This is a genomic window from Craterilacuibacter sp. RT1T, assembly GCF_023502145.1.
Lineage (GTDB): Bacteria > Pseudomonadota > Gammaproteobacteria > Burkholderiales > Chromobacteriaceae > Craterilacuibacter.
In genome coordinates, this window is sequence record NZ_JAMFLI010000010.1 from 1 (window position 1) to 104,511 (window position 104,511).

The 104,511-nt window shown below is 58.3% G+C and carries 104 protein-coding genes, 1 tRNA gene and 1 pseudogene; 52 read left to right on the forward strand and 54 right to left on the reverse strand.

Going from position 1 to position 104,511, the window contains the following annotated elements:
- Positions 1-223, forward strand: a pseudogene (locus M3P88_RS13205) (ornithine carbamoyltransferase); the annotation flags it as partial.
- A 196-nt stretch (positions 224-419) separates the two neighbouring features.
- Complete coding sequence (arcC, locus tag M3P88_RS13210; RefSeq protein ID WP_249616475.1) at positions 420-1,364, forward strand: carbamate kinase; 945 nt, start codon at positions 420-422, stop codon at positions 1,362-1,364.
- 132 nt (positions 1,365-1,496) lie between these two features.
- Here arcC and M3P88_RS16015 read toward each other — a convergent pair whose 3' ends face one another.
- Positions 1,497-2,324: an AraC family transcriptional regulator gene (locus M3P88_RS16015; RefSeq protein ID WP_249616476.1), complete on the reverse strand. Its 828-nt coding sequence runs from the start codon at positions 2,322-2,324 to the stop codon at positions 1,497-1,499.
- A gap of 99 nt (positions 2,325-2,423) precedes the next feature.
- Positions 2,424-3,200: an exodeoxyribonuclease III gene (xth, locus tag M3P88_RS13220; protein WP_249616477.1), complete on the reverse strand. Its 777-nt coding sequence runs from the start codon at positions 3,198-3,200 to the stop codon at positions 2,424-2,426.
- Between the two features lie 122 nt (positions 3,201-3,322).
- On the opposite strand from xth, the gene M3P88_RS13225 reads away from it, so the two are divergent.
- The gene (locus tag M3P88_RS13225) at positions 3,323-3,502 is read left to right on the forward strand and encodes a hypothetical protein (protein WP_249616478.1); all 180 of its coding nucleotides are present in this window, start codon (positions 3,323-3,325) and stop codon (positions 3,500-3,502) included.
- 50 nt (positions 3,503-3,552) lie between these two features.
- On the opposite strand, the gene M3P88_RS13230 is transcribed toward M3P88_RS13225, so the two are convergent.
- From M3P88_RS13230 to M3P88_RS13240, 3 genes are all read right to left on the reverse strand, one after another.
- Positions 3,553-4,704 (reverse strand): porin, encoded by a 1,152-nt coding sequence (locus M3P88_RS13230; protein WP_249616479.1) that lies wholly within the window; start codon positions 4,702-4,704, stop codon positions 3,553-3,555.
- 93 nt (positions 4,705-4,797) lie between these two features.
- Positions 4,798-6,291, reverse strand: coding sequence for an amino acid permease (locus tag M3P88_RS13235; protein WP_249616480.1), 1,494 nt, complete (start codon positions 6,289-6,291; stop codon positions 4,798-4,800).
- Positions 6,292-6,431: 140 nt separating this feature from the next.
- Entirely contained in the window at positions 6,432-8,465 is a 2,034-nt protein-coding gene (locus M3P88_RS13240; protein WP_249616481.1) for a M3 family metallopeptidase, read from the reverse strand.
- A 70-nt stretch (positions 8,466-8,535) separates the two neighbouring features.
- Here M3P88_RS13240 and M3P88_RS13245 point away from each other — a divergent pair, with 70 nt between their 5' ends.
- From M3P88_RS13245 to M3P88_RS13255, 3 genes are all read left to right on the forward strand, one after another.
- Positions 8,536-9,069 carry a gamma carbonic anhydrase family protein gene (locus M3P88_RS13245; protein ID WP_249616482.1) on the forward strand — a complete coding sequence of 178 codons (534 nt, stop codon included), beginning with the start codon at positions 8,536-8,538 and terminating at the stop codon, positions 9,067-9,069.
- 13 nt (positions 9,070-9,082) lie between these two features.
- Positions 9,083-10,435 carry a D-serine ammonia-lyase gene (dsdA, locus tag M3P88_RS13250; RefSeq protein ID WP_249616483.1) on the forward strand — a complete coding sequence of 451 codons (1,353 nt, stop codon included), beginning with the start codon at positions 9,083-9,085 and terminating at the stop codon, positions 10,433-10,435.
- 97 nt (positions 10,436-10,532) lie between these two features.
- Positions 10,533-12,179: a methyl-accepting chemotaxis protein gene (locus M3P88_RS13255; protein ID WP_249616484.1), complete on the forward strand. Its 1,647-nt coding sequence runs from the start codon at positions 10,533-10,535 to the stop codon at positions 12,177-12,179.
- Here the strand turns inward: M3P88_RS13255 and tpx are convergent.
- Complete coding sequence (tpx, locus tag M3P88_RS13260; protein ID WP_249616485.1) at positions 12,152-12,646, reverse strand: thiol peroxidase; 495 nt, start codon at positions 12,644-12,646, stop codon at positions 12,152-12,154. The two genes, M3P88_RS13255 and tpx, sit on opposite strands and share 28 nt — an antisense overlap.
- A 148-nt stretch (positions 12,647-12,794) precedes the next feature.
- On the opposite strand from tpx, the gene M3P88_RS13265 reads away from it, so the two are divergent.
- The gene (locus tag M3P88_RS13265) at positions 12,795-13,766 is read left to right on the forward strand and encodes a LysR substrate-binding domain-containing protein (protein WP_249616486.1); all 972 of its coding nucleotides are present in this window, start codon (positions 12,795-12,797) and stop codon (positions 13,764-13,766) included.
- A 74-nt stretch (positions 13,767-13,840) separates the two neighbouring features.
- Here M3P88_RS13265 and adhE read toward each other — a convergent pair whose 3' ends face one another.
- The 3 genes from adhE to M3P88_RS13280 form a co-directional block, all read right to left on the reverse strand.
- Positions 13,841-16,483: a bifunctional acetaldehyde-CoA/alcohol dehydrogenase gene (gene adhE, locus M3P88_RS13270; protein ID WP_249616487.1), complete on the reverse strand. Its 2,643-nt coding sequence runs from the start codon at positions 16,481-16,483 to the stop codon at positions 13,841-13,843.
- A gap of 165 nt (positions 16,484-16,648) precedes the next feature.
- A complete protein-coding gene (locus M3P88_RS13275) occupies positions 16,649-18,058 on the reverse strand; it encodes a YfcC family protein (RefSeq protein ID WP_249616488.1) in 1,410 nt (469 codons plus the stop codon).
- Positions 18,059-18,128: 70 nt separating this feature from the next.
- Positions 18,129-19,244: an NAD/NADP-dependent octopine/nopaline dehydrogenase family protein gene (locus tag M3P88_RS13280; RefSeq protein WP_249616489.1), complete on the reverse strand. Its 1,116-nt coding sequence runs from the start codon at positions 19,242-19,244 to the stop codon at positions 18,129-18,131.
- A 260-nt stretch (positions 19,245-19,504) separates the two neighbouring features.
- Here M3P88_RS13280 and M3P88_RS16095 point away from each other — a divergent pair, with 260 nt between their 5' ends.
- Both M3P88_RS16095 and M3P88_RS13290 read left to right on the forward strand, forming a co-directional pair.
- Positions 19,505-20,713, forward strand: coding sequence for a pyruvate formate lyase family protein (locus M3P88_RS16095; RefSeq protein WP_502798958.1), 1,209 nt, complete (start codon positions 19,505-19,507; stop codon positions 20,711-20,713).
- Complete coding sequence (locus M3P88_RS13290; RefSeq protein WP_249616491.1) at positions 20,704-22,509, forward strand: DUF885 domain-containing protein; 1,806 nt, start codon at positions 20,704-20,706, stop codon at positions 22,507-22,509. The genes M3P88_RS16095 and M3P88_RS13290 overlap by 10 nt, the downstream gene beginning before the upstream one ends.
- A 70-nt stretch (positions 22,510-22,579) precedes the next feature.
- Here M3P88_RS13290 and M3P88_RS13295 read toward each other — a convergent pair whose 3' ends face one another.
- Genes M3P88_RS13295 through M3P88_RS13305 form a run of 3 tightly spaced genes read right to left on the reverse strand, consistent with a single transcriptional unit; the run spans position 22,580 to position 25,368 of the window.
- The gene (locus M3P88_RS13295; protein WP_249616492.1) at positions 22,580-22,975 is read right to left on the reverse strand and encodes a carboxymuconolactone decarboxylase family protein; all 396 of its coding nucleotides are present in this window, start codon (positions 22,973-22,975) and stop codon (positions 22,580-22,582) included.
- Positions 22,976-22,993: 18 nt separating this feature from the next.
- Complete coding sequence (locus tag M3P88_RS13300) at positions 22,994-23,893, reverse strand: DMT family transporter (protein WP_249616493.1); 900 nt, start codon at positions 23,891-23,893, stop codon at positions 22,994-22,996.
- A gap of 56 nt (positions 23,894-23,949) precedes the next feature.
- Entirely contained in the window at positions 23,950-25,368 is a 1,419-nt protein-coding gene (locus M3P88_RS13305; protein ID WP_249616494.1) for an aminotransferase-like domain-containing protein, read from the reverse strand.
- Positions 25,369-25,487: 119 nt separating this feature from the next.
- Between M3P88_RS13305 and M3P88_RS13310 the strand changes: the two genes are divergently transcribed.
- The 4 genes from M3P88_RS13310 to M3P88_RS13325 are packed head-to-tail and all read left to right on the forward strand — an operon-like array spanning position 25,488 to position 28,805.
- Complete coding sequence (locus M3P88_RS13310; protein WP_249616495.1) at positions 25,488-26,258, forward strand: transporter substrate-binding domain-containing protein; 771 nt, start codon at positions 25,488-25,490, stop codon at positions 26,256-26,258.
- Positions 26,259-26,265: 7 nt separating this feature from the next.
- The gene (locus tag M3P88_RS13315; RefSeq protein WP_249616496.1) at positions 26,266-27,372 is read left to right on the forward strand and encodes a succinylglutamate desuccinylase/aspartoacylase family protein; all 1,107 of its coding nucleotides are present in this window, start codon (positions 26,266-26,268) and stop codon (positions 27,370-27,372) included.
- An 18-nt stretch (positions 27,373-27,390) separates the two neighbouring features.
- Positions 27,391-28,077, forward strand: a complete 687-nt coding sequence (locus M3P88_RS13320; RefSeq protein ID WP_283773218.1) for an ABC transporter permease — start codon at positions 27,391-27,393, stop codon at positions 28,075-28,077.
- Positions 28,074-28,805 carry an ABC transporter permease gene (locus tag M3P88_RS13325; RefSeq protein WP_249616497.1) on the forward strand — a complete coding sequence of 244 codons (732 nt, stop codon included), beginning with the start codon at positions 28,074-28,076 and terminating at the stop codon, positions 28,803-28,805. Before M3P88_RS13320 ends, M3P88_RS13325 begins: the two co-directional genes overlap by 4 nt.
- A gap of 71 nt (positions 28,806-28,876) precedes the next feature.
- Here the strand turns inward: M3P88_RS13325 and M3P88_RS13330 are convergent, their stop codons facing one another.
- Both M3P88_RS13330 and M3P88_RS13335 read right to left on the reverse strand, forming a co-directional pair.
- Positions 28,877-30,310 carry a high affinity choline transporter 1 gene (locus M3P88_RS13330; RefSeq protein WP_249616498.1) on the reverse strand — a complete coding sequence of 478 codons (1,434 nt, stop codon included), beginning with the start codon at positions 30,308-30,310 and terminating at the stop codon, positions 28,877-28,879.
- Positions 30,311-30,621: 311 nt separating this feature from the next.
- Positions 30,622-31,455 (reverse strand): MBL fold metallo-hydrolase, encoded by an 834-nt coding sequence (locus M3P88_RS13335; RefSeq protein ID WP_249616499.1) that lies wholly within the window; start codon positions 31,453-31,455, stop codon positions 30,622-30,624.
- A gap of 182 nt (positions 31,456-31,637) precedes the next feature.
- On the opposite strand from M3P88_RS13335, the gene M3P88_RS13340 reads away from it, so the two are divergent.
- A complete protein-coding gene (locus tag M3P88_RS13340; protein WP_249616500.1) occupies positions 31,638-32,876 on the forward strand; it encodes a response regulator in 1,239 nt (412 codons plus the stop codon).
- On the opposite strand, the gene M3P88_RS13345 is transcribed toward M3P88_RS13340, so the two are convergent.
- The 10 genes from M3P88_RS13345 to rplU form a co-directional block, all read right to left on the reverse strand.
- Positions 32,877-33,125 carry a FeoC-like transcriptional regulator gene (locus tag M3P88_RS13345; protein ID WP_249616501.1) on the reverse strand — a complete coding sequence of 83 codons (249 nt, stop codon included), beginning with the start codon at positions 33,123-33,125 and terminating at the stop codon, positions 32,877-32,879.
- A complete protein-coding gene (gene feoB, locus M3P88_RS13350; protein ID WP_249616502.1) occupies positions 33,119-35,404 on the reverse strand; it encodes a Fe(2+) transporter permease subunit FeoB in 2,286 nt (761 codons plus the stop codon). The genes M3P88_RS13345 and feoB overlap by 7 nt, the downstream gene beginning before the upstream one ends.
- Positions 35,395-35,637 (reverse strand): FeoA family protein, encoded by a 243-nt coding sequence (locus M3P88_RS13355; RefSeq protein WP_249616503.1) that lies wholly within the window; start codon positions 35,635-35,637, stop codon positions 35,395-35,397. The genes feoB and M3P88_RS13355 overlap by 10 nt, the downstream gene beginning before the upstream one ends.
- Positions 35,638-35,732: 95 nt before the next feature.
- A complete protein-coding gene (locus M3P88_RS13360) occupies positions 35,733-36,596 on the reverse strand; it encodes an ATP-binding cassette domain-containing protein (RefSeq protein WP_249616504.1) in 864 nt (287 codons plus the stop codon).
- Entirely contained in the window at positions 36,593-37,270 is a 678-nt protein-coding gene (modB, locus tag M3P88_RS13365; RefSeq protein ID WP_249616505.1) for a molybdate ABC transporter permease subunit, read from the reverse strand. The genes M3P88_RS13360 and modB overlap by 4 nt, the downstream gene beginning before the upstream one ends.
- A complete protein-coding gene (locus tag M3P88_RS13370; RefSeq protein ID WP_249616506.1) occupies positions 37,260-37,661 on the reverse strand; it encodes a TOBE domain-containing protein in 402 nt (133 codons plus the stop codon). Before M3P88_RS13370 ends, modB begins: the two co-directional genes overlap by 11 nt.
- Entirely contained in the window at positions 37,658-38,413 is a 756-nt protein-coding gene (modA, locus tag M3P88_RS13375) for a molybdate ABC transporter substrate-binding protein (protein ID WP_249616507.1), read from the reverse strand. The genes M3P88_RS13370 and modA overlap by 4 nt, the downstream gene beginning before the upstream one ends.
- Positions 38,414-38,534: 121 nt before the next feature.
- Positions 38,535-39,788, reverse strand: a complete 1,254-nt coding sequence (gene obgE, locus M3P88_RS13380) for a GTPase ObgE (protein WP_249616508.1) — start codon at positions 39,786-39,788, stop codon at positions 38,535-38,537.
- Between the two features lie 129 nt (positions 39,789-39,917).
- Complete coding sequence (gene rpmA / locus M3P88_RS13385) at positions 39,918-40,193, reverse strand: 50S ribosomal protein L27 (protein ID WP_249616509.1); 276 nt, start codon at positions 40,191-40,193, stop codon at positions 39,918-39,920.
- A gap of 12 nt (positions 40,194-40,205) precedes the next feature.
- A complete protein-coding gene (rplU, locus tag M3P88_RS13390; protein ID WP_124736600.1) occupies positions 40,206-40,517 on the reverse strand; it encodes a 50S ribosomal protein L21 in 312 nt (103 codons plus the stop codon).
- A gap of 189 nt (positions 40,518-40,706) precedes the next feature.
- On the opposite strand from rplU, the gene ispB reads away from it, so the two are divergent.
- The 3 genes from ispB (at position 40,707) to M3P88_RS13405 (ending at position 43,541) form a co-directional block, all read left to right on the forward strand.
- Positions 40,707-41,678 (forward strand): octaprenyl diphosphate synthase, encoded by a 972-nt coding sequence (gene ispB, locus M3P88_RS13395; protein WP_249616573.1) that lies wholly within the window; start codon positions 40,707-40,709, stop codon positions 41,676-41,678.
- A gap of 11 nt (positions 41,679-41,689) precedes the next feature.
- Positions 41,690-41,764 (forward strand) — tRNA-Arg (locus M3P88_RS13400).
- Positions 41,765-42,302: 538 nt separating this feature from the next.
- Positions 42,303-43,541, forward strand: coding sequence for a tyrosine-type recombinase/integrase (locus M3P88_RS13405; protein WP_249616510.1), 1,239 nt, complete (start codon positions 42,303-42,305; stop codon positions 43,539-43,541).
- 105 nt (positions 43,542-43,646) lie between these two features.
- Here the strand turns inward: M3P88_RS13405 and M3P88_RS13410 are convergent, their stop codons facing one another.
- The gene (locus M3P88_RS13410) at positions 43,647-43,859 is read right to left on the reverse strand and encodes a hypothetical protein (protein WP_249616511.1); all 213 of its coding nucleotides are present in this window, start codon (positions 43,857-43,859) and stop codon (positions 43,647-43,649) included.
- A 217-nt stretch (positions 43,860-44,076) separates the two neighbouring features.
- On the opposite strand from M3P88_RS13410, the gene M3P88_RS13415 reads away from it, so the two are divergent.
- The 10 genes from M3P88_RS13415 to M3P88_RS13460 all read left to right on the forward strand — a co-directional run bounded on the left by M3P88_RS13415 (position 44,077) and on the right by M3P88_RS13460 (position 50,887).
- Positions 44,077-44,955: a hypothetical protein gene (locus tag M3P88_RS13415; protein WP_249616512.1), complete on the forward strand. Its 879-nt coding sequence runs from the start codon at positions 44,077-44,079 to the stop codon at positions 44,953-44,955.
- A 133-nt stretch (positions 44,956-45,088) separates the two neighbouring features.
- A complete protein-coding gene (locus M3P88_RS13420) occupies positions 45,089-45,298 on the forward strand; it encodes a helix-turn-helix domain-containing protein (protein ID WP_249616513.1) in 210 nt (69 codons plus the stop codon).
- Positions 45,295-45,498: a helix-turn-helix transcriptional regulator gene (locus M3P88_RS13425; RefSeq protein WP_249616514.1), complete on the forward strand. Its 204-nt coding sequence runs from the start codon at positions 45,295-45,297 to the stop codon at positions 45,496-45,498. Before M3P88_RS13420 ends, M3P88_RS13425 begins: the two co-directional genes overlap by 4 nt.
- On the forward strand, positions 45,498-45,743 hold the full coding sequence (locus tag M3P88_RS13430) for a hypothetical protein (protein WP_249616515.1): 246 nt from the start codon (positions 45,498-45,500) through the stop codon (positions 45,741-45,743). Before M3P88_RS13425 ends, M3P88_RS13430 begins: the two co-directional genes overlap by 1 nt.
- Positions 45,744-45,974: 231 nt before the next feature.
- Complete coding sequence (locus M3P88_RS13435; protein ID WP_249616516.1) at positions 45,975-46,169, forward strand: hypothetical protein; 195 nt, start codon at positions 45,975-45,977, stop codon at positions 46,167-46,169.
- The gene (locus M3P88_RS13440) at positions 46,166-46,843 is read left to right on the forward strand and encodes a KilA-N domain-containing protein (RefSeq protein ID WP_249616517.1); all 678 of its coding nucleotides are present in this window, start codon (positions 46,166-46,168) and stop codon (positions 46,841-46,843) included. The genes M3P88_RS13435 and M3P88_RS13440 overlap by 4 nt, the downstream gene beginning before the upstream one ends.
- Positions 46,844-47,121: 278 nt before the next feature.
- Positions 47,122-47,301: a hypothetical protein gene (locus M3P88_RS13445; RefSeq protein ID WP_249616518.1), complete on the forward strand. Its 180-nt coding sequence runs from the start codon at positions 47,122-47,124 to the stop codon at positions 47,299-47,301.
- Positions 47,298-47,660: a hypothetical protein gene (locus M3P88_RS13450; protein WP_249616519.1), complete on the forward strand. Its 363-nt coding sequence runs from the start codon at positions 47,298-47,300 to the stop codon at positions 47,658-47,660. The genes M3P88_RS13445 and M3P88_RS13450 overlap by 4 nt, the downstream gene beginning before the upstream one ends.
- Before the next feature lie 3 nt (positions 47,661-47,663).
- Complete coding sequence (locus M3P88_RS13455; RefSeq protein WP_249616520.1) at positions 47,664-47,990, forward strand: hypothetical protein; 327 nt, start codon at positions 47,664-47,666, stop codon at positions 47,988-47,990.
- Positions 47,987-50,887: a DUF927 domain-containing protein gene (locus M3P88_RS13460; protein ID WP_249616521.1), complete on the forward strand. Its 2,901-nt coding sequence runs from the start codon at positions 47,987-47,989 to the stop codon at positions 50,885-50,887. The genes M3P88_RS13455 and M3P88_RS13460 overlap by 4 nt, the downstream gene beginning before the upstream one ends.
- 529 nt (positions 50,888-51,416) lie before the next feature.
- Here the strand turns inward: M3P88_RS13460 and M3P88_RS13465 are convergent.
- On the reverse strand, positions 51,417-51,812 hold the full coding sequence (locus M3P88_RS13465; protein WP_249616522.1) for a hypothetical protein: 396 nt from the start codon (positions 51,810-51,812) through the stop codon (positions 51,417-51,419).
- Between the two features lie 3 nt (positions 51,813-51,815).
- Positions 51,816-52,310, reverse strand: a complete 495-nt coding sequence (locus M3P88_RS13470; protein WP_249616523.1) for a Panacea domain-containing protein — start codon at positions 52,308-52,310, stop codon at positions 51,816-51,818.
- Positions 52,311-52,907: 597 nt separating this feature from the next.
- On the opposite strand from M3P88_RS13470, the gene M3P88_RS13475 reads away from it, so the two are divergent.
- The 4 genes from M3P88_RS13475 to M3P88_RS13490 all read left to right on the forward strand — a co-directional run bounded on the left by M3P88_RS13475 (position 52,908) and on the right by M3P88_RS13490 (position 57,328).
- Positions 52,908-53,123: a hypothetical protein gene (locus M3P88_RS13475; protein WP_249616524.1), complete on the forward strand. Its 216-nt coding sequence runs from the start codon at positions 52,908-52,910 to the stop codon at positions 53,121-53,123.
- Positions 53,124-54,208: 1,085 nt separating this feature from the next.
- On the forward strand, positions 54,209-55,792 hold the full coding sequence (locus tag M3P88_RS13480; RefSeq protein WP_249616525.1) for a DUF6538 domain-containing protein: 1,584 nt from the start codon (positions 54,209-54,211) through the stop codon (positions 55,790-55,792).
- 193 nt (positions 55,793-55,985) lie between these two features.
- The gene (locus M3P88_RS13485) at positions 55,986-56,570 is read left to right on the forward strand and encodes a hypothetical protein (protein WP_249616526.1); all 585 of its coding nucleotides are present in this window, start codon (positions 55,986-55,988) and stop codon (positions 56,568-56,570) included.
- Between the two features lie 95 nt (positions 56,571-56,665).
- A complete protein-coding gene (locus tag M3P88_RS13490) occupies positions 56,666-57,328 on the forward strand; it encodes a hypothetical protein (protein ID WP_249616527.1) in 663 nt (220 codons plus the stop codon).
- Between the two features lie 380 nt (positions 57,329-57,708).
- Here M3P88_RS13490 and M3P88_RS13495 read toward each other — a convergent pair whose 3' ends face one another.
- Together M3P88_RS13495 and M3P88_RS13500 are read right to left on the reverse strand one after the other, a co-directional pair.
- Complete coding sequence (locus tag M3P88_RS13495; protein ID WP_249616528.1) at positions 57,709-58,614, reverse strand: ParB N-terminal domain-containing protein; 906 nt, start codon at positions 58,612-58,614, stop codon at positions 57,709-57,711.
- Positions 58,611-59,195 carry a recombinase family protein gene (locus M3P88_RS13500; RefSeq protein ID WP_249616529.1) on the reverse strand — a complete coding sequence of 195 codons (585 nt, stop codon included), beginning with the start codon at positions 59,193-59,195 and terminating at the stop codon, positions 58,611-58,613. The genes M3P88_RS13495 and M3P88_RS13500 overlap by 4 nt, the downstream gene beginning before the upstream one ends.
- Before the next feature lie 1,032 nt (positions 59,196-60,227).
- Between M3P88_RS13500 and M3P88_RS13505 the strand changes: the two genes are divergently transcribed.
- From M3P88_RS13505 to M3P88_RS13515, 3 genes are all read left to right on the forward strand, one after another.
- Entirely contained in the window at positions 60,228-60,431 is a 204-nt protein-coding gene (locus M3P88_RS13505) for a cold-shock protein (protein WP_124735977.1), read from the forward strand.
- Between the two features lie 165 nt (positions 60,432-60,596).
- A complete protein-coding gene (locus M3P88_RS13510; RefSeq protein WP_249616530.1) occupies positions 60,597-61,376 on the forward strand; it encodes a DUF4396 domain-containing protein in 780 nt (259 codons plus the stop codon).
- A gap of 83 nt (positions 61,377-61,459) precedes the next feature.
- Complete coding sequence (locus M3P88_RS13515) at positions 61,460-62,278, forward strand: DUF3025 domain-containing protein (protein WP_249616531.1); 819 nt, start codon at positions 61,460-61,462, stop codon at positions 62,276-62,278.
- Here M3P88_RS13515 and M3P88_RS13520 read toward each other — a convergent pair.
- Positions 62,224-63,429 carry a YihY family inner membrane protein gene (locus tag M3P88_RS13520; protein WP_249616532.1) on the reverse strand — a complete coding sequence of 402 codons (1,206 nt, stop codon included), beginning with the start codon at positions 63,427-63,429 and terminating at the stop codon, positions 62,224-62,226. The genes M3P88_RS13515 and M3P88_RS13520 overlap by 55 nt on opposite strands.
- 54 nt (positions 63,430-63,483) lie before the next feature.
- Between M3P88_RS13520 and wrbA the strand changes: the two genes are divergently transcribed.
- The 6 genes from wrbA (at position 63,484) to M3P88_RS13550 (ending at position 70,672) form a co-directional block, all read left to right on the forward strand.
- Positions 63,484-64,077, forward strand: coding sequence for an NAD(P)H:quinone oxidoreductase (gene wrbA, locus M3P88_RS13525; protein WP_249616533.1), 594 nt, complete (start codon positions 63,484-63,486; stop codon positions 64,075-64,077).
- Between the two features lie 18 nt (positions 64,078-64,095).
- A complete protein-coding gene (locus M3P88_RS13530) occupies positions 64,096-64,974 on the forward strand; it encodes an SMP-30/gluconolactonase/LRE family protein (protein ID WP_249616534.1) in 879 nt (292 codons plus the stop codon).
- Positions 64,975-65,336: 362 nt separating this feature from the next.
- On the forward strand, positions 65,337-68,051 hold the full coding sequence (gene hpdB / locus M3P88_RS13535) for a 4-hydroxyphenylacetate decarboxylase large subunit (protein WP_249616535.1): 2,715 nt from the start codon (positions 65,337-65,339) through the stop codon (positions 68,049-68,051).
- Position 68,052: 1 nt separating this feature from the next.
- A complete protein-coding gene (gene hpdC / locus M3P88_RS13540) occupies positions 68,053-68,313 on the forward strand; it encodes a 4-hydroxyphenylacetate decarboxylase small subunit (RefSeq protein ID WP_249616536.1) in 261 nt (86 codons plus the stop codon).
- A gap of 51 nt (positions 68,314-68,364) precedes the next feature.
- Positions 68,365-69,669, forward strand: a complete 1,305-nt coding sequence (locus tag M3P88_RS13545) for an MFS transporter (RefSeq protein ID WP_249616537.1) — start codon at positions 68,365-68,367, stop codon at positions 69,667-69,669.
- Between the two features lie 67 nt (positions 69,670-69,736).
- Positions 69,737-70,672: a glycyl-radical enzyme activating protein gene (locus tag M3P88_RS13550; protein ID WP_249616538.1), complete on the forward strand. Its 936-nt coding sequence runs from the start codon at positions 69,737-69,739 to the stop codon at positions 70,670-70,672.
- Between the two features lie 19 nt (positions 70,673-70,691).
- Here the strand turns inward: M3P88_RS13550 and M3P88_RS13555 are convergent, their stop codons facing one another.
- The 5 genes from M3P88_RS13555 to metX all read right to left on the reverse strand — a co-directional run bounded on the left by M3P88_RS13555 (position 70,692) and on the right by metX (position 75,638).
- Positions 70,692-71,963 (reverse strand): sigma-54 interaction domain-containing protein, encoded by a 1,272-nt coding sequence (locus M3P88_RS13555; protein WP_249616539.1) that lies wholly within the window; start codon positions 71,961-71,963, stop codon positions 70,692-70,694.
- A gap of 107 nt (positions 71,964-72,070) precedes the next feature.
- Positions 72,071-72,547 (reverse strand): MliC family protein, encoded by a 477-nt coding sequence (locus M3P88_RS13560; protein WP_249616540.1) that lies wholly within the window; start codon positions 72,545-72,547, stop codon positions 72,071-72,073.
- Positions 72,544-73,809, reverse strand: coding sequence for an AmpG family muropeptide MFS transporter (locus tag M3P88_RS13565; RefSeq protein ID WP_249616541.1), 1,266 nt, complete (start codon positions 73,807-73,809; stop codon positions 72,544-72,546). Before M3P88_RS13565 ends, M3P88_RS13560 begins: the two co-directional genes overlap by 4 nt.
- Before the next feature lie 96 nt (positions 73,810-73,905).
- The gene (metW, locus tag M3P88_RS13570; protein ID WP_249616574.1) at positions 73,906-74,496 is read right to left on the reverse strand and encodes a methionine biosynthesis protein MetW; all 591 of its coding nucleotides are present in this window, start codon (positions 74,494-74,496) and stop codon (positions 73,906-73,908) included.
- Positions 74,496-75,638 carry a homoserine O-succinyltransferase MetX gene (gene metX / locus M3P88_RS13575; protein ID WP_249616542.1) on the reverse strand — a complete coding sequence of 381 codons (1,143 nt, stop codon included), beginning with the start codon at positions 75,636-75,638 and terminating at the stop codon, positions 74,496-74,498. Before metX ends, metW begins: the two co-directional genes overlap by 1 nt.
- A 120-nt stretch (positions 75,639-75,758) precedes the next feature.
- On the opposite strand from metX, the gene M3P88_RS13580 reads away from it, so the two are divergent.
- The 3 genes from M3P88_RS13580 to ybaK all read left to right on the forward strand — a co-directional run bounded on the left by M3P88_RS13580 (position 75,759) and on the right by ybaK (position 77,542).
- Complete coding sequence (locus M3P88_RS13580) at positions 75,759-75,941, forward strand: protein MIGRI (protein ID WP_249616543.1); 183 nt, start codon at positions 75,759-75,761, stop codon at positions 75,939-75,941.
- Positions 75,942-76,076: 135 nt separating this feature from the next.
- On the forward strand, positions 76,077-76,994 hold the full coding sequence (gene mnmL, locus M3P88_RS13585; protein WP_249616544.1) for a tRNA modification radical SAM protein MnmL/YtqA: 918 nt from the start codon (positions 76,077-76,079) through the stop codon (positions 76,992-76,994).
- Between the two features lie 65 nt (positions 76,995-77,059).
- Positions 77,060-77,542: a Cys-tRNA(Pro) deacylase gene (gene ybaK, locus M3P88_RS13590; RefSeq protein ID WP_249616545.1), complete on the forward strand. Its 483-nt coding sequence runs from the start codon at positions 77,060-77,062 to the stop codon at positions 77,540-77,542.
- A gap of 5 nt (positions 77,543-77,547) precedes the next feature.
- Here ybaK and M3P88_RS13595 read toward each other — a convergent pair whose 3' ends face one another.
- Entirely contained in the window at positions 77,548-78,762 is a 1,215-nt protein-coding gene (locus tag M3P88_RS13595; protein WP_249616546.1) for a multidrug effflux MFS transporter, read from the reverse strand.
- Between the two features lie 69 nt (positions 78,763-78,831).
- Here M3P88_RS13595 and arsC point away from each other — a divergent pair, with 69 nt between their 5' ends.
- The gene (arsC, locus tag M3P88_RS13600; protein ID WP_249616547.1) at positions 78,832-79,185 is read left to right on the forward strand and encodes an arsenate reductase (glutaredoxin); all 354 of its coding nucleotides are present in this window, start codon (positions 78,832-78,834) and stop codon (positions 79,183-79,185) included.
- A 45-nt stretch (positions 79,186-79,230) separates the two neighbouring features.
- On the opposite strand, the gene M3P88_RS13605 is transcribed toward arsC, so the two are convergent.
- Positions 79,231-81,597 carry a penicillin-binding protein 1A gene (locus M3P88_RS13605; RefSeq protein WP_249616548.1) on the reverse strand — a complete coding sequence of 789 codons (2,367 nt, stop codon included), beginning with the start codon at positions 81,595-81,597 and terminating at the stop codon, positions 79,231-79,233.
- A 171-nt stretch (positions 81,598-81,768) separates the two neighbouring features.
- Between M3P88_RS13605 and M3P88_RS13610 the strand changes: the two genes are divergently transcribed.
- The 8 genes from M3P88_RS13610 (at position 81,769) to M3P88_RS13645 (ending at position 88,839) form a co-directional block, all read left to right on the forward strand.
- The gene (locus tag M3P88_RS13610) at positions 81,769-82,851 is read left to right on the forward strand and encodes a pilus assembly protein PilM (protein WP_249616549.1); all 1,083 of its coding nucleotides are present in this window, start codon (positions 81,769-81,771) and stop codon (positions 82,849-82,851) included.
- Positions 82,851-83,429: a PilN domain-containing protein gene (locus M3P88_RS13615; protein ID WP_249616550.1), complete on the forward strand. Its 579-nt coding sequence runs from the start codon at positions 82,851-82,853 to the stop codon at positions 83,427-83,429. The genes M3P88_RS13610 and M3P88_RS13615 overlap by 1 nt, the downstream gene beginning before the upstream one ends.
- Positions 83,426-84,064: a type IV pilus inner membrane component PilO gene (locus M3P88_RS13620; protein ID WP_249616551.1), complete on the forward strand. Its 639-nt coding sequence runs from the start codon at positions 83,426-83,428 to the stop codon at positions 84,062-84,064. The genes M3P88_RS13615 and M3P88_RS13620 overlap by 4 nt, the downstream gene beginning before the upstream one ends.
- Positions 84,065-84,072: 8 nt before the next feature.
- Entirely contained in the window at positions 84,073-84,597 is a 525-nt protein-coding gene (locus M3P88_RS13625; RefSeq protein WP_249616552.1) for a pilus assembly protein PilP, read from the forward strand.
- Positions 84,594-86,708, forward strand: a complete 2,115-nt coding sequence (locus tag M3P88_RS13630; protein ID WP_249616553.1) for a type IV pilus secretin PilQ — start codon at positions 84,594-84,596, stop codon at positions 86,706-86,708. Before M3P88_RS13625 ends, M3P88_RS13630 begins: the two co-directional genes overlap by 4 nt.
- A gap of 32 nt (positions 86,709-86,740) precedes the next feature.
- The gene (locus M3P88_RS13635) at positions 86,741-87,307 is read left to right on the forward strand and encodes a shikimate kinase (protein ID WP_249616575.1); all 567 of its coding nucleotides are present in this window, start codon (positions 86,741-86,743) and stop codon (positions 87,305-87,307) included.
- Positions 87,294-88,379: a 3-dehydroquinate synthase gene (gene aroB / locus M3P88_RS13640; protein ID WP_249616554.1), complete on the forward strand. Its 1,086-nt coding sequence runs from the start codon at positions 87,294-87,296 to the stop codon at positions 88,377-88,379. Before M3P88_RS13635 ends, aroB begins: the two co-directional genes overlap by 14 nt.
- Before the next feature lie 94 nt (positions 88,380-88,473).
- Positions 88,474-88,839: a type IV pilus assembly protein FimV gene (locus M3P88_RS13645; RefSeq protein WP_124735957.1), complete on the forward strand. Its 366-nt coding sequence runs from the start codon at positions 88,474-88,476 to the stop codon at positions 88,837-88,839.
- A 64-nt stretch (positions 88,840-88,903) separates the two neighbouring features.
- Here M3P88_RS13645 and M3P88_RS13650 read toward each other — a convergent pair whose 3' ends face one another.
- The 17 genes from M3P88_RS13650 to cysG all read right to left on the reverse strand — a co-directional run bounded on the left by M3P88_RS13650 (position 88,904) and on the right by cysG (position 104,402).
- Positions 88,904-89,338: a hypothetical protein gene (locus tag M3P88_RS13650; RefSeq protein WP_249616555.1), complete on the reverse strand. Its 435-nt coding sequence runs from the start codon at positions 89,336-89,338 to the stop codon at positions 88,904-88,906.
- A 9-nt stretch (positions 89,339-89,347) separates the two neighbouring features.
- On the reverse strand, positions 89,348-90,454 hold the full coding sequence (locus M3P88_RS13655) for a polymer-forming cytoskeletal protein (RefSeq protein ID WP_249616556.1): 1,107 nt from the start codon (positions 90,452-90,454) through the stop codon (positions 89,348-89,350).
- Between the two features lie 11 nt (positions 90,455-90,465).
- The gene (locus M3P88_RS13660; protein ID WP_249616557.1) at positions 90,466-91,164 is read right to left on the reverse strand and encodes a hypothetical protein; all 699 of its coding nucleotides are present in this window, start codon (positions 91,162-91,164) and stop codon (positions 90,466-90,468) included.
- Positions 91,157-91,729 (reverse strand): GspH/FimT family pseudopilin, encoded by a 573-nt coding sequence (locus tag M3P88_RS13665; RefSeq protein WP_249616558.1) that lies wholly within the window; start codon positions 91,727-91,729, stop codon positions 91,157-91,159. The genes M3P88_RS13660 and M3P88_RS13665 overlap by 8 nt, the downstream gene beginning before the upstream one ends.
- A 7-nt stretch (positions 91,730-91,736) precedes the next feature.
- Positions 91,737-92,195 carry a type IV pilin protein gene (locus tag M3P88_RS13670; protein ID WP_249616559.1) on the reverse strand — a complete coding sequence of 153 codons (459 nt, stop codon included), beginning with the start codon at positions 92,193-92,195 and terminating at the stop codon, positions 91,737-91,739.
- A gap of 71 nt (positions 92,196-92,266) precedes the next feature.
- Positions 92,267-92,503 carry a hypothetical protein gene (locus M3P88_RS13675; RefSeq protein WP_249616560.1) on the reverse strand — a complete coding sequence of 79 codons (237 nt, stop codon included), beginning with the start codon at positions 92,501-92,503 and terminating at the stop codon, positions 92,267-92,269.
- Positions 92,504-92,645: 142 nt separating this feature from the next.
- Positions 92,646-93,935: an O-antigen ligase family protein gene (locus tag M3P88_RS13680; RefSeq protein ID WP_249616561.1), complete on the reverse strand. Its 1,290-nt coding sequence runs from the start codon at positions 93,933-93,935 to the stop codon at positions 92,646-92,648.
- Complete coding sequence (locus M3P88_RS13685; RefSeq protein WP_249616562.1) at positions 93,932-94,909, reverse strand: glycosyltransferase family 2 protein; 978 nt, start codon at positions 94,907-94,909, stop codon at positions 93,932-93,934. Before M3P88_RS13685 ends, M3P88_RS13680 begins: the two co-directional genes overlap by 4 nt.
- Positions 94,909-95,952 (reverse strand): glycosyltransferase family 4 protein, encoded by a 1,044-nt coding sequence (locus tag M3P88_RS13690; protein WP_249616563.1) that lies wholly within the window; start codon positions 95,950-95,952, stop codon positions 94,909-94,911. Before M3P88_RS13690 ends, M3P88_RS13685 begins: the two co-directional genes overlap by 1 nt.
- A complete protein-coding gene (locus M3P88_RS13695) occupies positions 95,939-96,796 on the reverse strand; it encodes a glycosyltransferase family 2 protein (protein WP_249616564.1) in 858 nt (285 codons plus the stop codon). The genes M3P88_RS13690 and M3P88_RS13695 overlap by 14 nt, the downstream gene beginning before the upstream one ends.
- Positions 96,793-97,575 (reverse strand): glycosyltransferase family 2 protein, encoded by a 783-nt coding sequence (locus M3P88_RS13700; protein ID WP_249616565.1) that lies wholly within the window; start codon positions 97,573-97,575, stop codon positions 96,793-96,795. Before M3P88_RS13700 ends, M3P88_RS13695 begins: the two co-directional genes overlap by 4 nt.
- A 2-nt stretch (positions 97,576-97,577) precedes the next feature.
- Complete coding sequence (gene msbA, locus M3P88_RS13705; RefSeq protein WP_249616566.1) at positions 97,578-99,341, reverse strand: lipid A export permease/ATP-binding protein MsbA; 1,764 nt, start codon at positions 99,339-99,341, stop codon at positions 97,578-97,580.
- 17 nt (positions 99,342-99,358) lie between these two features.
- The gene (rfaQ, locus tag M3P88_RS13710) at positions 99,359-100,495 is read right to left on the reverse strand and encodes a putative lipopolysaccharide heptosyltransferase III (RefSeq protein WP_249616567.1); all 1,137 of its coding nucleotides are present in this window, start codon (positions 100,493-100,495) and stop codon (positions 99,359-99,361) included.
- Positions 100,496-100,509: 14 nt separating this feature from the next.
- Positions 100,510-102,249: a phosphoenolpyruvate--protein phosphotransferase gene (gene ptsP, locus M3P88_RS13715; protein WP_249616568.1), complete on the reverse strand. Its 1,740-nt coding sequence runs from the start codon at positions 102,247-102,249 to the stop codon at positions 100,510-100,512.
- A gap of 50 nt (positions 102,250-102,299) precedes the next feature.
- The gene (locus M3P88_RS13720; RefSeq protein WP_249616569.1) at positions 102,300-102,569 is read right to left on the reverse strand and encodes an HPr family phosphocarrier protein; all 270 of its coding nucleotides are present in this window, start codon (positions 102,567-102,569) and stop codon (positions 102,300-102,302) included.
- The gene (locus M3P88_RS13725) at positions 102,562-102,963 is read right to left on the reverse strand and encodes a PTS sugar transporter subunit IIA (protein ID WP_249616570.1); all 402 of its coding nucleotides are present in this window, start codon (positions 102,961-102,963) and stop codon (positions 102,562-102,564) included. The genes M3P88_RS13720 and M3P88_RS13725 overlap by 8 nt, the downstream gene beginning before the upstream one ends.
- Before the next feature lie 47 nt (positions 102,964-103,010).
- A complete protein-coding gene (cysG, locus tag M3P88_RS13730; RefSeq protein WP_249616571.1) occupies positions 103,011-104,402 on the reverse strand; it encodes a siroheme synthase CysG in 1,392 nt (463 codons plus the stop codon).
- Between the last annotated feature and the right edge of the window lie 109 nt (positions 104,403-104,511).

Here is a 104,511-nt window from a genome sequence, read left to right on the forward strand (position 1 = left end):
CGCCAAGAACCCGGCCGTTAAGTTCCTGCATTGCCTGCCAGCTTTCCACAACAGCGAAACCGTTGTAGGTGCTGAAGTAGCTGCGGTGTACCCGCAATTCGCCAACGGTATCGAAGTGACCGAAGACGTGTTCGAAAGCCACGCTAACGTAGCCTTCGAGCAGGCGGAAAACCGCATGCACACCATCAAGGCGGTCATGGTTGCAACGCTGGGCGATCAATAAAATGCAAGGGCGCCCGGCCTGTCCGGGCGCATCGCGGGAATGCGCGGCCACGACTTTAGTCGTCGTGGCATGCACAGACAAGCAATTGGCGCTTGTCGACACAGGCTATCCACACGAGCGCCTATAGACTGGCGGCACGAACTTCCCCCTTCCACCGCGCCGCTTAGGCGGCGCCCCGTTTTTCAAGGAAACAGACATGCGCGTAGTAGTAGCCCTGGGTGGTAACGCCCTGCAAAAGCGTGGCGAAGCCATGACCGCCGACAACCAGCGTGCCAATGTAAAAGTAGCGGCACAACAACTGGCTGCCGTGACCCGCCTGGGCCACAACCTGGTGATGTGCCACGGTAACGGCCCGCAAGTCGGCCTGCTGGGTCTGCAGAATGATGCTTACGCCCGCCATATCGATGCTTCGGTTACACCGTATCCGCTGGACGTACTGGGTGCGCAAACCGAAGGCATGATCGGTTACATGATCGAGCAGGAAATGGGGAACGAACTGCCCGTTGAAGTGCCGTTCGCCACCATCCTGACCCAGACCGAAGTCGATGCCAACGATCCTGCTTTTGCTAACCCGACCAAATTTGTCGGCCCGGTTTACAGCAAGGAAGAAGCCGATAAACACGCCGCAGAAAAGGGCTGGACGGTAAAGGCCGACGGCGAATACTTCCGCCGCGTGGTACCGTCTCCTAAGCCTAAGCGCATTTTCGAAATGCGTCCTATCAAGTGGATGATAGAAAAAGGCGCAGTGGTGATTGCAGCTGGCGGCGGCGGCATCCCGACCATGTACCAGGACGGCAAGCTGGTTGGCGTGGAAGCCGTGATCGACAAGGATCTGACCTCCGCCCTGCTGGCGCGTGAAGTGGATGCTGACTACTTCGTGATCGCAACCGACGTAGCGACCGTATTTGTCGGCTGGGGCACGCCAGAAGCGAAAGCCATCAAGCACGCTCACCCGGACGAAATGGAAAAGCTGGGCTTCGCTGCCGGCTCCATGGGCCCGAAAGTGGAAGCGGCTTGCGAATTCGCCCGCCTGACCGGCAAGAAAGCCGTGATCGGCGCGCTGCAGGACATCGAGAAGATTGTTAAAGGCGAAGCCGGCACCGTAATCTCGACCGAAAAAGCCGGTATCGAATGGTACTGATCACTTTCGTGCATGGCTAGCCAAAGCCCATCTTACTGAGTCAAGCCTTGACTCCAGTTGCGGCCAGAAACTTACGGCACACCATCAAAAAGGCCGACCCAAAAGGGTCGGCCTTTTTCTCTGGCTGACACATCACTCATTTTGCCGGCTGCGATATTCGCCCGGCGTCATGCCCCGGTGGCGCTTGAAAGTCATGGCCAGATGCGAGGCCGAATTAAAAGCCAGACGGTCGGCAATTTCCTGTATCGGCAAGCGTGTAGCAAACAGCAAATAGTCTGCCGCCTCCATTTTCTTGTCGATCAGATAAGCATGAAAAGGCTTGCCAAAGAAGCGCTTGAAGAAACGGCTGAAACTGGACTCCGACATATGCACCAGACTGGCCGCCTGCGCGATATCCAGCGGCTCGGACAGGTGCTCGCGGATATATTCGCTGATGGTCAGACACATCTGAATATCCCGCTGTTCAACCGGATGATTCTGCTCCGAGGCCAGTGGGTGCCACTCACGCGCCGTACTGAGCGTATGCAGTATCTGCAAAATGGAAATCAGATACTCCATGCGAAAGCTGTTGCGAATCATGAAAAAATCGCGCCGTGCATGCATGGCCGTGCCGCCATGAAACAACAGGCCGGAAAAACCGTGGTGCAACAGATCCTGAATGGGCGTGAGGTAGTGCGAGTTGAAAAACTCCGGCCCCAGGCGGGCCAGATTGATGGCCAGCGAATCCCAGCACGCATCGGCAGTTTTGACGGTTACATGATGGCGCACGAAAGGTGAAATAAATAACACGGCATCCGCAGCCAGTTCGACCGGCTCTGCCGTGCCGATCGCGACCAGCACGCCCTCGCTACGGGGAAACACCAGCTGGCTATAAGGGTGAAAATGCGGCGCACTGTCCTGCTGCTGTTGCAGCTTATCAAACAGGGTAAAGTCGAGGCGGTTGTCAAAAGCGTAATCCACACAGGCTCCCGGGCATTCGGCTGCCGGCATCATCCGGCAAGCCAGCCTCCCTGCCAATATGGATGGCACATCCTCTTGATATAGGACAAATAGTCAGCACTATTGTGCAGCCAGCGTCAGTACCACCGGTGTGTGATCGGATGGACGCTCCCATTTGCGCGGTACCTTGTCGATGTCACAAGCCAGCGCCCGCGCCTTAAGCGTATCGCTGATCAGGATGTGATCGATGCGCACCCCGAGATTGCGGCGGAACATCATCGCGCGGTAGTCCCACCAGCTGTACTGCTTGTCATCCTGATTAAACAGGCGGAAGGAATCGGACAGGCCCAGCGCAATCAGGCGGAAAAAGGCGGCACGCTCGGGTTCCGAGCACAAGACCTTGCCCTGCCACGCTTCGGGCTGATACACATCGCGATCATCCGGCGCGATATTGTAATCCCCCAGCAAGGCAAAATCGGCATGCGCGGCCACTTCGCTTGCCACATAGCCTTCCAGAGCCGCAAGCCAGGCCAGCTTGTATGGGTACTTTTCCGAGTCGACCGCCTCGCCGTTGACGAAGTAGGCACACATCACGCGCACTCCGCCCACGGTGGCGGTGATCACCCGGCGCTGTACATCGTCGTAACCGGGAATCCCGCTGACCACATCGCTTAGGGTTAAAGGGCTGCGCACCAGAATCGCCACGCCGTTATACGTTTTTTGTCCCAGCCAGGCCGCGCGATAGCCGGCCGCCTCGATCTCTTCCTGCGGAAACTTGTCCTGATCCAGCTTCAGCTCCTGCAGGCACAAGACATCGACCGGATTATCCTGCAGCCATTGCAAGACTTGCGGCAGGCGCACCTTGAGGGAGTTGACGTTCCAGGTAGCCAATTTCATCAATAAACCCAATCCGTTAAACAACGCGTTTAATCAATTAAACAACACTCGCCGCAAGAAACATTGTCAGTCAGCTCTGCTCCGGCCTAGAATCAAATCGTCATATCAACGGAGAGAGCCTTTTGCGAGCTCAAGACAAGCGTTTGCAGCACACCGATGCACGGGCACTTTGCCCGACGCAGAATCCGAATCGTACCACTCTGACCCCGATTGCGCCGTCGTTCGCGCTACGCACTCCCACCTTCCGCCACCGCCATACGCTGGGTTCGCCCGAGCGGGAAGAGCCGGAAGCCAGCCGCTAATAATGCAAAACCGCCCTGATCCGGGCGGTTTTGCTTATGCCAAAGCCGGCTTAAAACGAGTGGGAAATACCGACCCCCAAGGTGTATTCATTATCGTCGCCGCTACCGCTATCAAATGGCACGTTCTGACCATATTTGACACGACCGTACGACAGATAACTCATAGTGCGTTTGGAAATCTGGTAATCGGTACCCACAACCCACTGCTTGTAGCCGGTGTCCGACTGCTTGGCGCCGTTGGCGTCAACATCCCAGCCATAAGCGTAGGTCAGGCGCGGCGTGAAGTTGCCCAGGCTATAAGACGCGGTCAGCTCGGCTTCCTTGGTTTTAAAGTTTTTGCCCAATAGGCTATCCGGTGTTTGACCAACCACAGTCAGATTGTCGAACGATGGATTGGCTCCCGGCCACAGATTGTTGCCATAGCCCTTGGTCTGCTGATAGCCAGCGGCCAGATACAACGGTCCTTCGCTATACATCACCTCGAAACGCTGACCTAAGGCAGGAGAGTCACCATTTCTGACGATATCCCCATCAGGATTGGTCCATGCGTTGCTATTTTGGTAATTCAGATAGCTATACGCAGCGGTAAAAGCACCCAAGTTATACGACACACCAAAGTTAAAGGTGTTTTGCTTGGGCTGGCCGCCACCAGGCTCGTTGAAACCGTATAGCAGCGCGAAGTTGAGGCCGCCTAGCAGGGTCGGGCTGTCGTAGCGGATCGCGCTGTCAACCCGGCCGTCGGTGCGGGTAAAGATGCTGCTGCCGTTAACATGGGTGTTGGCGTTATAGGTCCACGGGTCGACATACTCCATATTCGAGTTCTGGAAGGTGCTGATGTGACCAAGCTTGACCGAACCCCAGTCATCAGATGCCAGACCGATAAAGCTGTCTCGCGTGGCAAAGGTATTGCCCTCGCCACCATTGGTAAAGTCTATGCCCTGCTCGAGCTGCCAGATCGCCTTCAGGCCGTTACCCAGCGCCTCGTTGCCGCGAAAGCCGATGTGCGAGTTCACACCGGATGCGCTGTCGATCTGGGTCGTGGCGCCGAACGGACCTGCAGCCTGCCCCACACTGTTATTAGGGTAAGTCGCCGTCGCCGTTTTGTTGCGCGCGATTTCGCCGGTCATCTTGCCGTAAATTTCCACATCGGCCATGGCCGCTGCCGGCAAGGCAGCGATGACCAACACCATTAATTTTTTCATAACCATACTCTCCTGTGAAACCCAGATCCGCCTCGGCACGACTAGCCTGATGCAGGGCTGCACGCAATCCTGTGCAAACCTCTTACGTTTTAGTCAACTATCATCCGCTTTGCGCGCAGGCTCTCTCTTGGGCGGGAATTTCATCTCGTCTATCCGCACAAACCGGGTCTTGTGTTTAATGCGGTATCCCAGCCACACCAGCAAAAACAGCGGTAAGCCGATATAGGTGGCAACAATGCCGTTCCAGTTAATATTGGCCTCGAAAAAGGCTTCATAGTTTTGCCCCAACACGATAAACAGGCACAAGCTGAAGGCGAACAGGGGACCAAACGGAAAGAAGCGCGCGCGATAAGGCAGCTCGGACAAGGAGCGTCCTTGAGCGATAAAGCCTTTGCGGAAACGGTAGTGCGAAATGGCGATGCCCAGCCAGGCGATGAAGCCGCATAGCCCGGACAGATTCAGCAACCACAGGTAAATCACCTGATCGCCGACCAGCGAAGTAAAAAAGCACAAAGCCCCAACCGCCGTCGTCATCAAGAGCGCGTAAATCGGGATGCCGTTCTTGCTGAGCTTGGCAAACACCTTGGGCGCCTGCCCATCCATCGCCATCGAGTACAGCGTACGGGTGGAGGCGTACATGCCCGAGTTACCCGCCGACAAAATGGCGGTGAGGATGACCGCATTCATGATCGACGCGGCAGCCTGCACTCCGCTTTTTTCGAATACCAAGGTAAAGGGCGACACCGCGATATCCTTGACATTGCTTCTGAGCAGCAAGGGGTCGTTATACGGCAGCAACAGGCCGATCATCAGGATGGACAGCACATAGAAGATCAAAATACGCCAGAACACCTGGCGTATGGCTTTGGGTATGGTCTTTTCCGGATGCTCGGCCTCGCCCGCCGTGATACCGATCAACTCGGTGCCCTGATAGGAGAAGCCGGCAATCATCGCCACACCGATAATGGCACCCAGGCCGCCGACAAATGGTGCCTCGCCCATGGTGAAATTGGATAGCCCCGGTGCCGGCCCCTTGCCCAGCACGCCCAAGACCATAAAGACACTGGCCAGCAGGAACACCACCACGGCGGCAACCTTGACCATGGAAAACCAGTACTCGCCCTCGCCGAAACTCTTGACCGAAAAAGCATTCAGCAACACGAAAATGGTCAGAAACAGGCCGCTCCACCAATAACCGGGCACGTCGGGAAACCAGAACGCCATCACAATCTGTGCCGCCACCAGTTCAACGGCGATGGTCACCGCCCAGTTAAACCAGTAATTCCAGCCTTGGGCAAAGCCGAAAGCCGGATCGACAAAACGCTCGCTATACAGGGTGAATGAGCCGGACTCGGGCATATAAGCCCCCATCTCGCCAAGACTGGACATCAGGAAATACACCATGATGCCGATCACCAGATAGGCTGCCACCGCGCCACCGGGGCCTGCCTGTGCAACCGAAGCGCCGGAGGCGACGAACAAGCCGGTACCGATGGCACCGCCAATCGCAATCATGGTCAGATGGCGGGCCTGCAAGCTGCGATGCAGCCCTGTAGTCTGTTCTGCTGCGCCGGCTTCGCTGCCCATGTCCTGCTCCTGTCTGATTGACGCGTGTCTTCTCAAAATAGCAGGCCAACATAATTTTTCCCGTTTTAGGCATCCCAAATGGAAACAAAAAAGCCACTGGTTTAGCACCAGTGGCTTTTTCCATGCAACGAACTGTGTGCTTAATGCACCGCCTCAACCATGCCGCCATGGCGCAGTAACGCATCAATCTCGGGGTCGCGGCCACGGAAGGCGCGGAACGACTCGAGCGCCGGGCGCGAGCCGCCGACGGCGAGGATCTCGTTCCAGAAACGCGCGCCGGTTTCCGGGTTGGCGCCGCCAGCCTCTTCGAATGCCGCATAGGCATCGGCCGACAGCACCTCCGCCCACTTATAGCTGTAATAGCCGGCCGCGTAGCCACCACCGAAGATATGGCTGAACGAGTTGGGGAAACGGTTGTACGCCGGCGGACGGTTGACCGCCACCTCGTCACGTACCGCTTCCAGCAACGCCATCCAGTCACCGTCCGGCGCCATCTCGTGATACATGCGCATGTCGAACAGCGAAAACTCCAGCTGGCGCACCGTCATCATGCCGTTCTGGAAGTTCTTGGCCGCGATCATCTTGTCGAACAGCAGCTTGGGCAGCGGCTCGCCGCTGTCTACCTGCGCCGTCATGCCCTGCAGCACATCCCACTCCCAGCAGAAGTTTTCCATAAACTGGCTAGGCAGCTCGACCGCATCCCACTCGACGCCGGAAATACCGGACACGCCCAGCTCGTCGACGCGGGTCAGCAGATGATGCAAGCCGTGGCCAAACTCGTGGAACAGCGTAATCACCTCGTCGTGGGTGAACAGTGCCGGCTTGTCGCCAACCGGACGGGTAAAGTTGCAGGTGAGGAAAGCCACCGGCTTTTGCACCTTGCCGGCCTTGGCGCGGCGGCCAAACACATCGGCCATCCACGCACCCGGGCGTTTGCCTTCGCGCGCGTAAAGATCAAGGTAAAAACCGCCGATCAGCTCGCCGTCCTTCACAATCTCGAAGTAGTCCACATCGTCGTGCCATACCTTCGCTTCCGCCTTGCGGATGTCGACGCCGTACAGGGTTTTCACCACGCCAAACAGGCCGTCCAGCACCTTGGGCTCGGGGAAGTATTGCTTGAGTTCCTGCTCGGAGAAGGCATAGCGCTGTTCGCGCAGCTTTTCGCTGGCATAGGCAATGTCCCACGCTTCCAGCGTCGCCAGACCCAGCGTTTCGCGGGCAAAGGCTTCCAGCTCGGCGCGGTCTTGCGCTGCATACGGCTTGGCGCGCACCGCCAGATCGCGCAGAAAGGCAATCACCTGCTCCGGCGACTCGGCCATCTTGGTCGCCAGCGACAACTGGCCATAGCTGGCAAAACCCAGCAAATTCGCTTCTTCGCGCGCAAGCGCGAGCTTCTCGCGCATGATGGGCGTGTTGTCCTGTGCCGGCAGGCCGAATTCGGACGCGCGCTTGGCATAGGCTTCGTACACCTCGGCGCGCAGTTCGCGCTTGTCGGCATACTGCATCACCGGGAAGTAGCAGGGGAACTGCAGCGTCAGCTTGAAACCCTCTTTGCCATCGGCCTCGGCCATCGCCGCAAACATGGCGCGCGCATCGTCCGGCACACCGGCCAGCTCGGCTTCATCGGCAATGATTTTCACCCAGGCATCGGTTGCATCCTGCACATTTTCGGAAAACTTGGCCGACAACTCGGACATGCGCGTCGACACTTCGACATAGCGCGCCTTCTGCGCGTCCGGCAGTTCGGCGCCAGCCAGACGAAAATCGCGCAGCGCATTCTCGATCACGGTCTTGCGCGCCTGTGGCCAGGCATCAAAATCGCCGGCGGCACGCAAAGCCTGATACTTGGCGAACAGCTCGAGATTCTGCCCAAGCTCGGTGCCGAACAAGGACACCTTGGGCAAGGCGGCATTGAACGCATCGCGCATGCCTTCCATATTCAGCACGCTATTGAGGTGGTAGACCGCATTCCATGCGATCCCCAGCCGCTCGGTGGCATCGGTCAGCGGGCCTTCAACATTGTCCCAGTTGGGCGCCGCGCTATTGGCGGTCACCGCGGCAACGGCGGCACGCGCCTCGGCCAGCAGCTGGTCGATGGCGGGCGCGACATGCTCGGCGCGGATTTCATCGAAACGGGGCAGGCCTTCAAGTTCGAGCAGCGGGTTTGCATTCATTGTTTTGTCATCCTTGTTCGGGGCACGCCTGTATCATAGGCGCGGATCGCTTACAGATGAGGACAAGACCATGAATCACAATATCCGCGCCTTCGACGGCACCGCTCCCGTTGTCAGCGACAGCGCCTGGGTTGACCCGGCTGCAGTGGTGATCGGCGAGGTGACACTGGAAAAAGACGCATCGGTATGGCCGTATGCGGTGATACGCGGCGACGTAAACAGCATCACCATAGGCGAAGGCAGCAATGTGCAGGATTTCGCCATGTTGCATGTCAGCCACAAGAAAGCATCCGACCCGCTGGGTGCTCCCCTCGTCATCGGCAAGCATGTGACCATAGGCCACCATGTGACGCTGCACGGCTGCACCATAGACGACGAGGTACTGGTCGGCATCGGCTCCATCGTGCTGGATCGCGCCCATATCGAAAAGCATGTACTGGTGGGCGCCGGCTCGCTGGTGCCGCCGGGCAAACGGCTGGAATCGGGCTATTTGTATCTGGGCAATCCGGTCAAAAAGGTACGCGCCCTCAGCAGCGACGAAATCGCCTATTTCAAATACTCGGCCGAGCACTATGTGCGCCTGATGAACAAGCACCGCATCTGACTGGCGCACACACATGCTTATTCTGGACAAGACACTTGAGAGCTGGTGCGCCGGCTACCCGCTAATCCGCGCGCTGATCGCCTTGCAAGAAAGCAGCTGGTTCAATCCGGGCATCGCGCCCTGCGCCGAAGCACTGGCCGACGTGGGCCTGACAGCCGCCGATGTGGCAGATGCCAGTGCCCGTCTGGCACGCTTTGCGCCTTATATCATGCGTGTATTTCCGCAAACTCAGGCGAGCGGCGGCGTGATAGAGTCCGCCATTCAGGCCATGCCCAAGCTGCAGGCGGCACTGGCCGCAGAAAACCGGCTGGAATTGCCCGGCAGCTTGTGGCTCAAAGCCGATAACGAACTCCCCATCTCAGGTTCGATCAAGGCGCGCGGCGGTATTTACGAAGTACTCAAGCACGCCGAAGATCTGGCAATGGCTGCGGGCCTGCTACAAGCAGGCGACAACTATGCCTTGCTCGATAGCGATGCAGCCCGTGCCCTGTTCGGCCAGTACAAGGTCGCAGTCGGCTCCACCGGCAATCTCGGCCTGTCTATCGGCATCATGAGTGCGCAACTGGGCTTTCAGGCCACGGTGCATATGTCGGCCGATGCGCGCCAGTGGAAGAAAGACAAGCTGCGCGCCCATGGCGTGACCGTGATCGAATACGCGTCCGACTACAGCGTGGCGGTGGCGCAAGGCCGCCAACAGGCCGCATCCGACGCGAACTGCCACTTTGTCGACGACGAAAACTCGACCCATCTGTTCCTCGGTTATGCCGTCGCCGCCGAGCGTTTGCAACGCCAGCTCGCGGCGGCCGGCATTCGCGTCGACGCCGAACATCCGCTGTTCGTCTACCTGCCGTGCGGCGTCGGTGGCGCACCCGGCGGTGTGGCCTTTGGCCTCAAGCTGATCTTTGGCGATGCGGTGCACTGCATCTTTGCCGAACCAAGCCACTCGCCGTGCATGCTGCTGGGGGTCTACACTGGCATGCACGACGCGGTGTCGGTACAGGATTTCGGCATCGACAATGTCACCGCAGCCGACGGACTGGCCGTCGGCCGTCCATCCGGTTTTGTCGGCAAAGCCATGCAGCGCCTGCTGGACGGTTTCTACACCGTCAGCGATGACGCGCTGTTCCGCTATCTGGCACTGGCCGAACAGCTGGAAGGCATCCGCATGGAGCCATCGGCCTTGGCTGGCGTGCCCGGCATGGTGCGCGTGCTGCAGGAAACACAGGGTTACCGCAAGCGTGCCGGCCTGACCCCGGCACATATGGCCCGCGCGACCCACTTGGTCTGGGGAACCGGCGGCAGCATGCTGCCAGCGGCAGAAATGGAGGCCTATCTGGCTCGCGGACGCCAGCAGCTAAACGCATGAGTGGCACACCCATGAAACACTATCTTCACGCAAACGTCATTTTTACTTAACCAAATATGACTAATCTGCATCCGTTTAAATGAAACGGTGACAGATCATGACGATCAGCCAGCGCCTGTGGTCCTCGGTTGCGTTTACCCTCGCCTGCCTGCTGCTGGTCATGGCCAGCAGCGCCTATTTGCTGGAGCGGACACTGGGCGAGCTGGAGCACAATCGCCAGCAACAGGTGCTAGGCATCCAGCTATACACCCTCAAGAGCGAGGCGCTGGCACTTTCCCGCGCCGATCCGCTACTGGATGAAACGGCCGTCAGGCTCAAGCACGCAGACGCCACCTTCTCCCGGCTACTGCCGGCAGTGCTTGCGCGCTTGCCGGCAAGCGAACACGAAACGTTCCGCAATGCAGTTGGCGCCAACTGGAAGCAATACCACCAGCAACTGGCCTCGGCGCTACAGATTGCCGCCACCGCACCGGAAGACGCCCTGGCGATGCCGGAGTCTGCCTACAACAGCCATCTGCTGCCGCTAGCCATGCAGCTGGATCAGGATATTCAGCACCAACAGGCACAGACATCAAGCGACAATACCCGGATTGCCCGCGCCCTCGACCACTTGCTGCTGCTCGTCCTCGGCCCGCTGGCGCTGGCTGCTCTGGCCGTAGTGCTCTCGCAGGGTTTGCTCGCCCACTGGCTCAAACGCCGCCTGCATGCCATCGATCAGGCTGCCGGCGCCCTGGCCGATGGCTGGCTGTCCACGCGCTTGCCCGCAGCAGGCCACGATGAACTCTCCCATGCGGCGCAAGGCATCAACCGCTTTCTGGCAAAACTGGCCACGCTGCTTGAACGCGTGCAAAGTCATGCCGCCACCGGTGCACATGAAAATGCGCAACTCTCCGGGCTGACGCGACAGGTCATTGCCATCAGTGCGGCACAGACCGAGCAAGCCGAGCAGTCACACCATGCCGCCAGCCGCGTCGACGAAGCGGCTGGCATGATTGCCCGCCATCTGGCCGTAATCGAATCCGGCATGGCGAATGTCACACAGCGTACCGCCCATGCACGCACGGCATGTGAACAAGGCGCCGTGAATATGGGCCGGCTGCTGGAACGCATCGATGCGGTCTCGGGCAAGATGGGGGAACTCAAACACTCCAGCAACAGTATCCGTCAGGTTAGTGCGCTGATCCGCGATATCGCCGACCAGACCAATTTGCTGGCGCTCAATGCCGCCATCGAAGCGGCACGTGCCGGCGAAAGCGGTCGCGGCTTTGCCGTGGTCGCCGATGAAGTGCGCAAACTGGCCGAACGCACCCGTGATGCCACCGACGGCATCGGCCAGGCGCTAATACAGATCGAAAACGCGACCAGCGTGCTGGACGGCACCATCCGCGAAGCCGGCAACACCGGCAACGACAGCCGGCAGGCACAAAACGTGCTGGCTACGACGCTGGCCGCCGTGGATGCGGCACTGGCTGAAGTCAGCCACAAGGTTGGCGAGATCGGCGAAGCGGGGGAAGAACAGGAGGCCAGCGGGCGACAGATTGTCGACACCAGCCGCCACCTGTCGGATAAGGCCCAGGCCATCGAGCAGCAAATGACGGCCATCACGCCGATGACACAACGACTGGATCAGGCCTCGGCGCTATTGCTGGGCGAGATGAGCTGGTTTAAACAGGCAGGGCAGGCGCCAACCATGGCGCCCCACCCTCTAAATGGTGCTTACAACACCGCCAGCGCGGCGGCGTAGTCCGGCTCCTGCCCGACTTCGCTCACCAGCTCGCTGTGCAACACCTTGTTGTCAGCGTCCAGCACCACCACCGCCCGCGCACACAGGCCGACCAGCGGGCCGCTGGCGAACTCGACACCCCAGGTACTACGGAACTCGGGATGACGGAAAGTCGACAGATTGATCACGCCCTCAATGCCCTCGGCACCGCAGAAGCGCTTCTGCGCAAACGGCAGGTCAGCCGAGATGCACAGCACGCTCACACCGGCACGGCCGGCGGCCTGCTCATTGAACTTGCGCACCGAAGTGGCGCAAGTCGGCGTGTCTACGCTGGGGAAAATATTCAGGATCTTATTGCCGGCAAAGTCAGCCAGCGTCACCTCGGCCAGATCGCCGTTGGTCAGGCTCAAGGCTGGCGCTTGGCTGCCGACGGCAGGCAAAACACCAGACACTTCAATAGGGTTACCGCGCAGGGTGATGGTAGGCATGGAGACTCCTTGTGGTTGACGCCATATCCTGCGCCACATGCCATCGAGATTCAACCATGTGCACGCCATGGTCTGACTGCGCCCTCCTTGAAAATGTCCGACCGCTTGCTTTAGGACAAGGCTTATGTCCGAGCAGTCCTTTATAATCATGTCTAATATAACGCCGTGCTCAGACATGCAGACACAACAGATCAGGGCGTTTTACGCCATCATGACCCACGGGACGATCACCACGGCAGCGCAGTCTCTCGGCATCACCCAGCCCGCGGCGACCCGTCTGCTCAAGAGCATGGAACAGGATCTGGGCTTTTTGCTGTTCGAACGCACCCGCCAGCAGTTGCTGCCCACCGCCGAGGCGCGTGCCCTGATAAAGGACGCGGAGCGCGTCTTCCAGGCACTGGACCGGATCGAACACACGGCCGAGCGTCTGCGCGAATTGCCGCAAGGCGATCTGTACATCGCAGCCCTGCCACTGCTGTCGGTGGCCTTTATCCCGCAGGTGCTCGCCACCTTCGCAGAAGAACAGCATACCCGCTTCGTGTTGCGCAACTACCGTTCCGAACAGATCAACCTGCCCGGGGCGCAGAAGGCTTACGATATCGGCTTTTGCATCTGTGACCAGCCAGTGGCGGGCGCCGACGTGCTGAGCTTTCGCAGCGAGTACCTGTGCCTCTTGCCCAAGAACAGCCCACTGGCCAACGTGCCCAGTCTGAGCCCCCTGCACCTGGCCGGACAGCAGATGGTCTGCTACGAGCACGATTTCCCGCAAAAACAGATCGACGCCGAATTTGCCCGCCACGGGCTGCACTACAACAAGGTGGCGGAAGCCTCGTTCGCCTACTCCATCGGCGCGATGGTCGAGGCGGGATTGGGCTATGCGATCCTCGACCCGTTCACCTCCATCCTGTACGCAGAGCGCGGCCTCCATTTCAAGCCCTTCAAGCCTGCGATTCCTTTCGAGTTCAACATCCTGATCCCGTGCAACCGTCCGCTGTCGCGCGCAGGCGAGCGCTTCTTGCGCACCTTCCTCGACAAGGTCGACGACGAAGGCATCGTCTTCCAGCTACAGGGACAAAGTCCCAAAGCCATCGCCTATCTGGAGCGGCTGGGCCGCGCCTGACGCCGAAAAAAGGCCCCTGCCACAGGCAGGAGCCAAGCGGGGTGCAACACCCCGATCACGGAAAGGTGCGGGCCTCAGTGCGCCTTGCGCTTGCCCTTCGCGCCGGCGTCCGGCGCAGCGGTCTCGCGGTAAGGACGCCCGTAGTAGCTGTCGAGCAGCAACTGGCGCAGCTCGCTGATCAGCGGGTAGCGCGGGTTGGCACCGGTGCACTGGTCGTCGAAGGCGGCCTCGGCCAGCGCATCGAGCCGGGCCAGGAAGTCGGCCTCGGCCACACCGGCGGCCTGGATCGACGCAGGAATGCCCAGCACCGCCTTCAAGTCGTCAACCCAGACGATCAGCCTCGCAACGCTGTCGTGGTCGTCGCGCCCGCCCAGGCCCAGATGGCGGGCGATCTGCGCGTAGCGGGCCGCGCCCTTAGGACATTCGTACTGGCTGAATGCGGTCTGCTTGGTCGGATAGTCGGCCGCGTTGTAGCGGATCACATTGCAGATCAACAAGGCGTTGGCCAGTCCGTGCGGCAGGTGGAATTCGGCCCCGAGCTTGTGCGCCATCGAGTGGCAAACGCCGAGGAAGGCGTTGGCGAAAGCGATGCCGGCGATGGTCGCCGCGTTATGCACCTGCTCGCGCGCCTTGGGGTCGTGTGCGCCATTCTGGTAGGACGACGGCAGGTAGTCCTTCAGCAGCTTGAGCGCCTGCAAGGCCTGCGGGTCGGAGTATTCATTAGCCATCACCGACACATAGGCCTCCAGCGCATGGGTCACCGCATCGATACCGCCGAACGCGGTCAGCGACTTGGGCATGTTCATCACCAGGTTGGCGTCGATGATCGCCATGTCAGGGGTCAGCGCGTAGTCGGCGATCGGGTACTTGACCCCGGTCTTCTCGTCGGTGACCACGGCGAACGGGGTCACCTCCGAGCCGGTACCGGACGTGGTCGGCACCGCGACCAGCATCGCCTTCTCGCCGAGCTTTGGGAAACGGTAGATGCGCTTGCGGATGTCCATGAAGCGCAGCGCCAGGTCTTCGAAGTGGACGTCCGGGTGTTCGTACAGCACCCAGATGATCTTGGCCGCATCCATCGGCGAGCCGCCGCCCAGCGCCAGGATCACGTCCGGCCGGAAGGCGTGCGCCAGCGCAGTGCCCTTGCGCACCACGGCCAGCGTCGGGTCGGCCGACACCTCGAAGAAACACTCGACTTCCATGCCCTGCTTTTTCAACAGGCGCACCGTGTCCTCGACGTAACCGTTTTCAAACAGGAAACGGTCGGTCACGATCAGGCAGCGCTTCTTGCCGGCCAGATCCTCCAGCGCCACCGGCAGGCTGCCGCGACGGAAGTAGATGGATTTCGGCAGTTTGTGCCACAGCATGTTTTCCGCCCTCTTGGCCACGGTCTTCTTGTTGATCAGGTGCTTGGGGCCGACGTTCTCGGAAATCGAGTTGCCGCCCCAGCTGCCGCACCCCAGAGTCAGCGACGGCGCCAGACTGAAGTTGTACAGGTCGCCGATGCCGCCCTGCGACGACGGCGTGTTGATCAGGATGCGCGCCGTCTTCATGCGCGCACCGAAGCGGCACACCCGCTCGTGCTGCAGGTCCTGATCGGTGTACAGCGCCGAGGTGTGGCCGATGCCGCCCAGCGCGACCAGCGCCTCGGCCATGTCGCACGCCTCATCGAAGTCGCGCGCCCGGTACATCGCCAGCGTCGGCGACAGCTTCTCGTGCGCGAAGGCTTCGGCCTCGCTCAGGTCGGTCACCTCGGCGATCAGCACCTTGCTGCCGGCCGGCACGCAGATGCCGGCCATCTGCGCGATTTCCAGCGCACTCTGCCCGACGATGGCCGCGTTGAGCGCACCGTTTTTCAGCAGCACCTGACGGACCGCCTCCGCTTCCGTCGCGCTGAGCAGGTAGCCGCCGTGCTCGGCAAAGCGCGCACGCACCGCGTCGTAGATGGCGTCGACCACGATCACCGACTGTTCGGACGCGCACACCACGCCATTGTCGAAGGTCTTGGACATCAGAATCGACGCGACCGCGCGCCGGATGTCGGCCGTCTCGTCTATCACCGCGGGCGTATTGCCCGCGCCGACGCCGATGGCCGGCTTGCCCGACGAATACGCGGCGTGAACCATGGCCGGCCCGCCGGTGGCCAGGATCATGTTGACATCCGGGTGGTGCATCAGCGCACGCGACAGCTCGACCGACGGCTCGTCGATCCAGCCGATGATGTCCTTCGGCGCGCCGGCGGCCACCGCAGCGGCAAGGACGATGCGGGCGGCCTCGCAGGTCGAGCGCTTCGCGCGCGGGTGCGGCGAGAAGATGATGCCGTTGCGGGTCTTCAGCGAGATCAGTGCCTTGAAGATCGCGGTCGAAGTCGGGTTGGTGGTCGGTACGATGCCGCATAGCACGCCGACCGGCTCGGCGATGGTCAGCGTGCCGAAGGTCTCGTCTTCTTCCAGCACGCCGCAGGTCTTGTCATCCTTGTACTTGTTGTAAATGTACTCGGAGGCGAAGTGGTTCTTGATCACCTTGTCCTCGAGCACACCCATGCCGGTCTCGGCAACCGCCATGCGCGCCAGCGGGATGCGCGCGTCGGCGGCGGCGAGGGCCGCGCAGCGGAAGATATGGTCGACCTGCTGCTGGTCGAAACCGGCAAAGCGCTGCTGCGCGACCTTGACCCGTGCCACTAGGGCCTGCAGTTCTTCATGGGTAGTGATAGCCATTGCGTCCTCTAATCCGTATCGGTAGTTGTCTTGCCAAGGCCTTGCGCCAAGGACTTGGCAAGACAGCCAGCACCGGTCGCACGTCTCCCCGGGCAGGGACCTGCCCTGCCTGTTCCATGTGCTTGCGGGGGGGGGGGCCGGACCCGTGAGCCCGGCGAAGAAGGTTTACATCAGGACGGCGACACTCAGCGCCGCCATATTGAGCAGGGTGAGCACGACCAGCATTGGCACCATGAAGCGCACCCAGCGCGAGAACGGTACATGGCCGATGGCGAGCGCGCCCATCACCACGCCGGAGGTCGGAGTGACGATATGCGACAGGCCCGAGGCGGTCTGGAAGGCGGTGACCACCAGATCGCGGCCAACGCCGGCAAAGTCGGCCAGCGGCGCGAGGATGGGCATGGACAGTACCGCCAGACCCGAGGTCGACGGGATCAGTACCGACAGCGCGCTCTCGATCCAGTACAGCGCGTTGATGAAGGCCACCGGCGACAAGCCGCCGATCAACTGTTCGGCGTAGTTGAGGATGGTGTGGGTGATCTGGCCGTTGTCCATGATCACCACCAGGCCACGCGCGAGGATCACCACCAGTGCGACGCCCAGCAGGTCACGCGCACCATCGACGAAGGTCGAAGCGAGCTTGTCTTCCGGAATGCGCGCCAGCACGCCAATGACGATGGCCATCACCATGAACAGCGCGGACATTTCGCCCATCCACCAGCCCAGCGCCGACACGCCGTAAATCATCACGCCGAAGGTGGCGACGAACAGGGTCAGGATCAGCTTGTGCATGCCGGTCATTTCGATGCGCTCGCTCCCCTGCAGCTTGTCGCTGAGGAAGTAGGCGCGGTCGGCGTCCCGCTGGTCGGCCACCAGCGAATGGCCGTAATCGCGGCGCACGCGCTCGGCGTAACGCATCACGTAGGCCACGCAGATCATCCAGCCGATAACCAGAATCACCACGCGCAGCAGCATGCCGTCGGTGAACGGGATGCCGGCGGCGTTGGAGGCAATCACCGTCGCGAACGGGTTGATCGTCGAGCCGGTCACCCCCATGCCGGAGCCCAGCAGGATGATGGCAATGGCCGTGATCGGGTCGTAGCCGGCGCGCATCATGATCGGGATCAGCAGGATGTAGAACGGGATGGTTTCCTCGGCCATGCCGTAGATGGTGCCACCCGCGGCGAACAAGCCCATCAGGATGGGGATCAGCCACTTCTCGCGCCCGGCCATGCGGGTGGTGACGCGCTGGATGCCGGCGTCGATGGCGCCGGTGCGGGTCACCACCGCGAGGAAACCGCCGATCATCAGGATGAAGAAGCCGACGTCGATGGCGCGCGCGGCGTTGGTGAGATGGTCATAGGCACCGTCGATCGGCGCCAGCGCGATTTCCAGCAGCCCCTGCGGATTGGCCGGCATCGTATGGTAGGTACCGGCGACCGGCACCATCTTGCCCAGCGCCTCGTTTTTCACCATCTCGTAGCTACCGGCCGGGATGATCCAGGTCAGCGCCGCGATCACCAGCATCAGGATGAACAGGATGGTGAAGGAACTCGGGAATTTCTTGAACAGCATGCTTACTCCTTTTTATGTCCGGATCGGGGTGGCCATGCCGCGTATGCGGCATGGCCAGGTCGGTGTCGGCTTAAGCCAGAGAGTCGGCAATCTGCCCGTAAGTCATGCCGGCAAGGCCCATCGCGCGCAGATTGCGTCCGCACTTGCCGTAGTCGGTCCGGTTGTAGGCGTTGGCGATGGTAATGCACGCATCAATCATCGGCGTCGGCACGCCCTGCAGGCGGGCCAGGGCCTGGCAGGGCACCAGCAGGTAGGCGATGTCTTCGGTGATGTAGCGGTGCAGGGAAGAGTCTGGCGCGGAGTTGATCTTGCCGTGGGTCTCCGAGGTGCGGTTCAGCTCGTACACGGTGCTCGCGTGCATCGCGTACAGGCTGTTCATCGCCTCCAGTTCGCTCATCAGTTGCAGGCCCAGCGCGTTGCCGATCTCCTGGCGCTCCAGCTCCATCACTTCGGCGGCGCGCGAAGTGGCGACCGAACAGCAATCCTTGTAGTAGTTGAACTTGCCCTCGAAGTTCTCCAGCAGGCCCATGTTCAGGGTGGTCAGCAGCGGATGGCCGCCGTAGTTGATGTTTTCCAGGCCCGCGGCAATCACGTTGGGCAGGGCCGACAACGGCAGCGGCAGCAGCGGGGCGATGCGCTCGATCGCCTCGCCGGTCCGGCTGGCCGGCAGCGCCGCGACCGGCAGGTACTCCTTGATGCCCATGATCGCGATCTCGGCCGGACCGCTCAGGCGGCAAGCCCACGGGATGGAGATTGCGTCGACGAACAGCAGCTTCTGGTGATAACCCAATTCCTTCTGCCGCTGGCGCAATGCCAGCGCACCGAAGTTGCCCGGCATCAGCATCACGATCTGGTCGTCCTTCAGGTGTGGCAGCATGGTTTCGAACAGCGGCAACTGGGCGAACGACGGCACCGGCAGGATGATCACGTCGCTGAAGGCGACCGCCTCGGCGATGTCCTCGGTGACGGTGTGCAGCGGCTGGAAGCCGGCGAAGCTCAGCTTGACGCCGTTCAGCTCCTCGATGGCCCGCACGCCGCCTCGCTCGCGGATGTCCTGCAAGGGCTGGGCGTAGCCAGGCGCCCCGTACAGGCAAACGTCGACGCCGATGGCAGACAGGTGGTACGCCGCGGTAATGCCCGCGTTGCCAGAGCCGATGATGGTTGCCCGCAATCTGTTGCTGCTCATAAAACCCCCTCGTTAGCTGAAAACTGGATAAATCGAGCCTCTGCCCGCCGTACTGCATCCGGGCTTTCCTTGCCCCGAACTATGCCTAGCCAGTAGGCAGATCGTCGAATGCCCCACCGCTATCCACCCATAACATTTCGTTATTTTCTAATTTTCCTGTCGCAGCTAAGTTGACAACACTTGGCCGCCCTGCGCGGCTCGCCCCCTTGCAGATCGACACGAAAGAATGCAAGCGATGCAGAGCCCTGAAAAAAGCATGATTGCCGCCGTGCCGACGTGCGCGATTTATCCAGCACAACATGAGCCCTTACGAGGGCGACGCAGCCTTGCTGGCCGGTGCCACTGCGCGTACCCAAGGCATCAGGGACTCGCTGTCCGTACTGCGAAAAGAAGAGCGCGCCCGTGGCGTGCTGGATGTCTGCGCAGAGCGTGGTGCCAGCATCACCGCACACGATGCCGGTTATATCGACGAGAAAAATGAACTGATCGTTGGTCTGCAGACCGGTGCGCGGCTCAAGCGCGCCATCATGCCTAATGGCGGCCTGCGCATGGTTGAAAACGGTCTGGAAGCCTTAGGCTTCAAGATCGATCCGATGGTCAAAGAGATCGGGGAAAAGTACCGCAAGAGCCATCACCAGAGCGTGTTAGATGCCTACACCCCGGCCATTCTGGCTGCGCGCAAGTCCGGCGTGATTACCGGTCTGCCTGATGCTGATGGCCGTATCATCGGTGACTACCGCCGTGTTGCCCTGTATGGCGTCGGCGTCCTGATAGTCGAGCGCAAAAAGAACTGGATGGCCATCACGCCGATGACACAACGACAGGATCAGGCCCCAGCGCTATTGCTGGGCGAGATGAGCTGGTTTAAACAGGCCGACCAGCGGGCCGCTGGCGAACCCGACACCCCAGGCACCACGGAACTCGGGGTGGCGGAGAGTCGACCGATTGACCACGCCCTCAAACCCCTCTGCACCGCAAAAACGCTTTTGCGCAAACGGCAGGTCGGCCGAGATGCACAACACGCTCACGCAGGTACGGCCGGCGGCCTGCTCATTGAACTTGCGCACCGACAGCGCGCAAGTCGGCATGTCGACGCTGGGAAAAATTTCAGGATCTTGCTGCCGGCCAAGTCAGCCAGCGTCACCTCGGCCAGATCGCCGTTGTTCAGGCTCAAAACTGGCGCCAGGCTGCCGACGGCAGGCAAAACACCAGACGCTTCAATAAGGCTACCGCGCAGGGTGATGGTAGGCATGGAGTCCTTGTGGTTGACACCACATCCTGCACACATGCCATCGAGATTTAACCATGCAAGAAGTGGGGGGCTGAAAGCATTCCATTTGAGGGATAGACCGTATAGGTTTTTTTTCCATGACTGCGATTACCATTCTGTACATGGATGCCAAGTAGCGCGCGCCGTAGGATCAAGATGCCGGGTTCTAAATAACTCAAAGGAGACACCATGCACATAACCTCACTATCGGCTCTGCTATTACTGCCATTCATTTTTTCCATCGCCCTGCCTGCACAGGCCAATGGACAAACCACGAATACAGGCATAGAAAAAACATCACCCGTATCAAGCAGCCAACTGCGCAAACTGGTCGATGAGTATTTCCAGCAGGATCTGGCACTCAACCCGCTCAATGCACCTGCGTATGGGGTCAACAGCAGCAATGCCAAGTTCGGTGACTATTTATCGGACAACTATCTTCAAGCCCAGCAGGCCCTGGAGAAAAAGTACCTAAACCTAGTGCAGGCAATAAATAGGAGTACATTAAGCAGTGATGACAAGATCAGCTACGACGCCTTTATTTACGGCAGGGAGATGACGCTGAAATCCTTCGACTATCCATTCTGGTATCTGCCGCTTAACCAAGAGGTCAATAAGGCCAATGATTTGGCGATGCAGGCTAGTGGCGACCTAATTTTCCCGTTTAACTCGACTCAGAATTACGATGACTTTCTCTCGCGCCTTGACGGTTTAAGCCTGTGGATAGACCATGCAATAATATGCATGCAAAAAGGCAGCACTAAAGGCATTGCTCTGCCCAAAGAAATTGCCAATGCAACGGCGGACCAGATCCAGAATTTGATCGTTGCCAATCCGCGACAAAGTGAATACTACAAGCCCATTCTGCGCCTGCCTGCCACCATCCCGCAAACAGAAAAAAAGCGCCTCGCCAGCGCCTATCAGCAAAAAATCCGCAACGTCGTCAACCCAGCTCTCAGCCGTCTGGAACGCTTCCTCCGCAAGGATTACCAGACCCGCACGACCATAGGGTGGCATCAGTTACCCAATGGAGAGAACTGGTACCAATATCTTAGCCAGCAGCAAACCACATCTGACCTTAGTGTCGACGAGATCTTTACCACGGGTGAGCGGGAAGTCGCGCGCATTTTGTCAGAGATGGATGCCATTCGCCGCGAAGTCGGCTTCAAAGGAGACCTGAAGGCTTTCTTCAAGGCTCTGCTACATGACCCCAAGTATCAGTGGCGTAACCGTCAGGCTCAAATGGCAACCTTCCACCATATCAATGAACGAGTGGAAAAAGCACTCCCGGCACTGTTCAGCCTGCGCCCAAAAACTGAACTTAAAATCAAGCCCATTCCACCCGCGCGTGAAAAAACCGATGGTGGTGCCTGGTATAGCGCCGGCAGCGCAGATGGCAAGACGCCGGGCGTCTTCTTCATCAATACCAAACCAGGTTTCGGACTCTACAAGTGGGAAATGGAAGCCAACTTCGTGCATGAGGTTTCTCCCGGCCACCACTTCCAAATTTCGCTCAAGCAAGAGCAGCAGAATGTGCCTAAATTCCGTCAATACATGGCGCACAACGGCTTTGAGGAAGGCTGGGCACTATACGTCGAATCCATCGCCCAAGAACTTGGCCTGCTTAACGACCCGCTACAACGCTTTGGCCGACTCAACAATGAAATGCTGCGTGCGCTGCGCTTGGTTGTCGAACCGGGACTTCACACCAAGGGCTGGACAATCGAGCAGGCACAGCAGTATATGCTTGATCGCTCGGCACTCACCCCAGACTATGTCCAGTATGAGGTCTTGCGCTATCTTGCCAACCCGGGACAAGCACTATCGTACAAGGTTGGCCAGTTAAGCATCAGCAAACTACGCCGCGATGCCAGCGCAACGCTCGGCACCAACTTCGATCTACGTAGCTTCCACGACAACGTGATCAACAGCGGCACCCTACCCTTGGCGGTACTGGACAAAAAAATGAAAAACTGGGTAGCAACGCAGCAATAACTGCATCACGCAAACCATTACTCAGCGATGGGTTAGGCAATCTACTTGCGTTGCAGTCCGACGTTAGGGCCTAACCTGCCGCCTCCATCTCCAACCCCATCTCCGCCATCAGCTCGCGCGCAACGCGGAACGCTTCCACCGCGGCCGGTGCGCCACCATAGACGCCGGCGTGCAGCAGCACTTCGCGGATCTCGCTGAGGGTCGCGCCGTTGTTGAGCGCACCGCGCAGATGGCCCTTGAGTTCGGTGCTGCGCCCGAGTACTGCCAGCATGGCGCAGGTAACGAGGCTGCGCGTTTTCAGCTCGATGCCGCCGCGCTGCCAGGTGCTGCCCCAGGCGTGCTCGTTGACCCAGTCCTGCAACGGTTGTGAGAAGGCGTCGGCGCCACCCATTGCGCGCTCGACAAAGGCCTCGCCCATTACCTGGGTACGCAGCGCCAGCCCCGCCTGTTTATCCTGTTCGCTCATGGTTTTCCCCTGTAGTTTTCAGCGGCTCGCCCGCGCCGCCAGCCATACGCCGGACAGAATCAGCGCAATGCCTGCCGCGTGGTAAAGATGGAAGGCCTCACCCAGAAACAGCACCGACAGCAAGGCGCCAAACATCGGCATCAGATGGATAAAGCTGCCGGCCTTGGCCGGCCCGATGCGGGCAACGCCGAGGTTGTAGAAATAGTAGGCCGCGACCGACGGCAAGGTGCCGACGTAGGCGAAGGTAATCAGGGTGGTGGCATTCAAGGGAGCGCGCTGGCCGCTGGCGTACTCCAGCAGGAAAAACGGCGTAATGCAGGCAAGACCGATCACCACCAGCACGGTCAAGAGACCGATGCGGTTCAGCCCGGCCGGCAAGCCGCGCAGCAACAGCGTATACAAGGCCCACGCCAGCATGGCGGCAAACACCACCACATCGCCATGGTTGATTTCGAGGCGGATCAGGCGTGCCAGCTCGCCATGGGCGACGATGGTCAGCACGCCGGCAAACGACAGCAAAATGGCCAGCAACTGCAGGGCGCTGGCCTTGATGCCGAAAAACAGCGCACCCAGCAGCACGATCAGAATGGGAATAAACGAATTCATCAGCACCGCATTGGTGGCGGTGGTTTCCTGCACCCCCAGATACACCAGCGAATTAAAGCCGGCAATACCGAACACGCCAAGCAACAGCAAGCGGCGCCAGTAGGGTCGCCATAGCGCGCGCTGCTGCCATGCAGGCTTCAGCCCGAACGGCAGCAAGACCAAGAGCGCGATGGCCCAGCGCGCGAACGACAACGTCAACGGCGGAATACTGGCATGGGTGGCACGCGCCAGCACAAAATTGCCCGACCAGAACAGCGTGGTCAGCACCAAAAGCAGATAGGCGGAAGTCAGCGAAGAGCGGGATGTATGCATGCCCCGACCTTGCCATGCCATTAGGGTTAACGCAAGCAGGACAAACCCCGAGCCACTCAGCGGACTAGATGCCGCGCCAGAAAAGCCTCAACCTGTACCTCGGTACTGTATGCGACATTCATGCGCAGGTAGTCGGATGCCTGCTGCCCGGGACGGAACAGTGCACCGGGCGCCAGCATGACGCCCTCGCTCACCCCTTGCGCCGACAAGTCCACCGCATCCAGCCCCGGCGGCAGGCGTGCCCAGACGAACATGCCTTCACTACCCCCGGCGAACACCGCCATCCCCAGACGCTGGCACAGTTGCAGCGTCTCTTTACGCCCGGCGGCCAAGCGGTTGCGCAAGCGCGTCAGGCGCCGCCGTTGCTGCCCATCACTCAGGGCGGCCAGCACCACCCTTTCCGCCAGCTCGGACGAGGTCAGGCCGTACACCATTTTGTAATGGGTCAGCGCATCGGCCACGCTGCGATCGGCAGCAATAAAACCCACGCGCAAGCTGGGCGACAGCGTCTTGGAAAAGCTGCCGATATGGATGACGCGCCGCAAGCCGTCCAGCGTGGCCAATGAGGGCACCGTGCTTACGCTCAGGCCGGCACAGACATCATCCTCGACCACCCAGAAGTCGTATTTTTCCGCCAGTTGCAGCACACGATGGGCGGTGGCCGCGCTATAACTGGCGCCGGTCGGATTGTGCAGGCGTGGATTGGTAAAAAATACTTTGGGACGATGCGTCTCCAGCAAGCTTTCCAGCGCCGCCAGGTCCGGCCCCTGTGGCGTCCATGGTACGCCCAGCGGCTTGATGCCCTGCAAAGGCAAGCCGACGACCAGATTGCAGTACCCGGGATCATCCACCAGCACCGTATCCCCCGGCCGGGTCAGGCAAGCCACGGCCAGCGTCAATGCCTGACTTGCACCTTGCGTCAGCACCAGCTGTTCGCGGCTCAACAGTAAACCTTCTTCTCCCAGCTCGCGCAGCAGATAGTCACGCAAGGCAGGCAGGCCGCGCGGCTCGCCATAGCTGGCCAGCTCGGCACCGGATACGCTGCGAGCCACCTGACGCAAATTGCCATCCAGCCCGCTATCGGCAAACCAGGCCGGAGGCAGCCAGCCACTGCCGGGCTTGATCGCATCGGGTGGCGGCTCATACAGACTGTCAGCCAGCCAGAATGCATCCACCGGCAGCGCTTGCAGCGCCTCCAGTTCATGGCGCCGCACCTCTGGCTGTGCCGCCAGATAAAAGCCCTCACCGCGCCGCGCACAAACCACGCCCTCTGACACCAGCTTGTCGTAAGACTCCGCCACGGTAAACGTACTGATGCCCAGTTCGCGAGCCAGATGGCGGATGGACCACAATTTTTCGCCGGGTGCCAATCGGCCTTGCGCTGCCGCATGACGAATGGCCCCCATCAGTTGTCGCACCAGGGTACCGGCCGCCGGATCCAGCTTTAAAATATTGGCTACATGCTGTCTAGTCATTTTTACCTGTACAGGATAGGCAGTATTAGGTCATGACTGTACCTGTTCGCGATGATATGCAGGGCAATAAAGTACAGTTTGCACCTGCATCAAGCAGGTCATCCCCAAGGAGGAGAAACATGAAGCTCAAGACATGGACCACGATCGCGGCCTTCGGCCTGCTGGCAGCAAGTCAGGCACAGGCTGCCGACACCCTGCGCATCGCCACCGACGGCACTTTCCCGCCCTATAGCGTGGCAGCCCCCGATGGCAAACTATCCGGCTTCGACGTCGATATCGCCAATGCGCTGTGTGCCGAAATGAAAGCCAAATGCGAGATCATGCGCTACGACTTCGACGGCATGATTCCGGCACTGAACGCACGCAAGTTCGACCTGATTGTGGCCTCCATGGCGATTACCCCAGAGCGCGAGAAGGCCGTTTCATTCAGCAATAAATATGAGGGCGGCTATTCGCAGTTCCTCGGCAAGAAAGGCCCCCTGCCCGCCGGCACCCCAGCCAGCATGAAGGGCAAGACGCTGGGCGTGCAGCAAGGCACCATCCAGGAAAAGTACGCCAAGGACGTCTTCGGCAAGGGCGGAGCCAAGATCCGTACCTACACCACGCCGGCCAATGCGCTGCTGGACCTGAACGCCGGCCGTGTTGATGCGATCATGGTTGAAATCGGCGTCGGCAGCGAATTCCTCAAAGGACCGGGCGGTAATAAGCTGGCGCTATTCGGCCCCAAGTTCTCCGATGTTAAATATTTCGGCACCGGCTCGGGCATCGCGTTACGCAAAACGGATAAGGCGCTATTGCAAAAAGTGAACACTGCGCTGGATACCATACTGAAAAACGGTACCTATAAGAAGATCAACGACCGTTACTTCGATTACAACCAGTACGACTGAGCCTGACATGCAAATCGAGACCCTTCCCCTGATCAGCCCGATTCCCGGCCAGCAACAGACGCTGCAGCTATGGCGTTTTGGCCGCACCGGCGCCCGCCCGCGCGTTTACCTGCAGGCGGCGCTGCATGCCGACGAAATCCCCGGCATGCTGACGCTGACACGCTTGCGCGAACATCTGGCCAGACTGGAAACAGACGGACAGATACAAGGAGAAATCCTGCTGCTGCCCGTGGCCAACCCTATCGGGCTGGCACAGCAGCATCTGGGGCTGGCACAAGGACGCTTTGATGCGGGCAGCGGTCTCAACTTCAACCGCCACTACCCCGACCTTGCCCCGGCCTTGCTACAAAAGCTGCCAGGCCAGTTAGGCCAGGGCGCCACACAAGACGTGGAGACTGTACGCGCCACGATGCAGGCGCTGATGGCCAAACAGCCACCGGCAAGCGAGCTGCAAAGCCTGCAGCACACCCTGTTTTCGCTCGCCTGTGTCAGCGATGTGGTACTTGACCTGCACTGCGACAGCGAAGCGGCACTGCACCTGTATGTGCACAGCGAACAGCAAGCAGAGGCCATGGCACTGGCCGGCTTTATGGGCGCGGCAGCCACACTCTACGCCACCGAGCAAGGCGGCAACTCTTTCGATGACTGCTGCACCCGGCCGTGGTGGCATTTGCGCCAGCACTATCCCGAGCTGCCCATGGCCTGCTTTGCCGCCACCGTCGAACTACGCGGCCAGCTTGACGTATCGCTGGAGCAAGCCGAAGCTGATGCGCAAAATTTGCTGGCTTATCTGGCCTGGCGTGGCGCTATCGCAGGACAAACCCAGCCACCGGCCGCCCCCAACGCCCCAACCCCGCTTGCCGGCGTCGGCATCAGCTATGCCCCTCATGGTGGCATCGTCAGCTACAGCCTGCCAACCGGCACCCAAGTCGAGGCCGGCACGCGTCTGGGCTGGGTCATCGACCCCTTAAGCGGCCAGCGCAGCGAACTGGTGGCACAAACCAGCGGCGTCTATTACGCACGCGTGTTGCAGCGCTTTACGCAGACCGGCAACGAACTGTGCTTTGTTGCCGGCAGCACGCCGCTACGCCAAGGCTGTCTGCTGTCCCTGTAAGCCTCTGGAGCTCAAATCATGCTTGAAGATTACCTGCCCGCTCTGCTTGCCGGACTCGGGATGACGCTGAAGCTGGCCGCACTGGCACTGCTCTTCGCCGTAGTGCTGGGTCTGATCGGTGCGGCTTTCCGTCTGGCAAAAAATCGCCCGCTCGCCTTATTGGCCGAGTTGTACTCAACGGTGGTGCGCGGCATCCCCGATCTGGTATGGATGTTCATTCTGTTCTTCGGTGGCCAGATGCTGGTCAACGATGTGGCATTGGCACTCGGCCTGGAACCGCTGGACATCAACGCTTTCATCGCCGGCGCACTGACACTGGGCTTTATTTTCGGTGCGTATATGAGTGAAACCTTCCGCGGCGCCATGCTGGCGGTTCCTCCCGGCCAGATTGAGGCCGGACACGCTTTCGGTATGAGTCGGCTCCGGGTTTTTTTCCGCATTATGCTGCCGCAGATGGTGCGCTTCGCCCTGCCCGGCTTCTCCAATAACTGGCTGGTATTGGTGAAATCGACCGCGCTGGTTTCGGTGATCGGGCTGGATGACATGATGGCGCGCGCCGATGTCGCCAAGTCGGTCACGCAGCAGCCGTTTACCGTTTACCTGTGTGTGGCACTGCTGTATCTGGCCATCACCACCATTTCCATACTGGCGCTGAACCGCTTGTGCGCGCGCTACTCGCTGGGCGTACGGGAGGCCGAATTATGATAGACATGAATCTGGTACTGGAAAAACTTCCGGCATTTTTCGGTCTTAGCGAAGCCGGCCCGGCCCTGCCCGGTCGCGATGGTCTGCTGCTGACGCTGGAATTACTGGCGCAATCCTTGCTGGCCGGCTTCGTACTCGCATTGCCGCTGGCACTGCTGCGCGCCTCGAAAAACCGCTGGCTTGCCGGCCCGGTCTGGTTTTACACCTATGTGTTTCGCGGCACACCAATGCTGGTGCAACTCTTCCTGATCTACTACGGTCTCGCGCAATTTGAAGCGATACGCGACAGTTGGGCATGGATCTATCTGCAAGAGGCATACTGGTGTGCCATTATCGCCTTCACCCTGAATACCGCCGCCTATACCACGGAGATCATTGCCGGCCAGATCCGCAATACTGCGCACGGCGAAATCGAGGCGGCACGCGCCATCGGCATGAGTCGCTGGCAGACGCTGCGCCGCATCGCCCTGCCCTCCGCGCTACGCCGTGCGCTTCCCGCCTATAGCAACGAGGTGGTGATGATGCTGCAAGGCACCGCCATCGCAGGCCTGGTGACACTGGCCGATCTGACCGGTGTGGCACGCCAGATCTACAGCGATAGCTATCAGGCATTCGAACCCTTTCTGACCGCCGGTGCCTTTTATCTCACGCTGACCTTTTTGATCGCTTGGCTGTTCCGCCGTCTGGAGCGGCGTTATCTGGCACATCTCGGCCCGCGCAGCCAGTAAGCGGCCCAGACCCGATACAAAAAAGAGCACGCCCCATACGGAGCGTGCTCTTTAAGCTTTGGCGTAGTCGCTTAAATGTGCTGCGGTTCTTGTGTCATCACGCCGATACGCTGCGGCGCCAGCGAGCCGATCAGCATGCCGGCCAAGCTCATCAGCAAGCCCATCAGTTGCGGCGGCCAGAAAGCATCATCGGTGTAACTGGCCTCCAGTATCAGCCAGCTAGTCATACCGAAAGCGATGGCCAGCAGCGCACCCTGTGTCGTCGCGCGTTTCCAGAACAGGCCGGCAATCAGCGGCACCGAAGCGGCGACCAGCGTGACCTTGTAGGCGTTGCCGACCATTTCGTAGATGCTGGCATTCGACAGCAGGGCAAAAGCCGTGGTCGAGATCGCCGCCACCACGATGGAGATACGCATAGCACGAATGAACTGGCGGTCAGTCATGCGCGGCAAGAAGTGCTTGAGCACGTTCTCGGTAAAGGTGACCGACGGCGCCATCAGGGTGCCCGAGGCCGTCGACATAATGGCCGACAGCAAGGCGCCAAAGAACAGCACCTGGGCGAAGAGTGGCGTCTGCTGCAAAATCAGCGTCGGCAGAATCATCTGCGCATCCTTGTCCAGCATCACACCGACCATTTTCGGATCGATGATGGAGGCGGCGGAGATCAGAAAGATGGGCAACATGCAAAAGCACAGATAAAGGATGGCGCCGAGTATGGTGCCGCGCATGGCGACCGTTTCATTTTTGGCCGACATCACGCGCTGGTAGATATCCTGCTGCGGGATGGAGCCCAGCATCATGGTCAGCGCCGCGCCGATAAAGCCGACTACTTCCTTGGGGCTGGTGCCATGCAGGAAGGTGAACTTGTTTTCAGCGGCCGCCTTGGCAATCACCACATCGGCACCGCCCGCCATGCCGGCCATCAGCCAGACCAGATAGATCAGGCCGCCCCCGATCACCGACATCTGCATAAAATCGGTAAAGGCTACCGACAGCATGCCGCCACACAGGGTATAGATCAGCACGATGACCGAGCCGAGCAAAGTGCCCTGCGTAGTGCTGATGGCGCCACCGGACAGCACATTGAATACCACGCCTAGCGCGATCATTTGTGCGGCGATCCAGCCCAGATAAGACAGGATGATCACGAAGCTGGTAATGCCCTCGACCACCGGGCCATAACGCTGGCGGAAGAAGTCGCCGATAGTCAGCAGATTCAGGCGATACAGACGGCGCGCAAAAAAGATGCCGACCAGCATCAGGCAACCGAAGGAGCCGAACGGGTCTTCAACAATGCCGGCAAAGCCTTCCTGTAAAAAAGTGGAAGGAATGCCCAGCACCGCCTCCGAACCGAACCAGGTGGCAAACACCATGGCGGTCACCACCGGCATCGGCATGCTGGCGCCAGCCGTGGCAAAATCCTTGGCGTTCTTCACGCGGGTAGAGGCATACAAACCGATGGCAACGGTAACCATCAGGTAGAGCACGACAAATCCTACAAGCATTCCTGCTTCCTCCTTGACTGTATTCGGGCTTTTTTTGTGCGTCGATTATCCACACTCCCCCCTTGCCGTCTAACATTTTGTTAAACAGCCCAAGCAAGCCTGGCGCAAGAAAAACGTGCAGGCCTGAATACGCGGACAGCCAAGAGAAAATACAGACGCCCTGCAAACACCGGACAAGCCACGACTATCAAGCCTTTCAGACCGATTTTGGCACAAAAAAAGAATAAAGCACTTACATGCTTTATTCTTTCGTGACTGATTTGAGCCAGATCAGCCTGTGAAAAATGTTAAACAAATACAACACTTGCCTTCTATCCCCAGGCCGTCACCGAGAAACGGCCCTTGCTATCGCGCACCAGCCTGCCATCAGCCTGATGCGGGTCATGGGTAAAAAACAGCCCCCCTTCACGTAGCAGCAAGCCTTCAAGCAATGCCTGTTTTTCATCGATCAGCATTTCCGGATAGCGGTCGTAACCCATGGTAATCGGCACATGTACCCAGGGCGCACCCGGAATCAGATCGGCGGCAAACAGCAGCGGCCCGGCCGGCGTCGGAATTTCAGTCAGCAACATACCCGGCGTATGTCCATGCGACACATGAAAGCGCCAGTCTTGCGGCAGGCAATCCGGCATTTCACCATCAGATAGCACCAAACGATCCGATGCCTGCAATAGCGCGATCAGCTCGGGTACAAAAGAAGCACGATCACGCGCATGCGGCGTCAGCGCACGCTGCCAGGCGGCACGGCCGGCAACAAAGCGCGCATTGGGAAACAGCAGTCGGGCCGGGCCGCCATCCCAGGCGGCAAGCAGGCCGCCGGCGTGATCGAAATGCAGGTGTGACAAAATCACCACATCGATATCGGCATCCGACAGGCCCTGCTCTGCCAGTGCGTCCAGCAACACATGCTGCGCTTCGACGACACCATAACGCTCGCGCATTTCAGGCGAAAAAAAAGCGCCTATCCCGGTTTCCAGCAAGATGCGCTGACCGGCGGTTTCAACCAGCAGGCAGCGGCAGGCCAGCGGCACGCGGTTGGCCTCGTCAGGCGCCAGATAGCGCGACCACAAGGCGCGCGGCGCATTGCCGAACATCGCACCGCCATCCAGTTTTTGCGAGTTGCCATCAAGAGGAGTTAGCTTCATCGATATTTGCCTTTGTCATAACGTGAGATGCATTATTCCCAACAAAGCGGCGGATGCCAATAAACCATCCGCAGCCGCTGCCATTCAGAGGCGCTACGGCAGCAGGATACAACACACTGCACCAGCTAACTCATATGGATTAATGGTATGATAATGGCAAATTTAATCGGGTGGAAAAGACCATGCCGCGTGGCGATATCCTGCTAATCGAAGACAGTACCGCTATTCTGCACCCGCTGGCGCGAGTGATAGAGCGCATGGGTTATTGTGTCCGCATCGCCATGAGCCGCGCCCAGATGCAGCAGGAGTTGCTCAAGGGCGGATTAATGGCGGCGGTGCTGGATTACAGCCTGCCCGATGCACTGGAAGGCGAGGCGCTGTACGACCTGCTGCAACAAGGCGTCCCGACGCTGGTCTTGACTGCACGCAACGATGCCGCCACCCGCGAAAAAATCCTGTCCTATCCAGTCGTCGACTACATTCCCAAAGACATGCCGTCCGCGCTGGAATATGTAGCGATGCTGCTGCGCCGCCTGGATCGAAACCGCCAGCTGGCTGCGCTGATCGTCGATGATTCGCATACGGTACGCCAACATCTCAAAGCACTGCTGGAACGCTACCTGTTTCAAGTCATTCTTGCCAGCGATGCCGATGAGGCCAAACAGGCATTGAAGCAGCACAAACACATCCGTCTGGCGCTAATAGACCATGATATGCCCGGCATGGATGGCGCCAACCTGACCGCCGAAATCCGCCGCAGTTTCGGACGCGAGCAGCTGGCCATTATCGGTATTTCCGGCTCATCCAATAGCAGCACCAATCCGCGCTTTATCAAGGCCGGAGCCGACGACTTTCTGAGTAAGCCGTTCAATCCTGAAGAGTTTTACTGCCGTATCACGCGCACGATCGAATATCTGGAAAACATGGAGGCCCTGATACAGACCGCCAATCAGGATGCGCTGACCGGCCTGCCCAACCGTCGTGCTTTTTTTGCCGAGGCGCTACGCCAGAATGGCGATTACGCTGTCGCCATGCTGGATATCGACCATTTCAAGTCCATCAATGACCGCTGCGGCCATGCCGGTGGCGATGAGGCCCTGATCGAGCTGGCAAAACAGCTGCGAAAACATTTTCCGGATGAAATGGCCGCGCGCCTGGGCGGCGAAGAGTTTGCCATTATTCTGGGCGGCGATAACCGGGTACAGCAGCAAAGGCTGGAGAACTTCCGCCAGTCACTGGCAAACCAGCAGCAGCACCTGGCCGGCCACAACCTGAACCTCACCATCAGCATCGGCCTGTCAGATTGCAGCACCCAGAGCATAGAGCTGCAGCTGCGCCAGGCCGATGAACGCCTGTACCGCGCCAAGCAAGGCGGGCGCAACTGTCTGGTTGCGCGCGAGCGCAGCATGCAGATAGCTTAACTAAGCCTGCTTTAAGACAAACACAGCTCTGGCCGCCTCGTCCTGCCACTGGTAGAGGCGGCAGTCGCTACTGCTGCAACCACCACAGCCTCCGCCACACGCCGCACCGCTTGCCCGCACCCGTCCCTTGCGTATCCACAGCGCCAGCATCGGCTCCAGGGCCGATGGCGGCACCTGCATCAGTGCCGAGAGCTCGGACAGGCTCAAAACGGCACGGCTTTGCAAAATATCCCGCAGCCGGTTCAGCATGCGCAGCTCCCGGAAGCACATGCCTTAGCCTTGCCTGCCGGCAGGGTATTGGCGACATCGGCCTGACGGCCAAAGTAGCGCAACAGCAAAAACCCCAGCCCCAGCATGCCCAGCACGCCGGCAATCCATAGCCCGGCCGTGGCCGGCGCCGTAGCCAGACGCGAGCCCTGATAAGTCAGCGTCGCCGCCGACCAAGCAATCACGAAGCACCATGCCCCCACCCCTGCCATCCAGCGCGCACCGGCCTCGCGATACACCGCGCCCAGCGCCGCGACACAAGGCGTGTACAACAGGATAAACACCAGATAAGCCAACGCCGCCGCCGCACCGCCAAAACGCATTTGCATCTGGCCAAAGGTGGTGGTGTCTACACCCTGCTCTTCAGCAATCGCATCGCGGTCGGCCAGATCCCCGACCGACAGGCCCAGCGGATCGGTCAGCTTGTCGCCCAGCGACGCCAGATTATCGGCGACACTGGCAACGGCGGCATGCAGGCCGGCGGCCATATCGTAAGCCGGCTCATCCTCATGCCCTGCCGCAGCACGCGCCAGATTGCCGTATAGCGAATCCAGCGTCCCGACCACGGCTTCCTTGGCGAAGATGCCGGTAAACAGCCCGACCGTTGCCGGCCAGTTGTCCTGCGTGATGCCCATAGGGGTAAACACCGGCGTCAGCACCCTGCCGGTTGCCGACAGCAGCGAAGCCTCGGTGTTTTCATTACCGAAACTGCCATCTGCCCCCAGCGAATTGAACAGCGACAACACCATCACCACCGCGACAATCGCCTTGCCCGCGCGCACGATAAAACTTTTCAGCCGCTGCCAGCTATGGATCAGCATGCCTTTAAGCGTAGGCAGGCGATAAGGCGGCAGTTCCATCACGAAAGGCGAGATCTCGCCCGACAACAAGCTGTGCTTCATCGCAAGCCCGGTCAGCACCGCAATGGCGATGCCCAGCAGATACAGGGCAAACACCACATTCTGCCCATCGCTGGGGAAGAATACGGCGGCAAACATCACATATACCGGCAAACGCGCACCGCACGACATAAAAGGCATCATCATGATGGCCGTCAGCCGGTCGCGGCTGGAGTCCAGCGTGCGCGTACCCATAATGGCCGGCACATTGCAGCCGAAGCCGACCAGCATGGGCACAAAAGCCTTGCCCGGCAGGCCGACCGCGCGCATGGCACGGTCAACCACCATGGCGGCACGCGCCAGATAGCCCGAGTCTTCCATAAAGGACAGACACAGGAACATGGCGGCAATCACCGGAATAAACGTCGATACGGTCTGAATGCCGCCGCCGATACCATGCGCCAGTACCGCCACCAGCCAGGCTGGTGCGCCCATGCCAGACAGCAGATGGGCGGTGCCGTCCACCAGCAACGTGCCGGTGGCCAAATCGAAGAAGTCGATAAACACCGCACCGGCATTGATTGCCAGCAGGAACATCAGATACATCGCCAGCAAGAACACCGGCAGGCCGGTCAAACGGCCCAGCGCAAAGCGGTCAAGCCGTGCGGTCATGCCGGGGCTGGCAATATGCTCGCGCCGCAACACCCTGGCACACAGCAGATCAATGGCGCTATAGCGCGCGCTGGCCAGTGCGATATCGGCATCCTCCCCGGCCAGATCCGGTAAGGTGCTGGCCGTGCCCTCCAGCAAACGTGCCGACTGTATGGCGCGGCTGACAGCCGGCTCGGCCTGTGCCTGCGCTTGTAGCCAGCGTTCCAGATCGCCGGCCAGCGTAGGCTGGGGACAAGGGCTCACGGCGCGCGCTGCCGCCGACTGAATGGCCGTCACCAGCTCGGCAACCCCCTTGCCGCGATTGGCACAGATGGCCAGAACCGGGCAGCCCAGCGCCTGCTGCAGGGCCGGTATGTCTATGCTGTGGCCGCTGCTTTCCAGCGCATCCACCATATTCAGCACCACCAGCATCGGGCGGCCCAAATCCAGCAACTGGAAGGTCAGAAACAGATTGCGCTGCAGATTGGCCGCATCCAGCACATTGACAATCAGCCCGTCCGTGCCGGCCAGCACATGATCGCGGGCGATGCGTTCGTCTTCCGATACGCCTTCGTCACCGCCCTCAATCGAATAGGTGCCGGGCAGATCAATCACTTCCAGCGCGGTATCGCCACGCAAACGCCCGCTCTTGCGCTCTACCGTGACCCCGGGCCAGTTGCCGACTTTCTGCCGCGCGCCGGTCAGCGCATTGAATAATGTGGTTTTGCCGCAGTTGGGGTTACCGATCAGGCTGATGCTGGTTAACGGCATAGTGCCACCTCGATTCCGTCCGCCTCGGCCCGGCGCAGGCACAAGGAAAAACCGCGCAAACTCAGTTCGACCGGGTCGCCAAAGGGTGCGACACGCACGATTTCGACCATACAGCCCGGGGTGACCCCCATTGCCAGCAGTTTGCGCCGAAATGGCAATGCAGCCGCAGACAAAGCGCTGACCGTCGCTTTTTGACCGGGCCGCAGTTGACCGAGAGTAAGAGGCAACATCATGCACACTCCGACACAAATGATAATGGATCGCATTATCACCCTATCGGCGTGATTTAATCCAGCAATGAATGCGATTTATTCGCATTTATGTCACATCACAGAATCAGCGGACTAAAGCCCTTGGCGGCGATGGTGACGCTGGCCCCCACGCGCAATCGTGCCGCCTCGCCCTCATCCAGCACCACATCGACAATCTGCCCGCCCACCAGCAAGCTGGCCATCTCCACCACGTCAACGCGGCGTATCGCCAGCACCTGTGCCGCCAGATGAAAGCGGCCGCCGCCGCTTTGCGCAAGAAACAGCTCGGCCGGTGCCCCCGCACCAATCACCTGCCCCGCTTCCAGCCTGAGCACATGCTGCGCCAGACGAAACACCTCGGCCAGATCGTGACTGACCAGCAGCGTGGACAGGGCAAAGCGCTGTTGCAGCGCCAGCAGTTCACCCTGCAATTGCTCGCGCAAAGCCGGGTCCAGCGCCGACAAGGGCTCGTCCAGCAGCAAGAGCCGCGGCTCGGCCGCCAGCGCGCGCGCCAGTGCCACGCGCTGCTGCTGGCCACCGGACAGGGTCGCCGGTTTGCGCGTCGCCAGCGCGGCCAGACCGGTTAGCGCCAGCAACTCATCCACCCGCTTGGGGTCTTTGCGCACCTGGGCAAACTCGAGGTTGCCGCGCACCGACAGATGCGGAAACAGGGCATAGTCCTGAAACACCATGCCGACCCGCCGCGCTTGCGCCGGCAGGCACACGCCCTGGCTGCTGTCGAACCAGAGCTCGCCATCGACGACGATGCGTCCGGCGTCCGGGCGCACCAGCCCTGCCAGCATCCTGAGCAAGGTGGTTTTGCCCGCGCCCGAGGCACCAAACAAGGCCACGCGCTGCCCCGAATCCCAGCGGCTATCCACGCGCAGGATCTGGCGACCCGCCGCGCCATCCAGCTGCTTTTCCACGTTGATTTCTATCATGCGGCCCTTATTGCGCGGCGGTTGAACAGATACACCGCCAGCAAGATGACAAAGCTCAGCACAAACAGCACACCGGCGTACAGATTGGCGGCGGCATAGTTCAGGCCTTCGACTTCATCGTAAATGGCAATCGAGGCCACCTTGGTCACCCCCGGAATATTGCCGCCTATCATCAGCACCACACCGAATTCACCCACGGTATGGGCAAACGACAATACGATACCGGCCAGCAAAGCCCCTTTGATATTGGGCAACAGCACGGTAAACAGGGTATTGCTGCGCGAGCGTCCCAGCGTATATGCCGCCTCGCTCAGACTGGGCGGCAAGGCCGACAAGGCCGACTGCAAGGGGTGCACCATAAAAGGCAGGCTGAACAAGACCGAGCCCAGCACCAGCCCTTCAAAGGTAAACACCAGGCGCAAATCGAAGGTCGCCAGCAGCCAGCCGCCCAGCGCACTATTCGGGCTAAAGGCCAGCAACAGGTAAAAACCCAGCACCGAGGGCGGCAACACCAGCGGCATGCTGACTAGGGTTTCGGCAACCGGCTTAAAGCGGCTTTGCGTTGCGGCCAGCCACGCCGCCAGCGGCACACCGATCAGCAACAGGATGAGCGTCGTAATGCCGGCCAGACGAAAGGTCAGCCATAACGGCGTCCAGTCAAGTTCAGTCCACATCGGCCAGCACCGTCAGTTCATTCGCCTTGACCAGCGCAATCACCTCGTCCCCCAACTCCAGTGCCAGCTCGTCCGCACCACGCCGCGTAATCAGCACTTCCAGCGACAGGCCGGCGCAGTCGAGCATAATGCGCGACAGCAAACGGCCATGCTCCAGGCGCAATACCCGCCCGGGCAGGCGGTTGCGCAGACTGATGGCGGGCAAGGGCGGGCGCGCCAGCGATACTTCCGCCGCCTTGATCGCGACATACAGGCGCGCACCAGCCTCGCCCACCCCGCCCAAACCGGCGGACAAGGCGGTCAGCTCGACACCATTATCCAGCCTGAGCCGGCTCAGGCTCAGACAGCCCTCGCGCTCGCACTCGAGTAAAGTCGCGGCAAAGCGGTTCATGGCAACAGATAACCGTGTTGTTGCAAAATGCGGCGCGCCTCGGGTCCGGCCATAAAATCGGCAAAAGCCTGAGCCGCTTTGCCCTGCCCGGCTGCACCATGACGGGTAATCAGCATGGCCTGGCCGATAGGCTGATACAGTTTGCGGTCTATCTCCACCCACTGCCCCTGCCCCGCCATCTGGCGCGACAACACCACCGACTTGGCAGTAAAACCCGCATCTGCCGCGCGCGAATGGATGTACTGGTTGGTCTGGGCGATGCTCTCGCCAAACACCAGCTTGGCGCGCAGCGCGTCATCCAGCTTGAGCCGCGCCAATACCTTCATGCTTTCGCGGCCATAGGGTGCAACCTTGGGATTGGCGACGGCAATCTTGCCGACCGCGGGTGACAACAGGCTCTGCTGCCAGTTTTTCATATCAAAGCCCGGCTGCCTCGACCACAGCACCAGCTGACCATAGGCATAGATGCGCGGCGCGCCGGCAGCATGGCCGGACGCTGCCAGCGCGGCCGGATATTCGGTGTCGGCCGACAGGAATACATCAAATGGCGCGCCGTTCTGGATCTGGGCGGCAAACTTGCCGGAAGAGTTGTAAACCGGCGAAAGCGCAATGCCGCTTTGCGCCGTAAAACGCTGCGCCAGATCGACAAAGGTATATTGCAGATTGGCCGCCACCGCGACGGTCAAAGACTGGGCCGCGCGCGCACCCGCGCTAAAGGACAACAGGGCAAACAGCAGAAACAGACGGCACATAGGACATTTCCAAATGCATGAATGGCAGAGAGTGTAGCAAAATCATCACGAAAAACGGGGCCGGTACCGTGTTTCATCCCTGAAACCCGGTACCGGCCCCGCTGCCAGCTACGCCGATCGCTTATTCGTCAGCCGGCTTGTTTTCTTCCCGCGCAGCGCGATTGGCAGCCTTGGCGGCGGCCAGCTCGGCTTCTTTCTTGGCACGGGCGTCAGCCGCTGCCGCTTCGCGCTGGGCATGAGCCGCCTGACGCTCGGCCCGCAATACCGCCTTGGCTTCGGCTTCGGCCGCTTCCTTGGCGAGCGCTTCATCACGCTCCTGCTGACGCTTGATGTCGAGGTATTGCATGATGGCGTGCGTCAGCGGCTTCGTGCCTTCACCGGTCAGCGCCGAGATGGAGAACACGCGCGGCGTGACCATATCAAACTCGTAGCTGTCGTCCGGCTTGGCCGACGTCCAGCCGAAAGCCTCAAGGAAAGCCGACACCGTCGGCTCGCGCTCTTCTTGCGGCAGCATGTCCAGCTTGTTGAGTACCAGCCAGCGCGGCTTGCTCAGCAGCTCTTCATCGTACTTTTTCAGCTCTTCCACCAGCGCATGCGCTTCGCGCACCGGATCGACATCCGGATCGAACGGCGCGACATCCACGATGTGCAACAAGATACCGGTACGCTGCAAATGCTTGAGGAAGCGGTGCCCCAAGCCTGCGCCGTCGGCCGCGCCTTCGATCAGGCCCGGAATATCGGCAATCACGAAGCTCTTGGTATCCTGCATGCGCACGACGCCCAGATTAGGGTAGAGCGTGGTAAACGGATAGTCGGCGACCTTGGGTTTGGCCGCAGACACCGAACGGATAAAGGTCGACTTGCCGGCGTTGGGCATACCCAACAAACCGACATCGGCCAATACCTTAAGCTCCAGACGCAAAGAACGCGCTTCGCCGTCCTCACCCGGTGTGCACTGGCGCGGCGCCCGGTTGGTCGAGCTCTTGAAGTGGATATTGCCCAGACCGCCGGCACCACCCTTGGCGATGCACAAACGCTGGCCGTGATGGCTCAGGTCGGCGACGACTTCGTCGGTATCGGTGTCCATAATGATGGTGCCGACCGGCATATGCAGCTCGATATCGTCACCGCCCTTGCCGTAGCAATCGGCACCACGACCACGCTCGCCATGCTCGGCCAGATATTTGCGGACAAAACGGTATTCAACCAGAGTGTTGACGTTCTCGTCGGCCACGGCATACACACTGCCGCCCTTGCCGCCATCGCCACCGTCCGGCCCGCCGAACGGCACGAATTTTTCACGACGGAAGCTGGCTGCGCCATTCCCGCCACGGCCCGCGACGACTTCAATACGGGCTTCATCAATAAACTTCATCTTCTCATCCTTGCGCTGGACAGTGAGGAGTCAGGCATCAGATGCCGCGTGCGCAGCACCTCATGCCTCACACCTCACAAAAAAGAAAAGCCCTATCGCAGGATAGGGCTTTCCAGACCGGAACGGCGATTACTCGGCGTCTGCACCGGTGTACGGAACAACATTAACCGTCTTGCGCTGCAGAGCACCTTTGATGGTGAACTCTACATAACCATCAACCTTGGCGAACAAGGTGTGATCCTTGCCCTGGCCAACGTTCTCACCAGCGTGGAACTTGGTGCCGCGCTGACGCACGATGATGGAACCAGCTGGGATCAGCTCGCTACCGTAAACCTTAACGCCGAGGCGTTTGGCTTCGGAGTCACGACCGTTGCGTGAACTACCGCCTGCTTTCTTGTGTGCCATGACTTATGCTCCTTACTTCGAAATCTCGTCGATACGGACTTCGGTGTAGTTCTGACGGTGACCTTGATGCTTCTGGTAGTGCTTACGACGGCGCATCTTGAAGATGCGAACCTTTTCGCCACGGCCGTGGGCAACAACCGTAACCTTCACGGAAGCACCGGCAACCAGAGGAGCACCTACAGAAACCTGTTCACCGTCAGCGACCATCAGCACTTCTTCAAGTACGATCTGGCTGTCGATGTCTGCAGGTATCTGTTCTATTTTGAGTTTTTGACCAACGGAAACTTTGTACTGTTTCCCGCCGGTTTTTATGACCGCATACATTCGAATAGCTCCTAATTCAAAATCTTCCGTACACGAAGCGTGCGAAAGAGCCGGGAATTCTACGCAAGTGCCTGAATCGTGTCAATTTTTTGCCTGCCCCACCCTCACATGCACAGGGCATGGCGGGGCGTACGGCTTTTCTGTTAATATCATGCGCTCCTGGCCTTCGCACTCACACATCTAAAAATCATTGTGTCCAACCTCCTCTACCGAACCCTGATCGCCGACGACATGCAGGCGGTTGACCGCGTTATCCGCGAGAGTCTGCACTCCGACGTTGCCCTGATCCGCCAGATGGCCGAATACATCATCGGCGCGGGGGGCAAACGCATGCGCCCGGCCCTGACCCTGCTGTCCGGCCTGGCCTGCGGCTACCGCGGCGAGCATCTGTACAAGCTGGCGGCAATGATTGAATTCATCCATACCTCGACCCTGCTGCACGATGATGTGGTTGACGAGTCCGATATGCGCCGTGGCCGCGAAACCGCCAATGCCCTGTTCGGCAATGCGGCCAGCGTACTGGTGGGTGACTTTTTATATACCCGCGCCTTTCAGATGATGGTCGGCAGCGGCAATATGCGCGTACTGGAAGTGATGGCCGAGGCCACCAATATCATCGCCGAGGGTGAAGTACTGCAGTTGCTGAATATCGGTGAAACCGACGTCAGCGAAGAACAGTACTTGCAGGTGATCCGCTACAAGACCGCCAAGCTGTTTGAGGCGGCGGCACAAGTGGGCGCCATCATGGCAGGCGCCGACGAAGACAATATTGCGGCTCTCGCCGCCTACGGCATGCATCTGGGTACGGCATTCCAGATTATTGACGACGTGCTGGATTACAGCGGTGATGCAGCCACCATAGGCAAGAGCCTGGGTGACGATCTGGCCGAAGGCAAACCGACGCTGCCGCTGATCTATACCATGCGCCATGGTAGCGCCGAAAGCGCAGCGCTGGTCCGCGATGCCATTGCCAATGCCAATCGCGACCGTTTCCCAGAAGTGCTGTCTGCGGTACAATGCTGCGGCGCGCTGGATTACGCCACCGCCGAAGCCGAACGCGCCGCCGATGCAGCCATTGCAGCGATTGCCGGCTTGCCCGAGTCGGACATCAAGGCAGCACTGGTCGATCTGGCTTATCAGGCGGTACGTCGCCAAGCCTGACACATGCCAAAGTCTCCGTAGTTAAATGGATATAACGGCCCCCTCCTAAGGGGCAGTTGTGGGTTCGATTCCCGCCGGGGGCACCAACAAGCAGTTCCACAAGGTTCCAAGAAGTTCACCCAACCCGCACAGCACAAGGCTTTGCGGGTTTTTTGTTGTCCGTAACAGTGCGCTAACGTCCCATAGCAGCCGGCACTTTTTGGGGGTATATCTGGGGGTATCTGCTAAAGGCTAGAAAACTGATACCCCCAGATGGTAAAGTCTGGCCTTGTCATCGGCACCATTTGCAATTCATACACTAATAACAAAAGTGTATATATGCCATATAGATATACGGCGATGCCACGTCTATTTGCCACAGCAACACAACAAACCACCCGTACGCCGAAAAACAGGCAGTGACAGCGGTGACGCAGTGACATTGTTGTTTTTAAAGGATTTTTAGGCAGTGACAAAATCGGGTGTCACTGCCTGACAGGCGGTGACAGGGCAAAAAACGGCAAAATCAGTGCCATTTTGCGCGCACATAGAAACCCGAAATGAAGCGCCCGGAATGCTAAGGCAGTCCAAAAACACGCGCCAACGCGCTTGCCCGGCAAAGATACCCCCAAAGGAGATACCCCCATGCCACTGACAGATAACGGCTGCAAAAATGCCATGCCAGACCCAGACGGCAAGATTCGCAAAATGTCGGATGCCTTGGGGCTTTCGCTTTGGGTCATGCCTACCGGGCGCAAATACTGGCGCATGAAGTACAGGCACTCGGGAAAAGAAAAATTGCTGGCTATTGGCGTGTACCCAGAAACCAGCCTAAAAGCGGCAAGAGAGAAGCGAGATGAAGCCCGCCTGCTGTTAGCAGAAGGAACCGACCCCGGAGCCAAGCGCAAAGAAGAAAAAATAACGGCCCGCATTGCTGCCGTTAATACCTTTGAGGCCATCGCCCGCGAATGGCACGATAAAGAAAGCCACGAATGGCACCCTGCACACGCGGCTAATGTCATTGCGGCGATGGAGCGGCATATTTTTCCGACCATCGGGATGCGCCCAGTGTCAGAGATAAAGCCACTGGAACTACTGGAAGTGCTGCGACGGGTAGAGAGCGCCGGCAATATCGACACGATGAAGCGATTACGGCAACGCTGTTCCGGCGTATTTCGGCTAGCTATTTTGACCGGACGCTGTGACAGCGACCCCGCCGCCCCGCTAGTCGGGGCCCTCAAGACCCAGCAATCTGAGCCACGCAAGGCGCTAAAGCGTGAAGACATTCCCGAGTTTCTGGCCGCACTGGATCGGTATGACGGAACCCGGCAAACCAAACTCATGATGGAAATGATGCTGCTAACCTTCACCCGAGTGGGTGAAATGGCCGCCGCTCGTTGGTCTGAAATTAACTTTGATGCGGCGCTATGGACCATCCCGCCCGAGCATCGCAAGCTGACAGAAAAGGCAAAGAAGACCGCGCCGCCGCACCTCGTCCCACTGGCCCCGCGTGCGCTGGAAGTATTGCGCGAGCTTTCCCAAATCAGCGGCAACCGTGAGCACATTTTCCCCAACAGAAACGAACCATCCCGCCCCATGTCGCCAGAAACCTTGCGCCGCGCCTTGCACCGCATGGGCTACAAGGGGAAAGCGGATATACACGGTTTCAGGTCTACCGCTTCAACCATATTGAACGAGAGCGGCTTTAATCCTGATGCAATAGAAAGGCAGCTTGCCCACGCTGAAAAAAACGAAGTCCGGGCCGTGTACAACCGCGCCGAATACATGGACGAACGCCGCGCAATGATGACATGGTGGGCGGCATATGTAGCCGCCCAAGGCGAAGGCGGCAAGGTGATACCGTTCCCACCTAGGGCGGCATAAAAGACCACAGCCAGATCACCAGCCAGTGCCACACACGCCCAGCACCGGCCACCGGCAAGCACCTTACCCTTGCCTGAGCCGGTGACACCGAAGGCCATGACCAGATCACCGACCAGTAATCCGCACACCCCAGCACCTACCACGCTGGGCATCGGCAAGCACCTTACCCATGCCCGAGCGGGTGACGCCAAAGGCCACGACCGGATCACCAGTCAGTGCCCAAACGCCCCAGCGCCAGCCACCGGCAAGCGCACTGCCCATACCCGAGCCGGCGACACCAAAGGCTACGACCAGATCACCAGCCAGTGACCGCCACACGCCACGAAACCGGCCACACCTTGCCAGCGTAAAAGCCCCCTATACCTGCAAGACGTACCCCGCCACGAATTCCGCCGCGATAGGTGTAATCGCCTTAGCCTAACGGCGATTTGGTACAATTCTTTAGCCACCCCTAGCCCGACGGGGCGAACGCGGGAAGCCTTCACTCGCTGGGGTGGCCTTCTCCATGATGGCGTCACGTGAAGGCGTGATTTAGATGAAAATAATCCTCCCAACAAGCAGGCCAGAATATCTACCTGTTGCGCTATGGGAATGCTACTTGTCCGATGCACAGCATTCACAAGAACCGACGCTAACATATTGCCAACGGCTACTATTTGGGCCATATGCGCAAGAAATGTTCATGTCAATGCAATCCAAAAACGGCGGCATAGCCAAATTATGGACAAATAGTGAGTGGAAAGACTGGTTGCTATTTGCTTCGACTACAGCAACCCGTGTTGCAGAAAAAGACTATGCGGAAATCCTAAGTCGTAGAACTTTGGTATTGGATGCCATCAAAGATATGGCAGGCAATCTACTTTCCATGATGGATGAAGCCATGGATTTGATGATGGCTGATGGAGTGGCCATGCCTGACCGTGCGGTGGGTATGGATAAAAACTCGCCACCTCAAGAAAGAGCTCTATTCAATGAGGTTAGAGAACTGCTACTTGATGTTCAGCATGAGCAAAACCTACCCAGAGCTGATTGGTTGAATCCTCTGGATCGGCGCTTATCCAGAGTCGCAAACAATGAGCCTAGGCTACGCTATGTCGCAACATTTTTAGAGTGCGCCAAGGGGTGTAATGTCAAAGCCTCTGATCGTGTAATGGCTTATCAGTGCGCCGCACTTTATGGGTTATCCAATCAATCGGGCGATGAGTTCGACAAACTATTGCAAAGCATTGCTAAGGCTAGGCGGCCACACGAAAAACGCATGAAAGGGCGATCGTACTACTTGGTTTACTTTGGGCCACCAGAGAAAGGGCCGCCAATAAAACACTACGTGCCTTTCAGCGGTTATGCGGCATTTTCTTACTGGATGATTAATTTCGTTAAGCGCAACAGGGGGAAGTCTGCGAGGCAAAAATAGCAGGCCCCACTACCCCTAGTAGGGAAGCATTAAGAATTACACCGCTTTTTATCCATCCCTTCTAAACAGTCACATGAATAAACATACGTCCTGCCGCACCGCTTGGTGCTGTAGCCCCTTCCACGGAGGACGTATGCAAACACTAAAAGACAAATATACCCGCCCTGAGGCTGCCGCCTACTTGGGCCTCTCGATTCACACCCTAAACGACTGGGCCTGCACTGGCCGCTATGGCCTGCGCTTTTACCGTATCGGGCGTAAGTGCGTTTACCTGAAATCTGATCTTGATGCCTTTATGGCAGCCCGTACCGCTGGCACCACGCGCACGGAGGCCGGGCAATGACTCAAGCTGCTTTTTTTATGCGCCTGCCGGATGTGATGGCACGAACTGGCCTGTCAAAAACCACCATTTACGGGCTAATTAAAAGCGCCACGTTTCCGGCACCAGTCCCCCTTGGGGCGCGGGCCGTTGGCTGGGTATCCACCGAAATTGATGGCTGGATGGCTGACCGCCTGCAAGCTGCCGGGCGAAAGGTGGCGTGATGGATTACCGTATTTTTTATCAGCGCCCGACATGGAAACATAGCGGTTATTGCCCCGGTTGCGATCAACCCGCCCTGATTCATTGGAATATTGATGTGGGCCTGCGTGATGATATTAAAACGTCAGGTCGTCACCGTGGGGCAGGTGTGTGCCAGCACTGTCACCAGCGCGCCAATGAAGATGACCTTGCCGCTGCCGAACTAGCAAAAAAGGTATGGACGCATCAAGGAAGGATGGTCGCATGAAGCACAAGCCAGAAAGCCAACGCCATCCCACACGACAACACCCCCGCCATCATTGCCCGATATGTGGCGAACTACGTCCCTTGCCTTGCAGCCTGACCCTTGCCATGCCGACCAGCGGCCACACGGTTGACGTGTGCGCCGTGTGCTTTGATGCCGCCCAAGCCAGCACAGCTTACCGCACCAACGCCGGCCATCTCATTGCACAGCGCCAGCACCATGAAAGGGCGAGCCATGTCCATTGACCAGACAAACCCCGCCCTGCAAAAGGAAACGGCCCCATGTGCGCAAACACATAGAGCCGACAAACGAAACTACCCGAGCCAAAAGAATATCATGTTTTTTCAAACTGTTGCCGGCATTTTGGCGTATCGCCGCTGGCTACTGGGTATGGCTTTGGCGCTGATTACTGGGGAGGTCATGCCATGACCAGAATCATCAAGGCCGAATTCAACGGCACAGCCATGCAATTCAATGCCGATGGTTGGATCAATGCCACACTTGCTGCTGAAAAATACGGCAAACGTGTTGATCACTGGCTGGCAAATCAGGAAACCACCGAATACATTTCCGCACTTGGGGAGGCACTAAATACCCGGAATTCCGGTGATTTAATCTACACGCGAAAAGGTCGGAGCGGCGGAACATGGCTGCATCCCAAGCTGGCAGTTATGTTTGCCCGCTGGCTGAATGTACGCTTCGCCATTTGGTGTGATGAACAAGTAGACACGCTGATCCGTGGCAATGCCGGCCCCGATAGTTGGCAGGCGGCCAGACATGATGCAGGGGCACGCTTCCGTGGCGTATGCGATCTGGTGAAGCTGGTACGTATGGCCGATGGCAAGGATGTGGCCCAGCACCACTACGCCAACGAGGCACGGCTTATCAATTTGGCGCTCACTGGTAGCCTTGCCAAGGTAGACCGCAACGCCCTGAACAAACCCGAGCTGCGCTTACTGGAATTGGTAGAGGCACAGGACATGGTATTGCTGGGCCGTGGCGTGCCCTACGAAGAACGCAAGCGCACCCTGATGGTGTTTGCCAACGAACAACGCCAGCGTCTCGCCCTACCGGCCAACGATACGGGAAGGGCTTCCGCATGACAGCCTTGACCACGCGCCACGACATAGCACACAATGCCCCCGTACCGTTCAATAGCGGCACCGGGTTTGGAAGCCCGATCAACATGGCGGATACCCGCCACCCCGGCGGATTTTTTACGTCCGTACACCGCTACCCGTGCGCCAAGTTTATGGCGGGCCGTAGCGGGGGAGCCGCAAGGCTCGCCGGTTCCATGTTCCGGTCTTCCAACCCCGCTACGCGCCTGCCACCCCCGTTTGGAAGCGGACGGCAGGCCATCCAAATAAACATGGAGGCCATCATGCCTAGTATCGCCTTGCGCGCATTCCGCGCCATCTTCCCGCTGTTCGCTTATCCCGTTGCCACCGTTGCCCATGAGGCCGAAGCCCGCGCACTGGCTGCGCTATTGGTTGCCCAAGGCAAACGCGCCACGATCCAGCGTGCCGAACAAGGCTTTACCGTGTCGGAGGTGGCCGCATGAAAACCGATATGCACACCGCTTCCAGCCTTCCATTGCTGGCTGAATATCACGCCACCCTGCAACAGCACACCGGCTTTTATGACGAACTGTCCATAGACGCCAAAAAGGCATCACTCCTGGAGAGTCACGCCGGCATAGTGGCAGATGATTGCGCCGACACCATCGAACTGCTGGCACGGCTGGTGGAATTTCGGGACCCGCTTGCCGGTGATGATAAGGAAATCATCGACCACATGGCCGGGGCACTTCGCCTTGTCGGGTCTGCGCTCAGGCTCGCCAATGATATGGAGCGCACAGCAGGCCAAGCCCGCCGGCTCCATGAAACAACAGCCCGCCAGCCGGCGCTGACCAAGGAATAAACCATGCACAAAAACGAAATCGCCTTTACTGGCGAGGCCATCGGCTTGCCTGAAATCAGCCCAAACGCCCTGCAACTGGCTGAACGTGATGGTCTGATGGCCGCCCTGCGTATGTTGCACGTGATGCGCTGGCACTTGGAGGGGCACGAATACCAAGCCCACGGTCACAAAGCCGCCACGGCCTTTGCAGAGAGTTTTTTTAGCGTGTTCGAGACATGCCCGTCTGATACTTTGGCCAGTACAAAAGACCGATCTATTGCTGCGCTGATTGCATCGCTGGTCGAGCACTGCCCCGCCATGATTGATGATTTGGAAAGGGGCATGGCATGAACAAGCGTCTACCCTTTCCCGAAGTGAAAGCCGCTGCACTGGCCGCCTTGCCGCGTGTGCTGGATTGGGCAGGTATCCACCACCAGCAAGCCGGGCACGAGATCCAGATGCTCAATCCGACCCGTAGCAATGATGACGGATTCGGCTCGTTTTCAATCAACAGCGTGACCGGCGTATGGGCTGATTTTGCCAGCGGAGATAAAGGCGGGGACGTGGTGTCTTTGGTGGCCTTTGTCAAAGGCTACGGGCAAGGCGATGCCTGCAAAGACTTGGCGCGGCTGTTTGGCATTATCAGCGGCGATGCTTCACCCAACAGCCAGCCGGCCCCGTTGCCGCCACCACCGCCACCGGCACCCGATCCATGGCAGGCATTGTTGCCTATCCCCGAAGGGATGATGGGCACCATCCCGCGCACCAAGTACAAGCACCCCGGCACGATTAAACAATTTTGGTGGTATCACGATGCCGCCGGCCAAAAGCTAGGGGCGGTTGTTCGGGTAGAGCCGGGCATGAATGACCGCAGTAAGGACTATTTCCCTTTGTTCGCTTTCCAGCATAACGAGAGCGGCAAGCATGAATGGCGCTGGAAAAATATAAACGGCCTGCGCCCCTTGTATGGGCTGGATAAATTGGCGGACCGGCCTAATGCCCCGGTGGTAATTTGCGAAGGCGAGAAAGCCGCCGATGCCGCCGCCAAACTGTTGCCCGGTCACGTTGCAGTGTGCTGGATGGCGGGTGCCAAGGCACTAGGCAAGGCCGACTTCACCCCGCTATCAGGGCGCAATTGCCTGATCTGGCCGGACAATGACGCCCCCGGCGAAGCCGCCGCGCAAGAGTTGGCGGGGATACTCGGGCGGGTGGGTGTCGCTGGCGTTTATCAGGTAGATATTGCCGCCTTTGCCGAATTTACCCCTGCCAGCGATCAAGGCCGCGCCGAACTAACACATGGCGGCAAGTGGGAGGCCGGCGACGATGCCGCCGATGCACTCGAATACGGCTGGACGGCTGGCCATATGCAATGCCTTGCCGAGGCCAAGCGCCTGATCCTTGCCGACAAGGACGAAACAACACCCACACCAGATGCCACTAGCGCGGCACCCAGCAAGCCACGCGCACCACGACGCAAGGCGGCCAGCCCCGCACCATCCGGCAGCAACCCGTTTAAATTATCGGCGTCTGGCGTGTACTTTCAGACCGAAGATATGGATGTGGCGTTTTGGGTATGCGGGCCGCTGCATATTCTGGCCAGTACCCGCGATGATAACGGCGAAAACTGGGGGCTATTGGTACGCATGACTGACCCGGACGGCAACGATAAGGAATGGAATATTCCCGCCGAAATGCTGGCCGCTGGCGAAGGCACCGAGATTGTAAAAGGACTACTCACACGCGGTCTGCGCATGGGCGCTGGCCCCAAGGCCAAGCAGCGCTTGCTTGAGTATCTGGGGCGTTACGATGGCGATGCCCGCGCCACCTTGGTGAATCGTATGGGCTGGCACAAGGGCGCTTTCCTGTTGCCGGATGCGTGCATAGGCGACACGTCAGAGCCACTGGTCTACCGTGCCGAAAGCAAGCAGCGTGAGATTGTCAAAACCGCCGGCACCTTGCAGCAATGGCAGCAAGAGGTGGGGCGTTATTGTGTCGGCAATAGCCGGATGTTGTTTGCCGTATCGACCGCCTTTGCTGGGCCACTCATGGATATTATCGGGGCTGAGTCTGGCGGGTTTCATCTATACGGGGAAAGTTCGCAAGGCAAAAGCACCATTTTTGAAGCCTTGTCTAGCGTGTACGGCACCAAGGATTTTATGCGCTCGTGGCGCTCAACCGATAACAGCCTAGAGGCCGTGGCCACCGAGTATTCAGACTGCGTTTTGCCACTGGACGAAATCGGCATGTGTGACCCGCGCATTGTTGGCGACACCATTTACATGCTGGGCAATGGCAAGGGCAAAGGCCGCGCCAATGACCAAGGCGGGAGCCGGGGCCGTGTTGCATCATGGCGCTTGCTGTTCTTGTCGTCTGGCGAGGTGACACCAGAAGCCCGAATGCTTGAGGTTGGCCGCAAGATGATGGCCGGCATGGAAGTTCGGCTTGTAAACATCCCCAAGAATGAGCACACCGAATTCGGCATGTTTGAGTGCATCCACGGCAAGAAATCAGCCAGTGCTTTTGCCGATGGGATCAAGGCTGCCACAGCAAAATACTATGGGACGCCGATACGGGCTTATCTGGGCAAGCTAGTTGCTGAGCGGGCTAAAGTTGCGGCGCTCTTGGTGGAGGGCATGAAGCGGTTTGCCGGCGACGTTGTCCCAGATGGGGCGCATGGTCAGGTGCATCGTGTCGCTTACCGCTTTGCACTGGTGGCCATGGCGGGTGAACTGGCGAGTGAATGGGGCGTGACCGACTGGCCGAAAGGGGAAGCAATCAAGGCAGCCCGCCTTTGCTTTACCGATTGGCTGCATTCACGCGGCACCAGAGGGAGCCGCGAAGATGACCAGATCATTGCACGGATAAGGCTGTTTTTTGAGCAGAACGGCGAAGCCCGATTTACTCGCCTATCCACAGAAACAGCACTTTATGACAATGAAGGCAGCGCCCCAGACCCGGACGACCACGCCCCGAAAACGCTGGCCCGTTGTGGCTATCGCCTGAAAGATAAAACCGAAGGGCTGATAAAGTATTACATCTTGCCGGAGAGTTTTAGAACGGAGATTTGCGCCGGGCTAGACCATAACCGGGTATGTAAATTATTGCTTGAACTTGGCGCGTTAGAGACCACCAAGGGCGGTAACAATCGCTTGCAGGTCAGGACAACGCCAGAGGCAAAATACAGCAATAGCGGGCGGGCTTGGGTGTATTGCATTACGTCTAATCTGTTTGGTGGCAGCCATGACTAGCGCCTTATCGTCGTCGTGGCTGGATGGTCTATTTTCCCAAACCGAGATAGCGCCGGAACAAGGCCACAGCGAAACGACATTTGTAACCAAGGCAGGCGAACAAGCAGACCCGCTTTCCCTGCCGTGGTGTACTGATGATGGAGCCGCGCTATCGGGCACGCTTCACCCCTTAGCCGCCGCGCCGCTGATGTGCCGTGCTTGCTATCGACTGGGGGAAGTCTCTTGCCAGTCAGCAGCAAGCCCGCCACCACTAGCCACCGCTGCCCGTTGTCAGTCTTTCGCGCCGCGTGACGGGGTGACTATTGGCAAGACTTGGCTATGGCGTGTTGGGCTTGTTGGTGGTGGCATCGTGTGGCTGTCATGCCTTCCAGAAAAAGGCCAACGCCAAGCCATACAAACCGCCCGCGCTGAGTATGGAGACAAGATAGAGTCTGTTCACCCCTGCCCCGGATTTGATGCAATCCCATAAGCAAAGGCCCAGCAATTTCTATGGTACAAAAAATACAATCATTGCCAATAATTTAAATTATTATTTTGAGCCAAAAACATCTTTCAACTGTTTCAATATCTCCACAAATATAGATGGAGATGTGGATTCTTCAGAGTCACGATAAAAAACGCCGCGCGCAATAACAAGAGAAAGCAACAACGGTATTATTGCCGTCACAATCAAAAGATACAAATCCTCTTTGCTATGTGGCCGCGTAGCAAGCAATACTATTATTTGAATAAAAGTTAAAATAAAAAAAACTAAAACGACTACAAATATCCCATAAAAAACATAAGTTCTAAAATCATGCGTTTGCTGCTTCTCTTTTAAACGAAGACCCTCCATATCACCAGCTGGAGGGCCTACGTCTGCTGGCATCTCTATTTCCTGAAGCCCTTGCAAGTCAACACTTCCACCAACTTCACTCATTCCCATGGATTATGCTTTATGTGTTTTATTGCGATTATCATTTGCTTTCTCAACGAAGTATTTTTTTATTTCTTCATTTTTAATAAATGTCTTTCCATTTCTTCTTGCATCAAACCAAGGAGTATCTGGCTGATGCGTCATATCAGAAAGCTGCAATGCAGAATATGGAGAGTACTTACCCCAAACAACATCCAGTAGTTTCCAAAAATCACTATCAGAAAACCGGACCATTAAAGCACGATGAGTGTTTTCATCAGATGGCTCTGGAGCATAAGAAATAGGAGACTTCCCATAACCTTTAAATTCGTGGTAAATATTTTCTATAACAGGGCCATATGGCCATGCCTCAAAAGACTCATCAAAAAGCTCTCTACCATATACAGCAAGATTCCATCCGTTCAAAAAGAACAGAAGCTTCTGAAGCTTCATATGAGTAAGCTGAGATCCCTCGTTTTTTGCTTTATATATCAAGCTATTAGCAACATGTCGTGCTTTGTACGCCATAGTCACTTCCTCGCTTTCCTTGCTGGCAACCACTAAAAACTATGACATAGTAGTCAGCGCATTTTACGAAACCGACAAGTGTAATATACAGCAACCAGATCGTATACGCTTAGCCAATAATGGAAGGTATCTTGGCCATATCTAAACGAGGAACAGCCAAGGCCACAGCCAGATCACTGGCCAGTGGACACACACACCACAGCACCGACCACGATAGCCACCGGCAAGCACCCTGCCCATACCCGAGCGGGTGACGAACCAAGACCACAACCGGATCACCAGTCCGTGATCACCACACCCTGCAAGACCATGAAGCAAGCACGCGCCGCCAGTGCAACAGCCCGCTTTCCAGCGCCCACGCTGGTGACGCCAAGGCCACGGCTAGGTCACCAGCCAGTGCCCCACACGCTACCGCACCATCCACGCCGGCAGCCGGCAAGCGCCTTACCCATGCCCGAGCCAGTGACAGCCAAGGCCACGACCAGATCACCAGCTCGTGATCCACACGCTACCGCACCGACCACGCCGGCCACCGGCAAGCGCCTTACCCATGCCCGAGCGGGTGACGAACCAAGACCACAACCGGATCACCAATCCGTGACCACCACACCCTGCAAGACCATGAAGCACGCACGCGCCGCCAGTGCAACAGCCAACTTTCCAGCGCCCACGCTGGTGACAGCCAAGGACACGGCCAGACCACCAGTCCGTGCCACACAAGCCACAACACCGGCCATGGCAGCCACCGGCAAGCGCCTTACCCATGTCCGATCCAGTGACGACCAAGGCCACAACCAGACCACCAGCCTGTGACCACCACACCCTGCAAGACCATAGATCAAAGGCATGCAACCGGCAACATATGGCAAGGCGAATTTGTATATAAGGAATTTAAAAACATGGCAAACATGGGCAAATAAAGGCTTTAAAGTAAGCAAATTTAAGCGTGCAAAATGGCGCTAATTTTGCCATTTTTTGCCCTGTCACCGCCTATAAGGCAGTGACACCCGATTTTGTCACCGCCTAAAAACCCTTTAAAAACAACAATGTCACTGCGTCACCGCTGTCACCGCCTGCTTTTTGGTGCATGGGTGGTTTGTGCGCCGTTAGGATGTAAAAAAGATCGGCAGCGGGGGCGCTTTGGTGAAGCATCATTGCCCAATGGAAATGCAAAGGTACTTCCCGGAGGGGTGCCCTATACGGGTAGGGCAGGCGCGAGACTTTGCCAGTCTGTGAAGCTTCCGGCTAACTTAACCGTTCACACGGGTTAACTTGATTACTTGTTGTTAATACTTAAAGGTCTGACCGCATACCCAAAATGGCGGGTCCTTCCATAGGGTGCCCAAGCAAGGGTAATTCGATCCTCGCTAGCGTCCTAGCCACGATAATTTCATAAGGGGGTTATGCCGTAATGAAGGGGGCAGGGGGTGGTCAGAAGTCTGTACTCAACTAGTCGGAACCGCGTGCCTAACTGTGAATTTTTATGGAGAGGCTTTTTCAAGGGGGGGGGGGTTAAGAATGAAGCATCAAGGTAGGGAGATCGTGGGCAGAGGGAAGCATCCTTATACCCTGACAGAAGATTGCACAACAGAAGCACCGTATGGCCGAGTGGCGAGAGCTTCGCTAGTGGACTGAGACAGCCCCTAACCCCTGCCCATGGAAACGGATTTTCTGTGGTTTCATGGGGTAGCAAGACAAGCTTGGGGGTATATTTGGGGGTACATTTGGAATATGAAAAACACAAACCCTTACAATCTGTGGCTTGCAGGCCACAATTCGATTCCCGCCGGGGCACCACCTCACTGCCAAGTGGTTGATTTGCATGATTTTCCATTCAGATCAGCCACTTACATCTCGCCGGTGTTACACGTGGGTGTTACACTCGCAGGATGAATGCCGTGTCGAAAACCAACTATCTAACTCGCCGTTCTGGCGTTTATTACTTTCGCAGGAAAATTCCTCTAGCACTCCAGCCTACTATTGGGCGCAAGGAAGTGTGCTTCTCGCTGGGAACGAAAGACCCCAAGGAAGCGGAACGTCTTGCCCGCGAGAAAGCCGTTGAGATTGATCGTGAGTGGGCATCCATTCAGCAGTCCATCACCACTCCAGCCATACCAGCTTCGGAACTAACTCTCTCCCATTACGAGCAGATACAGCAGACGTTCAGTAATGCCGTACTTTCGTTCATGGAATCGCGGAAAGTCCAAGGGATCAGCGATGCTGAGTACGACGAGTTCGAGACACTGCTAGCTGCCGTTGATAGCGCCTCGCGCAAGCAGTTCACCCGTGGCAACTTTCGGGCAGTGGCGGCTGTATTGGAAGCATGGGCAGGCGTACTACATATCACCCTTCCTGATCGGGAAACGCCTGCGTACAGGGAAACGTTGCTGAACATATCCAAAGCGATGCGCCATACCATCCAGCAAGCCAAAGCCCTACATGCTGGCGATCTGGTGCCTATCCCTCCCCGCCCGGCACATACGGCGCTTAACGTCGATCCAGCAGTATCGTCCACGAATGAAACCTCTTGGCCTGTCCTGCTTGAACGTTGGGCTAACGAGCGGGCACCAAGGAGCAAAACCCTAGCAGAATGGCAACTGTACGTTGGTCGCTTCGCTGACTTGAACCCGGACATCTCCATCGAACAAACCGAGAAGCGCCATGTGGTTGCCTTCAAGGACTGGTTAGTTGCCAAGGACTACTCCCCGGCCACGGTGGAGAAGCATCTGACAGCGATCAGAAGCCTGCTCGGCTGGGCACTGGATAACGACATCATCACCCGCAACCCGGCCACTGGGGTGCGCATCGCGAAGGCCACAAACAGCGCCCCAAGCAGGCAACCGTATTCACTTGAAGACCTGAACGCCATCTTCAGCACAGCCATCTTCCGCGAGGGCGAAAGACCAAAAGCCGGACGCGGGGAAGCGGCCTTCTGGTTGCCACTACTGGGACTGTTCACGGGTGCCCGCTTGGAAGAGTTGGGTCAGCTACTTTGTGCCGATGTCCGCGAACGCGATCAGGTACATTTCATCGCCATTTCGGATGCCGAAGAAGGTCAGAGCGTCAAAACCAACTCGTCTCGCCGCTTCATCCCCCTACACCCGGAACTGCTGCGCTTGGGGTTCTTGGACTATGTTGCTGACCAACGCGAGCAAGGACACCAGCGACTATTCCATTTGCTTGATGCTGGCAAACATGGTGCGTACACTGTCATGTGGTCGAAGTGGTACGGTCGCTTCGCTCGCAAGCCTCCGCTAAACATGCCCTCGACCAAGGTCTTCCATTCGTTCCGGCACACATTCAAAGATGCAGCTCGCAACTCAGGCATCCCGAAGGACGTACATGATGCGTTCACTGGACACAGTTCGGGAGACGTAGGCTCGACCTACGGTAACGGTCACTCGTTGCAATCGCTGGCTACGTGGATGGTGAAACTGGAATACCCCGGGCTGCAACTCGACTTCACTGGGCGACCTATGTGAGGCCAACAAATGGTAATCGACCACAACCGGTCTTTGCGATTATTTCACCTCCTAGAAACAATTAATCATTGTTTTTGGGCTCATGTAGAAAAGCAATTTCTTTGCTGGATACATTCCAACTCAAGCATAAATTACTTACACATACATGCAAGCATAAATATAGGTTATGTTTAATAACCGCTAGGAACATTATATGGACATGCTTACCTTTTTATCAAAACTTGTAGAAGCGATAGCTTGGCCTGTAGTTGCGGTCATTTGCTTATTCTCGCTAAAAGAACAGCTTCTTCAGCTTTCACCATTACTTCGACGCCTCAAGTACAAAGAGTTTGAGGCTGAGTTTGGCGAGGGAGTCAGAGAGGTAAGCGAAAAGCTAACTGAAAAGGAAATATCTTCAACAATTTCTACATCGACAGAGGAAATTACAGCTTCTGAAAACACACGAAACCATTTAATTAGACTGGCGGAAATCGCACCCCGCGCGGCCATTCTTGAAGCTTGGCTGAAGATAGAGCATTCTGCCCAACGCCTAATTCGCTCTCATGAGACAGCCGAACACAGGACTATTCGTACAATGGGGCCAGGAATTAATCTTGATCTCATATATAAAACAGGAGTGGTAACAAATGAGCAGCTCGATAGTTTCAAAATGCTTCGAGGACTAAGAAACAAAGTCATTCATTTTTCGGAGGTGGCATTACCACTCGATGAGGTACTTGAATACATAGACCTAGCTCTTTCCCTATCAAGGCAGTTTGACAAAGCCACCAAGTGCTAGCATGGCATTCAATATAACTTCCCTTCGATAGATAAAAGCTGCGCAACAGCGCCATACAGCAAATAAATTCAGACGAACACATAAGAAACCGCCCAATGATTAACAAGTTATCACGTCGCTTTCATGAGCTTGAACAACAACTTGAGGCTATTGGAGCGACGCAGCACGTGACCAATAGTGAGATATTCGGCTCGACTAAAAAGGTAGATTTTGACTCTCTATCAGAGTGGCAGATTAAAACGAAAAACTTGCTAGTTAAGTCTTGTGGAGCCGATTCAGAACATTACAAAGCGTTTATCAGGGCTGAAGTTCCACGCACGGTCGATTCTTCGCTTTCAATATACAAAAGAGTCAGAGCAGTATTTCGTGCCGCCAAAGAAGATTTCGACGGTGGCTACCTATCTTCCATGAAGTCACTTGTACAAGCAGAGGTTTTTAATAGCGAACTTGAACAGGCCACAGAACTTCTATCAAAAGGATATAAACTAGCAGCCGCAGTTATTGCTGGCGTCGTTCTTGAAACAGGAATCAGGGAAATTTGTGACAGACACAACATCGCCCATGCCAAGCTTGACAAGATGAATTCAGATCTGGCCCAAAAAGGCGTGTACAGCAAGCTCCAACAAAAAAGAATAACTGCCTTGGCAGATATACGAAACAGCGCAGCACATGGCAAACCGGAAGAGTTCTCCGATGATGACGTTTTAGTAATGATTAGAGATGTTGAGTCGTTCTTGTCGAATCACATTGAAGAATAGCTCAGCTCGAATTTTACCTAACAATTTGTAGAGAGAGCCGATTTATACACAGAGTATTGCAAATCACATCCACAGCGGCTCCGACTGCCCCTCATGCCAAATACTCCTGAACGTCCGCATCTTCGAGTTGACGAGTGCCGCTATGGATCGGTATGAGTCACCCATGGCTGGATCGTACAGGCCGATGAAACTGACCAATCAGATGAAATTGGATTATATAGCCATCGATTCGGCGTCCATTCCCACTATTAGTGGACACCAAGTAAACCGCAAAAACACCCACCAAAACACCATAAATATTGACTTTAAGAGCTTCCTTCAGGCAAATAAGAGTCAGAAATACTCATACTTAGCATTTTGGCATGAAAATGTAGCTCACTTCAAAAGTCCCTGATACGCTGGTTCTCTTCCGTATCTTCGATCCACACTTCATCCCATTCACAGATGCGTACTTCAACTCGGGTTCGCAGTTCTTGACCATCCTCTTCCAGTGGTTCCCTCAGTGCCCTGTGCAGCGCCATTTCGGCCTGCTTGAGGAACCATTCAGGCTCGCCCTTCTCGGCATATTCGATGATCTGCTCCCGCCACTTTTTGAGCAGTGCATCTGCAACAGGGTGCTCCTGCTCGGGCAACTCAAAGTCCTCACCGCCTCGCAACAGCTTCTTGATTTCCTTACGCCACAACCGATGATCACCATCCTTGCCGTAGTCCGACTGGGGTTCTCCCAACAGATTCCCCTCGCGGATCTGCTTCAGGACATCCCGCATCTTACTGACTTGGCTTTTACTGATTCTCAGCTCCAGTGCAGCCTCCCGCAGCGACAGACCATCAACAGCGCCTTCAGCAATACGCTCCCACGCACTCTGCACGGTCTCGCTCTTGGTCATGCCTAGCTTCGGCTCGGTGTTGTTCTGGTGAGCTATCAGCCTTGCCTTTTCGAGTCCGCCCTCGATGACCACAACAGGCACCTTGTAATCTGACCGCTTGGTGTGCCGTTTGTACGCCTCGTAGCGATGGAACCCATCAGTCAGAACGTAGGGCTTTAGCGGGTTCTGGTCATTGATGACAACCTGTAGCGGCTTCTTGAATCGGGTTGCCTTGTCGCTGGTCTTAAGCTCCTTCAGCAGTTCCTCGATGTGGCGCTCCTCGTCAGCAGGACGGGTGTTCTTCTCGTTCCACTTCAGCGCATCCGGGTTCCGGATCTGGTTGCTGATATGTGCGTCAATCTCGTCAATACGTACCGACTTGATGTTGTGCTTGCCGCTCTTCTTCACTTTGCTGCTCATTTCGCTACCTTCTTTCCTGCTGCAATATCGCGAGTCCTGATGACCGTAGCCCGTGCAACGCCTAAGGCTTTAGCGGTCTTGCTCACGTTCCCTTCGTTGGCCTGTAGCGTGCTCAGAATGACCTCGAGGCTCACTTTGCGGGGTCTACCCATGTGCTTTCCTTCAGCCCGTGCTCGCGCCATTCCTGCGTCCCTACGCTCGGCAATGATCGCCTTTTCCATCTGGGCGAGTGCCGCAAGCATGGTCAGCATCATTTGGCCTTGTGGCGTGGTCAGATCGAAGTCCTCCCGCAAGCTGTGAACCTTGACGCCCTTGGCCTTGAGCGTTTCCACGGTAGCTAAGACGTCGATGGTGTTCCGTCCGAGCCGGTCGATGGCGCTCACGTAGAGGTGATCCCCCTCGCGGATGTATTCCAACATCGCTTTGAACTGTGGCCGCTCCTTCGCACCGGTCGCCCCGCTCACGGCCTCGTCTGCAAATTCCTTGTCGATGATGACGCCACTCTTGGTCTCAATCTCCAACCGCTGATTGGCCGTGGTCTGGTCGTCGGTAGAGACCCGAAGGTATGTGATATTCGCCATTGTTCTACCCCTCCCCTGTTGGTGTGTAACAAAAGATGGTTTTAATTATCCAACAGTGAACACAAGTCGTCAAACTACTTTCGAACATAGCAAACTGGGGCACTTCAGAGGGTGTGCAAAAGGAAATCCTTTCCAACAGTAGACCATGCCCAAACCATGACCTCGCTACGGGTGTGGCATGGGATTGCGGTTAAAGGATCAGGTGGGGGGGGGTGCCTGTTAGGCCGGTACGGGGGGCAATGGCTAGTGCTTCCTACATTAATAAGGCTTCATAAATTTTTACCATATTTCAAGGACACCCAGCCCCTCCCCCCTCATCTGTTACTTATTATACTTTTTTATATATTATTATCGTCGAATAAAGCCTCGTAACCGCTCCCTCCTGCGCTCTGCTGCATTCAGACTAAGTTGGGCACCCGAAACCATCAGAAGCTCGCAACGGGCGATTCTGTGGCCGTAGCAGTGCAAGCATTCACACCACTTCAACTTACGGTACAATCCTTCCTTTAACATACCAACCATGCCACCCAAACTGTTACACCGGCCATTGTGAGCACCCCAGTAACCGACTGATTTCAAAGGGAATGCGAGTTTACCCTTCGACTCCCGCCGGGGGCACCAACAAGCAGTTCCGCAAGGTTCCAAGAAGTTCACCCAACCCGCACAACGCAAGGCTTGCGGGTTTTTTGTTGGCCGATCGCCCCGCCCCATCCCAAGCAATAGCCCTGCCAGCCCTAAGCCCATAGCCCGCACGCAAAGCCCCATGCGCCAAGCCAAACAAGCACTTAGCAGCGCATGACGGAGGCCGGCGCAAAACCGGCCACAGTTTGGCTGAAATTATTTTCACAAAACCATTTGACCGGCCGGGACAAGGTGCGTATAAAGGTCTCCGCAAGATCTTCAAGTAGTAGATTCAAGTATCAGAGTTGTTCCTCTTTATTGCGGTACTCCATTGTTCCACTCGGTCTTCCTTGATTATTGCGCATTCGGGCTTAGGCCCATTTCTACAGATTTGTTTTAAAGGAATTCCTCATGGAAACCGGTACCGTTAAGTGGTTCAACGACGCAAAAGGCTTCGGCTTCATCACTCCTGATGCAGGCGGCAACGACCTGTTTGCACACTTCTCCGAAATCCGCGCTGACGGCTTCAAGTCGCTGGCCGAAGGTCAGAAGGTTAGCTACGTATCCGGCATGGGCCAAAAAGGCCCACAGGCAACCAACATCCAGCCACTGTAATTCGGCCCGGATTTGTTGTCTAAAAAAAGCCCCGCATTGCGGGGCTTTTTGTATGGCCAAGGCGCATGAACATGCGCATAAAAAAGCTAAAGACATTCCCTTCCTCACAAGAAAATCCAAAACAGCTAGGCTATAGATAGAAACTCGTAAACATGAGTTTCTGCCATGCCTCTCCAACATTTCCCCGCCTGGCTTCACCCGCTGGCCCTGTTCACCCTGACTCTGGGTCTCGCCTGTTTTACCTATATCCTGCTTGATCAGCGCCACCGCCCTGCCCCCATGATGGCCATCATGCGCTGGGTCTGGCCAATCAATGCACTGTGGGCCGGACCACTCGCCATCTGGGCCTACCGCCATATCGGCAATGGCGGCAAACCCCGCATCACATCGGCCCATCCCATGAAAATGGACATGTCCGCAGGCGGACACGAGATGAAGATGGATATGGGTGCCATGAAGATGGACTCTATGAAGATGGAACACATGGACATGGGCCCTAAAAAGCCATTCTGGCAGAGCATTACCGCCGGCACCCTGCATTGCGGCGCAGGCTGTTCCCTGGCCGACCTGATCGGCCCCTGGCTGTTTCTCTTCATGCCTTTTTTGCTATGGGGCAGCCCCGTGTTCGGCGAATGGGCGCTGGACTATCTGCTGGCGCTGGCTATCGGCGTCACCTTTCAGCACGGCGGCCTGATCGGCATGGTGCCGCAACAAGGCGCCGCCCTATGGTGGCGCGCACTCAAGGTCGACTTCTTGTCGCTCAGCGCATGGCAAGTCGGCATGTATGGCTGGATGGCCTTCGCCATTTTCTGGCTGATCGGCCCGATGCATCCCTCTGAACCCATCTTCTGGCTGATGATGCAGATCGCCATGGCTTGCGGCTTTATCACCGCCTATCCGATGAACTGGTTTCTGGTTCGCGCCGGCATCAAGACTGCCATGTAAGCGCCGTGCTGCGCCGGAAACAAGCCGTACCCGGCGCAGCGACTTGCTTTAAAATAATGGGCCACACACCCGAATTGCCCGGCATGAGTCCCATTTCCTTTCCGCACGCACCCGCCCCGTTTTTCTCCACGCTGGACTGCCTGCATGCACTCACGGCTGCGCTACCGGCCTGGCCCACGCAGCAAGACTACGACCAACTGCTGGCCAGTGCGCGCCATAGCGGCATCACGCTGCCTCCGACACTGCGTTTCGCCTGCGACCTTGAGCCTGAGGCCTATTACGAGATGCATATCGGCAGCACCGGCGAAGTCCCGACCCGCAGCGAAAACTGGCATGACTGGTTTAATGCCTTGTGCTGGCTGATCTGGCCACAGAGCAAAAGTGCACTGAATGCGCGCCATGTGCGTGCGATCGAGCGTGGCGAGGTCAAGCGCGGGCCACTCAGGGATGCGGCGACCTTGCTGGATGAGTGCGGCGTGATTGTCGCCAGCTGCCGCCCCGATCTGCTCGCGGCGCTGGATGATATGGACTGGCAGACGCTGTTTATCGATAACCGCGCCGCCTGGGGGCGGGAAATCGTCCCGCTGGTACTGGGCCATGCCGTATTCGAGCAGGCGCTATCACCCCATCCGGGCTGGTGCGCCAAGGCGCTGCTGGTCGAGGTTGATGCAGACTTTTTTAGCCTGCCTCAAAGCGCACAACTGGCGGCACTGGACAGCCGGCTTGCCAGCGCGCTCAACAAGGACGACTGGCTGCATAGCCCGCGCCAGATGCCGCCCCTGCCGCTACTGGGCATTCCCAACTGGTGGGCCGCCAATCGCGACCCGGCTTTTTATCAGGATACCGATTACTTTCGTGCCACGCGCAGGGCAAAGTCGGCCAGCGTGGTGCTTTCCAGCTGATCGACAAAGGGCTGAAATACGCGCTCGACCTCCTCGGCCAGCGCGTCATCCTCGACATCACCGCGATACACAAACAGCTGGAATAGCTCGGCCAGATTAATGGTCGAGAGCTTGCGCCCCAGCACCCAGTCGCCGGACTGGGTGGCCAGCACCATGCCTACGCTTGACAGGCGCTCCAGCACCCGCCCCAACTCGTCGTAGCCGACCGCGACTTCGCTGCGCAATGCCTGCGGGCTGACCGGCTTACCGTGCTCTTGTGCCGCATCCAGCAAAACCATCACCTCCAGCGCATCCAGAAAGCGCCGGCGCGGCTCATTGCGCCGCCGCCATGCCTGATCCTGCCAGTAAGACAGCGAAGCCGTAAAGCTGGCCCCGACCAGCAGTACCATCCACAACAGATACAGCCACAGCAGGAAGATAGGAATACTGGCAAACGCACCATAGATCGTCTGATAGGACCCCATCTCGCCGATATAAAAACCGAACAAGGCGCGCACCGCCTCCAGCAAAATGGCGGTCAGCATGCCACCCAGCGCGGCATGCTTTAAGGGTACAAAGCGGTTGGGCACGATACGCAGCAACAAGGTCAACACCAGCGTCGTCAGCAAGATGGAGCCGGCCACCTGGATGGACTGGTCCAGCAGCGGCGACACCTGTTCAAAGCGGGTGACCTTGAAAAGCCAGCGCCAGGCCAGCAAGCCGCCGCCCAGCAAGATAGGCCCCAGCGACAACACCATCCAGTAGATCATGGTCTGCTGCAGCAAGGGGCGCGGTTTGTTCACGCTCCAGATCGCATTAAAGGTGCGCTCCACCGTCGCCATCAGCATGACGGAAGTTGCCCCGAGAAAGATCACGCCGAACAGCGTCAGCCCGGCCGCGTTCTCGGTAAACTGGCGCATATACACGGTAATCACCTTGCCGGCGAATTCCGGCACCAAGGTGGTCAGCAGCATGATTTTGAAGCGGGTGCTGTATTCGGAAAATGCCGGAAAAGCGGAAAAGACCGTCAGTGCAATAGTCAGCAAAGGCACCAGCGCCAGCAGCGTGGTAAAGGTCAGGCTGCCGGCCACTTGCGGCAGGCGCAACCGCGCCATGCGCAGCAGGGAAAAACGGGCAAAGCCCAGCAAGGCTTCAGGACGTGGGAAAGTCATGGGTTCCAAGTGTAAGATACTGCCATAACCCATGGTAACGATTCCGGAGACACAATGCAGGATATCCTTGTGCTTTATTACAGCCAGCACGGTGCCACCCGTGAACTGGCACGCCTGATCGCACGCGGCATAGACAGCGTGGACGGCTGCCGCGCCCGTTTACGCACCGTCCCCAAGGTATCGGCCGTCTGCGAAGCGACCGAAGCGGCGGTACCGGATGCCGGCGCACCCTATGTCGAGCGTCAGGATCTGGCCGAGTGCATAGGGCTGGCACTGGGCAGCCCGACCCGCTTTGGCAATATGGCCAGCGCGATGAAATATTTTATTGATGGCACCAGTGCCGAATGGATGGCCGGCACCCTGGTCGGCAAACCGGCCTGCGTATTTACCAGCACCGCCTCCATGCACGGCGGGCAGGAAACCACGCTGACGTCGATGATGATTCCGCTTTTGCATCACGGCATGCTGCTGCTCGGTCTGCCCTATACTGAGCCCGAACTGGCCGCCACCACCAGCGGCGGCACCCCTTATGGCGTCAGCCATGTCGCGGGCCTCAAGAACGATCACGCCATCAGCGAAGCCGAGCGCAAGCTGGCGCTGGCGCAGGGCAAGCGTCTGGCGCTGACCGCCAAAAAGCTGGCGGCGTAAATAGAAGAGGAAGCGGCAATGGCATCCCCGGTCATCTGTGCACTCGAAGCCCAGGCACTACTGGGCGAATGCCCGCTGTGGTCAGCGCGCGAACAGCGACTGTACTGGGTCGACATTCTGGCACCGGCGCTTTACCGCTTCGATCCGGCCAGTGGTGAAAATCGCAGCTATCCGATGCCGGCACATATCGGCTGCTTCGGACTCAGGCAAGGCGGCGGCTTTATTGTCGCACTCAGAAACGGCATCTTCCTGACCGATGCCCAAGGCAAGATCGAACAAAAACTGGGCGACAATCCGACCGACCCGGCTCTCAGTCGCTTCAATGATGGCCGGGTCGACCGCTACGGCAACTTCTGGGCCGGCACGCTATGGGAGCCGCGCGACCATAAGGGCGGCAAACTGGTGCGTATCAAGCCAGATGGAGAATATGCCGTGATGGCCGATGATGTCATGACGTCCAATGGTCTGGCCTTCAGCCCGGATGGACGCTGGCTGTTTCACGCCGACACGCCCAACTATGTCCTGTACCGCTACTTGCTGGATGCTGCGGGCAATCCGGGTAAACGGGAAGTGCTGCGCCAATTCGAGCGCGGCAGCGGTGGCCGGCCGGACGGCGCGGCTTTTGACAGCGAAGGCTATTACTGGTGCGCCATGTTCGATGGCGGGCGTGTGCTGCGCCTCGACCCGGACAGTGGCGAAACGGTAGACGAAATCCGCCTGCCACTACGCTGGCCCACCATGCTGGCGTTCGGTGGTGCCGACCTCAAGACACTCTACATCACTTCCAGCCGCGAAAAGCGCAGCGCAGCCGAACTCGTAGCCTATCCGCAGTCCGGTAACCTGCTATCCGTCCGCGTCGAGGTCGCCGGCTGCATCGAACCGCTGTTTGCCGGCTAAAGCGGCTTTGCTAATGGCAATGGACGTCCCCTTCCATTAACAAAGTCTGGCCGCACCATCCGCCGCCGGTCTCTTGCATACCTGAATCGCCATTTTCTAGCGCCGACAACTGCTCGTCGACTGTCACCCCTGTAACGCCCTTGATACCAGGCCGCAACGGCCGCGATGCAAGGCCGCGCGGGTGTCGACCCTGCCTGCAGGGGTGTCACGGCCTACGGTGGCGGTGACAGGCGGTGACACCCTGCAGCGCGGCCCGTCCCGCTGCAGGCCGCATCCTGCCGTACATCCCGAAATTGGCACAGCGATTGCTATCTATTTTGCAAGCTTCAGCAATCCCACTTTTCCAACTTTGGAGGTAAGTCATGGCACGGACATTCAAGGAAGTGCTCAGCGAAGCCGGCATCTCGATGGACTTTGAAGCCGGCGGCAAGGCGCCCGCCGCGCTCACCGACCGCGAGATCCAGCGCGAGCCGCACGAACGGGTGAAGTACCTGAAGGAGCGCTATATGGAAGCGCTCTCCTCGATCAACAACGAGTTCCCGTACTGGTACACCCGCGAGTACATGCGCAACGACCTCGAGCTGCCGGTGGTGCGCCGCGCACTCGCGCTGAAGGCGGCGTTCAGCCACCTGACCCCGGCGATCTACCCGCAAGAGCTGCTGACCATGCGCAAGGGGCCGTTCGTGCGCGGTTCGTTCGCGATGCCGTGGCTGACCAACTCCTTCTTCCTCGCCCAGGGCGACGCGCTCTACCAGGCGGCGATGAAGAGTGGCTCGGCCTCCGCCGGCGAGCACTCCAAGTTCGGCGCGGGCGGCGGCAACGTCACCCAGTCCTTCGGCAATGTGGTATCGGTCGCCGGCAAGTTCGGCGTGCGCCAGGAAGAAGTCGGCATCCTGGTCAAGCTCGCGCACATGTGGCAGGACAAGTCGGTCGAGCAGATCTCCAACCGCTACGAGCGCATGGTGCCGGGTTACGACATCAAGGAGCAGGTGATGCGCTCCCTGGTGTGCATGTTCGACTCCGGCTTCACGCTGCCGCAGGGCCGCGAGGTGATCAACTACTACTACCCGCTCGAGTACGGCTTTGACGGCATCGTGCGCATGTGCGAGGAGAAGATGGCCGAGTGCGCCGGTGACGCCGGCGGCGACGGCATGGTCGGCACCAACCGCCTGTACAACTACTACGCGGTCAAGCTGGTGATCGAGGGCGTGCAAAAGTGGATCGAAAACTACGCGGCCGAAGCGCGCCGCCTGTCCGGCGTCACGCCTGACAAGCAGCAGGCGGCCGAGTACGCGGCGATGGCCGGGCGCTTGCAGCATATCGCGCACCACCAGCCGCGCACCTTCATCGAGGCGCTGCAGATGGTCGAGACGCTGCATATCGCGGTGGTCAACGAGGACGCGATCTCCGGCATGTCGGTCGGTCGCCTGGGGCAGATCCTCTACCCGTGGTTCGAGCAGGACATCGCCGCCGGACGCATCACCGAAGACGAGGTGCTCGAACTGCTCGAGCAGGACCGCATCCTGAAGACCTCGATCGACCCGTTCGCCTCGACCGGCGTGGTCGGCGGCGTGCTCTCCGGCAACTCGTTCAACACCCTGTCGGTCGGCGGCGTCAACCGCCGCGGCGAGTCGGCGGTCAACCGCCTCGAGTACCTGATCCTCGAAGCCGGCGTGCGCAACGCGATGCCGCAGTCGACCATCGCGCTGCACTACGACGAGCGCCTGCCGGAAGACTTCCTCCTGCTGGCGATGGACGTGATCAAGTCCGGCGCCGGCTACCCGGCATTCATGAACAACGACGTCGCCGAACAGTTCTTCATGCAGCACTATGCGTGCGAGAACATCACGCTGGAAGAGGCGCGCGCCTGGTCGATCGGCGGTTGCCTGGAGAGCCAGCCGGGCGTGTGGAAGACCATCCACCTGAACGGCAAGGCGTACGAGGTGCCCGGCGGCGCGTGCCAGCCGACCTCGGTCGGCATCCACTTCCTCGCGATGCCGAAGATCCTCGAACTCACGCTGTTCAACGGCGTCGACCAGCGCACCAAGGCGCAGGTCTACCCGCCGCACAACCGCAAGCTGTCGAGCTACGAAGAGGTGTGGGACCAGTTCAAGCTGTACTGGCAACTGTCGTGCAAAGTACTCGAGCTGTGCAACAACCTGCAGCACGACATCTGGCGCAAGAACAACATGGCGGTGTTCAACTCCATGCTCAAGCCGGGGTGCCTGGATAGCGGCCACCTGATCAACGAGCTGGGCTACCGCTTCAACGCGACGTACAACGTCGAGAGCTGCGGCACGGTGACCTGGGTCAACTCGATGGCGGCGCTGAAGAAACTGGTGTTCGAGGAGCAGCAGTTCACCCTCGACGAGGTGCGCGAGGCGATGGTCAAGAACTTCGGCTTCAAGACGGCGCACGAGGTCAACTCGTTCTCGATCTCCGACCAGCAAAAACGCGAGGACGACGACGGCCGCTTCAACCGCCTGCACTTCGCGCTGCTGCAGGCGCCGAAGTACGGCAACGACGACCAGGCGGCCGACGAGGTTCTGCTCGAGTGGGAAAACTGGTTCTGCGACGACTGCGCCAACTACCAGTCGCTGTACGCCAAGCCGATGTACGCGTGCCAGATCTCGGTGTCGACGCACGGCGCCCAGGGCTCGGCCACCTGCGCGACGCCGGACGGCCGCCTGGCCGGCACTACCTACGCCGACGCATCGATGTCGGCGTATCCGGGCACCGACCGCAACGGACCGTTCGCGCTGCTCAGCTCGGCAACCGTGTGGGACCACTCGATGAGCCAGAACTCGCAGATGAACGTGAAGATCCACCCGACCGCGATCCGCGGGCCGGAAGGCAGCAAGAAACTGCTCGACCTGATCCGCGCCTACATGCGCAAGGGCGGCTTCCACATCCAGTTCAACGTGGTCGACACCAAGGTGCTGCGCGACGCGCAGGCACATCCGGAAAACTACCGCGACCTGATGGTCCGCGTTGCCGGCTTCACCCAGTACTGGGTCGAAATCGGCAAGTCGGTGCAGGACGAACTGATCGCACGTACTGAATACGAGGGCTTCTGACATGACACAACTGACCTTCCGCGACACCCGTGACTATGTGGCCATCGACGTGGACAAGGGCATCGACCACCGCACCGGCAAGCTGGTGCACGCCGACGCCGTGGCGCCCGAGGGCTACGAACGCCTCGCCAAGTGCAAGTTCTGCAAGCACTACCAGGCCGAAGACGCCAGCAACGGCTGCTGCACGGCGGCGGCCCCGGCCTTCGCGGCGTACGGCGACATGATCGCCATCACCTGTGAAGACTTCACGGCGGTGCACTAAGCGCAGACAAGGCCCGCCGCATGGCGGGCCTTTTTTTACAGGAGCTTTGTTATGAACGAAGAGCAACTCTCCCGCCGCTACGGGCTGATGACCGTCGCCGCGTCGTGGCTCGCGGTGTTCTGCCTGTTCGGCTACCGCGCCACCTTCGCCATCCTCAAGATCCCGATGAGCGAGGATTTGGGCTGGACCCAGTCCGAAGTCACCCTCGGCTACTCGCTGATGATGGCGATCTACGCGGTGACCGCCTACTTCAGCGGCATGATCCTCGACAAGTGGGGCACCCGCCCGGTGTACGCGATCGCCACCGTGTTTGGCGCGCTGGGCTTTGTGCTGACCTCCATGGTCAGCAGCCACTTCGCCTATCTGTTCACCTTCGGCGTGGTCGGCGGCGTCGCTACCGGCATGCTGTGGGTAACCTCGACGGTGTCGGTGCGCAAATGGTACGTCGGCAAGACCTACGGCGCGATGTGGGGGCTGGCCTTCGCCGGCGCGCCGCTCGCGCAGTTCTCGCTCGCCTACGTGACCAAGGCGTCGCTGGCTAGCGGCGGTGCCGACGCCTGGCGCAGCACCATGATGCTGCTGGGCGGCATCATGTTCGTCGCGCTGGCGCTGGCGGTAGTGATGGCGCGCAAGGGCCCTGACGCCTACGGCGTCAAGGCCAACGGCACGGTCGCAGGCGGCCCGGCCAAGACGCAGTACGAGTGGACGGTGAAGGAGGCGTTCGGCCAGTACGCGGTGTGGGCGGTGGTGCTGATGTTCCTCACCAGCATGATGGCCGAGTTCCTGATCTGGACGCAGGTGGTGTCGTACTGGGTCGCCGACCTGGGCTGGACCAGCGATGCGGCGATCGGCGCCTACTCGATCATCGGTCTGGTCGGCATCTTCTCGATGCCTATCATGGGCAAGCTGTCCGACTGGGTGGTCGAGAAGACCGGCAACGAGACAGTCGGGCGCAAGTTCATGCTGATCCTCGGCCCCAGCACCGGCGTCGTCGCCTGCGTGCTGCTGCTGATGTCCGGCCAGAGCACGACCATCGCCTACGTCTCCTGCGTGATCTTCGCCGTGTACTGGGCGATCGTCCCAGGCGGGGTGGTCGGCTACACCGGCTCGGTGTTCGGTGCCAAGACGCTCGGCAAGATCTGGGGGATGTGCACGCTGATCGTGATGGGGATAGGCCCGTTCGCCGGCTCCTTCATCGGCGGCTACCTGAAAGATGTCTCCGGCAGCTACACCTACTCGATCTACTACGCGATCGGCAGCTTCTTCGTCTCCATCCTGCTCGCCATCTCGCTGCCGCGCAGGGTGCACGCGCCGGCGAAGAAGGAGGATGACGTGAGCCACCACGCCCACGCCTGAGCCCCCCCCCACCGCGCCCCGGGCCCGCACCCGGGGCTTGTCCCCACATAAGGATCAGGAGCACACCATGGACGAACCGCTCAAGGGACTCATCTTCGACATCCAGGGCCATTCGCTGCACGACGGCCCGGGCACCCGCACCACCGTGTTTCTCAAGGGCTGTCCGCTCAAGTGCGACTGGTGCTGCAACCCCGAGGGCATCCACCGCTACCCCGAGATGCTGTACTACGAGAGCCGCTGCGTACACTGCGGCCACTGCGTGGATGCGTGCCCGCACGGCGCGATCTCGGTGGTGGACGGGCTCGCCCGCCACGACCGGGAAAAGTGCGCGCACTGCGAGACGCACGACTGCGTAAGCGTGTGTTACCACGAGGGCAAGTGCCTGACCGGCAAACACTACACCGTCGACCAACTGATGCACATTTTCCAGCGCGACCGCCAGTTCTGGGGCGGCAAGGGCGGCGCCAGCTTCTCCGGCGGCGAGCCCCTGCTGCAGCGCCACTTCATCCGCGAAGTGCTGCGCCGCTGCAAGGAGGCGATGATCCACACCTGCATCGAGACCACCTCGCACGTCCAGCCGGACTTCTATCTGGATGTGATGCAGTACGTCGACTGGGTGTTCACCGACATCAAGCATATGGACCCGGCCGCGCACCAGGTGCGCACCGGCGTCGACAACGCGCGCATCCTCGCCAATATCGAGGCGCTGGCGAAGAAGCCCGACTGGGACGGCGTGCTGGTGGTGCGCGTACCGGTGGTCACCGGTTACAACGACAGCGAGGAGAACATCCGTGCGACCGCGCGCTTCATCCGCGGCATCGGCATGGACGCGCTGAACCTGCTGCCCTTTCACCGGCTGGGCGAATCCAAATACCGCCAGCTCGACCAGTGCTACCCGTTCGCCGAGATGAAACCGCCGGAAGATGCGCACATGCGCGCCTTGCAGCGCGCCGCGCTGGACGAGGGCATCTACTGCTTCATCGGCCACGAGACACCGTTCTGAACCCACCGCTGCCGGCGGCTCAGGCGCCGCCGGCCAGTTCCCACAGGCCGAACTGGTGCAGCTTCTTGTAGAGCAGCGCACGCGAGATGCCCAGCCGCCTGGCCGCTTCGCTGCGGTTGTTGCCGCACGCGGCCAGCGTGCGCAGCAGGCAGTCTGCGTCGAGCGCCGGCGAGCACTGCACGGACAGTGCCTGACCCAGCGCCGCATCGAACAGGGTGCGGATCTCGTCCGGGCCGATCACCCCTTGCGGCAACAACACCAGCGCACGCTCCAGCGTGTGCTTGAGTTCGCGGATATTGCCCGGCCACGCCTGCTCGGCGAGCAGCGCGACGGCCGACTGCGACAGCTGGCTGTAGTGGTGGTGCCGGCTGCACAACTCGCCCCACAGCCGCTCGACCAGCACCGGGATATCGGACACCTGCTCGCGCAGCGCCGGCACGCGCAACTGGACGACGTTGAGCCGGTAGTAGAGGTCTGCGCGGAAAGTGCCCTCGCGCACCATCTGCGCGAGATCCCGGTTGGTCGCGGCGATCAACCGCACATCGACGTGGCGGCTGCGCTCGGCACCGATGCGATCGACCTGCCCTTCCTGCAGCGCACGCAACAGCTTCGCCTGCTGCCCGGGCGGCAGCTCGCCGATCTCGTCAAGGAACAGGGTGCCCTGGTCGGCCAGCTCGAACTTGCCCTTGTGGCCGTCACGCGACGCGCCGGTGAACGCGCCCTTGTCGTAGCCGAACAGCTCGCTCTCGGCGAGTGCGTCGTTGATCGCCGCGCAGTTGAGCTTGATGAAGGGGCGCGCCGCACGGCGGCTGCACTCGTGAATCGCGCGGGCGAACATTTCCTTGCCCGCGCCGCTCTCGCCGGTCAACAGCACCGTAGTGTCGAAGGCTGCGACATGCTTGAGCTGCTCGCGCACCAGCCGCGCCTGCGGCGACAACCGGGGCAGGTTGTCGAAACACGGCGTTTTGCCCGGCGCCGCGCGCAACACCTTGTCGACGTAGCCGAGCACGCCGCACACGCGCCCGTGCGCCATCACCGGTATCCGCGATACCAGGAGCTCTAGCACCTTGCCGTCGCTCCATGGCGTGTGCCGCTCGAGCAGACCGGTTTCCAGCGTCTGATGCAGCAAGGTGGCCGGAAACACGTCATCGACCCGCTCGCCGATGGCGTCGGCCATCGGTACGCCGCGTAATTGTGCGCAGCTCTCGCTCATGAAGGAAATCCGGCCCTCGGCGTCGACCATCAACGCGCCGTCGCCAACGCCCACCTTTATCGCAATCTGATCAGCCATACCGGCCCCCACCTTGGATAGCGTGCAATATCTTAGCAAGGCTATCGCAGACGGGTCATGCTAAACCAACCGACAATTGACCCTTGTCAATAGCTCAACCTGCCCGGCTACTGCGCCTCGCAGCCGCGCACCAGCATGCGGCCGCCGCGGGTGCTCAAAAAGGCGGTGTCGCCCTTGGTCCACCACACCAGCTGGCTACTGGCATAGCGTGCACCACTGGCGCTCATCGCCAGCTTCAAGCGATAAGCCTTGCCCTTCCACTCAAGCTTGATAGGTTTGGTATCCGCATCCGCATAAGGTGGATACAGCACGCTGATTTTTTGCGCGCCATTGCAGTGGTAGTCGACGCGAAATGGTGCCGGCACAGGTGCAGCCTCGGTCATGACGGGTGCGGTCACCGGAGGCAGCACGAGCAGCGGTGCGCTACTGTCGGCCGGCAAAACTTGCACCTGCGGCGCACTACTCTCAAGCGGTGCGATCTGCGCCAGCGGTGCGCTGCTGTCCGCTGCCGCAGGCGTGATCAGCACTTCAGCCCACACGCTGTGACTCGCCAGTAATACCCCCGCTACAAAAACCCTTTTCATGCCGACTCCCCTTTCCATGGCGCGACCTTGTGCAGCAAAGCCATGCCCGGCAACGCCAATACGGTACAAATCAGAAAAAATACGGTCCAGCCCAGACTGTCCACCAAAAAGCCGGTACCGGCATTGGCCACCGTGCGCGGCACGGCAGCGAGGCTGGTAAACAGCGCAAACTGGGTGGCGGTGTAAGCCGGATGCGTGGTGCGCGCGATAAAAGCGACAAATGCTGCCGTACCCAGCCCCACCCCCAGCGCCTCGAAGCCGATCACCAGCGCGAGGCTGGATAGCTCTGCCGCGCCAACCTCGGTAAAGCGGCCATGCATCGCCAGCCAGGCAAAACCCAGAATCGACAGCACTTGCACCACGCCGAACACCCACAAGGCGCGGTTAATGCCCAGTTTAATCATCCAGGCACCGCCCAGCAGGCCGCCGATCACCGCTGGCCATAAGCCGGCATGCTTGGCGACCAGACCGATCTCGGACTTGGAAAAACCCATATCCATATAAAACGGCGTTGCCAGTGCCGTCGCCATGCTGTCACCCAGCTTGTACAGGAAGATAAAACCCAGAATCAGCAGCGCGCCACGCACGCCACTGCGCCCGATAAACTCGTGAAACGGCTCAACCACCGCTTCGCGCAGGGTTTTGGGCGTGGCGGCTGCCAGTGCAGGCTCGCTGACCATCAGCGTCATGGCAATGCCGGGCAGCATAAACACGGCGGTAATCATAAACACCTGCGCCCATGGCAGATGATCGGCCAGAATCAGCGCCAGCGAACCCGGAATCAGGCTGGACAGGCGGTAGGCATTGATATGGATGGTATTGCCCAGCCCCAGTTCGCGATCGGACAGAATTTCGCGGCGAAAGGCATCAATCACCACATCCTGACTGGCGGAAAAGAAGGACACCCCCAACGCCAGCGCAGCAATGGCCATCAGGTCCTGCTGCGGCGAAAACAGGCCGAAGCCGGTCATCGATAACAAGAGCGCACACTGGGTCAGCAACATCCAGCCGCGGCGCCGGCCGAAAAACGGCGGCACAAAGCGGTCCATCAGCGGCGCCCAGATGAATTTCCAGGTAAACGGCAACTGGATCAAGGCAAACAGGCCGATGGCCTTGAGGTCTATGCCCTCGCTTCTCAGCCAGGCCGGCAGCAGATTGATCAGCAGATACAGAGGCAGGCCGGAGGCAAAACCGGTAAAGACGCAGATCAGCATCTTGCGCGACAGGATCTCATGCTTCCAGTCGGTGGGTGCGTCAGTCATAAGCGGGAACAGCCTTTTCAATCGGGGTAGAGGGGTGGGGCAGCCAAGCGGGCATTCTACGCCACGCCCCCGCTGCCCGACATGCAGGCCCGGCCTTTATTGCCGGCTGACGCGGTAAAACGCCAGGCTGCCCAATAAATTGGGCAGCAGCTGGATGCGCGCCCCCTTATCCATCACCACCCGCTCCAGTACGCGTATGCCGTTCTTGGCACACAGCGCTTCGAAATCCCCCAGCATGCACCAGTGGATATTGGGCGTGTTGTACCACTGGTAGGGCATGGTTTCCGACACCGGCATCCGCCCGCGCATAATCTGCCAGCGGTTGCCCCAGTAGCCGAAATTGGGGAAGGTGACGATGGCTTCGCGCCCGACACGCAGCATCTCGATCAGAATCTGCTCGGTGTGCCGCATGGCTTGTATGGTCTGCGACAACACCACCACATCGAAGCTGGCATCGCCAAACTCGGCCAGGCCCGCCTCCAGATCAGCCTGCAGCACATTGATGCCGGCCTCAACGCAGCGCACCACATTGTCGACGGCAAAGTCGACGCCATAGCCACTCACCTGCTTGCTTTGCTGCAGATGTGCCAGCAATTCGCCCGAGCCGCAGCCCAGATCAAGCACGCGCGAAGAAGGTTTGATCCAGTCGGCGACCAGCGCCAGATCCGGTCGCAAGGCAGGGGTCATCATGCGTTTATCTCCGCAGCAACACGGCCCAGATAGGCGCGCATCAACGCTACATAAGGGGGGTCCAGCATCAAAAAGGCATCGTGGCCGTGTGCCGACTCGATCTCGGCATAACTGACGCGCCGTCCGGCGGCGACCAGCGCCTTGACCGTCTCGCGCGAGCGCTCGGGCGAGAAGCGCCAGTCCGAGGTAAAGCTGGCCACCAGAAAACCGGCGCTGGCACGCTGCAAGGCCTTGACCAGATCGCCGCCGTATTCACGCGCCGGATCAAAATAATCCAGTGCCTTGGTCATCAGCAAATAGGTATTGGCATCAAAGCTGTCGGAGAATTTGTCGCCCTGATAGCGCAGATAGGATTCGATCTCGAACTCGACATCGAAGCCGAATTTGTATTCACCCGAGCGCAACATGCGGCCGAATTTCTCGCCCATGCCGTCATCCGACAGATAAGTGATGTGGCCCAGCATGCGCGCCAGACGCAGACCGCGGCGCGGCAACACGCCCCGGCCGTAAAAGTTGCCGCCATGAAATTCGGGATCGGTCAGGATGGCCTGACGCGCCACATCATTAAAGGCAATATTCTGCGCCGACAACTTGGGGGCGGAGGCGATCACCAGCGCATGGGCGATACGCTCGGGGTAACGTATGCTCCAGTCCAGCGCCTGCATGCCGCCCAGACTGCCGCCTATCACGGCCGCCCAGCGCTCGATGCCCAGCCGGTCGGCCAGCCGCGCCTGCGCGCATACCCAGTCCGCCACCGTCACCATGGGGAAGTCCGCCCCCCAAGGCTCGCCACTGGCCGGATTGATCGAGGACGGGCCGGTCGAGCCATGGCAGCCGCCCAGATTATTCACCCCGACCACGAAAAAGCGCTCGGTATCGATGGGCTTGCCCGGCCCTATCATCGAATCCCACCAGCCGGCACTCTTATCGGACTCGCTATAACGCCCGGCCACATGATGGTGGCCAGACAAGGCGTGGCAGATCAGGATGGCGTTGCTTTTGGCCGCATTCAGCGTGCCATAGGTCTCGAATGCCAACTGATAAGCCGGCAGCACGGCGCCGCTGGCCAGCGCAAGCGGGGTATCAAACGCGGCATACTGGGCACTGACGATCCCGACAGAAGAGTGAGTGACGGACATGGATAATTGCGGCCTCGAAAAAATCGCCAGGTAAACGAGCAGCCATTATATCGTTTGGGCAGACTTGCGTAAGCGCCAAGTACAAAGCAATAATGAGCCCCCTTATCCCCCGCCCTCGCCATGTTTGGTCGCCTGTTCAAATTCTTCGTACTGTGCTTCGTGCTGTATGCGGCCTATCGCTGGCTGTTTGACCGCAGCCAAAAGAAGAGCCTGCGCGAATGGGTCATCATCCTCGCGCAAGCCCTGGTCATCAGCTCGGCCATCTTCGGCGTACTGTATCTGTTTGGCTGGCATCGCTTATAAGGCGGGAGTGGGGAGTGGGGAGTGGGGAGTGGGGAGTGGGGAGTGGGGAGTGGGGAATTCTCGCCCAAGTCTTTGATCCAGCACAGGGATTCATTCCGCCCCGACTGTTAAACTGCGCGGTTTTTTCCGGCCGCCATGCAACTCGATCACTACGTCCACACCTTCGGCCATTATCTCAAGGCACGCTTCGGCGAACGCGTACACAAGCTGTCGCTCGCCGGCGACTTCACCTGCCCTAACCGCGACGGCACACTGGGGCGCGGCGGCTGCACCTTTTGCAATGTCAAAAGTTTCGGCCGCGAGGCCGGCATCCTGTCCATCAGCGCGCAGATCGCCCGCGAAAAAGTCCGTACCGACCGTGCACGGCGCTATCTGGCCTACTTCCAGGCCTACACCAGCACCTATGCCGAAGTCGAAACCCTGAAAGCGCTCTACGACGAGGCAGCCACCCAGTCCGATATCGTCGGCCTGTGCGTCGGCACCCGTCCCGATTGTGTACCCGATGCGGCGCTGGACCTGCTGGCCGGCTATCAGGCGCAGGGCATGGAAGTCTGGCTGGAACTAGGCCTGCAAAGCGCACACGACAAGACGCAGCAAGCCATACGCCGCGGCCATACGCTGGCCGACTACCGCGATGCGGTGGCGCGCGCGCATCAACGCGGGCTCAAGGTCTGCACCCACCTGATTGCCGGCCTGCCCGGCGAAAGCCATGCCGACATCCATCACACGCTGGCGACCGTACTCGATATCGGCGTCGAAGGCCTCAAGCTGCACCCGCTGATGATCGTGAAGGGCAGCCGCATGGCGGCGCAATACCAGCGGCGCGAAGTCATGCCGATGACGCTGGACGACTATGCGGCACTGGCGGCCGAGCTGATTCGTGCGACGCCGGCGCATGTGGTCTATCACCGCGTCTCGGCCACGGCGCAAGCACCGACCCTGATTGCCCCCGACTGGTGCGCACCGCGCTGGCTGGCCATGCAGACCATCGCCGATAATCTGGCACGCCACGGCGGGCAAGGCAGCGCACTGGGTAAGCCATGGCATGCGTAAGCCGGGCTTTACCGACAGCCTGAGCGACTCTAAGCTAGCATGGTTTTTTATCGACAAAGAGCACCATGGCCAAGGACAAAACCCCGGTGACCCAGGCGGTACGCCTGCTGCGCGAGCACGACATCGCCTTTAGCGACCATCTGTATAAATACGAAGAGCGCGGCGGCACGCGCGTGTCGGCGCAAGAGCTAGGCGTGGACGAGCATTGCGTCGTGAAAACGCTGGTGATGGAAGACGAGCACAAAAAGCCGCTGATCGTGCTGATGCATGGCGACCGCGAAGTGGCGACCGGCCTGCTGGCGCGCGCCATAGGCGTGAAAAAAGTCATGCCGTGCGACCCGAAAACCGCCGACAAACACAGCGGCTATCAGGTCGGAGGTACCAGCCCCTTCGGGACGCGCCATGCCATGCCGGTTTATATGCAGGCCAGCATCGCCGCCTTGCCGCGCATCTATATCAACGGTGGCAAACGCGGCTACCTGATAGGAATAGACCCGGCCGATGTGATCACGGTGTTGCATGCGACGCTGATCGAGGCCGCCGCCTGAAGCGGTTAACGCTCAAGACAGGAGGCGCGGCCAACACGCAGCCGGTAGGCGTAACGGAAGGCAAAACCCAGCGTCAAAAAGGCGGTCATGGTCAGCGCTAGCATCAGCGGGCTACCCCACACCAGGGGGGACACCACGCCGGCGACGATGCTGGCCAGCATGGTCTGGGTAAAGCCCTGCAAGGACGACACCGTGCCGCGCAGCTCGGGAAACTGGTCCATCAGGGTCAAGGTGATGGAAGGCGACGCCAGCGACATGCCGGTGGTGTACAGCATCAGCGGCAGCACGCTTTGCGGCACACCGGCGGGCAGCCACAGGCACACCGCCAGATTGGCGGCGGCGGCGATAAACATCATCCAGTAGGCGATGGACACCAGTTCGCGCGCGCCGCGCCGCCCGGCCATCTTGCCCGACAAAAAAGCACCCAGCATGATGCCGCCCACCGCCGGGCCGAACATCCACAGAAACTCATCCGGCCCCAGCCCCAGATGGCGCATTAAAAACACCGGCGCCGACGGGATATACAGGAAGAAACCGGCGAAGTTGCATGACACGGCCGCAGCCAGCAACTGGAATTCGCGTTTGCCAAGTACGGTCAGATAAGCCTGCCACATGGTGGAAAAACGCAATGCCTGGCGCTTCTCCGGCGGATGGGTTTCCGGCAGAGCAAACCAGCTCATGGCAAACAGGCCGAAGCCGATCAGCGCCATAAACACGAAGATAGAACGCCAGCCAAAACCGCCATACAGAAAACCGCCCACCACCGGTGCAATCGCCGGCGACAGCGAGAACAGCATGGTCACCTGCGACATCAGGCGCTGCGCGGCAGCACCGTCCAGACAATCGCGGATAATCGCCCGCCCCACCACCAGCCCGGCCCCGCCACACAAGCCCTGCAAAGCGCGAAACAGCAGCAGCGTGCCCAGATTGGGGGCGAGTGCACAGCCCACCGATGCCACGCCAAACAATAACGTCGACACCAGTAAGACGCGGCGCCGCCCCACCGCATCGGAAATGGCGCCGTGCCACAGCATCATAAAGGCGTAACACAGCAGATACACGGTCAGTGCCTGCTGGATTTCTATCGCATCCACGCCCAGCGCATCACCAATGGCATGCATGGCCGGCAAAAAGGTGTCGATGGAAAACGGGCCGACCGTGGACAAGGCTGCCAACAAGAAAGCGAGTGCCCCGTGGCGCTTGGTGGCAGATGATGGCATGCTGTATTCCGGATAGAGTCACAAACAGGGGGGCGGTGCTTCCGTCACCCAAGAAACGAAGGAGACGGCATGATCCGCCTTTACCACAATCCGCGCTGTTCCAAGTCACGCGAGGCACTGCAGCTGTTACAGGATGCAGGTGCTCAAATCGAAGTCATCGAATATCTGAAGCAAACACCCAGCATCGAAGAGCTGGAGCACTTGCTGAACTTGCTGGAGCTGGAACCGCGCCAGCTGATGCGCCGGCATGAAGAGGAATACCAGATGCTGTATCTGGACGATATTGCGCTGGAGCGCCAGCAACTGATCGCCGCCATGCACGACAACCCGATTCTGATCGAGCGCCCCATCGCACAGCGCGGCGCACGCGCCGTCATCGGGCGCCCACCACAGAATGTACTGGACCTGCTCAGCCAGCCTTGATACAAAACGGGCAGCGCCCCCAAACCGGAGGCGCTGCCCATACACTCAGAACAGCAATTCCTTCACATTTTCCACCGCATCCTGCGCCGCATCCGGCGGCGCCACCGGCACCGCCGCCTCCTCTTCGGCAGGCTTGGCCGCTCCCGGCACCGAGCCGCGATTATTGATCTGCAGTTCGGGATTGGTGCGCTGGAACTCTTCCATATAATACTCGTCGCCTCCGCGCAGACCGGCGCCAGGCCTCACCACAATACCCTCGGGCGGTGGCAGCTCGACCTCAGGCTGGCCCTTGAGCGCATTGGCCATATAGTTGGTCCAGATCGGCAAGGCCGCCGTCCCGCCATAACCGAAGCGCCCCAGACTGCGCGGCTGGTCATAGCCCACCCAGGTTACCGCTACCAGGTTCGGGCTAAAGCCGGCAAACCAGGCATCGCGGAAATCATTGGTGGTACCGGTTTTCCCGGCAAGGTCAGAACGCCCCAGACTCATGGCACGATTGGCAGTACCAAAGCGGATTACATCGCGCAGCAAACTGCTGGTAATAAAGGCATTGCGCGGATCAATGACCTGAGTCGCGCCCTGCCCTGCGACCGCCGGTGCGGTACGCGCAATCACGCGGCCATTCAGATCTTCGATACGGTCGATGAAATAGGCGCGGGTACGATAGCCGCCATTGGCAAACACCGAGTAGCCCTCGGCCATCTGCAAAGGCGTTACCAGACCGGCACCCAGCGCCATGGTCAGATAGGCAGGGTTATTCTTGGCCGAAAAACCGAAACGCTGTGCATATTGCTGGCCGTAGTCGGTGCCGATCGCCTGCAGGATGCGGATGGACACCATATTTTTGGACAAGGCCAAAGCGCGGCGCATCGAAATCAGACCGGCGTAACGGTTATCGTCGTTCTTGGGCTCCCAGCGCTGACCACCGATACTGGCCGGGTCTATTGACAAGGGGGCATCGTTAATCAGCGTTGACGCAGTAAAACCGCGATCCAGACCGGCCGAATAGACAAAAGGCTTGAAGGTCGAACCCGGCTGACGCCAGGCCTGCGTCACATGGTTAAAGCTGCGGCGATTGAAGTCAAAGCCCCCAACCAGCGACTTGATCGCACCGGTACGCGGATCCATCGAAACAAAGGCACCCTCCACCTCGGGCATCTGAGCGATTTCCCAATAACCTTTCGGGTTGGGCTGGATACGCACCACGGCTCCCGGCCGGATCTGCTGTGCCGGCGTCAGCTTGCTGGACAGGGCGCGGCGGGCAAACGACAAGCCCGGCCCTTTGACGGTGGCAAAGCGACTGCCACGCAAGTAAACCTTCACTTCCGATGGCGAGGCGGACAACACCACCCCCGGCTCCAGCTCGCCACTGTCGCGAATCGACGACAATGCCTCATCCAGTGCCTCGTCCCGGTCTTCGCTTATCGCCCCCAGGTCGACAAACGACTCCGGCCCGCGATAGCCCAGACGCCTGTCGTAATCCATCAAGCCGGCACGCAAAGAATCAAAAGCCCAACGCTGGTTGCGGCTATCGATGGTGGTGTAGACGCGGAAGCCTTCGGTATAGGCCGCATCCTTATACTTCTGGTACATATCCTGACGTACCATTTCCGCCACAAATTGTGCCGGCACGCCGGTGTCACGCGCAGGCTTGGCCAAGCCCAGCGGCTCGGCCTTGGCCGCTTCCAGCTGGGCGGTCGAGATGTGGCCTAGCTCGTGCATGCGGCGCAACACATACAGCTGGCGCAAGCGGGCACGCTCGGGATTGGCAACCGGGTTGTAGGAAGAAGGTGCCTTGGGCAAGCCGGCCAGCATGGCGAACTGCGCCACGCTTAACTCATTCAACGGCTTGCCGAAATAGGCTTGCGAGGCCGCCGAGAAACCGTAGGCACGCTGCCCAAGATAGATCTGGTTCAGATACAGCTCGAGAATCTGATCCTTGGACAGGGTATGTTCAATCTTGAATGCCAGCAGTGCTTCATTAAACTTCCGACTAAAAGTCTTTTCACTCGATAGAAAGAAGTTTTTAGCCACTTGCATGGTAATGGTGCTTGCACCGGATCGCGTATGCCCAGATACTATATTTCCTAGCGCAGCCCTAAGAACACCGACATAATCTACGCCGCCATGCTGGTAAAAACGCTCATCCTCAGCGGATAGCAGTGCCTGACGCATCAGCGGCGGAACATCGTGAATACGGGAGAACGAACGGCGTTCTTCACCGAACTCACCAATCAGCGCACCGTCGGCGGCATAGACGCGCAGCGGGATCTTGGGGCGGTAATCGGTCAGGATGTCCAGACTGGGCAAACGCGGCCAGGTGACAAGAATGGCAACAGCCAGCACACCGACCGCAAGAGTCGTGATACCGAGTATGGAGCCCAGCACAAGCTTCAGGATTCGCAGCAACATAATGGTTCGAAAGAAAAATCGAGCCCTGATTATACCGTTTTACCCGGAAGCGCTGGCAAAGTTCCGCATTAAGAATAATTGGTCATTATTAAAGGGAGGCGGCTACTTTCCATACCTAAGGAAAGAGCCGGTAACGACATGCTGGGTGGCAAACTGGAATTACCCAAATCCTTGAGCAGTCTGTTAGCGGGACGTCGCCAGGCTGCAGACAGCCTGATCGGACTGGATATCAGTTCAAGTGCTATCAAGATGGTCGAAATCGGCCACCAAGGCAAAAACCTCCTGCTTGAGCGCTACGTCATTGAGCCCCTGCCCAAGGATGCAATGAACGAAGGCAATATCAACGACATCGAAGCGGTCGCTGACGCTCTGCGCCGTGCACGCGCCCGACTGGGCAGCCACTGCAGCCGGGTGGCCATGGCTCTGCCTACGACCATGGCCATTTACAAAAAAATACTGGTGCCGGCCGGTCAGGACAAAACGGATCTGGAATTTCAGGTCGAAAACGAAGCCAGCCAGTACATTCCCTTCCCGCTGGATGAGGTCAATCTCGACTTTCAGGTGCTAGGGCCTGCACCAACCCATGCCGACGATCTGGAGATTTTGATCTGCGCCTCGCGCAAGGAAAAGGTCGAAGAGCGTCTGGCCATCGGGGAAATGGCCGGGCTCACGACGGCGATTATGGATGTCGAAGCCTTTGCCATGCTGACCGCGTTCGAGCAGCTGCAAATGCAGCTGCCTGATCAGGGCTTCAACCAAACCTTTGCCCTGTTTGATATCGGTGCCACCAAGATCCACTGCTCGGTGATCCGCAACGGCCAACAATTGTATTACCGTGAACAGGCATTCGGCGGCGCCCAACTGACACGCGAAATCCAGCGCCGCTACGGCATGACCCATGAAGAGGCGGAAAAAGGCAAACGCAGCATGCTCTTGCCCGAGGGCTATGAATCCGAATTGCTACAGCCCTTTGTCGACTCTTTATCACAAGAGATCCAGCGCGCACTGCAATTCTTCTACACCACGGTCAGTGTGTCGCAATATCTGCGCGTCGACTACATCCTGCTCGCCGGTGGCAGCAGCATGCTGCTAGGTCTGGATGACGCCGTGGCGCTACGCACCCAGATCAGCACCATGATCGCCAACCCGTTCACGACCATGACTCAGGCTCCCGGCATTCCGATTAAAGATCTGCTACTGGATGCACCTGCCCTGCTGGTTGCCTGTGGCCTTGCACTAAGGAAATTCGACTGATGATACGCATCAACCTGCTCCCCTATCGGGAAATGCGGCGCGCGGATCACAGACGCCGCTTCCAGAACATGCTGGCACTAGCCATTGCCGCCAGCGCTTTGCTGCTGGCCGCCGGCTATGCCCTGCAAAGCCATGCACTGGACAAGCAATTGTCCCGTAACCAGCAACTGGACAGTGCCATTGCCGAGCTGAGCGTCAAGCTGGGCAAGATCACTGAATTGCGCCAACAGCGCGCCGCTTTGCTGGCGCGCAAAGATCAGGCCGCCCAACTGCAAAATGGCCGCGCGCAGGCAGTGCGCCTGTTTGATGACCTGATCCGCTTTATGCCGGAGGGGGTTTATCTCAAAGACTTCAAACAAGTCGGCAACACCATCACCCTGTCCGGCTACGCCCAGTCCGGCGCTCGTGTTTCCAACTATATGGGGACTTTATCCGAGTCCGGCCTGTTCATAAATCCGGTACTGATCGAAGTGAAAGCCGCAGCACTTGGCAATCTGCGCGCCAGCGAATTCAGCCTGACGATGGCACTACAAACGCAAAGCGAGCAAGAAGCACCCAAGACAGGAGCGCCGCAGTGAACCTGAATATCAATCTGAACGAGCTGCGCAATCTCGACTTCAACGACATCCAGAACTGGCCGCTACGCTCCCAGCTGATCACGCTGGGCGTCATGGCCCTGTTTATCCTGCTGGCTGGCTATTTTGTCGTTCTGGGCCCGCAGCGCGATGAAATTGCCGCCGCCGAAGCACGCGAAGCCGAGCTGAAAACCCAATATATCGACCAACGCCGCCAGCTGGCCAATCAGGAAGCACTGCAAGCACAGCTTAAAGAGATAGAAAAAAGCTTTGGCAGCCTGATCCGCCAACTGCCAACCAAGGCGGAAATGGCCTCGGTGCTGGCAGAAATCAACCAAGCCGGCGTGGGCCGCGGCCTGCAATTCGAACTATTCCGCCCGGGACAGGAAATCCGCGGCGCCGAACTGGCCGAGCTACCGATCGAACTGCGCCTAAACGGTACTTACAATGATCTGGCCACTTTTGTGTCGGATGTTGCCCGGATGTCGCGCATTGTCACCATCGGCGATATTTCGCTCACCCCGGCTGCCGGCAAAGATGGCCGCCTCACCCTGCAGGCAACGGCCAAGACCTACCGCACGCTGGAGCCCGCCGAACGCGCGGCAGCAGCAAGCAGCGCCAAGGAGAAGGGAAAGTGAGCACATCCATGAAAACCATACTTTCCCGGCTGTTATGGCCACTATTGCTGGCCGGCTGCACCAGCGCATCCGACGATATCGATAGCTGGATGCAACAGCAAGGACACGGTTTGGTCGGCAAGGTTGAACCGATTCCGCAACTCAATGCCGTAGCGACCACGATTGACTACACCGGTTTCGGTCTGCTATCGCCATTTGACGCAAACAGATTCAAGACGGCAGGTAGCCAGAACAGCGCTAATGCACCCGACTTCAAACGCCCGCGCGATCCGCTGGAGAAGTATGGTCTGGAACAGCTGAAAATGGTTGGCAGCTTGCAGATCAAGGGCGTACGCCACGGCCTGATCCAGACACCGGATGGCATGGTGTATCCGGTACGGGCCGGCAGCTTTATCGGCACCAATTACGGCAGGGTGACGGCGGTACTCGATGCACAGATCAAGCTGGTCGAGACGGTAGAAGAAAGCAACGGCGAGTGGGTCAAACGCGAAACAGATATTCTGCTGGCAGATGAACAAGGGCAAAGCAAATGAAAACAACAAGACAACTGACCATGCTGGCGGGCAGCCTGCTTATCTCCTCAAATCTGGCATGGGCGGCCGGCAACAGCATTACCCATATCGAAATGCTGCCAGGCAGTGGCGACCAACAGATACTGGCGATCACACTGGCCAAGCCTGCCCTGTTACCCAAGAGCTTTGCGCTGTCCAACCCGCCACGCATTGCTTTCGACTTTATCGACACCGGTAGCAGCATTGCCAAAACACAGCTCGCCCTGCCCGGCCCCTTGCTCAATAATGCAACCATTGTTGCAGCAGGCGAGCGTAGCCGCGTCATCCTGGCACTGGCCAAAACCAGCCCCTACCAGACCCGGGTAGAAGGCAACCGCATTCTGGTCACACTGGGCAATGTGCAGCAGCGAGTACAACCCGCCAGCATCACCGCCCCGAGCAGCAGTTTGCCGGTCACGACAGCCCCCGCCTACCTTGCCAACACCCCGGGCAACGATATCAGTCTGGTAGATTTTCGTCGTGGCAGCGATGCCTCGGGTCGCGTGGTCATCGACCTGCCGAACGCCAGCAGCGCCACCGATGTCAGCCGCAGCGGCAAGAGCCTGATCATCAATCTGGGCGCACCACTGCCGCGCCGGCTGGAGAGGCGGCTGGATGTCACCGACTTCGGTACCCCGGTGCAAAGCATCGATGCCAACAATCAGGGCAAGGGCAGCCGCATTGTGTTGCAGAACACGGGCGAATGGGAGTTCTCCTCCTATCAGGCCAATCAGCAACTGGTAGTGGAAGTACGCAAGATTTCGACCGAGCAGGCCAATGCCGCGCTGATGGCGGTGGGCAAGACCATCTACAAGGGCGAAAAGCTGTCGCTGAACTTCCAGAACGTGGAAGTGCGCGCCTTACTGCAGACGCTGGCCGAATTTGCCGGCTTCAATCTGGTCACCGGCGACACCGTCACCGGCACCATGACCTTGCGCCTGAAAGATGTGCCATGGGATCAGGCCCTGGACATCGTGTTGCAGCAAAAAGGCCTGGCCAAGCGTCAGGTTGGCAACGTAATCCGTATCGCACCGCAAGCCGATATGATTGCACTGGCCAAACAGGCGGCCGAAGCCAAGGAAGCGACCACCTTGCAAGAGCCGCTGATCACTGAAGTCTTCCAGATCAAGTACCGTACGGTGGAAGAAGTCATGAGCGCCATTGCCGGTCTGGTCGACATCAATAGCAAAGACAAGGCCTCTGCGACTCCCAACAATACCGGCAACAACAACGGACCGCGTGCCTCGGCCTATGCCGATGCCAAGACCAACCAGCTGGTGGTACGCGAGAAGCCGGCCGTGCTGGACGAGATCCGTGCGGTGCTGGCGATTATCGACAAACCGTCCAAGCAGGTACTGATCGAGGCGCGTATCGTCGAGGTCAATGATAACTTCCAGCGTGACCTAGGCGTAAAACTGGGTTTTGCCAAGGTAGGTGGAGATACCTCCGTTGGCACGGGCATTACCGAGGGCAGAACACCAACGGATAGCAAAGTCCCACCCAACGTCAACTTGCCCGTTGACTTTGCACCTGGCCTGAATGGCAGTATTGGCGTGATATACAAGAGTGCCAGCTCCATTATCGGCCTTGAGCTGCAAGCCATGCAGACCCAAGGCCAAGGCAAGATCGTATCCAGCCCGCGCGTGCTGACCGCCGACCGCACCAAGGCCATCATCAAGGAAGGCATCGAAATTCCTTACCAGTCCAATAGCGGTGACCAAGGCACGACCACCTCGTTCAAGGAGGCGAATCTGGTACTGGACGTGACACCACAAATCACGCCGGATAACGACATCATCCTCGATGTGCAAGTCAACAAGGATGCGGCCAACTTCCTGAAAGCGGTGAATGGCGAACCCTCCATCGACAAACGCGAGGTCAAGACCCAGGTGCGCGTTGGAGATGGCAATACCGTAGTCATTGGCGGCATCTACATCCAGAACGAGAGCGATACCGTCAGCAAGATCCCGCTATTGGGTGACATCCCGGTTCTCGGCCATCTGTTCCGCAGCAACTCGCGTAAAAACGAGCGCCGTGAACTGCTGGTCTTTATCACGCCACGCATCGTGGAAAGCGAAACTTTGATCCGCTGAAGCGGCGACAGCACACAATGACATCCGATACAATGCCGACCATGAAACTGGCAGGCAACTTATTCCTGGTCGGCCTGATGGGGGCCGGCAAGACGACCGTCGGACGCGCGCTGGCAAGGCGCAGCGGCAAGACCTTCTATGACTCGGATTACGAAATCGAGCAGCGCACCGGGGTACGCATTGCGACCATTTTCGATATCGAGGGGGAGCGGCGTTTTCGCGAGCGCGAAACACTGGTCATCTCCGAGCTGGTACAGCAGCAGGATATCGTGCTGGGCACCGGTGGCGGCGCAATCCTCAGTCCGGTCAACCGCCAGTTGCTGGCACGCCACGGCACGGTGATCTACCTGCGCGCCAGCATAGACGACATTCTGACGCGCACTCAGCACTGTACTAATCGTCCGCTGCTGCAAACAGCCGATCCGCGCGCCAAGCTGGAAGCACTGTTTACCGAACGCGACCCGCTATACCGCGAGATTGCCGACATCGTGATCGATACCAGCCAGCAGAATGTCAATCTACTGGTTTGCCAACTGGAGGAGCGGCTCGCCCGCCTCCAGGGCCCACATCCGGAATCCGCCAAGCATGAAAACCCTTGACCTCGTACTGCCCGACACGCGCTACCCCATCCATATCGGTCAGGGCCTGCTGGACAGGGGCGAGCTGATCGCGCCCCACCTGCCGCAAAACAAGGCCGTCATTGTCAGCAATACCACGGTTGCACCGCTCTATCTGGCGAGGCTGAAAGCCGCGCTCAGCGCACAAGGCATCAGCACGCTCGATATCGTACTGCCCGATGGCGAGGACTTCAAAACCTGGGAAACGCTGAACCGGATTTTTGATGTGCTGCTGGAGCAAGGCTGCGAGCGCAAGACGACCCTGATTGCGCTAGGGGGCGGTGTGATCGGCGATATGACCGGCTTTGCCGCCGCCTGTTACCAGCGCGGCGTGCCTTTTATCCAAATCCCGACCACTCTATTGGCGCAGGTTGACTCTTCGGTCGGCGGCAAGACCGCCATCAATCATCCGCACGGCAAAAATATGATCGGTGCTTTCTACCAGCCGCGCGCGGTGATCGCCGATATGGACTTACTGGACACCCTGCCCGATCGCGAACTGTCGGCCGGGCTTGCCGAAGTGATCAAATACGGTCTGCTGGGCGATGCCGCATTTTTTGCCTATCTGGAAGCGCACATGCCGGCGCTACTCGCGCGCGACAAAACGGTACTGGCTTACACGGTCGAACATTGCTGCCGCATGAAGGCCGAAATTGTCGGTCAGGATGAGAAAGAAGCGGGCATCCGCGCCCTGCTCAACCTCGGCCACACCTTCGGCCATGCTATAGAGGCAGGGCTGGGATTCGGCACTTGGCTACATGGCGAAGCCGTCGCTGCAGGCATGCTGCTGGCAGCCGAAGCATCGCGTTTATCAGGTGATTTAAGCGAGCAGGATGTGCAGCGTATCCGCGCCTTGCTGCAAGCAGCAAGGCTACCGACCTTGGCTCCGAATTTGGGCGTGGCGCGCTGGAAGTCCTTGATGGCACACGATAAAAAATCAGAAAATGGTAGCACTCGCTTTGTATTGTTGGCGGGTTTAGGCCATGCTAAAATGGCCATCCTGTCAGACAATATGCTAAGTGAAATACTAACTGGTCGCTTTATACAACAATAGTTCCCTCAATCGCGAAATTAATACACTCGTGCATTGAGCCCTATCCTTCCTGCTGGTAATCTTGCCTTAGCCATCATCAAGGAAGGGGAATGGGATGTTTACGGCAATTGCAGGACTGGCTGGCCAGGCAAGCATCAACAGCGCTCGCAAACTGTGGCGCCAACTCAGTTATGTTCCCCCGCGCAAGCGCGGCATTGATCCGATCGGAGAAGCAGAGGTTTTTCTGCACTATGGTCGTATTGACGATGCCATTATGGTTCTGCGCGACACGATGAAGCATGAGCCAAGCAATACCGCAGCCAAAGTGGCTTTGTTGCGCGCTTACTCTTACCAACGCAACGTCAAGGATTACTCCAGTCTTGCCGCCACCTTGCGCGATGAGCTGCATACCTATCCGGTGTGGAATACCGTGCGTAAAAACGGCATGGCCATCGACCCGCATAACCCGCTATACCAATAAGCTCTCTTCGCACAACGTCAAAACGCCACGCTAGGTGGCGTTTTGCATTCTTGCGCTGCCAACACTAGCGTTCACGCATGCGTGCCGGATCACTCCATGTCAGCAAGCTTGCCAGCTCAATGCTATGCGGGCCGGTTTTATCCTGCCACGTCACCTCGACCCTAAGTGTTTGATAATTCGGAGCACATTGCGGCGCTACCTGCCAGCTACGGCTAAAAATCGTGCCTTGTACGGTCGTTTGCTCCGCTGCGCCACTACTCACCAATAAAGAACCGGCACTCGGACAGGCGCTGCGCTGGTATTCTCCAGCGTTAATCAAGGCACGCAAAGACTCTAGTTTATCCGCAGCATAATACTGTGCAAAGGCACGCGCCTTGGCTTCGGCGCTACTGGACAGTGTGTTGCTGGCCAGACGCAAGCCTGCCAACAGTCCCACTGCCAGCAGTAATAAGGCAAGCAGCGCTTCCAGCAAGATATAGCCGTACCGCCTTGTACGCATAGACGCCCCCTACCAGTCATGCCAGCTACTGGCGAGCACCGACTCCTGACGCAGGCTCTGCGCCTTGGCTAGCAGAGCCGCGTCGTATTCCAGCTGCAGCGTACCCTCGACCTGAGCCAGCGCCTCCAGCAGCACGGCACCCTGCACCTTGGCACCATCATGACTGGACAATTTGCGCGCATACACCACGCCAAACACGACACTCCCAGCCGCTAGTTCCAGCTCGCCATCCACCAGCAGAATCACCGGCGCGATCGGGCTACCCAAGCGCACCGGCAAACGGGTGTAGGGCTGGCCATCCAGCGCGGATAGCAACACCACTTTGCCCCCCATATCGTCGTCGGGAAAAGGCTGATGGCCGGCGATATGAATATCGGCAGAGGCCTTCAACGTCTCCCAGCCTAAGGCAAAAGACGAATGGAAAAATGCCTCGTCGGACAGTGTGGCCAGCGCCGCATCGGCCAGTTGAACATCACGACCAAGGCTGCTATTGGTCGAGCCGGCTTGATCCAGCAAGCCATCACGGGCAATGCGCGTGCTAAACGGCAATGCCGGCAAAGTGCCGCTTCTGATCGTCTGTGGGCGCTGATTATTGATCACCTCCAGACTGCCACCCGATGCGCTATCCAGTCGCCGTGCAAGCAATGTCGCCTCGGGTACAGCCAGCAATACCGGCTCCGCCATCACCTGCTGGCTCACGACCCGCCGCGCACTGCCATCATCGCTAAAGCCGGTTGCCATAATACGCAGCCTGGCAGGCACCGCGGCCGGTAGCACACAAGCCGGCCCAAGGCTGGCGGCATCGCAAAACTGCACCTGCCAGCGCGGCCCGCCCAACTGAGCGCGCGCCAGAACGCCGGCGGCATCCATATCCAGCTGCCCGTCAGCATTGTGATCGGCACCACCGGCAAGGTAATAAGCCACGCCATAGTGCAGGCCCGCCTCGGCCGCTTCCAGCGCCTGCTTGGCACGGTAACTGCTGCCGGACAACTTGAGTTCGAGCAGCGATGTGCGGGCGGCATACACCGTCATCAGTGCCATCACCATCAATAAGACCAGCACCAAACCTAAGGTGAGCATGCCGGCCTGATGCCGGCCATTGCGACCATTGCGCACGAGCCATCCTCCTAAGGCGCAGTGAATACCCGCGGGTTGCGTAGCTGCACCGAACTCTCCAGCTGCTGGCGGATAGACGGATCGGCCAGCAGATAGCCCGCCAGCCTAACCTTGAGCAGACGCACCTCGACCAAGCGGTCACCGCTTTGTGCGCTAGCTAGCAGCGCGGCACAACCACCACCGTCCGTACGCTGCGCGCGGGTCACATTCACACATTTGCTGGCGGACGCATCAACGAACAAGGTATCCACCGCCATCAGCGCACCATCAGACAGGCTTTCCCAATTCCCGCTACTGCATAGCAGAGAGGCCGAACCACTGGTTTTCATACGCAGGCTTTTCACGCCGGCGACGGTTTGCAGCTTGAAACCCAGACGCTCATCCGCGCTGATCTGACCATTGCTGTCGCGGTCATAGCTGTAGCGCACACAAGCCGGCGTCGCCGCATCCAGATTGTCCATACCGGAAGAAAAAGGATTGGTCAGCGGCGCACTCGCTGCCTGCGCATGCCAATAGCCGGCACGACGCAACTCTGCCGTCATCACATCCATCATCGCCTGCAGGTCGGCATTCAAACGCAAGGTTTTGAGCGTCGTACTGCTGCTACGCACCTGCACCACATACAAAGCCCCGACCCCCGCCAGGACGATCAGCGCCAGAGTGATGCCCAACATCAGGTCCAGCAGGGAAAAGCCGCGGGCGCTACGCATGGCAGCCGGCATCAGGATAAGGCGCGAGCTGCGTCGCACCCGCTGGCGAACAGACGCGGATACGCCCCAGAATGCTGACCAGCACCCGCGCCTCCAGACCACTCGCAGACAGCAAAGTCACCCGCCCATTATCCGCCACCCCGCGCAGCGGCTCGAAGCGCGCCTCGTTGCCGCTAAAGCCACTCACCCACAACTGCACACCCGGATAATCGCGACCGTGAAACACAGCCATCGAGCGCACACCGCCATCGGCCGCCGCAATAGTGCAAACCTTGCTCGCATCCAGCCCGCTGGGATCGCAGCCCGGCACATCACTGGCGGCAAAATGCCATTGCCCGGCCGCACCGGCGATAAAACGCGCATACATCGGACGCGACTGCTTGAGCGCCTCCATGCGCACAAACTGCAACTGGCGATAAACCAGTTCGGTTGCGGCAATCAGGCGCTGGTGCTCGACCCAGAGCGAAAGATGGGGCAAAGCCACGGCCAGCAAGATGCCCAGTATCGCCAGCACCAGCAGCATCTCCAGCAACGACCACGCACGCACTACGCGAAGCCGCAACATGGCAAACCTACCCGGCGCCCCAACAGGCACGCCTAGCGGCAGACGACACATCCGGCCCGTTTTCATTCAAGCGAAACAAGCTGGCCGGACAGGCGCTATCCGCATCCTGACCACCCTTGTCCGTAGCTGTCGCCTCGGCAAGAAAGGTGGTACTGGCGGCGCTATCGGGCAGTAGCGAGATGGCGTAATAGCCTTCGGGGGATAGCGCAGGAAAAGCCAGCGTAGACAAGGCGGCACTGGCACCACAACTTGAAATAGCGCCCAGATGCTGCGCATAGAAAGGACAGGAAGCACGAAAACGCTCTTGCGCCAGCGCCAAACCCAACAAGGCAGTACGCCCGTCACCACGCCGTGCCTGCACTACATAATCACGGTAAGCGGGATAAGCCACCGTCGCCAGAATCGCCATCACCAGCAGCGCGATCATCAACTCGATCAGCGAAAAACCGGCATAAACGGCACGCATGGCATTGCCTCCTGACCAAAGAAAACGGCGGCCGAAAAGCCGGCCGCCGGGAATAGGGATGGTCTGCTGAGTCAGACTAGACCATCAGGGGAAAAACGGAAGCTTAGAATGACGACACCTGAGCCTTGCTGCAGGTTGTGCGAGATATGGGAGCGGTCTTCGGTTGACTCACGGCGCTGCCATTTCCGGATAGTGCCGATACCGACGCCCAGTTCATAAGCCAATGCGCGCTGAGTCTTGTCGGCGTCACGGATATAGGCGCGCACGGCGGGTGTAGTGCGGGCATTTTTATGCAGGCGAATATTCAAGATCGGGCCTTGGCAGTAGATTGTCGAAGCTTACCCAAAACATCTCTGGCGAGAAAGAGTGGGTAGCTGCGAATTGATATCCAACTGTCCGGGACCCGACAACTAGCCACTCAAAAAACACATTAAATTTCCGCAGACATTTTTATTCCACAGACACCTTTAAAACAGATTGACTAGCACCCGCCACATCAGCATCCACTTGCAAGCTTGCAAACAAGACAGAAAACAAGACTATAAAATACGACGCATACATTGAAAGACCAAAAGTAATATGAGTAAACCCAACAAAAAAGAATAAAATCATTAATGAAACACCAGTTACTCCGATGCGTTTAACATCCGCAGACTCACCGAGCGCAGCCAAAACAAAATCTTTCACAGTAGCGCAATAAAATACCACCCAAGAAAAAAAACCAAAAACACCCAAGCTAGCTGCGTTATAAAACAATTCACCATGAGTATCTGCAGCATCAGATATTGCCGCCCCAATCAGCCCTCTATGATATAAGTCTTGCAATGCCGGAACCACATTTCTCCCTACACCAAAAAGTGTATTTTCTTGAAATATGTAAAAAGAAGCCATAGCCATATCTAGTCGCATACTGACCGATCCATCTTTTTTACCATTTAAAAAATCAATCACCTCACCTGCCGCCATATTAATACGCGTAGCAAACATCTCACTAAAATAATACAATAAACAAAAAAGCAAGCAAGAAAATAGAAAAACGGCAGAAATGTCTCGCTTCCTATTTTTAGAAAAAATCAGAACAATCGAAAAAATAGAAAAGGAAAGTCCAATCCAAACCCCCCTGGATTGGGAAAAAAACAGCACCAACGCGGTCAATAAAATGACAATAAATGAACAAAAATTATCTAACCTTGACCGACCAACAGACCAGACCACAAATGAAATGGCCAAGGCCAAGCAGAATGCGGAGAACGGTATCGTATTTGTAAAATATGAGCTTGGTCTTACACCATAATTTGACCCTGAATCAAACCCACCAATCAAGTAAACATGAGCAAATCCAGAAAAAAACATAAAAACCACACCACAAAAAAACCCCCACCTTACCTTTTCTATACTAATTCTAAAATAAATCAAAAGCGTACAAATCGGAATGAAAAACAAAAATCGAGACGCCGCATCCGCATATTTGAAGTCTGGCGACATTTGCAACAACTCTCTTGCAACAATAAAAAGTGATAAAGATGCCAAGGCAAAAGATAACTTCCACTGCTTACGAACAAAATTGGACACAAATTCCCGATAATCCTGCCTAATACACAACAATATAAAACTAAAAATAACGAGAATCATTGGAAGTGCGGTAGCTGATTTTCTGACTGAAAAGCCAAATGCCAATACAAAAAACACTACAACCTGAACGAAAAATACCATCTTATCTTCAGCAACCATACTTTTCATTTTACAGCCCTAGACTTTAACCAAAAAAAAGGCACAAATAACCAAGGAAATGTAGCATAAAAAAACACCCTAACCCTAAACCCAAGCTTAGTATTTTTTGAACTCACTAAAAATTTTAATTTATCCAAAAAAGAACATCCTTCCGAAAAAATACGCTCCACATAACACTCTCTCTGATACAAGCCAGAAAAATACACCAACAACTCAGGCGAAGGTCTATTGGCAGCTGCTACTTTTAGCATATCTAGAAGCTCAATTTTTGAATTATAAACCTTCTTCAAAAAAGAGCACTTCACCTCTTCGACAGAGCCACGAATCTTCTTCCCGGTCGTACCACCTCTCCTATAGTTCACCAAAGGAATATTTATTGTGGCAGCTTTAGAACTTGCTAAAGCCCGAAAGGCCATAACCATATCCTCAGCAACAACTCCATTTGGAATGCCACCATGCTCGACATAAAAAGATCTACTCCACGCATGAGCAGCACCAATCAACTTAGGGTGTCCAATTTTCAACCAATCATCCACGCCCTGATAGCGCGACAAATCATCGACCTCGACAATATCCAACACTCTTCCCGAATATTCCATATCGTACAAATAAGAAGCAATCAAATCATGAAAGCGGGAGCCCGACTCCCAAAAATCAACAACTTTAGAAACTCTATTCGGCAAAGAAACATCATCCCCCGCAGAGACAAAAATCAAGTCACCAGAGGACAGTGAAACTGCTTTATTTAGATTACCACCAATCCCTTTGTTATTTTTATTTCTATTCAAAATAACCTTATGCGGACCAATATAACTACTAAAAAAACTCTCCACCTTTTCAAAGGTAGTATCCGTAGAACAATCGTCCGACACAATTATTTCAAGATTCTCATAATCCTGAGAAATAGCTCCACGCAAAGCATCCTCAACAAGATGCTCCTGATTATAAGTAATCACCAACAAACTAGCTTTTGGACAATCCATCAAAAATCCATTAATTTTAATAGTTCATCAACATGCGATGAAATCGCATACACATAAAGAATACTATCGCCATTAATCGATAGATGTTCTTTATTCATCACAGAATTAAGCGCATTCACAATTCCATCAGCGGTACGTTCAAACGTATAGCATGCCACCTTATCTAATACCTCGGCAGCACCCACCGTACGGGCAAATAAGACAGGAGTTCCACACAAAATAGACTCTGGCCCAACCAAACCAAAGGCCTCATATTTTGAAGCCAAAATCGTTGCATCGGCTGCGGCATAGAGTTCAGGCATATCCTGGCGCATGCCAAGATTGAGCACGCCAGGTGTATCCAGTGGTGCTTTACCAGCCACAGCCAGAACGACACGATCTCCATATTCCGCTATCGCCTCAAGGATCAGATCCGCCCCCTTGAGCTTGTGGTTATTAGATGGAAATAGCAGCATGAACTGATCATCCCTAATGCCGAGTTCCTGCCTAACTCGCTCGCGTGAAAGCCGGGCATCAAGATTGAATTTACTAGTATCAACCGGCGGGTAAAGAGTACTAACTCTGCCAGCGGATATGGAGTAAAGACCAATAATCTCATCGCGGACACGTGCGGAATGCGCCACGATATGCCCGGCATTCTCATAAAGACCGCGCTCATGCGCCACCGTCAATCGGTCGAATATTCCCCTGCGGGTCTTTCCCTTATCCTGGAGATGGCCGATATGCGTGCCACCGACGATCGCCAGATCCACGCAGCCAACCACTCGGGAAATTCCTATCGTCGGCCACTCTGGCTGGCAATAGTCCAGCGCTTTTTTCTCGAACAGGTAGTTATTTAACCGAGAGAATGGTGTGCGATCCTGCACAACGACCAACTCGACTCCAGCCGGCTGCTCGCCAGGCCAATGAGCCTTGCGAGTGATTCCCCGTACTTGGATGCCCCTGCGGGAGCACTCACCAATGACATCCAGAACATAGCGCTCCATTCCGCCACCAGCGCAGATCGAGTGAAAAACCAGATTGATCCCCTCAGGCTTGGGCATGCTGGTCTCCTTGCGCGCAGGCACTTTTTGCTAGGCTAGCGACTCCTGCCACGGCCCTGACATGAGTCCCTTGCAGCGAGCGCTCAAAACGTACCCAATTTTCACCACTTTGCGAACGGTCGTTCTCTCTATGCCACAGGTGCATAACAGGTATGGCAAAACGGCCATTCTTGATTTTCACGCCATGACGCAACAGCCGCACGGCGAAATCGGAATCTTCATATCCCCAGCCTGAGAAATCCGCGTCAAAACCATCCACCGCGATGTAGTCTTTCTTCCATACACCGATATTACAACCACGTAGCAGTCGCCAATCTTGTGCCCGTTTTTTGCGCCACTTAAGCAACGGCAAACGCAACCATCCCAGCCCATTGTTGATGCTACCGTTCCAGCGATGGGCCGCCCAGTCAAACCAAGCCCAGGCAAAAATCCGCTTACCCTGTCCGCGCAGGTAAACATCGGTAAAAGTTTGCGCAAGCAGAACACGGTTACCCGCTACCACCCAGCCTAACTCGGCCAGACTCGCCTGCTGAACGATGAAGTCTGGCAACGGAATACAGTCACCATCCAGAAAAATCAGATATTCGCCGGTAGCCTGCAATGCAGCCCGGTTTCTGATCTCGGCCAACCTAAACCCCTGGTCCTCGTGCCAGACATGCTTGAGCCGGTCTGGCAGACGTGGCAGAAAGCTCTCGACAATATGCTTGGTCGTACCCGTCGACCCATCATCGGCAACAATCACTTCCCATTCATGTGCGCACGCCCGCTGGTGGCAAAAACCCTCGAGTACAGCCTGTAGTGCATCGGGCCGGTTATAAGTACTAACAATAACGGAAAGCCTCACTGCATACCTTTCTCTGCCAAATACATCAATTTCAGCTGCCGGTAGTAGGTACCTTCGGCATTGGCAACGGCGAGGATAAAGCCTTCGCGGCCATCCAAAAAGCCACGCCGCAACACATAGGTGCGCATAAAGGACCACACCGTCTTACCGATTACGCTGGCCATTCCGCCGCTGCGTTTACCACGCTGATAACGCTGTTGTGCGCCAGCAGCCGAATAGCGATTCATCTTGTCGACCACTTGATCGAGATTATCGAATGAATGATGCAGTAGCTCACCAGAGAGCAACGGTGCGGGACCGCTAAACAGCAAACGCTCGTGCACCAGATCTGCCGAATACTCGGCCTGCCCGCGACGGAACAAACGCGTAATATGATCGGGACGCCAGCCGCTATGCTGCATCCAGCGACCACAGAAATTGGAAAGCCGGGAAAAGGTATACGCATCCGCAACCGGTGTACGAATGGCCGCAATAATTGCCGCAGCCAGTTCAGGGCTGACAACTTCATCCGCATCCAGCGAGAGCACCCAGTCTGTAGCCAGATAACTGATTGCCAGATTTTTCTGCGGGCCGAAACCTGGCCAGTCGCAGTTTTCAAACACCCTGACACCATGTGCCTGCGCAATCGCCAGCGTGTCATCGTGACTGCCCGAATCCAGCAGGACGATATCGTCAACCCAGTGGGGTAGTGCAGTCAGACATGCGTCTAGATGAGCAGCGGCATTTTTGGTAATGATGGCCACGCCCAATGTGGGCACAGCGGCGTTTACAACTTGCATATTCAGCCTTGCTCATCGCCCGCCTGATATTGCAGGCGGTGCAGTGTCTTATAGATACCGTCTTGGGCCAGCAAGTCCTGGTGGCGCCCGGCTTCGGCCACTCGCCCTTGGTGCATAACCACAATACGGTCGGCATTTTCAATAGTGGACAGGCGGTGCGCAACCACCAGCGTGGTACGCCCTTTCATCAGCCGCTCCAGCGCAGACTGCACCAGCCTTTCGGATTGCGTGTCCAGCGCGCTGGTTGCCTCGTCCAGAATCAGGATCGGCGAGTTCTTGAGAATCGCGCGGGCAATCGCCAGACGCTGGCGCTGGCCACCAGACAGACGGGTTCCGTTTTCGCCAATCAAGGTCTCAAAGCCCTGCGGCATGGCTTCAATGAACTCAAGCGCATTAGCGGCTCTTGCCGCCTCTCGCACTTCATCCAGACTCACCTCGCCAATTCGGCCATAAGCGATATTGGCAGCCACGCTATCGTTAAACAGCACCACATCCTGGCTGACCAGTGCGATATTCGCGCGCAAGCTGCCCAGAGAGATATCAGTCAGCGGCACACCATCCAGCAAGATGCGCCCGGCATCCGGCTCGTAAAAACGCGGGATCAAGCTAGTCAGCGTGGTCTTGCCGCTACCGCTAGAGCCAACCAGTGCGACCGTTTCACCGGCGCGGATACTCAGGTCAACCCCCTCCAACGCCCTACTTTCGGCGCTCGGATAGGTAAAGGACACCCGTTCAAACACCAACTCGCCCTTGGGTGCCTGCAGCCGCATGCGGCCGTGATCGGCCTCGCCTTGCTCGTCCAGAAAACCGAACACGCTTTCGGCCGCCGCCAGCCCTTTTTGCACGGTCTGGCTGATGCTGGTGATGCGTTTAATCGGCGCAAACAGCATCAGCATGGCGGTCAAAAAGGACATAAAGTCGCCAGCCGAGAAATGGCCAGCCTGAGCCTGCACCCCAGCGTAATAGAGAATAACCGCCAGCGCACAAGCAATAATTAACTGGGTCACACCGGTACTGGCGGCACTGGTCGAGCGCTCCTTGACCAGATTATGGCGAATGGCCTCGGCCGCGCGGCCGAAACGCGTCGCCTCATATGCTTCGCCACCGTAAATCTTGACCACGCGCTGGCAGTCTATGCTCTCGCTCAGCACTTGCGTCAGTTGCGCCATATCCTGCTGGTTCTTGCGCGACAGGCCACGCAAACGCCGGCTGACAAAGCGCACGCAGAAAGACACGGCAGGCATGACGGCCAGACAGATCAGCGTCAGCTTCCAGTCGGTATAGAGCAGCAGGCCCAGCAGGCCGATCACGGTAATCCCGTCCTTAACGGTCACAGTGATGACGTTGAAACCCGCCTCACTGACCTGAGTCACATCAAAAGCGACCCGCGACAGAATGCGTCCAGAGGGGTGGTGATCGTAATAGTTAACCGGCAGGCGCAACATGCGCGCAAACATTTCCTCACGCAGGCTCTGCACCAGATGGCCGGATAGCCAGCTTGACGAGTATTCGTTGATAAAGCTGGCCACGCCGCGCACCAGAAACAGGCCGACGATGGCCAGCGGCGTCCAGATAATGGCCGCGGGATCACGGTCAACAAAGCCGCCGTCAATCAGCGGCTTCATCAGTCGGGCAAATAGAGGCTCGGTCGCCGCCGCAATAGTCATGGTCAGCAGCGAGACGGCAAAGACCTTCCAGTGCGGCCGTAAATACCCCATCACGCGCCGGTACAATGCCAGGCTAGCGACTTCTTGGTGTGGAATCATATTCAATGTCTGTCTACTTAGACGAGCTGGATACGCGATACGCAACCAGCCCGGTGATGTTGTGGAGCAATTTCCAGTGTTTGGCGCAACGACTGCACGGCATCAAGAACCGCCTGCACGCTTAGCTTATCCATGCAATCGCTCTGCCCACTACCACCACAACCAGCAAGCCCGCACGGACGACAAGGCAACGTTGCACCTACAATCTGGTGAGGTGTCCGCCATGGTGCCCATACCTGCTCAAGCGATGGTCCAAACAGCGCGACAACGGGCACCTGACATGCTGAAGCCAGATGCACGGGCAGCGAATCGACTCCAATCAGTAGCGCGGACTTTGCTACTAAAGCAGCCAATTCCTTAAGCGAAAGCTGTCCACTCAGATCAACAACAGGATGAGTCAACTGAGCCTTGATCCTAGCCAGCATTTCCAGTTCGGCAGCAGCAGGGGAGCCCGATAGCACGACGCGTACACCTTGCCCACTCAAAGCGTCAATCAGTCTGGCCATTTTCGCCTCGGGCCAGCACTTGTACAGTCCGCGCGAACCGGGATGGACCAGCACAAAGTTGCCTGACTGCAAGGAATGCGCTGACAAATGATGTTCTACTCTCGCCTCTGCCTCGGCTCCCGCAACAATGGATAGCCGGGCATGCGCAGCGGAAGAGTCGACCGTCAATCCGAGACAGCGCAACGCGTCCAGATGCAGCTCAACCATATGTCGGTTATGCGCCAGTTGAAAGCGATGCGTTATCGTTTTTCGGTATAGGCGGCCACGCCCGGGATTATCCGGCCCAACAGACCAGCGTGGAGACAGCAGTTTCACCAGCCAAGTGGCTCGGTTACTGTCATTCAGAATCACTACCAAGTCGTAATGCCGCGCACGCAACGCCGACAAAAGACGCCACTCCTGACGCAACTGAAACAATACGCCTTGCTTCTTCCAGTTGCGGTCAATCGTAAACACTTGGTTCAGATCAGGATGCAGGGAAAGCATATCCCGTGTTTCGTGGTAGACCAGCGCATCGATATCAATATGCGGCACCATCTTTTTAAGCGTGCTCACCACCGGTGTCGACAGCAGGACATCACCGTGAAACATCAAGCGTACAACCAGAGCGCGACGCACCTGGCCAAAATCAATGGCGTCTTTCAGCATAGAAAAAAGCCGGATCAAGCGTCCGGCTGGGCATTGAGTTGTTGCAATAAGTCGGCAATCTTATCAGGATCTTCGCTTCTGAGCATGCGCGACACGATGGGGGCGATGGTGTCGAGGTGGGTTTCGCGTACCACCTGCTTCACCGCCAGTACGCTGGCCGGGTGCATGGAGAAGCGGCGCAGGCCCATGCCCAGCAGCAACCGGGTCAGGCGGGCATCACCAGCCATCTCCCCGCACACCGACACCGGCACATTGCCGCGGGTGGCAGTTTTGATGGTGTGGCCGATCAGCTTCAACACCGCCGGGTGGATGGGGTCATACAGATGGCTGACCGAATCATCGTTGCGGTCAATCGCCAGCGTGTACTGGATCAGGTCATTGGTGCCGATGGAGACAAAATCGACATGCTTGAGGAAACTGCCCACCACCAGCGCCGCCGACGGGATCTCGATCATGGCACCGACTTCGATTTCTTCGGCAAACGGAAAGCCGACTTCGCGCAGCTCTTGCCGCGCATACTCCAGCTGGGCCAGCGCCTGCTTAAGCTCGGCCAGCGAGTTGATCATGGGAAACAGAATACGGATCTTGCCGTGCGCCGAGGCGCGCAGCAAGGCACGCAACTGTTCGCGGAACATCAGCGGCTCGGCCAGACACAGGCGGATGCCGGTTAGCCCCAGTGCCGGATTGTCGGCGCTGCTGCGCCCCAGCCACTTGGGGTTTTTGTCGGCGCCCAGATCCATGGTGCGTATGGTCACCGGCGCGCCCTTGAGCGACTCGGCCACTTCGCGGTAGGCCAGATACTGCTCCTCTTCCGAAGGAAGGGTATCGCGCCCGAGAAACAGGAATTCGCTGCGGAACAGGCCGACGCCTACGGCACCACTGCCGTGTACATCGTTCACATCGGATGGCAATTCGATATTGGCCAAGAGTTCGATCACCGTCCCGTCCTGGGTGGTGGCATGCGCCTTGCGCACCTTGGACAATTTGCGCTTCTTGTCGCGCCAGGCACGCTGACGGCGGCGGTACTCGGCCAGCACAACAGGCTCGGGATTGATGATCACCACGCCTTGCAGGCCATCGACGATGATGACTTCTTCTTCGCAGATCAGCTCGCGCCCGTGATGCAGCGCAATGACCGAGGGCAGGTCCAGGCCGCGCCCGAGGATGGCGGTATGGCTGGTGCTGCCGCCCACGTCGGTAATAAAGGCCGCGACATTGGACTCTTTGAAATACACCATATCGGCCGGCGACAAGTCATGCGCGACCAGAATGGTATCGTCGGCGAGAATATCGGGGGCCAGCAGTTCGCCGGCGTGGCCGCGCAGATTCTTGAAGATGCGCTCGGTGACCTGCAGCACATCGTGCTTGCGCTCGCGCAAATAGTCGTCGTCCATGGCATCGAACTGCTCGACCAGACGGTCGCACTGCAGCTTGAGCGCCCACTCCGCATTGCAGTTTTGCTCGGCCATCAATTCGCGCGGCTCGTACGAAATGGTGATATCGCCCAGCAGCATGATGTGCAGCGACAAAAAGGCGCCCAGTTCGGCCGGGGCATTTTGCGGAATGCTGCCCCTGAGCATTTCCAGCTCTTTGCGCGTGGCACGGATTGCCTCGTCAAAACGCAGCTGCTCGGCCGGCACTTCCTCGCTGGCGAGCAGCACATGCGGTACATCAGTCATGCTCTGCGCCAGCAAGTGTGCGCGCCCGATAGCAATCCCCCCGCCCACCGCGACGCCGTGCAGGATAATGCTCATGCCCCTTCTCTCCCCGATATTGTTTTTAGCGCGTGCCTGGCACGCCGGACTTACTCCGCTTCGTCGAAGCGGTTATTGATCAAACCCAACAAGGCGGCCAAGGCATCGTTCTCGTCCTGGCCGTTGACCTCCAGCTCGACGGTCGAGCCCTTGCCTGCCGCCAGCATCATCACCCCCATAATGCTTTTGCCGTTGACGCGGCGGCCATTGCGCGCGATCCACACCTCGCTCTTGAAGCGGCCGGCGGTCTGGGTGAACTTGCTAGAGGCCCGCGCATGCAGACCCAATTTATTGATGATTTCGACTTCTTGCTTAAGCATCTTGCTCCCCGTTATCCATAAGCTGCACCCCCTCTTCCCCACCACTCATAGCCTTGGCCACGACTATTTCCAGCGGATTGTCCGCATAACACAGGGCGCGCACCAGCATGGGCAGATTGGCACCGCTAACCACCGCCACCTTGCCATGTAGCGCCAGCCGGCCGGCAATATTGGCCGGCGTACCGCCCAGCATGTCCGACAACACCAGCACGCCGCTGCCGCTATCGAGCGACGCGATCAATGCTTGCGCCGACAGCTGCACCGCATCCGGCTCGGCATCGCAGGCGACGGCCAGCGCACGGGCATTCGCCGGCACATGCCCCAGCACATGGCTGGCACACTCCAGCAGGCTGTCGCCCAAGGTGTAATGGGTAATCAGCAAAATGCCGATCATGGTGGCGCTCCCTGTTATTTTACCCGTCGCAGATGACGGTAATTGTATCAGCCGCCCGCCGGCTTGCGGCGGTACCAGGCCAAGCGATCCGACAAGCGTACCACCTCGCCGACAATAATCAGCGCCGGCGAGGCAATGCCGTGAGCCTGCGCCAGCGCCGGCAAATCAGCCAGTGTGCCGGTCAGCGTGCGCTGGCGCACGGTGGTGGCCTGCTCGACAATCGCTGCCGGCGTATCAGCCGCCTTGCCGTGGCGGATAAAACCTTCGCACAGCCCCTGAATATGGCTTAAGCCCATATACACCACCACGGTCTGCTGCGGCCGGGTCAGTGCCGGCCAGTCGAGGTTGAAGCTGCCGTCCTTCATATGGCCGGTCACAAACACCACCGACTGGGCGTAATCGCGGTGCGTAAGCGGTATGCCGGCATAGGCGGCCGCACCGGACGCCGAAGTAATGCCCGGCACCACCTCGAACGGAATGCCTTCGGCCGCCAGCGTATCGATCTCCTCGCCGCCACGACCGAAGGTAAACGGGTCACCGCCCTTTAGCCGCAAGACACGGCGCCCGGCTTTGGCCAGGCTGACCATCAGGCTATTGATATCATCCTGCGGCAGGGTGTGCTCGGCACGCGCCTTGCCCACATAGATACGCTCGGCGTCACGACGCACCAACTCCAATAGCTCGGGCGCGACCAGCTTGTCGTACAGCACCACATCGGCCTGCTGCATCAGGCGCAAAGCGCGGAAAGTCAGCAGATCGGGGTTACCCGGCCCGGCGCCCACCAGATAAACGCAACCGGCGTGCCAGCGCGCATCGCTGGCCAGCAAGGCATCCATTTCGGCATCGCCGCCATCGCTGCCCGCCATCACCGCCTCGGCCAGCGGCCCTTGCAGCACCGCCTCCCAAAAGGCGCGGCGCTCGTCTACCTGCCCAAAGCGCGTCTTGACCCGCTCGCGCCAGTCACCGGCAAAGCGCGCCAGCGCACCATAGCCCGCCGGAATCAGACTCTCCAGCCGCGCGCGCATCAGCCGCGCCAGCACCGGCACCTTGCCGCCGGTCGACACCGCAATCACCATGGGCGAACGGTCAATAATGGCCGGGGTAATGAAGCTGGACAGCTCCGGGTCGTCCACCACATTCACCGGAATACCGGCGGCCTTGGCCGCATCCGCAACCTGCTGGTTCACCTCACGCGCATTGGTGGCGGCAATCACCAGTTGCGGGCGCCCCAGCATCTGTGCCTGAAAAGGCGCAGCCATATGCTCCACCTCCCCTGCCGCCACCCAAGCAGCCAGTTCGGGGGTCAATTCGGGCGCAATAATACGCAAGCGTGCGCCGGCACTACGCAGCAGGCGCGCCTTGCGCAAGGCGACTTCTCCGCCACCGACCAGCAGGCAGGCTTGATCCTGCAGCTTCATAAAAATCGGAAAATAGTCCACAGCCGGCTCCAATACAGCAGACTGCCAGCATAACCCGAAACGGGTAGATGGTGGGACTCGGGACTCGGGACTCGGGACTCGGGACTCGGGACTCGGGACTCGGGACTCG

Coding starts and splice junctions, on each gene's coding strand:
- adhE (WP_249616487.1), bottom strand. CDS start 16,483: ATGGCTATCACTACCCATGAAGAACTGCAGGCCCTAGTGGCACGGGTC.
- modB (WP_249616505.1), bottom strand. CDS start 37,270: ATGTGGACTGAACTTGACTGGACGCCGTTATGGCTGACCTTTCGTCTG.
- M3P88_RS13615 (WP_249616550.1), top strand. CDS start 82,851: ATGATACGCATCAACCTGCTCCCCTATCGGGAAATGCGGCGCGCGGAT.
- M3P88_RS13505 (WP_124735977.1), top strand. CDS start 60,228: ATGGAAACCGGTACCGTTAAGTGGTTCAACGACGCAAAAGGCTTCGGC.
- M3P88_RS13690 (WP_249616563.1), bottom strand. CDS start 95,952: ATGCCCAAGCCTGAGGGGATCAATCTGGTTTTTCACTCGATCTGCGCT.
- M3P88_RS13650 (WP_249616555.1), bottom strand. CDS start 89,338: ATGCGTACAAGGCGGTACGGCTATATCTTGCTGGAAGCGCTGCTTGCC.
- M3P88_RS13305 (WP_249616494.1), bottom strand. CDS start 25,368: ATGACTAGACAGCATGTAGCCAATATTTTAAAGCTGGATCCGGCGGCC.
- M3P88_RS13310 (WP_249616495.1), top strand. CDS start 25,488: ATGAAGCTCAAGACATGGACCACGATCGCGGCCTTCGGCCTGCTGGCA.
- M3P88_RS13485 (WP_249616526.1), top strand. CDS start 55,986: ATGGACATGCTTACCTTTTTATCAAAACTTGTAGAAGCGATAGCTTGG.
- tpx (WP_249616485.1), bottom strand. CDS start 12,646: ATGCCTACCATCACCCTGCGCGGTAACCCTATTGAAGTGTCTGGTGTT.
- M3P88_RS13555 (WP_249616539.1), bottom strand. CDS start 71,963: ATGGCTGATCAGATTGCGATAAAGGTGGGCGTTGGCGACGGCGCGTTG.
- M3P88_RS13720 (WP_249616569.1), bottom strand. CDS start 102,569: ATGCTTAAGCAAGAAGTCGAAATCATCAATAAATTGGGTCTGCATGCG.
- xth (WP_249616477.1), bottom strand. CDS start 3,200: ATGAAATTGGCTACCTGGAACGTCAACTCCCTCAAGGTGCGCCTGCCG.
- M3P88_RS13515 (WP_249616531.1), top strand. CDS start 61,460: ATGAGTCCCATTTCCTTTCCGCACGCACCCGCCCCGTTTTTCTCCACG.
- hpdB (WP_249616535.1), top strand. CDS start 65,337: ATGGCACGGACATTCAAGGAAGTGCTCAGCGAAGCCGGCATCTCGATG.
- M3P88_RS13460 (WP_249616521.1), top strand. CDS start 47,987: ATGAACAAGCGTCTACCCTTTCCCGAAGTGAAAGCCGCTGCACTGGCC.
- rplU (WP_124736600.1), bottom strand. CDS start 40,517: ATGTATGCGGTCATAAAAACCGGCGGGAAACAGTACAAAGTTTCCGTT.
- M3P88_RS13630 (WP_249616553.1), top strand. CDS start 84,594: ATGAAAACAACAAGACAACTGACCATGCTGGCGGGCAGCCTGCTTATC.
- M3P88_RS13670 (WP_249616559.1), bottom strand. CDS start 92,195: ATGCGTGCCGTTTATGCCGGTTTTTCGCTGATCGAGTTGATGATCGCG.
- M3P88_RS13430 (WP_249616515.1), top strand. CDS start 45,498: ATGGATTACCGTATTTTTTATCAGCGCCCGACATGGAAACATAGCGGT.
- M3P88_RS13580 (WP_249616543.1), top strand. CDS start 75,759: ATGTTTGGTCGCCTGTTCAAATTCTTCGTACTGTGCTTCGTGCTGTAT.
- M3P88_RS13370 (WP_249616506.1), bottom strand. CDS start 37,661: ATGAACCGCTTTGCCGCGACTTTACTCGAGTGCGAGCGCGAGGGCTGT.
- M3P88_RS13265 (WP_249616486.1), top strand. CDS start 12,795: ATGTCTAATATAACGCCGTGCTCAGACATGCAGACACAACAGATCAGG.
- M3P88_RS13625 (WP_249616552.1), top strand. CDS start 84,073: ATGAAAACCATACTTTCCCGGCTGTTATGGCCACTATTGCTGGCCGGC.
- M3P88_RS13455 (WP_249616520.1), top strand. CDS start 47,664: ATGCACAAAAACGAAATCGCCTTTACTGGCGAGGCCATCGGCTTGCCT.
- M3P88_RS13530 (WP_249616534.1), top strand. CDS start 64,096: ATGGCATCCCCGGTCATCTGTGCACTCGAAGCCCAGGCACTACTGGGC.
- M3P88_RS13680 (WP_249616561.1), bottom strand. CDS start 93,935: ATGAAAAGTATGGTTGCTGAAGATAAGATGGTATTTTTCGTTCAGGTT.
- rpmA (WP_249616509.1), bottom strand. CDS start 40,193: ATGGCACACAAGAAAGCAGGCGGTAGTTCACGCAACGGTCGTGACTCC.
- M3P88_RS13465 (WP_249616522.1), bottom strand. CDS start 51,812: ATGGGAATGAGTGAAGTTGGTGGAAGTGTTGACTTGCAAGGGCTTCAG.
- M3P88_RS13605 (WP_249616548.1), bottom strand. CDS start 81,597: ATGTTGCTGCGAATCCTGAAGCTTGTGCTGGGCTCCATACTCGGTATC.
- M3P88_RS13275 (WP_249616488.1), bottom strand. CDS start 18,058: ATGCTGTTCAAGAAATTCCCGAGTTCCTTCACCATCCTGTTCATCCTG.
- feoB (WP_249616502.1), bottom strand. CDS start 35,404: ATGCCGTTAACCAGCATCAGCCTGATCGGTAACCCCAACTGCGGCAAA.
- M3P88_RS13255 (WP_249616484.1), top strand. CDS start 10,533: ATGACGATCAGCCAGCGCCTGTGGTCCTCGGTTGCGTTTACCCTCGCC.
- arcC (WP_249616475.1), top strand. CDS start 420: ATGCGCGTAGTAGTAGCCCTGGGTGGTAACGCCCTGCAAAAGCGTGGC.
- M3P88_RS13450 (WP_249616519.1), top strand. CDS start 47,298: ATGAAAACCGATATGCACACCGCTTCCAGCCTTCCATTGCTGGCTGAA.
- M3P88_RS13490 (WP_249616527.1), top strand. CDS start 56,666: ATGATTAACAAGTTATCACGTCGCTTTCATGAGCTTGAACAACAACTT.
- M3P88_RS13355 (WP_249616503.1), bottom strand. CDS start 35,637: ATGATGTTGCCTCTTACTCTCGGTCAACTGCGGCCCGGTCAAAAAGCG.
- wrbA (WP_249616533.1), top strand. CDS start 63,484: ATGCAGGATATCCTTGTGCTTTATTACAGCCAGCACGGTGCCACCCGT.
- dsdA (WP_249616483.1), top strand. CDS start 9,083: ATGCTTATTCTGGACAAGACACTTGAGAGCTGGTGCGCCGGCTACCCG.
- M3P88_RS13665 (WP_249616558.1), bottom strand. CDS start 91,729: ATGTTGCGGCTTCGCGTAGTGCGTGCGTGGTCGTTGCTGGAGATGCTG.
- obgE (WP_249616508.1), bottom strand. CDS start 39,788: ATGAAGTTTATTGATGAAGCCCGTATTGAAGTCGTCGCGGGCCGTGGC.
- M3P88_RS13320 (WP_283773218.1), top strand. CDS start 27,391: ATGCTTGAAGATTACCTGCCCGCTCTGCTTGCCGGACTCGGGATGACG.
- mnmL (WP_249616544.1), top strand. CDS start 76,077: ATGCAACTCGATCACTACGTCCACACCTTCGGCCATTATCTCAAGGCA.
- M3P88_RS13560 (WP_249616540.1), bottom strand. CDS start 72,547: ATGAAAAGGGTTTTTGTAGCGGGGGTATTACTGGCGAGTCACAGCGTG.
- M3P88_RS13415 (WP_249616512.1), top strand. CDS start 44,077: ATGAAAATAATCCTCCCAACAAGCAGGCCAGAATATCTACCTGTTGCG.
- ptsP (WP_249616568.1), bottom strand. CDS start 102,249: ATGAGCATTATCCTGCACGGCGTCGCGGTGGGCGGGGGGATTGCTATC.
- M3P88_RS13660 (WP_249616557.1), bottom strand. CDS start 91,164: ATGCGTAGCGCCCGCGGCTTTTCCCTGCTGGACCTGATGTTGGGCATC.
- aroB (WP_249616554.1), top strand. CDS start 87,294: ATGAAAACCCTTGACCTCGTACTGCCCGACACGCGCTACCCCATCCAT.
- M3P88_RS13520 (WP_249616532.1), bottom strand. CDS start 63,429: ATGACTTTCCCACGTCCTGAAGCCTTGCTGGGCTTTGCCCGTTTTTCC.
- M3P88_RS13405 (WP_249616510.1), top strand. CDS start 42,303: ATGCCACTGACAGATAACGGCTGCAAAAATGCCATGCCAGACCCAGAC.
- M3P88_RS13435 (WP_249616516.1), top strand. CDS start 45,975: ATGTCCATTGACCAGACAAACCCCGCCCTGCAAAAGGAAACGGCCCCA.
- M3P88_RS13635 (WP_249616575.1), top strand. CDS start 86,741: ATGCCGACCATGAAACTGGCAGGCAACTTATTCCTGGTCGGCCTGATG.
- M3P88_RS13420 (WP_249616513.1), top strand. CDS start 45,089: ATGCAAACACTAAAAGACAAATATACCCGCCCTGAGGCTGCCGCCTAC.
- M3P88_RS13470 (WP_249616523.1), bottom strand. CDS start 52,310: ATGGCGTACAAAGCACGACATGTTGCTAATAGCTTGATATATAAAGCA.
- M3P88_RS13335 (WP_249616499.1), bottom strand. CDS start 31,455: ATGAAGCTAACTCCTCTTGATGGCAACTCGCAAAAACTGGATGGCGGT.
- M3P88_RS13245 (WP_249616482.1), top strand. CDS start 8,536: ATGAATCACAATATCCGCGCCTTCGACGGCACCGCTCCCGTTGTCAGC.
- M3P88_RS13330 (WP_249616498.1), bottom strand. CDS start 30,310: ATGCTTGTAGGATTTGTCGTGCTCTACCTGATGGTTACCGTTGCCATC.
- hpdC (WP_249616536.1), top strand. CDS start 68,053: ATGACACAACTGACCTTCCGCGACACCCGTGACTATGTGGCCATCGAC.
- M3P88_RS13700 (WP_249616565.1), bottom strand. CDS start 97,575: ATGCAAGTTGTAAACGCCGCTGTGCCCACATTGGGCGTGGCCATCATT.
- M3P88_RS13230 (WP_249616479.1), bottom strand. CDS start 4,704: ATGAAAAAATTAATGGTGTTGGTCATCGCTGCCTTGCCGGCAGCGGCC.
- M3P88_RS13510 (WP_249616530.1), top strand. CDS start 60,597: ATGCCTCTCCAACATTTCCCCGCCTGGCTTCACCCGCTGGCCCTGTTC.
- M3P88_RS13725 (WP_249616570.1), bottom strand. CDS start 102,963: ATGATCGGCATTTTGCTGATTACCCATTACACCTTGGGCGACAGCCTG.
- arsC (WP_249616547.1), top strand. CDS start 78,832: ATGATCCGCCTTTACCACAATCCGCGCTGTTCCAAGTCACGCGAGGCA.
- M3P88_RS13425 (WP_249616514.1), top strand. CDS start 45,295: ATGACTCAAGCTGCTTTTTTTATGCGCCTGCCGGATGTGATGGCACGA.
- M3P88_RS13290 (WP_249616491.1), top strand. CDS start 20,704: ATGCACATAACCTCACTATCGGCTCTGCTATTACTGCCATTCATTTTT.
- M3P88_RS13440 (WP_249616517.1), top strand. CDS start 46,166: ATGACCAGAATCATCAAGGCCGAATTCAACGGCACAGCCATGCAATTC.
- M3P88_RS13295 (WP_249616492.1), bottom strand. CDS start 22,975: ATGAGCGAACAGGATAAACAGGCGGGGCTGGCGCTGCGTACCCAGGTA.
- M3P88_RS13565 (WP_249616541.1), bottom strand. CDS start 73,809: ATGACTGACGCACCCACCGACTGGAAGCATGAGATCCTGTCGCGCAAG.
- M3P88_RS13345 (WP_249616501.1), bottom strand. CDS start 33,125: ATGCTGAACCGGCTGCGGGATATTTTGCAAAGCCGTGCCGTTTTGAGC.
- M3P88_RS13550 (WP_249616538.1), top strand. CDS start 69,737: ATGGACGAACCGCTCAAGGGACTCATCTTCGACATCCAGGGCCATTCG.
- rfaQ (WP_249616567.1), bottom strand. CDS start 100,495: ATGCTGAAAGACGCCATTGATTTTGGCCAGGTGCGTCGCGCTCTGGTT.
- modA (WP_249616507.1), bottom strand. CDS start 38,413: ATGTGCCGTCTGTTTCTGCTGTTTGCCCTGTTGTCCTTTAGCGCGGGT.
- metW (WP_249616574.1), bottom strand. CDS start 74,496: ATGACCCCTGCCTTGCGACCGGATCTGGCGCTGGTCGCCGACTGGATC.
- M3P88_RS13280 (WP_249616489.1), bottom strand. CDS start 19,244: ATGAGCAGCAACAGATTGCGGGCAACCATCATCGGCTCTGGCAACGCG.
- M3P88_RS13445 (WP_249616518.1), top strand. CDS start 47,122: ATGCCTAGTATCGCCTTGCGCGCATTCCGCGCCATCTTCCCGCTGTTC.
- M3P88_RS13235 (WP_249616480.1), bottom strand. CDS start 6,291: ATGGGCAGCGAAGCCGGCGCAGCAGAACAGACTACAGGGCTGCATCGC.
- metX (WP_249616542.1), bottom strand. CDS start 75,638: ATGTCCGTCACTCACTCTTCTGTCGGGATCGTCAGTGCCCAGTATGCC.
- M3P88_RS13315 (WP_249616496.1), top strand. CDS start 26,266: ATGCAAATCGAGACCCTTCCCCTGATCAGCCCGATTCCCGGCCAGCAA.
- M3P88_RS13545 (WP_249616537.1), top strand. CDS start 68,365: ATGAACGAAGAGCAACTCTCCCGCCGCTACGGGCTGATGACCGTCGCC.
- M3P88_RS13500 (WP_249616529.1), bottom strand. CDS start 59,195: ATGGCGAATATCACATACCTTCGGGTCTCTACCGACGACCAGACCACG.
- M3P88_RS13645 (WP_124735957.1), top strand. CDS start 88,474: ATGTTTACGGCAATTGCAGGACTGGCTGGCCAGGCAAGCATCAACAGC.
- M3P88_RS13495 (WP_249616528.1), bottom strand. CDS start 58,614: ATGAGCAGCAAAGTGAAGAAGAGCGGCAAGCACAACATCAAGTCGGTA.
- M3P88_RS13360 (WP_249616504.1), bottom strand. CDS start 36,596: ATGATAGAAATCAACGTGGAAAAGCAGCTGGATGGCGCGGCGGGTCGC.
- M3P88_RS13595 (WP_249616546.1), bottom strand. CDS start 78,762: ATGCCATCATCTGCCACCAAGCGCCACGGGGCACTCGCTTTCTTGTTG.
- M3P88_RS13325 (WP_249616497.1), top strand. CDS start 28,074: ATGATAGACATGAATCTGGTACTGGAAAAACTTCCGGCATTTTTCGGT.
- M3P88_RS13340 (WP_249616500.1), top strand. CDS start 31,638: ATGCCGCGTGGCGATATCCTGCTAATCGAAGACAGTACCGCTATTCTG.
- M3P88_RS13685 (WP_249616562.1), bottom strand. CDS start 94,909: ATGGATTGTCCAAAAGCTAGTTTGTTGGTGATTACTTATAATCAGGAG.
- M3P88_RS13300 (WP_249616493.1), bottom strand. CDS start 23,893: ATGCATACATCCCGCTCTTCGCTGACTTCCGCCTATCTGCTTTTGGTG.
- msbA (WP_249616566.1), bottom strand. CDS start 99,341: ATGATTCCACACCAAGAAGTCGCTAGCCTGGCATTGTACCGGCGCGTG.
- M3P88_RS13240 (WP_249616481.1), bottom strand. CDS start 8,465: ATGAATGCAAACCCGCTGCTCGAACTTGAAGGCCTGCCCCGTTTCGAT.
- ybaK (WP_249616545.1), top strand. CDS start 77,060: ATGGCCAAGGACAAAACCCCGGTGACCCAGGCGGTACGCCTGCTGCGC.